91 protein-coding genes and 1 riboswitch are annotated in these 94346 nt (G+C 72.4%); of the genes, 56 read left to right on the top strand and 35 right to left on the bottom strand.

Going from position 1 to position 94346, the window contains the following annotated elements; genetic code table 11:
- Positions 1-305 precede the first annotated feature (305 nt).
- Together Aau02nite_RS02230 and Aau02nite_RS02225 are read left to right on the top strand one after the other, a co-directional pair.
- Entirely contained in the window at positions 306-890 is a 585-nt protein-coding gene (locus Aau02nite_RS02230; protein ID WP_212986590.1) for a cutinase family protein, read from the top strand.
- Between the two features lie 391 nt (positions 891-1281).
- Positions 1282-2421, top strand: a complete 1140-nt coding sequence (locus Aau02nite_RS02225) for a hypothetical protein (RefSeq protein WP_212986589.1) — start codon at positions 1282-1284, stop codon at positions 2419-2421.
- A gap of 134 nt (positions 2422-2555) precedes the next feature.
- Here the strand turns inward: Aau02nite_RS02225 and Aau02nite_RS02220 are convergent, their stop codons facing one another.
- Complete coding sequence (locus tag Aau02nite_RS02220; protein ID WP_212986588.1) at positions 2556-3539, bottom strand: ArsR/SmtB family transcription factor; 984 nt, start codon at positions 3537-3539, stop codon at positions 2556-2558.
- A gap of 62 nt (positions 3540-3601) precedes the next feature.
- On the opposite strand from Aau02nite_RS02220, the gene Aau02nite_RS02215 reads away from it, so the two are divergent.
- Entirely contained in the window at positions 3602-4582 is a 981-nt protein-coding gene (locus Aau02nite_RS02215; protein WP_212986587.1) for an aldo/keto reductase, read from the top strand.
- A gap of 64 nt (positions 4583-4646) precedes the next feature.
- Positions 4647-6854 (top strand): putative bifunctional diguanylate cyclase/phosphodiesterase, encoded by a 2208-nt coding sequence (locus tag Aau02nite_RS02210; RefSeq protein ID WP_212986586.1) that lies wholly within the window; start codon positions 4647-4649, stop codon positions 6852-6854.
- 37 nt (positions 6855-6891) lie between these two features.
- Here Aau02nite_RS02210 and Aau02nite_RS02205 read toward each other — a convergent pair whose 3' ends face one another.
- From Aau02nite_RS02205 to Aau02nite_RS02190, 4 genes are all read right to left on the bottom strand, one after another.
- Positions 6892-7254 (bottom strand): hypothetical protein, encoded by a 363-nt coding sequence (locus Aau02nite_RS02205; protein WP_246594833.1) that lies wholly within the window; start codon positions 7252-7254, stop codon positions 6892-6894.
- Between the two features lie 81 nt (positions 7255-7335).
- Positions 7336-8910: a hypothetical protein gene (locus Aau02nite_RS46120; RefSeq protein WP_246594832.1), complete on the bottom strand. Its 1575-nt coding sequence runs from the start codon at positions 8908-8910 to the stop codon at positions 7336-7338.
- Between the two features lie 312 nt (positions 8911-9222).
- Positions 9223-9897 carry a class F sortase gene (locus Aau02nite_RS02195; protein WP_212986585.1) on the bottom strand — a complete coding sequence of 225 codons (675 nt, stop codon included), beginning with the start codon at positions 9895-9897 and terminating at the stop codon, positions 9223-9225.
- Positions 9894-10715 carry a DUF4397 domain-containing protein gene (locus Aau02nite_RS02190; protein ID WP_212986584.1) on the bottom strand — a complete coding sequence of 274 codons (822 nt, stop codon included), beginning with the start codon at positions 10713-10715 and terminating at the stop codon, positions 9894-9896. The genes Aau02nite_RS02195 and Aau02nite_RS02190 overlap by 4 nt, the downstream gene beginning before the upstream one ends.
- 145 nt (positions 10716-10860) lie before the next feature.
- Between Aau02nite_RS02190 and Aau02nite_RS02185 the strand changes: the two genes are divergently transcribed.
- Both Aau02nite_RS02185 and Aau02nite_RS02180 read left to right on the top strand, forming a co-directional pair.
- Positions 10861-11433: an RNA polymerase sigma factor gene (locus Aau02nite_RS02185; RefSeq protein WP_212986583.1), complete on the top strand. Its 573-nt coding sequence runs from the start codon at positions 10861-10863 to the stop codon at positions 11431-11433.
- The gene (locus tag Aau02nite_RS02180) at positions 11387-12085 is read left to right on the top strand and encodes an anti-sigma factor (RefSeq protein ID WP_212986582.1); all 699 of its coding nucleotides are present in this window, start codon (positions 11387-11389) and stop codon (positions 12083-12085) included. The genes Aau02nite_RS02185 and Aau02nite_RS02180 overlap by 47 nt, the downstream gene beginning before the upstream one ends.
- Here the strand turns inward: Aau02nite_RS02180 and Aau02nite_RS02175 are convergent.
- Complete coding sequence (locus Aau02nite_RS02175) at positions 12075-12962, bottom strand: polyprenyl synthetase family protein (RefSeq protein ID WP_212986581.1); 888 nt, start codon at positions 12960-12962, stop codon at positions 12075-12077. The genes Aau02nite_RS02180 and Aau02nite_RS02175 overlap by 11 nt on opposite strands.
- Complete coding sequence (locus tag Aau02nite_RS02170) at positions 12959-15016, bottom strand: MMPL family transporter (protein WP_212986580.1); 2058 nt, start codon at positions 15014-15016, stop codon at positions 12959-12961. Before Aau02nite_RS02170 ends, Aau02nite_RS02175 begins: the two co-directional genes overlap by 4 nt.
- Positions 15017-15089: 73 nt before the next feature.
- On the opposite strand from Aau02nite_RS02170, the gene Aau02nite_RS02165 reads away from it, so the two are divergent.
- Complete coding sequence (locus Aau02nite_RS02165; protein WP_212986579.1) at positions 15090-15578, top strand: MarR family winged helix-turn-helix transcriptional regulator; 489 nt, start codon at positions 15090-15092, stop codon at positions 15576-15578.
- Positions 15579-15584: 6 nt separating this feature from the next.
- Here Aau02nite_RS02165 and Aau02nite_RS02160 read toward each other — a convergent pair whose 3' ends face one another.
- On the bottom strand, positions 15585-16190 hold the full coding sequence (locus Aau02nite_RS02160; protein WP_246594837.1) for a response regulator: 606 nt from the start codon (positions 16188-16190) through the stop codon (positions 15585-15587).
- Between the two features lie 56 nt (positions 16191-16246).
- Positions 16247-17098 (bottom strand): sensor histidine kinase, encoded by an 852-nt coding sequence (locus tag Aau02nite_RS02155; protein ID WP_212986577.1) that lies wholly within the window; start codon positions 17096-17098, stop codon positions 16247-16249.
- A gap of 109 nt (positions 17099-17207) precedes the next feature.
- Here Aau02nite_RS02155 and Aau02nite_RS02150 point away from each other — a divergent pair, with 109 nt between their 5' ends.
- The 9 genes from Aau02nite_RS02150 (at position 17208) to Aau02nite_RS02110 (ending at position 24701) form a co-directional block, all read left to right on the top strand.
- Positions 17208-17921 carry an ABC transporter ATP-binding protein gene (locus tag Aau02nite_RS02150; protein ID WP_212986576.1) on the top strand — a complete coding sequence of 238 codons (714 nt, stop codon included), beginning with the start codon at positions 17208-17210 and terminating at the stop codon, positions 17919-17921.
- Positions 17915-18592: an ABC transporter permease gene (locus tag Aau02nite_RS02145; protein WP_212986575.1), complete on the top strand. Its 678-nt coding sequence runs from the start codon at positions 17915-17917 to the stop codon at positions 18590-18592. Before Aau02nite_RS02150 ends, Aau02nite_RS02145 begins: the two co-directional genes overlap by 7 nt.
- Positions 18589-19119 (top strand): hypothetical protein, encoded by a 531-nt coding sequence (locus Aau02nite_RS02140; protein WP_212986574.1) that lies wholly within the window; start codon positions 18589-18591, stop codon positions 19117-19119. Before Aau02nite_RS02145 ends, Aau02nite_RS02140 begins: the two co-directional genes overlap by 4 nt.
- A gap of 93 nt (positions 19120-19212) precedes the next feature.
- Positions 19213-20313, top strand: coding sequence for a serine hydrolase domain-containing protein (locus tag Aau02nite_RS02135; RefSeq protein ID WP_212986573.1), 1101 nt, complete (start codon positions 19213-19215; stop codon positions 20311-20313).
- Between the two features lie 96 nt (positions 20314-20409).
- Positions 20410-21537, top strand: a complete 1128-nt coding sequence (locus Aau02nite_RS02130; protein ID WP_246594831.1) for an ABC transporter substrate-binding protein — start codon at positions 20410-20412, stop codon at positions 21535-21537.
- A gap of 2 nt (positions 21538-21539) precedes the next feature.
- A complete protein-coding gene (locus Aau02nite_RS02125; protein ID WP_212986572.1) occupies positions 21540-22460 on the top strand; it encodes an ABC transporter permease in 921 nt (306 codons plus the stop codon).
- Entirely contained in the window at positions 22448-23242 is a 795-nt protein-coding gene (locus Aau02nite_RS02120; protein ID WP_212986571.1) for an ABC transporter permease, read from the top strand. Before Aau02nite_RS02125 ends, Aau02nite_RS02120 begins: the two co-directional genes overlap by 13 nt.
- Complete coding sequence (locus Aau02nite_RS02115) at positions 23239-24261, top strand: ABC transporter ATP-binding protein (RefSeq protein ID WP_212986570.1); 1023 nt, start codon at positions 23239-23241, stop codon at positions 24259-24261. Before Aau02nite_RS02120 ends, Aau02nite_RS02115 begins: the two co-directional genes overlap by 4 nt.
- A gap of 41 nt (positions 24262-24302) precedes the next feature.
- Positions 24303-24701 carry a DUF6232 family protein gene (locus tag Aau02nite_RS02110; RefSeq protein WP_212986569.1) on the top strand — a complete coding sequence of 133 codons (399 nt, stop codon included), beginning with the start codon at positions 24303-24305 and terminating at the stop codon, positions 24699-24701.
- A gap of 46 nt (positions 24702-24747) precedes the next feature.
- Here the strand turns inward: Aau02nite_RS02110 and Aau02nite_RS47240 are convergent, their stop codons facing one another.
- A complete protein-coding gene (locus Aau02nite_RS47240) occupies positions 24748-25152 on the bottom strand; it encodes a DUF418 domain-containing protein (RefSeq protein WP_281420947.1) in 405 nt (134 codons plus the stop codon).
- An 80-nt stretch (positions 25153-25232) separates the two neighbouring features.
- Here Aau02nite_RS47240 and Aau02nite_RS02100 point away from each other — a divergent pair, with 80 nt between their 5' ends.
- Genes Aau02nite_RS02100 through Aau02nite_RS02085 form a run of 4 tightly spaced genes read left to right on the top strand, consistent with a single transcriptional unit; the run spans position 25233 to position 28453 of the window.
- Positions 25233-25598 (top strand): hypothetical protein, encoded by a 366-nt coding sequence (locus tag Aau02nite_RS02100; RefSeq protein ID WP_246594830.1) that lies wholly within the window; start codon positions 25233-25235, stop codon positions 25596-25598.
- Positions 25599-25643: 45 nt separating this feature from the next.
- Positions 25644-27053, top strand: a complete 1410-nt coding sequence (locus Aau02nite_RS02095; protein ID WP_212986567.1) for a DUF4331 domain-containing protein — start codon at positions 25644-25646, stop codon at positions 27051-27053.
- Positions 27050-27391, top strand: a complete 342-nt coding sequence (locus Aau02nite_RS02090) for a phospholipase (protein WP_212986566.1) — start codon at positions 27050-27052, stop codon at positions 27389-27391. Before Aau02nite_RS02095 ends, Aau02nite_RS02090 begins: the two co-directional genes overlap by 4 nt.
- Before the next feature lie 36 nt (positions 27392-27427).
- Positions 27428-28453, top strand: a complete 1026-nt coding sequence (locus tag Aau02nite_RS02085; RefSeq protein WP_212986565.1) for an AraC family transcriptional regulator — start codon at positions 27428-27430, stop codon at positions 28451-28453.
- Between the two features lie 27 nt (positions 28454-28480).
- Here Aau02nite_RS02085 and glgC read toward each other — a convergent pair whose 3' ends face one another.
- Positions 28481-29713, bottom strand: a complete 1233-nt coding sequence (gene glgC / locus Aau02nite_RS02080; RefSeq protein ID WP_212986564.1) for a glucose-1-phosphate adenylyltransferase — start codon at positions 29711-29713, stop codon at positions 28481-28483.
- 139 nt (positions 29714-29852) lie between these two features.
- On the opposite strand from glgC, the gene Aau02nite_RS02075 reads away from it, so the two are divergent.
- The 5 genes from Aau02nite_RS02075 to glgA all read left to right on the top strand — a co-directional run bounded on the left by Aau02nite_RS02075 (position 29853) and on the right by glgA (position 34002).
- Complete coding sequence (locus Aau02nite_RS02075; RefSeq protein ID WP_246594829.1) at positions 29853-30380, top strand: SigE family RNA polymerase sigma factor; 528 nt, start codon at positions 29853-29855, stop codon at positions 30378-30380.
- Positions 30377-31357, top strand: a complete 981-nt coding sequence (locus Aau02nite_RS02070; RefSeq protein ID WP_212986562.1) for a hypothetical protein — start codon at positions 30377-30379, stop codon at positions 31355-31357. The genes Aau02nite_RS02075 and Aau02nite_RS02070 overlap by 4 nt, the downstream gene beginning before the upstream one ends.
- 86 nt (positions 31358-31443) lie before the next feature.
- Positions 31444-32106, top strand: a complete 663-nt coding sequence (locus Aau02nite_RS02065; RefSeq protein WP_246594828.1) for a DUF4142 domain-containing protein — start codon at positions 31444-31446, stop codon at positions 32104-32106.
- Entirely contained in the window at positions 32103-32738 is a 636-nt protein-coding gene (locus tag Aau02nite_RS02060; protein ID WP_212986561.1) for a class F sortase, read from the top strand. Before Aau02nite_RS02065 ends, Aau02nite_RS02060 begins: the two co-directional genes overlap by 4 nt.
- Positions 32739-32778: 40 nt before the next feature.
- On the top strand, positions 32779-34002 hold the full coding sequence (gene glgA, locus Aau02nite_RS02055; protein WP_246594827.1) for a glycogen synthase: 1224 nt from the start codon (positions 32779-32781) through the stop codon (positions 34000-34002).
- Here the strand turns inward: glgA and Aau02nite_RS02050 are convergent.
- Complete coding sequence (locus tag Aau02nite_RS02050; RefSeq protein WP_212986560.1) at positions 33984-34886, bottom strand: NAD(P)/FAD-dependent oxidoreductase; 903 nt, start codon at positions 34884-34886, stop codon at positions 33984-33986. The genes glgA and Aau02nite_RS02050 overlap by 19 nt on opposite strands.
- A gap of 32 nt (positions 34887-34918) precedes the next feature.
- On the opposite strand from Aau02nite_RS02050, the gene Aau02nite_RS02045 reads away from it, so the two are divergent.
- On the top strand, positions 34919-36550 hold the full coding sequence (locus tag Aau02nite_RS02045; RefSeq protein WP_212986559.1) for a glycoside hydrolase family 10-like protein: 1632 nt from the start codon (positions 34919-34921) through the stop codon (positions 36548-36550).
- Positions 36551-36583: 33 nt separating this feature from the next.
- Here the strand turns inward: Aau02nite_RS02045 and Aau02nite_RS02040 are convergent, their stop codons facing one another.
- Positions 36584-38215 (bottom strand): ABC-F family ATP-binding cassette domain-containing protein, encoded by a 1632-nt coding sequence (locus Aau02nite_RS02040; RefSeq protein ID WP_212986558.1) that lies wholly within the window; start codon positions 38213-38215, stop codon positions 36584-36586.
- A 23-nt stretch (positions 38216-38238) separates the two neighbouring features.
- Positions 38239-39093 (bottom strand): PhzF family phenazine biosynthesis protein, encoded by an 855-nt coding sequence (locus Aau02nite_RS02035; protein ID WP_212986557.1) that lies wholly within the window; start codon positions 39091-39093, stop codon positions 38239-38241.
- Positions 39094-39195: 102 nt separating this feature from the next.
- Between Aau02nite_RS02035 and Aau02nite_RS02030 the strand changes: the two genes are divergently transcribed.
- The 12 genes from Aau02nite_RS02030 (at position 39196) to Aau02nite_RS01975 (ending at position 52074) form a co-directional block, all read left to right on the top strand.
- Positions 39196-40620 (top strand): sigma 54-interacting transcriptional regulator, encoded by a 1425-nt coding sequence (locus Aau02nite_RS02030; protein WP_212986556.1) that lies wholly within the window; start codon positions 39196-39198, stop codon positions 40618-40620.
- 1 nt (position 40621) lies between these two features.
- On the top strand, positions 40622-42583 hold the full coding sequence (locus Aau02nite_RS02025) for a vWA domain-containing protein (RefSeq protein WP_212986555.1): 1962 nt from the start codon (positions 40622-40624) through the stop codon (positions 42581-42583).
- Positions 42584-42821: 238 nt separating this feature from the next.
- Positions 42822-43481: a cardiolipin synthase ClsA gene (clsA, locus tag Aau02nite_RS02020; RefSeq protein WP_212986554.1), complete on the top strand. Its 660-nt coding sequence runs from the start codon at positions 42822-42824 to the stop codon at positions 43479-43481.
- Entirely contained in the window at positions 43478-44365 is an 888-nt protein-coding gene (locus tag Aau02nite_RS02015) for a DUF881 domain-containing protein (RefSeq protein ID WP_212986553.1), read from the top strand. Before clsA ends, Aau02nite_RS02015 begins: the two co-directional genes overlap by 4 nt.
- Positions 44365-44697, top strand: coding sequence for a small basic family protein (locus Aau02nite_RS02010; RefSeq protein WP_212986552.1), 333 nt, complete (start codon positions 44365-44367; stop codon positions 44695-44697). Before Aau02nite_RS02015 ends, Aau02nite_RS02010 begins: the two co-directional genes overlap by 1 nt.
- Before the next feature lie 8 nt (positions 44698-44705).
- Positions 44706-47198, top strand: a complete 2493-nt coding sequence (locus Aau02nite_RS46115; protein WP_246594826.1) for a DUF881 domain-containing protein — start codon at positions 44706-44708, stop codon at positions 47196-47198.
- A gap of 28 nt (positions 47199-47226) precedes the next feature.
- The gene (gcvH, locus tag Aau02nite_RS02000) at positions 47227-47607 is read left to right on the top strand and encodes a glycine cleavage system protein GcvH (protein ID WP_212986551.1); all 381 of its coding nucleotides are present in this window, start codon (positions 47227-47229) and stop codon (positions 47605-47607) included.
- Between the two features lie 213 nt (positions 47608-47820).
- Positions 47821-48273 (top strand): oxoglutarate dehydrogenase inhibitor Odhl, encoded by a 453-nt coding sequence (gene odhI / locus Aau02nite_RS01995; protein ID WP_023362861.1) that lies wholly within the window; start codon positions 47821-47823, stop codon positions 48271-48273.
- Positions 48274-48338: 65 nt separating this feature from the next.
- Entirely contained in the window at positions 48339-49019 is a 681-nt protein-coding gene (gene ftsR, locus Aau02nite_RS01990) for a transcriptional regulator FtsR (RefSeq protein WP_212986550.1), read from the top strand.
- 188 nt (positions 49020-49207) lie between these two features.
- Positions 49208-49672: a bifunctional nuclease family protein gene (locus tag Aau02nite_RS01985; protein WP_125804926.1), complete on the top strand. Its 465-nt coding sequence runs from the start codon at positions 49208-49210 to the stop codon at positions 49670-49672.
- A 139-nt stretch (positions 49673-49811) separates the two neighbouring features.
- Complete coding sequence (locus Aau02nite_RS01980) at positions 49812-50369, top strand: MerR family transcriptional regulator (protein WP_212986549.1); 558 nt, start codon at positions 49812-49814, stop codon at positions 50367-50369.
- 118 nt (positions 50370-50487) lie between these two features.
- On the top strand, positions 50488-52074 hold the full coding sequence (locus Aau02nite_RS01975; protein ID WP_212986548.1) for a PP2C family protein-serine/threonine phosphatase: 1587 nt from the start codon (positions 50488-50490) through the stop codon (positions 52072-52074).
- Here the strand turns inward: Aau02nite_RS01975 and Aau02nite_RS47235 are convergent, their stop codons facing one another.
- Positions 52075-52956 carry a LysR family transcriptional regulator gene (locus Aau02nite_RS47235; RefSeq protein WP_212986547.1) on the bottom strand — a complete coding sequence of 294 codons (882 nt, stop codon included), beginning with the start codon at positions 52954-52956 and terminating at the stop codon, positions 52075-52077.
- Positions 52957-53020: 64 nt separating this feature from the next.
- Here Aau02nite_RS47235 and Aau02nite_RS01965 point away from each other — a divergent pair, with 64 nt between their 5' ends.
- The 3 genes from Aau02nite_RS01965 (at position 53021) to Aau02nite_RS01955 (ending at position 55348) form a co-directional block, all read left to right on the top strand.
- The gene (locus Aau02nite_RS01965) at positions 53021-53905 is read left to right on the top strand and encodes an EamA family transporter (protein WP_212986546.1); all 885 of its coding nucleotides are present in this window, start codon (positions 53021-53023) and stop codon (positions 53903-53905) included.
- A gap of 82 nt (positions 53906-53987) precedes the next feature.
- Positions 53988-54488 carry a DUF6624 domain-containing protein gene (locus Aau02nite_RS01960; RefSeq protein ID WP_212986545.1) on the top strand — a complete coding sequence of 167 codons (501 nt, stop codon included), beginning with the start codon at positions 53988-53990 and terminating at the stop codon, positions 54486-54488.
- A 107-nt stretch (positions 54489-54595) separates the two neighbouring features.
- Positions 54596-55348 (top strand): DUF3152 domain-containing protein, encoded by a 753-nt coding sequence (locus tag Aau02nite_RS01955; RefSeq protein WP_246594825.1) that lies wholly within the window; start codon positions 54596-54598, stop codon positions 55346-55348.
- A 130-nt stretch (positions 55349-55478) separates the two neighbouring features.
- Here the strand turns inward: Aau02nite_RS01955 and Aau02nite_RS01950 are convergent, their stop codons facing one another.
- A complete protein-coding gene (locus Aau02nite_RS01950; RefSeq protein ID WP_212986544.1) occupies positions 55479-56246 on the bottom strand; it encodes a DUF3152 domain-containing protein in 768 nt (255 codons plus the stop codon).
- Between the two features lie 35 nt (positions 56247-56281).
- Positions 56282-58210, bottom strand: a complete 1929-nt coding sequence (gene asnB, locus Aau02nite_RS01945; protein ID WP_212986543.1) for an asparagine synthase (glutamine-hydrolyzing) — start codon at positions 58208-58210, stop codon at positions 56282-56284.
- A gap of 156 nt (positions 58211-58366) precedes the next feature.
- On the opposite strand from asnB, the gene Aau02nite_RS01940 reads away from it, so the two are divergent.
- Together Aau02nite_RS01940 and Aau02nite_RS01935 are read left to right on the top strand one after the other, a co-directional pair.
- Positions 58367-59062 carry a response regulator transcription factor gene (locus Aau02nite_RS01940; RefSeq protein ID WP_212986593.1) on the top strand — a complete coding sequence of 232 codons (696 nt, stop codon included), beginning with the start codon at positions 58367-58369 and terminating at the stop codon, positions 59060-59062.
- Positions 59059-60876, top strand: coding sequence for a sensor histidine kinase (locus Aau02nite_RS01935; RefSeq protein ID WP_212986542.1), 1818 nt, complete (start codon positions 59059-59061; stop codon positions 60874-60876). Before Aau02nite_RS01940 ends, Aau02nite_RS01935 begins: the two co-directional genes overlap by 4 nt.
- Here the strand turns inward: Aau02nite_RS01935 and Aau02nite_RS01930 are convergent.
- Positions 60854-63352 carry a DEAD/DEAH box helicase gene (locus tag Aau02nite_RS01930; protein ID WP_212986541.1) on the bottom strand — a complete coding sequence of 833 codons (2499 nt, stop codon included), beginning with the start codon at positions 63350-63352 and terminating at the stop codon, positions 60854-60856. The genes Aau02nite_RS01935 and Aau02nite_RS01930 overlap by 23 nt on opposite strands.
- Positions 63353-63717: 365 nt before the next feature.
- On the opposite strand from Aau02nite_RS01930, the gene Aau02nite_RS01925 reads away from it, so the two are divergent.
- Positions 63718-64272 carry a hypothetical protein gene (locus Aau02nite_RS01925; protein ID WP_212986540.1) on the top strand — a complete coding sequence of 185 codons (555 nt, stop codon included), beginning with the start codon at positions 63718-63720 and terminating at the stop codon, positions 64270-64272.
- Here Aau02nite_RS01925 and Aau02nite_RS01920 read toward each other — a convergent pair.
- Entirely contained in the window at positions 64238-64708 is a 471-nt protein-coding gene (locus Aau02nite_RS01920; RefSeq protein ID WP_212986539.1) for a DUF1203 domain-containing protein, read from the bottom strand. The genes Aau02nite_RS01925 and Aau02nite_RS01920 overlap by 35 nt on opposite strands.
- Before the next feature lie 74 nt (positions 64709-64782).
- Between Aau02nite_RS01920 and Aau02nite_RS01915 the strand changes: the two genes are divergently transcribed.
- Positions 64783-65319, top strand: a complete 537-nt coding sequence (locus tag Aau02nite_RS01915; protein ID WP_212986538.1) for a GNAT family N-acetyltransferase — start codon at positions 64783-64785, stop codon at positions 65317-65319.
- Between the two features lie 6 nt (positions 65320-65325).
- On the opposite strand, the gene Aau02nite_RS01910 is transcribed toward Aau02nite_RS01915, so the two are convergent.
- Complete coding sequence (locus Aau02nite_RS01910; protein ID WP_246594824.1) at positions 65326-65970, bottom strand: nucleotidyl transferase AbiEii/AbiGii toxin family protein; 645 nt, start codon at positions 65968-65970, stop codon at positions 65326-65328.
- Between the two features lie 83 nt (positions 65971-66053).
- Here Aau02nite_RS01910 and Aau02nite_RS01905 point away from each other — a divergent pair, with 83 nt between their 5' ends.
- Positions 66054-66500 carry a hypothetical protein gene (locus Aau02nite_RS01905; protein WP_212986537.1) on the top strand — a complete coding sequence of 149 codons (447 nt, stop codon included), beginning with the start codon at positions 66054-66056 and terminating at the stop codon, positions 66498-66500.
- A 231-nt stretch (positions 66501-66731) separates the two neighbouring features.
- On the opposite strand, the gene Aau02nite_RS01900 is transcribed toward Aau02nite_RS01905, so the two are convergent.
- The 7 genes from Aau02nite_RS01900 to mgrA all read right to left on the bottom strand — a co-directional run bounded on the left by Aau02nite_RS01900 (position 66732) and on the right by mgrA (position 71233).
- Positions 66732-67208, bottom strand: a complete 477-nt coding sequence (locus tag Aau02nite_RS01900) for a hypothetical protein (protein WP_212986536.1) — start codon at positions 67206-67208, stop codon at positions 66732-66734.
- Between the two features lie 48 nt (positions 67209-67256).
- Positions 67257-67595: a hypothetical protein gene (locus Aau02nite_RS01895; RefSeq protein WP_212986535.1), complete on the bottom strand. Its 339-nt coding sequence runs from the start codon at positions 67593-67595 to the stop codon at positions 67257-67259.
- A gap of 47 nt (positions 67596-67642) precedes the next feature.
- Positions 67643-68035: a hypothetical protein gene (locus Aau02nite_RS01890; protein WP_212986534.1), complete on the bottom strand. Its 393-nt coding sequence runs from the start codon at positions 68033-68035 to the stop codon at positions 67643-67645.
- Between the two features lie 320 nt (positions 68036-68355).
- Positions 68356-68703 (bottom strand): hypothetical protein, encoded by a 348-nt coding sequence (locus Aau02nite_RS01885; protein ID WP_212986533.1) that lies wholly within the window; start codon positions 68701-68703, stop codon positions 68356-68358.
- 120 nt (positions 68704-68823) lie between these two features.
- On the bottom strand, positions 68824-69570 hold the full coding sequence (locus Aau02nite_RS01880) for a nucleotidyltransferase domain-containing protein (protein WP_212986532.1): 747 nt from the start codon (positions 69568-69570) through the stop codon (positions 68824-68826).
- A complete protein-coding gene (locus Aau02nite_RS01875) occupies positions 69567-70241 on the bottom strand; it encodes a nucleotidyltransferase domain-containing protein (RefSeq protein ID WP_212986531.1) in 675 nt (224 codons plus the stop codon). Before Aau02nite_RS01875 ends, Aau02nite_RS01880 begins: the two co-directional genes overlap by 4 nt.
- On the bottom strand, positions 70238-71233 hold the full coding sequence (gene mgrA, locus Aau02nite_RS01870; RefSeq protein ID WP_212986530.1) for an L-glyceraldehyde 3-phosphate reductase: 996 nt from the start codon (positions 71231-71233) through the stop codon (positions 70238-70240). The genes Aau02nite_RS01875 and mgrA overlap by 4 nt, the downstream gene beginning before the upstream one ends.
- 58 nt (positions 71234-71291) lie before the next feature.
- Positions 71292-71379: riboswitch (glycine riboswitch) on the top strand.
- Positions 71380-71472: 93 nt separating this feature from the next.
- Here mgrA and gcvP point away from each other — a divergent pair.
- Positions 71473-74280, top strand: a complete 2808-nt coding sequence (gene gcvP / locus Aau02nite_RS01865; RefSeq protein ID WP_212986529.1) for an aminomethyl-transferring glycine dehydrogenase — start codon at positions 71473-71475, stop codon at positions 74278-74280.
- 65 nt (positions 74281-74345) lie between these two features.
- On the opposite strand, the gene Aau02nite_RS01860 is transcribed toward gcvP, so the two are convergent.
- Positions 74346-74546 (bottom strand): DUF5999 family protein, encoded by a 201-nt coding sequence (locus Aau02nite_RS01860; protein WP_212986528.1) that lies wholly within the window; start codon positions 74544-74546, stop codon positions 74346-74348.
- A gap of 121 nt (positions 74547-74667) precedes the next feature.
- On the opposite strand from Aau02nite_RS01860, the gene Aau02nite_RS01855 reads away from it, so the two are divergent.
- Genes Aau02nite_RS01855 through Aau02nite_RS01845 form a run of 3 tightly spaced genes read left to right on the top strand, consistent with a single transcriptional unit; the run spans position 74668 to position 77115 of the window.
- Entirely contained in the window at positions 74668-75924 is a 1257-nt protein-coding gene (locus Aau02nite_RS01855) for a chorismate-binding protein (RefSeq protein ID WP_212986527.1), read from the top strand.
- Between the two features lie 31 nt (positions 75925-75955).
- Positions 75956-76453: a peptide deformylase gene (locus tag Aau02nite_RS01850; RefSeq protein WP_212986526.1), complete on the top strand. Its 498-nt coding sequence runs from the start codon at positions 75956-75958 to the stop codon at positions 76451-76453.
- The gene (locus Aau02nite_RS01845; RefSeq protein WP_212986525.1) at positions 76450-77115 is read left to right on the top strand and encodes a class I SAM-dependent methyltransferase; all 666 of its coding nucleotides are present in this window, start codon (positions 76450-76452) and stop codon (positions 77113-77115) included. Before Aau02nite_RS01850 ends, Aau02nite_RS01845 begins: the two co-directional genes overlap by 4 nt.
- Here the strand turns inward: Aau02nite_RS01845 and Aau02nite_RS01840 are convergent.
- From Aau02nite_RS01840 to Aau02nite_RS01820, 5 genes are all read right to left on the bottom strand, one after another.
- Positions 77078-77536, bottom strand: a complete 459-nt coding sequence (locus Aau02nite_RS01840; protein ID WP_212986524.1) for an NUDIX hydrolase — start codon at positions 77534-77536, stop codon at positions 77078-77080. The genes Aau02nite_RS01845 and Aau02nite_RS01840 overlap by 38 nt on opposite strands.
- Position 77537: 1 nt before the next feature.
- Positions 77538-78695: an alanine racemase gene (locus tag Aau02nite_RS01835; RefSeq protein WP_212986523.1), complete on the bottom strand. Its 1158-nt coding sequence runs from the start codon at positions 78693-78695 to the stop codon at positions 77538-77540.
- Positions 78682-80298 carry an IucA/IucC family protein gene (locus Aau02nite_RS01830; protein WP_212986522.1) on the bottom strand — a complete coding sequence of 539 codons (1617 nt, stop codon included), beginning with the start codon at positions 80296-80298 and terminating at the stop codon, positions 78682-78684. Before Aau02nite_RS01830 ends, Aau02nite_RS01835 begins: the two co-directional genes overlap by 14 nt.
- Positions 80295-81875 carry an IucA/IucC family protein gene (locus tag Aau02nite_RS01825; RefSeq protein ID WP_246594823.1) on the bottom strand — a complete coding sequence of 527 codons (1581 nt, stop codon included), beginning with the start codon at positions 81873-81875 and terminating at the stop codon, positions 80295-80297. The genes Aau02nite_RS01830 and Aau02nite_RS01825 overlap by 4 nt, the downstream gene beginning before the upstream one ends.
- Positions 81876-82166: 291 nt before the next feature.
- The gene (locus Aau02nite_RS01820; RefSeq protein WP_212986520.1) at positions 82167-83162 is read right to left on the bottom strand and encodes an NAD-dependent epimerase/dehydratase family protein; all 996 of its coding nucleotides are present in this window, start codon (positions 83160-83162) and stop codon (positions 82167-82169) included.
- 71 nt (positions 83163-83233) lie between these two features.
- On the opposite strand from Aau02nite_RS01820, the gene Aau02nite_RS01815 reads away from it, so the two are divergent.
- A complete protein-coding gene (locus Aau02nite_RS01815) occupies positions 83234-83656 on the top strand; it encodes a VOC family protein (protein ID WP_212986519.1) in 423 nt (140 codons plus the stop codon).
- A gap of 6 nt (positions 83657-83662) precedes the next feature.
- On the opposite strand, the gene Aau02nite_RS01810 is transcribed toward Aau02nite_RS01815, so the two are convergent.
- Complete coding sequence (locus Aau02nite_RS01810; RefSeq protein WP_212986518.1) at positions 83663-84190, bottom strand: 2'-5' RNA ligase family protein; 528 nt, start codon at positions 84188-84190, stop codon at positions 83663-83665.
- A 117-nt stretch (positions 84191-84307) separates the two neighbouring features.
- A complete protein-coding gene (locus tag Aau02nite_RS01805) occupies positions 84308-85276 on the bottom strand; it encodes a hypothetical protein (RefSeq protein WP_212986517.1) in 969 nt (322 codons plus the stop codon).
- Positions 85277-85563: 287 nt separating this feature from the next.
- On the opposite strand from Aau02nite_RS01805, the gene Aau02nite_RS01800 reads away from it, so the two are divergent.
- From Aau02nite_RS01800 to Aau02nite_RS01775, 5 genes are all read left to right on the top strand, one after another.
- Positions 85564-86427 carry a sigma-70 family RNA polymerase sigma factor gene (locus Aau02nite_RS01800; RefSeq protein WP_212986516.1) on the top strand — a complete coding sequence of 288 codons (864 nt, stop codon included), beginning with the start codon at positions 85564-85566 and terminating at the stop codon, positions 86425-86427.
- A gap of 816 nt (positions 86428-87243) precedes the next feature.
- Positions 87244-88836, top strand: a complete 1593-nt coding sequence (locus tag Aau02nite_RS01795; RefSeq protein WP_212986515.1) for an ABC-F family ATP-binding cassette domain-containing protein — start codon at positions 87244-87246, stop codon at positions 88834-88836.
- 13 nt (positions 88837-88849) lie between these two features.
- Positions 88850-89821 carry a tyrosine-type recombinase/integrase gene (locus Aau02nite_RS01790; protein WP_438841090.1) on the top strand — a complete coding sequence of 324 codons (972 nt, stop codon included), beginning with the start codon at positions 88850-88852 and terminating at the stop codon, positions 89819-89821.
- 53 nt (positions 89822-89874) lie between these two features.
- Positions 89875-90720, top strand: a complete 846-nt coding sequence (locus tag Aau02nite_RS01785; protein WP_212986513.1) for an undecaprenyl-diphosphate phosphatase — start codon at positions 89875-89877, stop codon at positions 90718-90720.
- An 839-nt stretch (positions 90721-91559) separates the two neighbouring features.
- Positions 91560-93854, top strand: a complete 2295-nt coding sequence (locus Aau02nite_RS01775; protein WP_212986512.1) for an IPT/TIG domain-containing protein — start codon at positions 91560-91562, stop codon at positions 93852-93854.
- The last annotated feature ends 492 nt before the right edge of the window (positions 93855-94346 follow it).

Here is a 94346-nt window from a genome sequence, read left to right as displayed (position 1 = left end):
GCAGATCGTGTTAGGAGCTCTTAGGTGCGGTTCGTGCCCGTCCGGCTGGGGCGGTGGATCTGCTACGGATGGCGGCCACCTGCGGATCATTTCTGCACTCGATGTGACTTAATCCTCAGCGTTGGGCGGGCTTCCGGGTTTCTGCGTATGGAATGCATATAGTCCTCGGCCCTTCGGAAAGGGATGACGAAATGCGTTTACGCACAGTTCTCACCATCGCGGCGACGGGTGTTGTCGGAGCGGCCGGCCTGCTTGTCGCACCATTGACCTTTGCTGCGCAGGCACCCCGGAATGCCTGTCCGGACGTGGAGGTCATCGGCGCCCGGGGGACGACCGAGCGGCCCGGGCTGGGCGTGCTGCTGACGCCGCTCGCCCAGCAGCTCACCCGGGAGCTGCCGCAGACGGTGCGGTCGACCGCCGTCGACTATCCGGCCTCGTTCAACTACACCGCCAGCGTCCGGCAAGGCGTGACCAGTATCGCCGCGGACGTGCAGCAGACCGCTGCGGCCTGCGCGGACACCAAGTTCGTCCTGATGGGGTATTCGCAGGGGGCCAACGTGGTCGGTGACGCTCTCGCCGGCAGGTCGCTCCGTGGTCGTGCCGCCGGCCAGCCGGCGATCCCGGCCGCCCTGTCCGACCGGGTCGCGGCGGTCCTGCTCTTCGGCGACCCGACGTTCACCGCGGGCGAGGACTTCAACGTGGGCACCGGCACCCGGAACGGTGTCTTCGCGCGCGGTGCCGGCGGGCTGGACGCCTTCGCGGACCGGACGCAGTCGTTCTGCAACCGCAACGACCGGTTCTGCCAGGGCGGGACGAGCCTGGCCGCGCACCTCGACTACAACAAGTTCCTGGACGACGCGACGGAGTTCGTCGCCACGCAACTGGGCTGACACCCGCCTCACCTCGCCGCCCAGCCGGCCGCCGGTGACGCCACGGTGAAACGCCGCGACGATCCGGCGCGGGGGACGCCACGGACGGGAGTGCGGGGAAACGCCGGAATATGGTGGAAAGATTCTGTGACGCCGATTGACGGCGGGGTGAGGCATACCCATTGCCATGAGGCCGCGTCGCTTCATGGCCACGAGGGCAGGTGAGGGGCAAGAGGCGGGGTGAGGGGGTGAGGGGGTGAGGGGGTGAGGGGGTGAGGGTCAGGCGGGCACGAGGCCACGAACCACGCCGGCCTGACGATCAACCGATCCACCATGGACGATCGACGGACAGACGTCCGGCCCCCGGTCCCGGAGAGTGGCGGAGGTACGCCACATTCTGGAGGGGGAGAAGATGCGTCCGAGCAGATTCCTGGCCACAGCCGTCATCACCACCGCAACACTCATCACCACCGCAGGTCCCGCATCGGCCGCACCCGCACCGACAGCCCCGCGCGATGTCGGCACCCTCGGCGGCGACTGGAGCAACCCCACCGCCCTGAGCGACTCCGGCTACCTCGTCGGTTCCAGCCAAACCGCGACCGGCGAGACCCACGCCTTCCGCTGGCGCGCCGGCCACCTCACCGACCTCGGCGTCCTCCCCGGTGGCGGCGCCAGCCACGCCGTCGACGTCAACGAGCGTGGCGACGTCGCCGGCACAGCCGTCACCCGCACCGGCACCGCCCGTCCGTTCCTCTGGCGGCACGGCGTCATGCGGGACCTCACGGCCGTCACCGGTGACGCGATCTCCGTGACCGGGCTCAACGACGCCGGCCGGGTCATCGGGACCCGCTACACCGCCACCAGCGGGCAGTACGGCCAGGCTTTCGTCTGGCGGGACGGCGTCGCCACCGATCTGCCCGGCCTCGGCGGGGACACCCTGGCCGACGACATCAACAATCGCGGTGAGATCGCCGGTTCGACCGTCAGTGCCGACGGGGCCGAGACCGAGGCCGCGCTGTGGCGTGGTGGCAAGCTCATCCGGCTGACGCCGCCGGTCGGCATCGCCAGCATGGCCGTCGACGTGAACGAGCGCGGCCAGGTCGTCGGCACGGTCCGGGTGCCGGATTCGGGCTGGCACGCGTTCCTGTGGGAGAACGGCGTCTTCACCGACCTCGGCGCGCTCGGCGGGACGGAGAGCTATCCGGTCGGGATCAACGACCGGGGCCAGATCGGCGGCAATGCCGGCGACAACGCGAACCTGCGCGCGGTGCGCTGGCATCGCGGTACGGCGACCGACCTCGCCGCGCTCAGCGGCGTCACTGGACTGGCCACGGCGATGAACGGGGCCGGTAGCGTGGCCGGTGTGGCGGACCTGGGCGGCAGCCGCGGAGTGGTGTGGCGGGGCGCGTCCGCGGTCGACCTCGGTCCGCTGGATCGCGGGGTCACGGGCGGTTCCGTGCAGTTCATCAACGACCGCGGCCTGGTGGCGGGCACCATCGCGGTGACCGGGACCGGGTCGCACGCGGTCGTGTGGGACCTCGGACGACCCTGACGGGCGGTCGAAGACCTCAGATCTCCGGCGATCGCGGTGAAGCGGCGACAAGATCGTCGCGGTCCTCGCCGTGCGGTGTCGTGCGGCCGGCTGAGCGCTCTCGAGAAGGGACGAAGAGGCAGCTGGGCGGCGGATCAGCCCGCCCCACCGCCCAGCTGCTCACCCAGGCCGGTCCGCAGATACTCCAGCTTGCGCCCGACCCGCGACCCGGCGATCAGCCCCGCGTCGCGCAACGTCGTCAGATGGTGGGAAGCGGTCGCCGCCGCGAGGCCCAGCGCCGCCGCCACCTCCCCGGTGCTGTGCGGCACCTCCAGCAGCGTCAGCACCGCCGCCCGGGTCGGCCCGAGCAGCGCCGCGAGCGCCGCCGTCGGCTCCGCCCGCCGGCTGCCGTCCCACAGTGCGCCGTAGCCCCGCGGCGGATACCACAACGCCCGCCCCTGACCGGTATCCGTCATCGCGAACACCTTCGGCCCGGCGAAGCCCGACGGCAGCAGCGCCAGCCCGTGCCCGTCCAGGCCGAAGTGGTCGTCCCCGTCGCCGTGCCCGATCCGCAGGTCGGTCTCGTCCCAGCTCAGCGTCGGGTGCAGGTCCCGGATCAGGGCCCGGGGCCCCTGCTCGGCCGCCGCCCGGGCGCGGTGGGCGATCTCCGCCTCGGCCGCTGCGCGCAGCCGCGACCAGTACGGCGCCAGCGCCAGCTCGAAGTACTGCCGGATCTCGCGCAGCAGCACCGCCAGCCCGCCCGCCGGATCGTGGTCGAAGCGGGCGATCACCGGCGGCACGTCGGTGACCCCGCGCCAGGCGTAGCCGACCTCCCACGCCACCCGGTCGAGCGGGGTCTCCGCGATCATCGCCAGCTCCTCGCGCAGCAGCGGCCGCGCGGTCGCGGGCACCGGGCTTAGGAAGTCGGGCACCCAGCGCCGCGGGCGCGCCACCACCGCGAGGAACGTCTCCAGCCGGGCCGCGTCCAGCACCGGGCGCACCTGGGCGCGCCAGGAGGCGTACATCCAGAACTGCTCCGGCTTGGTCAGGGCCACGCTGCTGGCGATCACCTCGGCCATCGGTGAGTGGGCGAACCGGACGCCGGCGAGATCGGCCGGAGCGAATGCGAGCCGGAGCATCCGACCATTCGAGCACGGTCGAACGGCTCGGGCCATCGCGAATACGACCATACGGTCGTGTCATGCGTTACGTGCACCTCGGCCGTACCGGCCTGCGGGTCAGCCGCCTGTGCCTGGGCACCATGAACTTCGCCTGGCAGATCGGCGAGCCCGAGTCCCATGCCGTTCTCGACCGCGCGCTGGGCGCCGGGATCACCTTCGTCGACACCGCCAACATGTACGGCCGGGAGACCGGCGACGGGCTCAGCGAGCGGTTCATCGGCAGCTGGCTGGAGAAGTCCGGCGCCCGCGACCAGATCGTGCTCGCCACCAAGGTCTACGCGCCGATGAGCGACCGGCCCAACGACGGCGGCCTCTCCGCGCGGCACATCATCGCCTCCTGCGAGGCGTCGTTGCGCCGGCTGCGCACCGACTGGATCGACCTGCTGCAGCTGCACCACATCCAGCGGGACACCCCGTGGGAGGAGATCTGGCAGGCGATGGAGACGCTCACCGGCCAGGGCAAGATCCGGTACGCGGGTTCGTCGAACTTCGCCGGCTGGCATCTGGCCCGGGCCCAGGCCGCCGCCGACCGGCGCCACTATCTGGGGCTGGTGAGCGAGCAACCCAAGTACAACCTGCTCACCCGGCACGTCGAGCTGGAGGTGCTGCCCGCCGCCCGGGAACTCGGCATCGGCATCCTGCCGTACTCCCCGTTGCATTTCGGTGCGCTGTCCGGCGCGCTGCGCAAGCAGCGCGAGGGCGTCGCCGGCCGCAGCGTCCTGCACGCGCCGGAGCGGGTCGAGCCGCACCGGGCCGCGCTGCAGCGCTTCGAGAAGTTGTGCGCGGATCTCGGCCAGGAGCCCACGACGGTCGCGCTGGCCTGGCTGCTGTCGCGGCCCGGGGTCACCGCGCCGGTGCTCGGCCCGCGTACGCCGCAGCAGCTGGACCTGCCGTTGCTGGCGCTGGACACCGAGCTTGCCGCGGAGACCCTGGATGAGCTGGACCGGATCTTCCCGCCCGTCGGCAACGGCGGTCCGGGCCCTGAGGCGTGGGCGTGGTGACGGGGGTACGCCTCAGGGCCCGGTTTCCCTCACGGAAGCTGCCGGGCTGCCGATTCCAGGGCTCGTGCAACCGGCGGAGTTCGACGACAGCACCGCGGAGTACTGGGCGCGGCAGATCCGGATCGGGGCCTCGGTCGCCGCCGGGGTGACCCTGCTCGGCTGCGTACGGGTGGCCGTGGACTGGGACACGGACCGGCGCTGGATGCTCGGCCCGATCCTGGCCGCGGCGCTCGTGCAGATCGCGGCCGCTCTGCTGCCGTGGGCCCGGCTCGTCCGCAGCCCCCGGGTGCGGGGCTGGCTGGTCCTCTGGTGGGTCGCCGAGCTGCCGCTGGCATTCCTGTTCTCCACGATCGACCAGGACGGGCTGTTGCTCTATCTGTCCGGCATCGCCCTGATCATGGTGACCGCCGCCTCCCTGTACGGGCCCACGGTCGTGGTGGGCCTCGGGGCGCTCGCCGCGGCCGGCTACCTGGCGCTGCTACCTGACCTGACCGGGGCCAACGCCGTCTCCACCGTGTCCCTGGTGGCCATCATGGCCTGCCTGGTGGCGTTGAACTCGATCAACGCGCGCAGCCGGCGGCGGCTGGACCGGCGCCGGCAGGCCGCCGAGCACCGCACCGAGATGCTGCTCGAGGCCGCCTCCGACGCGGTGTTCGCGATCGACGTCACGGGCGCGGTCCGCTACGCCAGCCCGTCCGCCCAGCGGATCTTCGGTCTCACCGGCGCCGAGGTCACCGGCAAGGCACTGGTCGAGCTGGCCCATCCCGAGGAGCTCGCCGGCCTGCGGGCGTGGATGGGCGCCCTCTTCGCCGTGCCCGGCGGCACCGCCCGGACCGAGGCGCGGCTGCGCCGGCCCGACGGCACCTGGCTGCATCTGGACGTGATCGGCACCAACCGGACCGACGACGCCGACCTGCGCGCCGCCGTGATCAGCCTGCGCGACATCGGCCGGCGCAAGGAGCTCGAGGAGCAGCTCAGCCGGCAGGCGTTCACCGACTCGCTGACCGGGCTGCCGAACCGGGCCCTGTTCCGCGACCGGCTCGAACAGGCCGTCCGGCGCCGGGCCGGCGGTGGCGTCACCGTGCTGCTCATCGACCTGGACGACTTCAAGCTGGTCAACGACAACCTGGGGCACAGCGCCGGCGACGAACTGCTGGCGACCCTGGCCGGGCGGCTGCGCGCGGAGATGCGCCCCGGCGACACCCTCGCCCGCCTCGGCGGGGACGAGTTCGCCATCCTGGTCGAGGACCTGGACGGGGCTGACGCTGTCGCGCTGGCCGAGCGGCTGCTGCTGGCCGGCCGCGAGCAGGTCCGGCTGGACAGCCGCGACGTGACCTGTTCGCTGAGCATCGGCATCGCCAGCGGCGACCTGCCCGCCGGGCAACTGCTGCGCGACGCCGACCTGGCGATGTACGCCGCCAAGCGGGCCGGCCGCAACGCCTACGCGGTGTTCTCCCCGTCGATGTCGCGGTCGGTGCTGGAGGAGGCGCAGCAGCGCGTCGACATGGAGCTGGGCCTGGAGCAGGAGCAGTTCGTCCTGCTCTACCAGCCGGTGGTGGACCTGGCCACGCAGCGGACGACCGCGGTCGAGGCGCTGGTGCGGTGGCAGCATCCCGAGGACGGGCTGCTCAGCCCGTACCAGTTCATCGCGACGGCCGAGGCCAACGGCCTGATCGTGCCGCTCGGCCGGTGGGTCCTGCGCGAGGCCTGCGCGCAGCTGGCGCGCTGGCGCCGCGAGACGCCGGCCGCGGCCGGACTCAAGGTCAACGTCAACCTGTCCGCGCGGCAGTTCCAGTACGCCGGCCTGGTCGCGGACGTGGCGGCGGCGATCGGCGACGCCGGCATCCCGGCCGGTTCGCTGACCCTGGAGATCACCGAGTCGATGCTGATGGAGGACATCACCGGGGCGATCGAGACGCTGCGCGCGCTGCGGGCGCTGGGCGTCCGGCTGGCGATCGACGACTTCGGCACCGGCTACTCGTCGCTGAACTACCTCAAGCAGCTCCCGGTCGACATCATCAAGATCGACCGGACGTTCGTGGAGCAGGTGGACACCGACGCGGACGACGTGGCGCTGGTGGACGCGGTGGTGGCCCTCGGGCAGGCGCTGCGGCTGCAGACCGTGGCCGAGGGCATCGAGACCGAGGGCCAGTGGATGATGCTCCGGCAGATCGGGTGCGACCAGGGCCAGGGCTACCTGTTCGGCCGTCCCGGCGACGCGGCCTCGGTGCCCGGCCTGCTGATCCGCGAACCGGCCCCGGCCGAACTCTGAAGCCGCCGGCCCACCTCGGGCGGGCCGGGTCGGTGGATCAGCGGCGCAGGACGGAGAGTTCGAGGATGGCCGGCATCGGGGCCACGCCCGGGCCGCCCGCGCGGACCCAGGCCGCGATGTCCTCCTCGACCGCGTCGTCGCCGACCAGGCCGAACCACACCGCCCGGGCTCCCCGGCGGCGGGCGCCGGGCTCCGGGTGGACCACGATGACGTTCGCCTCCGCGCAGGCGTCCAGGCATTCGCTCACCCGTACCTGATGCGGGGCCGGCAGCGACTCGCGCAGCCGGACCAACTGGCCGTCGTGGTCGACCTTCGGGTGCTTGCGGGCGTTGCCGCAGCAGCAGTCCCGGCACACCGTGACCGTGCAGCCGGCCGGCGTCGTTCTCTTGATCCCTGGCACGGGCTGGACCCTAACCGCCGGCCGGAACGGCAGTTCGCGCGGTCACCGGATCGGTGACCGCGCGAACATCTGCCGCTGTCGTCAGTTGCGGGCCGCGGCCCGGCGGCGCCGGGTCGCGCCCAGGACCACCGCTCCGCAGAGGATCAGCAACGCGCCGCCCAGGATGAAGGTCATCGAGTTGGCTCCGGTCAGGGCCAGCTTCGACTCGTCCTCGGTCTGCACGTTCTGCTCGGCCTGCAGGTCCGGCGCGCCGTCATCACTGTTGCCGTCGGACAGGACCTGGGCCGCCGGTTCCTCGGTCGCCTTGGGCCTGGTCGTCTTGCCGGCCAGCGCCTGGGCCGGCTCGGCGGTGTCCGCGTTGTCGCCGGCCGACTCGTCGTCGGCTGCCTTCTCCGGCTCGTCGGCCTTCTCCGGCTTGGCGGCGGGCGCCGGCTTGGTGGTCTTGCCGGGCTTCGGTGCACTGGCGTCGTTCTTCGGAGGAATCGTCACGGTGCCGGTCTTCGGCGGTGTCGTGCCGGACCCGGTCTTCGGGGTCGCGGTCGCGCCGGGGTTCACCGCACCGCCGTCACCCTGATCGCCGTCACCCTGGTCGCCATCGCCGTTGTTCTGGCCGCCGTCACCCTGGTCGCCGCCGCCGTTGTTCTGGCCGCCGTCACCCTGGTCACCGCCGTTGTTGCCACCGCCGCCGTTGTTGCCACCGTTGTTGCCGCCGTTGTCGGCGGGCGGGTTCGCCGGAGGCTCCTCCTCGGCGGGAGGCTCCTCGTCGCCGCCCTCGACCTTGACGCGGACCGCGTCCAGGGCCGGGGTCTGGTTGGCGCGCTGCATCATCGGGATCCGGTGCGAGCCGTCGCCGGCCCACGAGGCGCACTGGGCGATGCCCTCCTGCGGCAGCCCCGGGACCTGAATCGTGACGGTGTCGGGCTGCGCGCCGCCCTTGCGGTCCTCGGTGGCCACGAAGAACGCGGGCACCGGGGCCGGGTCGGGCGCCTCGTCGGTGGCGGAGAGCATCCGGCAGGCGGTGTGGAAGTGGCCGCGGACCAGACCTTCCGCGGTGAGCACCGAGCTCTCCACGTAGTAGCCGCCCTGGCCGGCCGCGAGGAAGCGGTCGCGGACCAGGTTGCGGGTGCTGACCTTCAGCGTGAAGGGCGTGTTGGCCTGCACCGACTCGGGGAAGTCGGTGATCAGCAGCGTCGGGTTCCTGGCCTGCTCGCCGACCTCACCGAACTCGGTGGAGACGCAGCGGTTGCCGTTCTGGAAGCCGTCGTGCGGGTCGAGGTCGCTGTCCTCGCAGCTGTTGCCGAGGATCTGCAGACCGTTGACCTGCTTGGCGGTCGTCTTGCCGGTGGTGCAGTTCTCGACCGGCTGCGGCTTCGGGGCCTGCTCACCCTTGGCCAGCTGGCCGTCGCCCTTGTGCTGGACGTCGCCGTCCTTGTCCGTGTAGGTGCCGACCTTGGGGTCCGTCGCGGCGCTCTTGCCGGCCGGCGCGGCCGGGCCGGCGGCGGGGGCCTCGCAGGCCACCGTCTTGCTCTCGTCCGCGTTGGAGATCTGCGTGACACCGACCACCCCGCCGAAGGCGATCAGTACGGCGACCGCGGCGATGATGCGACGGTCCGGGCCCCGGCGCTGGGCGGCCCGACGGTAAGTCGGCCTTCGCATGGGTGGCACCTCTTCTGTAACCATTTCATTGGCGGATGAGCCGGTCCGCGAGCCCCTGTGGCGGCCCGGCCGGATACCGGCATGCAGACGTTAAGAGCCAACGGCCGCCCACACCAATTTCCCAGCGAAAATTGAGGCTTTCTTAGGGTCGAATTAATGCAAAAATATGGGTCCCGTTCCGAACCCTCGGCATCCACCGTTCGGCCGATGTCCCGCCTCCACCGAACGGGGGAGGCGGCGGACACGGGCCGTTGCCGTGAGAGTACCCGCTGATCTGCCCGCCCGGGTGTCGCCCGAGCGGGCAGATCGCTGTCAGGACACGGGTTCCGCGGTCACGACGATGTTGTCGCGGTAGTGGCCGGTCCTGCTGTCGAACGGCCCGCCGCAGGTGATCAGCGTCAGCCGCGGCGCGCCGTCGCGGGCGAAATACTTGTCCAGGGGAATGCGGGTCTTGCTGTACCTTTCCCGGGCGACGACCTTGAATGCGCGGTCCGTGCCGCCGGGCCCGGCCAGCGTCATTTTGTCACCCGGTTCCAGGCTGCTCAGCCGGAAGAATGCACCCTTTCCCTGATCGGCGCTGTCCACGTGGCCGGCGACGACGATGGACCCGGCCGTCGCGGTCATTCCCGGGCCGAAGCGGTACCAGCCGACCCGGTCGACGCTGGGCGGGACGTCTAACTCACCGCTGTCGGCGTCGACGCCGACCTCGGCCACGGTGGCGTCCAGATCGAGGGCGGGGATCCGCAGCCGGGCCGGAGCCATCTCCTCGGCCGGTGCCGTCGCCTCGGGCACAGCGGTCGCGGCCGGGGGAGCGGACGAGGCGGTGGGCGTCGCGGACTCCAGGGCGGCGACCGCCGAGGAGCCGACGGACGGCTCCGGCCGCGACAGGTACGCGACCACGCCCACCACGATCAGCAGCACGAGCCCGGCCACGACGAGGAGCCGGGCGCGGCCCTTGCGGGACGCGCCCGGAGATCCGACGGTCATCGGCGACCCGGCACCAGCCGGCGCACGCCGAGGGCGAGCATCAGCAGACCGGCCACCGCCAGCGCGTACCAGGCGGCACCGAGACTCTGGTCGGCCATGCCGCCGCTGCCGCTGGGCACGCCACCCGGCGCGGAGTGCAGCCCGGTGATGGACTGGGTGACCAGGTCGAGGTTGTCGTCCTCGGCCGAGCCGACCGCGTAGACGATCGTCGCGGTGCCCTCCTTGAGGTTCAGGTCCGCCGGGCCGATGGCCACGGTGTCCGTGCCGGCCAGCACCACGTCGGCCTCGACCGAACCGGCCGGCAGGTCCGCCTTCGCCTCCTTCGGGTTCGTCAGGTCCTCGAAGACCGGCTGGCCGCCCGCGCGGACGTCGACGGCCGGGGCCGCGGCGGTGTGCCGCACGATGATCCGGGCCTGGCCCGCGGCGACCTTCTTGACGTCGTTGGCGAACGGGGTCAGCGCCGGCTCGCCCGTCGCGCTCAGGTGCGCCACCAGGCTGATGTCGGCGCCGCCGGGGATCTCCGCGTCGTCCACCTTGAGCAGGGCCTGACTGATATCGTCACCGGGCTCGGTCAGCACGATGTCGTAGCTGCCCTCCTCCAGCGACAGTGGGCCCGCGACCTTGCCGGGGGCGAAGTCCGGCAGGGTCTTCTCACCGTTGACGTACACGTCGACGTTCTGCCCGGGAATGCCGTGCACAACGGAGACCTGGGAGGTGGCGGCGAAGGCCGGAGTGGCGGTCAGCGCACCGAGACCGCCGAAGGCGATCAGGGTGGCGGCGCCGACGGCGGTCACGCGGCGCAGGGGCACGAGGCGCATCTAATTCTCCTAGCGAGTGGGTATCCGGGTACGGACAACCGGTGGTTTCGCTGCGTACCGGGCGGCTGGATGCACCTGAAGAAAATTGACCGCACTGCATCCACGGCCCGGCCGGGGAGCGAATGAGCAGGTGGAAAGGGGGCCGATGAATCCCGACGACGAACTCGCCGAACGCTTCCGGGCGGGCGACGAGCATGCGCTGCGCCTGGCGTACGACCGCTATGGCGGCGCGGTTCTCTATCTCGGCGTACGCCTGCTGGGCAACCGCGCCGACGCGGAGGACGTGACGCAGACGACCTTCGTGGCGGCCTGGCAAGGTCGCGGTACGTTTGATCCGGAACGTGGCGGGATGCTCGGCTGGTTGCTCGGCATAGCCCGGCGCAAGGCGGTCGACCGGCTGCGCTCGGCGGCCCGCGAGGAGCGGGTGGCCACGACGGTGCGGGCCCAGCCCGTCGCCGACGAGGAGAGCCCGGAACGCGTGCTGGACCGCCTGGTGGTGGCCGACGAGCTGGCCCAGCTGCCTGCCGAGCAACGGCGCAGCCTGGAGCTGGCGTTCTACGACGACCTGACTCATCCGCAGATAGCGGCTCTCACCGGACTGCCCCTGGGCACGGTCAAGAGTCATATCCGGCGGGGCATGGCGAATCTACGGCGACGGTGGGAGGTGGACGGTGCAGCATCTGGATCCCGATCGGCTGGTCCTTCTCGCGCTCTCTGAGGAAACGGCGGACAGCGACGAATCCGTCCACCTGGCCGAGTGCCCGGGGTGCAGTGCGGAGATCGACGACCTGCGGCACGTGGCCGAGCTGGGTGCGGAGACGCAGGGCCTGCGGGCGCTGCCGCCGCCGCCCGAGCGCGTGTGGGCGGGCATCGAGGCCGCGGTGACCGCACCCGTGCGGCGCCTGCCGCAACGGCGGGAACGGCGCTGGGTCCTGCCCGTGCTCGCGGCGGCGGCCGCTGCAGTGCTCGCCATCGCCGGCACCGTCACGGTGCAGCGTTTCACCGACCGTCCGGAACCGCCCGCGGTGACCGCCAAGGCGAGTCTGGGCCGGCTCGGCGGTGCGCCGGTGGCGGCCGGGGGAGCGGCGGAGGTCATCGAGGGCAGCAAGCTGCGCCTCGACGTGCGCAACCTGCCACTGACGACCGGCTACTACGAGGTGTGGCTCATCGATCCGGACGACATGACGAGGATGATGGCGATGGGCAATCTGTCCAGCGCCGCGCTCTCGGGTGCCGCCGACGTGGTGCTGCCGCTGCCGCCGGGTGCGGATCTCAACCGCTACCGGCTGGTGGACGTCTCCGCGGAGGCGTACGACGGTGACGCCGCGCATTCCGGCAAGAGCCTGCTGCGGGGCACGCTCACGAATTGAGCACGGGGCGGTGCCGGGGCATCAGCGAGAGCTGACTGTCCCGGCACCGCTTCGTCATGTCCGCCAGGTCCGGCCGGGCTGCGGCGGCCTGTTCCACCAACTGCCCGATCGTCGTCAGGGCCGGTGGCACGCCGGTGGCCAGCAGCTCGCCGGCGTGCTGACGGTGCGCCCCGGCCAGCCCCGGACGGAGCAGGCGGCGCAGTTCCGGACGGGCGGCCAGGGCGTGCACGGCGGGCAGCGTGACGATCCCCGCGGCGAAGGACGGGCCCGGATCGCGGACGTCCTCCAGCAGGTGCAGCGCGGTGCCGTACGCCAGGCCGTACTCGTGTAGTCCGTCCTCCGGCGACGCGGTGACCAGCGCGCCGAGCCGGCCGGCCGCGGCCAGCAGGGTGCCGGTCTTCAGCTCGGCGATGCGCAGGGCCGTCGTCGCGCTCACCTCGGGGTGGAAGCGGTTGTCGGCCTCGAGGACCGACCCGGTACAGCGCTCGGTCAGGGCGTCGCCGAGGAGCGGGCCGGCCCCGGCGGTGGCACCGAGCCGGTGGGCGAGTCCGATCAGCAGGTCGCCCGCGAGCAGGGCGACAGCGGTGCCTTCCTTGGCGTTGACGGTGGGCACGCCGCTGCGTACCGGCGCCTCGTGCATCAGGTCGTCGTGCACGAGGCCGGCCAGATGCAGCAGCTCGACGGCCGCCGCGGCGGTGGCCGTGCGCCGGGACGTGCCGGGCCAGGCCCGGCCGGCGACCGCCAGCACGAGCCCGGCCCGCAGCCGTGCGCCGCCGGCGTGCGCGATCCGCCGGCACGGCTCCCGCAGGGACGCCGGGACACTGTCGAGCGCCCCGGTCAGCACCGTCTCGACGGCGGCGAGCCCGTCCGCGCTCATGCCACCGCCGCCGGCTGCTCCACCGCGCCCGTCTGGCGGGCGCGGTGCGGGGCGGCCGGGTCGGCCGGCCACCAGAACCGGTCCCCCAGCAGCGTCGCCAGCGCCGGGACCAGGACCGTCCGCACCAGCAGGGTGTCCAGCAGCACGCCGAGGCCGACGATCACGCCGATCTGGGTGAGCGTGATGATCGGCAGCACGCCCAGCACCGCGAACACCGCCGCGAGCAGGATGCCGGCACTGGTGATCACCGCGCCGGTCGCGGCCAGGGCGTGGATCATCCCGGCCCGGGTGCCGCGGGTCACGGCCTCCTCCCGGGCCCGGGTGACCAGGAAGATGTTGTAGTCGACGCCGAGAGCCACCAGGAACAGGAACGCGTACAGGGGCACCTGGTTGTCCAGGCCGGGGTAGCCCAGCAGCTCGCGGAACAGCCAGGAGCCGGCGCCCAGCGCGGCGACGAAGCTGGCGATGACCGTGCCGATCAGCAGCAGGGCGGCGACGACCGCGCGCAGCAGCAGCCCGAGGACCAGCAGCACCACGAGCAGGATGACCGGCACGATCACCCGCAGGTCCACCCGGGACGCGTCGCGCGTGTCCATCGCGATCGCCACGCTCCCGCCGACCAGGGCGTCGTCACCGACCGCGGCGCGCAGCGCCCGGATGGTCCCGTAGCTCTGCGGGGTGTCGGGCGCGGCGGTCAGCACCGCGGTGATGCTGACCGTCAGCCCGGCCCGCTCGGCGATCCGGGCCTGGGCCACCCCGGGCGTGCCGGACACCGCGGCGAGGACCTGGTCGGCGGTGGCCGGTGAGGTGATCACCACGGTGGGGTCCGCGGCCCCGGCCGGGAAGTAGCGGCTCAGGGTGGTCAGGCCGTCGACGGACTCGGCCTCGACGCGGAACTGCTCGGTCTGCGAGAGCCCGAGCCGGGTGCCGGCCAGGCCGGTGGACAGCACCCCGAGCACGACCAGCGAGACCACGGTGACCAGGCCGGGGCGGCGGGCCACGCCGCGGCCGACCCGGGCCCAGATGCCGCGTTCCTGCTCGGCGCCGCCCGCGCCGACGCGCGGGATGAACGGCCAGAACAGGCCCCGGCCGCAGACCACCAGTGCGGCGGGCAGGGCGATCAGGGCGAAGAGCGCGGCGACGGCGATGCCCAGGGCCGCGGTGACGCCCAGGGCCACGGTGTCGCCGAGGCCGGCCAGTAGCAGGGTGAGCAGGCTCAGCACGACGGTGACGGCACTGGCCGCGATGGCCGGTCCGGCTCCGCGCAGGGCCCGGCGCATGGCCTCGCGCCGGTCGGCGTGGCGGTGCAGCTCCTCGCGGTAGCGCGAGATGAGCAGCAGGGCGTAGTTGGTGCCCGCGCCGAACACGAGGACCGTGACGATGCCGACGGTGGAGTCGCCGATGGTGAGGTCGGTGTGCCGGGAGAGCAGGGCGACCAGCCCGCTGGCCATCCGGTCGGCGATGCCGACCACGGCCAGCGGCACCAGCCAGAGCACCGGACTGCGGTACGTGATCAGCAGCAGCAGCGCCACGACCACCACGGTCACGAGGAGCAGGTTGGTGTTGGCGCCGGTGAAGCTGTCCGCGATGTCGGCGGCGAACCCGGCGCCCCCGGTGACCTGGGCGGTCAGCCCGGCCGGCAGCCCGGCCCGCGCGGTGTCGCGCAGTTCGGCCACCGCGGCGATGGTCCGGTCCGCCGGGGCGTCGGCGGGCAATGGCACGGCGACCAGCGCCGCGTCCCGCTTGTCGGAGAACACCGGCGGACTCTGCGTCCCGAACGCCTTGGCGTCCGCCTCGATCTTCGCCACGTCTCCGGCCGTGAGCGCCTGCCCGTCGCGGCTGTAGACGACCAGGGCGGGGTTGGTCTGTCCCGACGGCAATTGCCGTTGCAGCGCGGCGACCCTGGTCGACTCGGCCGCCGACGGCAGGGACGCGGTCGGGTCGTTGGCGGTGCGGACCTCGCCCGCGCTCGCGATGACCGCGCCGCCGAGCAGCAGGGCGACCACGAGCACCAGCCATGCGGTGAGCCGTCCGGTGAGTGTCCGAAGCACCATCATTCCTCCACGGCAAAGAATCTCGACCATCGAGAGTCTCCACCAATGCGACGGCATCTGCAACACTGAGCGGGTGTACCGGGCGCGTAAGACGGAGCGGGACAGGCTCCGCGAGGAGATCGTCAACCTGATGCGCACGTACAGCGTCGAGGCGCAGCACGTGGGGCACGCGTTCGCGCAGCGGCACGGGTTGCACCCCACCGACCTGCAGGCGCTGATCGCGGTGATGCACGCCGAGGGCCGGGGCGCGCCGCTGACCCCGGGCCGGCTCGGGGAGGCGATCGGGCTGTCCTCGGGCGCCACCACCGCCGCCATCGACCGGCTGGAACGCGCCGGGCACCTGCGCCGCACCCGGGAGAGCACCGACCGCCGGGTCGTGCACCTGCGCTACGGCGAGCCCGGCATGGCCCTGGCCCTGGAGTTCTTCGGCCCCCTGGGCAAGCGCACCGACGACGTGATGGCCGGCTTCAGCGACGAGGACCTGGCCCTGGTGCGCCGCTTCCTGCAGGGCATGAACGACGCGCTGGCCGAGCACCACGCCGAGGTGCGCGCGGAGCAGTGATCCGCCTCAGCGTGGCCGGGGCGTGACCAGGCCGGCGTCGTAGGCGGCGATCACCAGGTGCGCCCGGTCGCGGGCGGCCAGCTTGGTGAGCAGGTGCGACACGTGGGTCTTGACCGTCTTGACGGAGATGGTCAGCCGCGCGGCGATCTGGTCGTTGGACAGCCCGCGGCCGATCAGCGTCAGCACCTCGGTCTCCCGCGCGGTGAGCGGCGGCGGCGCGGCCGGGCGGGGCGGGCGCGGCACCGCGACGTAGTGCTCGACGAGCCGGGTCAGGATGGACGGGGCGAACAGCGACTCGCCCGCGTGGGTCCGGCGGATCGCGGTGATCAGGTCCTCCGGCCGGGCGTCCTTGAGCAGGAAGCCCGAGGCCCCGGCGTGCAGCGCCGCATGGACGTACTCGTCCAGCTCGAACATGCTCAGCACCACCACCCGGGTGGCCGCCAGCTCCGGGGCGGCGCAGATGCGCCGGGTGGCCTGCAACCCGTCGAGCCGGGGCATCCGCACGTCCATCAGCACCACGTCGGGCCGGGTGCGTCGGGCCACCTCCAGCGCCTCGGCGCCGTCACCGGCCTGGCCGACCACCGCGAGGTCCGGCGCGCTGTCGATGACCAGCGCGAGACTGCGGCGCAGCAGCGGCTGGTCGTCGGCGAGCAGCACCCGTACGGCGCTCATCCGCCAGCCCGGTCGGGGATCCGCGCGACCACCCGGAAACCCTGCTCGACCGGCCCGGCGTGCAGGGTTCCGCCGAGACCGGTGACGCGTTCCCGTACGCCGATCAGCCCGTGGCCGGCGCCGGGCGTGCCGGGCCAGGGTCCGTCCGGGCCGCTGTCGTGCACGCTGGTCACGACCGTGTCGCCGTCGCGGTACACGTGCACCCGCGCGTCGCTGGGACCGGCGTGCCGGGCCACATTGTGCAGTGCCTCCCGCACGGTCCGGCAGATCGCCACCTGCACCCCCGGCGACACCGGGCCTACCGGGTCGAGCGTCAGCCGGGCCCGCACTCCGGCCGCCTCGGCGCCGGACACGATCGCCGGCAACTGGGTGAGGTTCTCCAGCGGCCGGCGCGGCCCGGCCTGGTCCGCGGTGCGCAGCACGGTCAGCATCCGGCGCAGCTCGCCGGTGGCCTCGCGGCCGGCGGTCTCGATGTCGGACAGCGCCTCGCGCGCCTCGCCGGGATCGCCGGACAGCCGGGCCGCCGCGGCGCGCACGGTGATCAGTCCCAGGCCGTGCGAGACGATGTCGTGCAGGTCCCCGGCCAGGCGCAGGCGTTCCGCCAGCACCGCCTCGGCGGCCGCCCAGCGGGTCAGCCGGGCCTCGTACGCCACCCGGTCGGTGTGGCTGCGCCGGATCGCCCAGGCCGCCAGCACCACCGCGCCCACGGCGATCAGTGGCGGCAGCACCACCGCCGGCACCCCGTCGGCGCCGACCATCAGCAGCATCAGCACCAGGGCGGCCAGGGCCGATCCGGTGACCGGCCAGACCCCGGACCGGCGGGCGGGCCGCTGCCGTACCTCCTGCACCCCCGCACCCTACGTGCGCTCCGCGCGCCCGGCGTCGGACCACGGTCCGATATCGCGGTCCCGACCCCGGTCCGATGTGCCCGGCCCGGCCCGCGCCTTGACTGGTGCGGTGATCACCATCGAGCACGTCCACAAACGCCGCGGCCGGGCCACCGTCCTCACCGACGTCGGCTTCACGGCCCGCCCCGGCCGGGTGACCGGCTTCCTCGGCCCCAACGGCGCGGGCAAGTCCTCCACGCTGCGCATCCTGCTCGGCCTGGACCGCGCGCAGCGCGGCACGGCGCTGGTCGCCGGGCGGCCCTACGCGCAGTGGCGGCGGCCGCTGACCGTGGTCGGCGCCCTGCTCGACGGCAGCGGGGCGCACCGCTCGCGGACCGGCCGCGCGCACCTGCGCTGGGTCGCCGCCAGCAACGGCCTGCCGCGCTCGCGGGTCGACGAGGTGCTCGACCTGGTCGACCTGCGCGCGGCGGCGGGCAAGCGGGTCGGCACGTACTCGCTGGGCATGGGCCGGCGGCTCGGGCTGGCGGCGGCCCTGCTCGGGGAGCCGGCGGTGCTGGTGCTCGACGAGCCGGTGAACGGCCTGGACGCGGGCGGCATCCGGTGGATGCGGGAGTTCCTGCGCCGGCGGGCCGCGCAGGGCGCGACGGTGCTGCTCTCCAGCCACCTGATGGGGGAGCTGGCCGAGACCGTGGACGACGTCGTGGTCATCGACCGGGGCCGGATCATCGCCGCCGGTACCCTGGCCGAGGTCACCGGCGACCATCCCACCCTGGAGGACGCCTATTTCGCGCTCACCTCGACCGGGACGCGCGGCCCGTGGTGAGGGCGGAACTGCTGAAGCTGGCCGGGCTGCCCGCGGTCTGGGTGGCGGTCGCGCTGAGCCTGCTCCTGCCGCCACTGGTGGTGCTCCTCAACTCGCGGACGGTGGCGCCCGGGGCCGACACCGGCTTCCTGGAACTGACCGTCGGGGTGCTCGGGCCGCTCGTGCTCGGCACGGTCGCCGCCGGCAGTGAGTACCGGGGCGGTCAGATCGCGACCAGTCTGCTCTGTGTGCCCTCGCGGCTGCGGCTGCTGGCGGCCAAGACCGGGGCGGTCGTGCTGAGCGTGGCGGTCACGGCGGCGGTCAGCGCGGTGGTCACCCTGGCGGTGGCCGGGGTGCTCACCGGCGGTGCCGGGCCGCGGATCGCCGGGGTCGTCGGCTACTGGGTGCTGGACGGGCTGCTGGCGTACGGGATCACCCTGCTGACCCGCAGCGGCGTCCTGCCGCTGACGGTCCTGATCGTCAACTCCACCGTCGTCTCGGTCAGTTACCTGCTCAGCAAGGTCACGCCGCTGGCGGCCTACCTGCCGGACCTGGCCGGCGCCCAGATGTTCATCGAGCCCCGCGATCCCGCGGTCGATCTGACCCCGGTGACGGCCGGCCTGGTCATGGGCGCCTGGGTCGCCGCCCTGCTGGCGGTCGCCGCCTACGTCTTCGGTCGGCGCGACGCGTGAACACGGCCCGGGCCGAGCTGCTCAAACTGGTCACCCTGCCCGCCCTGGCTCTGACCGTGGCCCTCACCTGGGTCGTGACCGCCCTGATCACGCTGGCCGCCGAGGGCGGCCCGGATCCGATCCCGCCGGCTCGTGCGGGCTTCCTCGTCCTGGGTGTGCTCGCCGCCACCTCCGAGTACGACGGCGCTCAGATCCGCACCACGCTGCTCTGCTCGCCCCGCCGGGCCCGCCTGCACGTGACCAGGTCCCTCGTGCTCGCCCTGCTCACCGTGCCGGTCGCGGTCGTCACCGTGCTCCTGGCCGGCACCGGTGACCCGGTCTACCTGGTGCTCACCACGCTGCTGGCCGCGGCCGTGGGGACTCTGCTGCGCCACGCCCTGGCGGCGGTCGTGGTGGTGCTCGGCTACTACTACGTGCTCGGACCGTTCGTGCGGGACCGCTTCGACGACGGCCTGTGGCTGCCGGCCGCGTGGACGGTCGCCGCGCTCACCGCCGCGACCGTCGCGGTGGCCCGCCGGGACGCCTGACCCGACCGGCCGCTCCCGCCCGGCGGCCGCGTGGCAGGGGAGACTTCCGTACCCGGTTTGCGTCACTATGGTGCGAGCGGAAGGGGGCCTTCTATGTCGCTGGTGCAGGGAACAGTCGCTCCCGGCTACGAGAAGGTCCGGGAGGTCTTCGCCGCGGAGATGGCCCGCCTCGGTGACGTCGGCGCCCAGCTCGCCGTGTACCGGCACGGGCGGCCGGTCGTCGACCTCTGGACCGTGGACCCGGACGCGCTGATGGGCCTGCTGTCGGTCACCAAGGGCGCGGCGTTCCTGGTGGTGGCCCTACTCGCGCAGGACGGCGCCATCGACGTGAACCGGTCGGTGCGGCACTACTGGCCGCAGTTCATCCCGGACGTGACCGTGCGGGAGCTGCTCGGGCACCGGGCCGGGCTGATCGGGGTGGACGGCGGCTTCGGACCGGCCGAGCTCGCCGACGACCGGATCATCGCCGAGCGGCTGGCCAAGCAGCGGCCGTACTGGCCGCGCGGTTCCGGTTACGGCTACCACGCCCTGGTCATCGGCGCGCTGACCGGGGAGATCGTGCGCCGGGTGACCGGCCGGTCGCTGCAGCAGACGTACGAGCAGCGCGTGCGGGGCCCGTACGCCATCGATCTGTATCTGGGCCTGCCCGCGGAGCTCGAACCGCGGTTCCGTCCGCTGGCCCCGCCGGTCGGGCGTGAGCCGGGGCCGGACCCGCGCAGCCTGACCGGCATCGCGCTGAACCTGCACGCCGACCCGCCGACCGATCTGACCGTTTTCGCCAACAGTCGCACGGTGCGGGCCCAGGGCCAGGCGTCGGCCGGTGGTGTCGGGAACGCCCGGGGGGTCGCGCGGCTGTATGCTGCGGCCGTGTCTGGCCTCAACAGCAGGGAACCGCTGCTGCGCCCGGCGACCGCGGCCGATTTCGGCACTGCCGGAGGCACCGCCCCGGATCTGTTGTCCGGTGGTTCCGGCGCTCAGTTCGGCCTCGGCTTCGAGGCCATGACGACCCCCTACCCGTTCCTCGGCCCGGCCGCGTTCGGTCACTCCGGTGCGGCCGGCTCGCTCGGTTTCGCGGACCCGAGCCGCGACCTCGCGTACGGCTACGTCCGCGACCGGCTGGCTCAGCCCCACGGCGGCGGCGCCGTGGAGAACGACCAGCTCGTGGCGGCTGTCATTCAGGCCGCCGACGCCTGACCGTCGTCTGCCGCCCGCCCGCCCGACACCCCGTACTCTCATGATCCACAGCGGCACCGCCGGACCGGCGGATGCCCTTGAGATGGAGGAATTCACGTGCGGACCCTTGCCCGTACCGCCGCGGCCCTGCTGGCGGTCACGACCTTCGCCGGCCTGACGGCCTGCTCCCCGCCCGAGAAGGAGAGCGCTTCCAGCGGCACCGGGGCGGCCACCGCCGCCAGCGCCGCCGACCTCGGTGGCATGGACGCGCTCGTCGCGGCGGCCAAGAAGGAGGGCCAGCTCAACGTCATCGCGCTGCCGCCGGACTGGGCCAACTACGGCGCGATCATCAAGGCCTTCGGCGACAAGTACGGCATCAAGGTCAACTCGGCCCAGCCGGACGCGTCGAGCCAGGACGAGATCAACGCCGCCGACCAGCTCAAGGGCCAGGACAAGGCGCCCGACGTGTTCGACCTGGGCAGCGCCGTCGCGACCGCCAACGTGGCCAAGTTCGCCCCGTACAAGGTGGCGACCTGGGCCGACATCCCGGACACGCTCAAGGACGCCAACGGCACCTGGACCAACGACTACGGCGGCTACATGTCGATCGGCTACGACAGCGCCAAGGTGCCCGCCCCGGCGAGCGTGGCCGACCTGCTCAAGCCCGAGTACAAGGGCAAGGTCGCGCTCAACGGCGACCCGACCCAGGCCGGTGCCGCGTTCGCCGGCGTCGCGATGGCCGCGCTCGGCAACGGCGGCTCGGCCGACGACATCAAGCCCGGTGTCGACTTCTTCGCCCAGCTGAAGAAGGCCGGCAACTTCCTGCCCGTCGACCCGACCCCGGCGACGGTGGAATCCGGCCAGACCCCGGTGGTCATCGACTGGGACTACCTCAACGTCGCGCAGGGCGCCAAGCTCACCGGCAAGATCCAGTGGAAGACCGTCGTGCCCGCCGGTGCGGTGCTCGGCTCGTACTACGTGCAGGCCATCAGCAAGGACGCCCCGCACCCGGCGGCCGCCCGGCTGTGGGAGGAGTTCCTCTACTCCGACGAGGGCCAGAACCTGTGGCTCAAGGGCGGCGCCCGCCCGGTGCGTGCCGACGCGATGGTCAAGGCGGGCACGATCGACGCCACCGCGTTCGCGGCCCTGCCCAAGGTGGAGGGCACCCCGGTGTTCCAGACCGAGGCGCAGACCGCCAAGGCCAAGGAGTACCTGGCGGCCAACTGGGCCAAGGCCATCGGCTGAGCATGGCCACCGTCCTCGACGGCCCGGAACTGGCGGCACCCGTGCCGCCGGTCCGGGCACCCCGGGGCCGGCTGCGCCTGAACCAGGTGCGCAGCCTGCTCGGCACCCTGCCGTTCTTCGCCTACGTCACCATCTTCCTGATCATCCCCACCCTGGTGGTGGCGATCGGGGCGTTCGCCGGTGACGGCGGTTTCACCCTCGCCAACGTGACCGCCCTGGGCGACTCCTACGTGCTGGACGCGTTCGGGCGCAGCATCCTGCTCTCGGCGGTCACCGCGCTCATCGGCGCGGTCCTGGGCGCGGTGCTCGCGTACGCGCTGGCCACCGCCAAGCCAGGCGGCCTGCTGCGCCGCGTGGTCACCGCCGCCTCCGGCGTGCTGGCCCAGTTCGGCGGCGTCACCCTGGCGTTCGCCTTCATCGCGACCGTCGGCCTGTCCGGCTTCGTCACCGTGTTCCTGCGCGACCAGCTCGGCACCGACATCTACTCGGGCGGTGTCTGGCTGTTCGAGCTGCCGGGCCTGGTGCTGGTCTACACCTACTTCCAGATCCCGCTCATGGTGATCGTGTTCCTGCCCGCGCTCGACGGCATCCGCCCGCAGTGGCGCGAGGCCACCGAGAGCCTCGGCGGCTCCACCTGGCAGTACTGGACCAAGGTGGCCGGACCGTTGCTCGCGCCCGCGTTCCTCGGTTCCACGCTGCTGCTGTTCGCCAACGCGTTCTCGGCCTACGCGACCGCCGCCGCCCTGGTCAGCCAGGGCAACCCGATCGTCCCGCTGCAGATCCGCAGCGCCCTGACCAGCGAGGTCGTGCTCGGCCAGCAGAACCTCGGCAAGGCGATGGCGCTGGGCATGGTCGTGGTGGTGGCCGTGGTGATGACCCTGTACGCCCTGCTGCAGAAGCGGACCGCGCGATGGCTGGGCTGAGGGCGCGCCGGGCCCGCCGGCAGTCCACGTTCCGCTGGACGGTGCTGGCCGTCATGGGGGTCTTCTTCCTGCTGCCGCTCGCGGCCATGGTGGAGTTCACCACCCGCGGGGACAGCAACACCTGGTCGCTGCTTGCCGACTGGCCGCAGCTCAGCGCGACCTACCCCGACCTGGCCGAAGGGATCGTCGCGTCGCTGGGCCAGGCGCTGTTCACCGCCCTGCTCATGCTGGTGCTGCTGGTGCCGACCGCGATCTGGGTCCGGCTGCGGCTGCCCGGCCTGCGCCCGCTGGTCGAGTTCATCTGCCTGCTGCCGCTGACCATCCCGGCCATCGTGCTGGTCGTCGGGCTCGCGCCGGTGTACGCGTGGGTCAACTACTTCCTCGGCGGTTCGTCGCTGACGCTCACGTTCGCGTACACGATCCTGGTCCTGCCCTATGCCTACCGGGCGATCGACGCCGGGCTGTCGGCGATCGACGTGAAGACGCTCGCCGAGGCCGCCCGCGGGCTGGGCGCGAGCTGGTTCACCGTGATGGCCCGGGTGGTGCTGCCCAACATCCGCTCGGCCGTGCTGTCCGCCGCGTTCCTCACGGTGGCGCTGGTGCTGGGCGAGTTCACCATCGCCTCGCTGCTGAACCGCACCAACCTGCAGGTCGCGATCAACCTGCTCGGCAAGAGCAGCGCGACCATGTCGGTGGCGGTGTCGCTGGCCGCGCTCATCCTCGCGTTCGTGCTGCTGCTCCTCCTGTCCCTGTTCGGCGATCGCAGAAAGGCGTCCCGATGAACGGTGTCGCCGTCCACCTCAACGACCTGCGCCGTACCTTCGGTGCCGTGCACGCCCTGGACGGGCTGGACCTGCACATCGAGCCGGGCGAGCTGATCGCCCTGCTCGGGCCGTCCGGCTGCGGCAAGACCACCGCGCTGCGCATCCTGGCCGGGCTGGAGGACGCCGACAGCGGCCGGGTCCTGGTCGGCGGCAAGGACATCACCGGGCTGCCGGCCAACCGGCGCGACATGGGCATGGTGTTCCAGGCCTACAGCCTGTTCCCGCACCTGACCGCGCTGGAGAACGTCCAGTTCGGCCTGAAGCTGCGCCGGCGCTCCGGCGGCGACCGGGCCGCGGCGATGCTCGACCTGGTCGGGATCAGCGCGCACGCCGGCCGCTACCCGCACCAGCTCTCCGGCGGCCAGCAGCAGCGGGTCGCGCTGGCCCGGGCGCTGGCCATCGAGCCGCAGGTGCTGCTGCTCGACGAGCCGCTGTCCGCTCTGGACGCCAAGGTCCGGGTGCAGCTGCGCGACGAGATCCGCCGGATCCAGACCGAGGTCGGCACCACCACCCTGTTCGTCACCCACGACCAGGAGGAGGCGCTGGCCATCGCCGACCGGGTCGGGGTGATGCGCTCCGGCCGGCTGGAGCAGCTGGCCGCCCCGGCCGAGGTGTACCTGCGCCCGGCGAGCGCGTTCGTCGCGGACTTCGTCGGGCTGAGCAACCGGCTGCCGGGCGTCGTCGAGGGCGACACGGTGACGGTGCTCGGCACCCGGCTGCCGCTGGTCCAGAAGGCCACGGGCGGCCCCGAGGTCACCGCCCTGGTGCGCCCGGAGTCGATCGGCGTCGTGCCGGACCCCGGCGGCGCCGCCCGCGTGCTGTCCACGGCATTCCTCGGCCCGACCAGCCGGGTCACCCTCGAGGTCGCCGACAGCGTGGTGATCGCCCAGGTCAGCGGCGAGTCGCTGGCCGAACTGACGGTCGGCACCCCGGTCCGGATCGACCTGCGCCCGGTGCCGGTGGCGCTGCAGGACTGACGACGATGGCGATCACGCCCGGCACCTTGCTCTACTGACATGTGCGCACCTACTACCGCGGGCCCGACGCCGCCGTCACCGACGAGCTGTTCATCTGGCAGGCGGGGGCGACGAAGGCCTTCGTGGTGGCCGAGCTGCACCAGGTCGCCCGGGTGCGCCAGGACGACGGCCGGCTCGGCCGGGTGATCGCCGCGATCCTGCTGGCCGTGGCCGGCGCCGGCTGGGTCCAGTTCGACCTGCCGGCCAAGTGGTACGCCGGGATCGGCGCGCTCGTGGCGGCCCTGGCGCTGGCGGGCTGGCCGTCACACACCCGGTCCTGGGCGCTGCGGGCGGCGTACCGCGGGGACGCCGGGGTGACCGTCTACAGCACGGCCGACCCCCGCGTGTTCAACCAGGTGAGCCGGGCGCTGCAACGCGCGATCGAGGACGCCCGTCGTTGACCGTGTCCGGCCGCAGCGGGACCCGCTGCCACCAGGTGACGCAGCGTCAGAGACATTCCAGCGGGCCGTACCGGAAGCGGCTGAGCCACAGCGGGCTCAGGTCGGCCTGGACCACGCCGATGGCCAGCCCGGCCAGCACCACCCGGCCGTAGCCGGTGCGGTCGCCGAGGTGCCGACCGCGTCGGCCGCCAGGATCAGCAGCGTCGCGAGGATGTAGTTGGCCAGCGCGGATAGCCGAGCACCCACAGCACGTCCGGCGCGGTGACCTGCTGGCCGAGCGGGTCCGTGCCGAGGAGCGGATGCGGCTCGCCGCCGAGATTGTCGTCTGCCTGGGACGCGGCCCTCTCAAGATCACCCGACGGAGTCGTGGAGAAACGGTGAGTCGCCGGATCCGGGCCCGCCGGAAACGCTCCCAGTAATTCGCCTTTCCCGGGTTGAGCTGCGCATTCATCGGTCCGGCGGCGCCGCCAACCTGAAGGAAACCTTTGCTGGGAAATTGCTTTGAACTACTGCGGTGGTGGCTTCGTACTGATGGACGTCGACGACATAAGTCCCGGGCAATCACCCCGATTCGCGCGACGGCGGCAGACCGCCGGAGCGTTTGACGAAAGGCCGAGCATGAGTCGTGTCCACTACGGCACGCGGGCGGTTAACCGCCTGTCGCGCCGTCGGGTTCTTGCCATCGCCGCCACCGTGGGGGTCGGCGCCGCCGGCGCCAGCGTGGCCGGGCTGAGCCTCGCCGGCGAGAAGGCCGGTTCGAGCGACAGCGAGCCGCTGGTGATTTCCCTGCGGGACGCGAAGAAGGGCACGTTCGACGTGTTCTCCGGCGGGTCCAAGGTGACGCTGACCGACCCTGACCTCGCCGAGAAGCTCCTCAAGGCCGTCAAGCGCGCCTGAATCGCTTCCTCACCCAGCCCCCCGATCCCTGAGTAAGGAAGTCTCATGTCATCGCACCGTGAAGCGCCGGAGATCAGCAAGGACCCGGTCGCCGACAGCGCCGACCTGTACGCGTTCGTGAGCCCGGACCACCCGGACACCGTCACGCTGATCGCCAACTACGTGCCGTTGCAGCTGCCCGCCAGCGGCCCGAATTTCTTCGAGTTCGGCGACGACGTGCTCTACGAGATCCACGTCGACTCCAACGGCGACGGACGCCCGGATCTGACGTACCAGTTCCGCTTCCGGACCGAACTGCGCAACGACCGCACGTTCCTGTACAACACCGGGCCGATCGAGTCGCTCGACAGCGAGAACTGGAACCGGCGGCAGTTCTATTCGGTCACCAAGGTGGACTCGGCCGGTAAGCACACCGTGCTCGCCGAGAAGCTGCCCTGCCCGCCCTGCAACGTCGGCCCGTTGTCGATCCCGGACTACGACAAGCTCGCCGAGGACGCGGTGCACAAGCTGAAGACCGGGGAGAAGGTCTTCGCCGGCCAGCGGGCCGACCCGTTCTTCGTCGACCTGGGCGCGATCTTCGACCTCGGCACGCTGCGGCCGTTCCAGGACAAGCACCTGGTCGGGCAGAAGCTGTTCAACTACGCCGGCAAGGCGGTCAACGCCACCGACAAGATGAACGTGCACAGCATCGCCATCCAGCTGCCGCTGCACTACGTGCGCAAGGACGGCAAGAAGAAGGTCCGCGGCCGCGACCCGGGCGCCGTCATCGGCGTCTGGACCTCCGCGAGCCGCCGCCAGGTGCAGGTCCGGCACGGCAGACGAGACAACGACGACGTGTACGTGGGCCCGCAGGTCCAGGTGTCGCGGCTGGGCAACCCGCTGTTCAACGAGGTCATCGTGCCGATGGCGCAGAAGGACCTGTGGAACAGCCTGCCGCCGAGCGAGGACAAGCGGTTCGCCGAGTTCGTCGAGCAGCCGGAGCTGGGCGCGCTGCTGCCGGTGCTCTACCCGGGCCTGTTCGACAACCTGGCCGCGCTCAACAAGGCCAAGACCGCCCGCGCCGACCTGGTGGCGATCCTGCTCACCGGCATCCCGGACGGGCTGATCGACGACTTCCAGAACAACACCGGTGACGTGCAGGCCGACATGCTGCGGCTGAACACCGCCGTCCCGCCGACCAAGGAGGACCCGAACGCGTTCGGCATCCTCGGCGGGGACCTGGCCGGCTTCCCGAACGGGCGCCGCGTCGCCGACGACGTCGTGTCGATCTCGCTGCGGGCCATCGCCGGGGTGACCGTGCCGCTGGTCGACGAGAAGTTCAAGCCGGACGCCGCGGCCGCGCTGGTCGAGCAGGGACTGTCCGCCAAGGACGCCAGCTCGAAGCTGCTCAAGAAGTTCCCGTACCTCGGGGTGCCGTTCGACGGCTTCAACAACCCCGAGCCGGCGGACAAGTGAGCGCGGGCGTGCACCACCACCACACCCTCGACCCGTCCGGGCAGGGCACCGTGGTGCTCAACATCGGGGCCGGCATCGGTGCCCTGGTCATCTACACCCCGGGCAGCCTGCACGGCCACGAGATCGAGGTGAGCCCGGTCGGGGACGCCGCGGCGCGCACCCACGCCGCGGTCCGCGCCCGGTACGTCCGCGACGGCGTGCTGTTCAGCGTCGTCATCGACAACCTGGCCGAGGGGCGTTACGTCGTCTGGCGCGACGCGGTCACCCCATTGGCCGAGGTCGACGTGCGCAGCGGCTCGGTCACCGAGTACGAGTGGCCGGTACCCGCCAAAGTGTGACGCGCGGTGACGCCTCTGTCGGTCTAGGGTGAGCGGATGGACACGGCAGGGGCGGCCGGTCCGGAGCCCGGTCCGGGAACTCCGGACGGGGACGTGGCGGTTTCCGCCAGCCTCCGGACGGCCGATGTGGAACAGGCGAGTTCGTTCTGCCGGCGGATGTACTACGGTCCGCTGGAGATCAAACCGGCCGGTAGCGCGGACGAGGTGACCTTCTCCGGCGAGGTGGCGCAGATCGGGCCGATCACCATCGGCGAGATCAGCTACGGGGTCGAGATGTGCCTCGACAGCGGCAACCTGGAGACGGCGTACCACGTGCTGGCCCCGCTGACCGGCGCGGTGCAGGTGCTGCACCGCGGGGCGGCGACCACCGCCGACCCGAGCCAGGCGGCGGTGTTCCGCCCGGTCGGCGACATCTCGCTGCGCTGGTCGGCGGATTGCCGGCTGATCAGCTTCAAGGTGGACCGCCTGGCCCTGGAACGCGAGCTGGACGCGACCCTGGACCGCAAGGTCGGCTCACCGCTGCCGCTGGGGGCGACCTTCGGTCTCGCCGGCGGGCCGGGCCGCAGCTGGCTGGCGCTGGTCCGGCTGCTGCTGGCCGAGACCCGCCAGCCGGACGGCCTGACGCACCTTCCGCACCTGCTGCGCCGCTGGCGCGAGCTGGTGATCAGCGGGCTGGCCCAGGCGGTCGAGCATCCGTTCTCCGAGGGCCTGGCGGGGCAGCCGACCGCGCGGCGCCCGCGGACGGTGAAGCGGACCCTGGACGCGATGCACGCCGAGCCGGGCCGCTCGTTCACGGCGGCCGAGCTGGCCGGCATCGCCGGCGTCGGCATCCGGGTGCTGCAGGAGTCCTTCCGCCAGCACGTCGGTGTGCCCCCGCTGACCTATCTGCGCAGGCTGCGGCTGGAAGGCGTGCACGCCGAGCTGACCCGGGCCGGCCCGGGTCAGGTCAGCGTGAGCGAGGTGGCGACCCGTTGGGGCTTCACCCACCTGGGCCGCTTCGCGGGTGCCTACCGGGAACGCTACGGCGTGTCCCCGAGCCAGACCCTGCGCGACCGCCTCTGACCGCGGAGGCGGCGCGCGGGGTGGGGGCTACGGCTCGATCCGCTGGCCCTTGCCGATCACGACGATGCCGCTGTCGGAGACCGTGTAGCGCTTGCGGTCGCGCTCCAGGTCGACGCCGATCTTGGCGTCCTCCGGGATCAGCACGTTCTTGTCGATGATCGCGTTGCGGATCACCGCGCGCCGGCCCACCTGGACGCCTTCCATCAGGACCGAGCCCTCCACGTGGGCCCACGAGTTCACCCGGACGTTCGGGGAGACCACCGAGCGTTCGACCAGGGATCCGGAGACCACCACACCGGGGGAGATCATCGAGTCGACGGCGCGGCCCTGGCGGTCGTCGTAGCCGTGCACGAACTTCGCCGGCGGCCAGGAGCCGTAGTTGGTGAAGATCGGCCAGTCCATGTTGTAGAGGTTGAAGACCGGCAGCGTCGCGATCAGGTCCATGTGGGCGTCGTAGAAGGAGTCGAGCGTGCCCACGTCGCGCCAGTAGCCGCGGTCGCGCTCGGTGCTGCCCGGCACGTCGTTGTCGCGGAAGTCGTAGACGTTGGCCTCGCCCTTGGCCACCAGCATGGGGATGATGTTGCCGCCCATGTCGTGCTTGCTGTCCGGGTCCTGGGCGTCGGCGGTGACCGCCTCGCACAGCGCCCGGGTGGTGAAGACGTAGTTGCCCATCGACGCGTAGATCTCGTCCGGGGCGTCGGGCAGGCCCTCGACGTCGACCGGCTTCTCCCGGAAGGCGCGGATCTTCTTGCCGTCCTCACCCACGTCGATGACGCCGAACTGGTCGGACATCGACTTGGGCTGACGGATCCCGGCGACGGTGACGGCCGCGCCCGAGGCGATGTGGTCGTCGACCATCTGCTTGGGGTCCATGCGGTAGATGTGGTCCGCGCCGAAGACGATGACGTAGTCGGGATTCTCGTCGTTGATCAGGTTGAGGCTCTGGTAGATCGCGTCCGCCGAGCCGGCGAACCAGCGCGGGCCCAGCCGCTGCTGCGCCGGCACGGGGGTCACGTAGTTGCCCAGCAGCGTCGACATCCGCCAGGTCTTGGTGATGTGCCGGTCGAGCGAGTGCGACTTGTACTGGGTCAGCACGACGATCTTGAGGAACCCGCCGTTGGCGAGGTTGGACAGCACAAAATCGATCATGCGGTATATGCCGCCGAAGGGCACACCGGGCTTGGCCCGGTCCGCGGTGAGGGGCATCAGGCGCTTGCCTTCGCCACCTGCCAGAACGATCGCGAGCACCTTGACAGCCATGCCCGTGACGCTAACTTTCCCGGTGCTCCGGCGCCAGTCGAAGCGGCGATTCGCAGGATTTTACGGATCCGGTAAGCACAATCGTGCCGTCACGGCGTCCTTGAGGCAGACATCACGACCGCAGCGGGGGAGCGAGGCAGTGCGCCATGGGTTCGAGGAGTACGTCAGAGCGCGGGGGGACGCGCTCCGCCGGTTCGCCTATCTGCTCTGCGGGGACCGGCACCTGGGCGAGGATCTCGTGCAGGAGGTACTGATCAGGGCGTACCGCCGGTGGTCGCGGATCGAGGCGGACGACCCGGACGCCTATCTGCGGACCGCGCTGGTGCGTTCGCACGTGTCGTGGTTGCGGCGGCGTTCCAGCGGCGAGCGGCCGGGCCGGCGCGAGACCGGTCCGGAGACCGGCACGGCGCCGGGCCGCTCGGTGCCCGACTTCGCCGACCAGCACGCGTCGCGCGACGACCTGTGGTCGCGGCTGGACCGGCTGACCCGCGCCCAGCGGGCGGTGCTGGTGCTGCGCTACTACGAGGACCTCGACGACCGGCAGATCGCCGAGGTGCTGCGCTGCGCCGCGTCGACCGTCCGGGTGCACGCGGCCCGAGGGCTCGCGCGGTTGCGGACCGACCTGAGCCCGTCCCCGTCCACCACCGTTTCCGGAGGTTCGCGATGATGCTCGAAGACGACCTGCGGGCCACGCTGCGCGAGCGCGCCGAGGAGCCGGCCCCGGCGCCGGACCTGCTCGACGCGGTGCGCGGGGGAGTCCGCCGGGCCGACCGGCGCCGGGCGGCGGTGCTGGGGGCGGCGGCGGTGCTGGTGGCCGTGGTGGCCGTACCGGTCGCGATCGCCGGCGGCCGGCCCTCCCCGCCGGCTCCGCAGGGTTCCGCGCCGGCGACGGGCTGGCAGCGGCCGCGGCTGGACCTGCCGCTGTTCCCCCTGACGCCCGGCTGGGCGCCGCCCGGCCTGGGCACCGGTCGGGTCGGGCGGGTGGGACCAACCCTGCTGCTCACTTACGAGGACTCCGCCGACCGTTCCCTGGAGCTGTCGGTGGGGCCGGAGCCGGGGGACTGGGGCGCCGAGGGCGAGGACCGGGCGGCCACGGTGCACGGCCGGCCGGCGACGGTCCGGACCCTCGACGCGGAAATCTACGAGGGCAACCGTCCCGGCGACCGGTACGTGGGTGTGCGGTGGCAACTCGCGGACGGACGCTGGGTCCAGCTCGGCAGCAGCAGCCGGAACACCGAGAGCGAGATGCTGCGGTTCGCGAACGGTCTGCGGCTCCAGGCCATGCCGCCCTCGCCGCTGCCGTTCACTGTGGCCACGGCCCCGCCGGGGCTGGTCCTGCAGGTGATGACCGAGAACTACATGTGCCTGGCGCCCCCGGCGTCGCTCGCCGACGGCGACAGTGGCCACGGGCTCTGCATCGGCCTGGGTACTGCCGCGCCGGACGATGAGCCGTCGCCCGAGGACGAGCAGCTGACCGTCCGGGGCGAGCCGGCGACGCTGGAGACGTCCGACCGGGGGCCGGTGGCGCTGACCGTGCGGCTCGACGCGCAACGCCTGTTGTCGGTCACGGTCGAGCAGAACGACCTGATCCTCACCCGTGACCAGCTGATCCGCTTCGCGGAGGGGATCACCGTGCCGGGCTGAGACAAGTTGCGTCGATTTCCGCGTCGAATTGGTGCATAGAGGCTGGACGGTCGGGTAGTCGCCTCGTCACCACGACGAAGGGATCGATGAAGATGTTCATCCGACGCGCTGCGGCGGTGGCCGGAGTGGCCGCCCTCCTGCTCCTGCCGGCGACCGCCGCGGTGGCGGCACCGTCCGACCAGGACACCACGTTCCTGCGGGCCGCCCATCAGTCCAACCTGGCCGAGATCGCCACCGGCAAGCTGGCCCAGCAGAAGGGCGCCAGCGAGCAGGTGAAGGACCTCGGGGCGCGGTGGGTCGCCGACCACACCAAGCTCGACGCGACGCTCACGGACACCGCCGAAGCGCTGGGCGTGGACCTGCCGGACGCCCCGAACGCCGAGCAGCGGGCGCTGGCCCGGCGCTACGAGGCAGTGTCCGGGCGCGACTTCGACGCGCTGTGGATCCCCACCCAGATGGACGCCCACATGAAGGCCATGCGCCTCGGTGAGAAGGAGGTCGCCGAGGGCAGCGACGCCCAGGTCAAGAAGCTGGCGCAGGACTCGGCACCGGTGGTCGCCGCGCACCACGAGCTGCTGGAGGACGCCGCGAGCGACCTCGGCGTGCCGAGCAACATCGCCACGGGCACGGGCGGGCAGGCCGCCACGTCGAACGCCCCGGCGGCGATCGGCTTCGGCGCGCTGGGTCTGCTGCTGGTGGCGGCGGCCCTGGTGCTGCTGCGCCGCCGCTCCGCGGTCACCACGCGATGAGCCGCCACGGCCGGCGCGCCGCGGGCTGGACCACCCTGGTGGCCGGCCTGGGCGCGCTGGCCGTCGGCCTCGTCCTGACGCTGCGCCCGCCCCCGGCTCCGGCCGACGCGGGCGTGCTCCCGCCACCGGTCGTCGTGTCGGCATCGACGCCCGCGACCGCGAGCGCGGCGGCGAGGACGAGGGCGCCGGCCCCCGCCCGGTGGACGCCGACGAAGGTCACCCTCGACCGGCCGGCGGCCGGCGCCCCGGTCGATCCGGTCGGAGTCACCCGCGACGGCGCGCTCGACGTGCCGGACGATCCGGACCGGCTCGGCTGGTGGATCGGCTCCGCGCTGCCCGGGGACCGGCGGGGGACCGTCCTCATCGCCGGTCACGTCGACACGGCCGAGGACGGCAAGGGCGCGCTCTACCGCCTGGAGAAGCTGGCGATCGGGTCCCGGATCGAGGTCCGCGCCGGGGACCGGAGCGTCGCCTACCGGGTGACGGCCCGGCGCAGCTACGCCAAGAGCCGGTTGCCCGAGGATCTGTTCCGTCGGGACACCAACCCTCAGCTGGCTCTGGTCACCTGCGGGGGAGCGTTCCGCGACGGCGCCTACGACCACAACGTCGTCGTCTACGCCACCCCGATGTGACAGTCGGTGGGACGGCCGGGATGGGTCTATTCTGCGTCACGTGACCGACTCACGTTCCACCTCCGGCGGCCCGGATCTGCGCGTCGATCTGCTCACCCGCGAGTATCCGCCGGAGGTCTACGGCGGAGCCGGGGTGCACGTGGAGTATCTCGCCCGGGACCTGCGCCCGCTGACCGACGTCCGGGTGCACTGCTTCGGTGCCACCCGCGACGAGCCCGGCGTGACGGCGTACCCCGAGCCCGCCGAGCTGGCCGGGGCCAACGCCGCCCTGCGCACGATGGGTGTCGATCTGGGGATGGCGGCGGGCTGCGACGGCACCGACATCGTGCACAGCCACACCTGGTACGCGAACTTCGCCGGCCACACCGCCAAGCTGCTCTACGGCGTCCCGCACGTGGTCACCACACACAGCCTGGAACCGCTGCGTCCGTGGAAGGCCGAGCAGCTGGGCGGTGGTTACGCGCTCTCGTCGTTCTGCGAGCGGACCGCGATCGAGGGCGCCGACGCGATCATCGCCGTCTCCGGGGGCATGAAGCGTGACGTGCTGACCGCGTACCCGGGGGTGGATCCGGACAGGATCCGGGTGGTCTACAACGGCATCGACACCGAGCAGTACGCCCCGAACCGCGGCACCGACGTCATCGAGCGGCTCGGCATCGACCTGAACCGCCCGAGCGTGGTCTTCGTCGGCCGGATCACCCGGCAGAAGGGCCTGCCGTACCTGATGCGGGCCTGCCACGACCTGCCGCCGGAGACCCAGATCGTGCTGCTGGCCGGCGCGCCGGACACCCCGGAGATCGCCGCCGAGGTCGAGGGCCTGGCGATCCAGCTGCGCAACGCGCGCGACGCGGCCGGGGTGATCTGGGTGCAGGAGATGCTGCCCAAGCACGAGGTCGTGCAGGTGCTCACGCACGCCACGGTCTTCGTCTGCCCGTCGGTCTACGAGCCGATGGGCATCGTCAACCTGGAGGCGATGGCCTGCGAGACGGCCGTGGTCGCCACCGCGACCGGCGGCATCCCGGAGGTCGTGGCCGACGGCGAGACCGGCCTGCTGGTCCCGATCGAGCAGGTCACCGACGGCACCGGCACCCCGGTCGACCCGGAGCGCTTCATCGCCGACCTGGCCGCGGCGATGACCAAGCTGATCAAGGACCCGGCCCGGGCCGCCGAGATGGGTCTGGCCGGGCGCCGCCGCGCGGTGGAGCACTTCAGCTGGTCCCGGATCGCCGTGGACACCCTAGAGGTCTACCGCTCGGTGCTCTGATCCAGGATCGCCCGCGCCACGGCCCGCCCGGACAGCCAGGCCGTCTGCACCCGCGGCTTGCCGAAGGCGTCGCCGGCCAGCCACACCCGGCCATCGGTGGCGAACGACGGGTTGCCGGGTCCGGGCTGAGCGTAGGTCCAGCGGTGCACGTGGACCTCGGGCTGCCCGGCCAGGCCCAGCACGTCGTTGACCGCCGCGGCCAGCTCCCCGGCCGCGGCCCCCGGGTCGGCCAGCCGGGGCCGGGCGAAGGCGGCCGTCGAGTGCGCGACCAGCACCGGCGCGGCGTCGCCGCGCCGGTCACCGTCGTCGAAGATCGTGGCCAGCGCCGGGTGGTCGTTCACGAACGCGCCGTGCAGCTCCGGCCAGGACCGCTTCTCGTACGTGCAGACAGCCGCCAGCACCGGCTCCCACGCCTGCGCGCGGGCCGCCTGGGCGATGGCCGCCGGCGGGTCCAGCCGCAGCGCCTGCGGTCCCGGCATGGCCAGCACCACGGCGTCGGCGTCGTCCGGGACCGCACTCAGCTCACTGCTCAGCGTGACGTCGAGCCCGTCAGCCAGGTCGGCGGCCAGCGAGCGCAGCCCGCCCGGCGCCGCCCAGCGCATCGGCCCGGTCGTCGCTTCGCCCGGGAACACCGCCAGGGTGTCGGTCCAGGGCCGGGCCAGTCCCCGCCCGCGCCACGACTCGGCGAGGGCGGCGAAATCCGGGTCGTCGGCCACGAAATAGGCCGCGCCCAGATCGGCGTACCGGCCGTTCAGGCGCTTGCTGGCCAGCCGTCCGCCGACGACCCGGCCCCGCTCGTGCACCCGGACCGCGGCACCCCCGGCGACCAGCTCCCGGGCACACGCCAGCCCGGCGATTCCCGCCCCCACTACGACCACGTTCATGGCCTGAGGGTAGGACCAGGCACACTGGTCCGATGCGCCGTCCTCCCGTCCGGCCCGCCGTGGTCATTGTGGTAGCCATTTTCCTGGCGGTGTCGGTCCTCGGTATCGGACTGCTCCGGGCGGCCACCTACGACCCACCCGGCGCCGGCAGTAAGGCCCCGCCGGGCGCGGCCCAGGTCGGTCCGGCCGCCGGCACCCCGGGCCGGTGCGCGGGCGTGCCGGTCAGCGCCACCAAGGAGCTGCGCGGCATGTGGCTCACCACGGTGATGAACATCGACTGGCCCAGCCGGCCGGGCCTGAGCAAGGAGAAGGTGCAGGCCGAGTACCGCGCCTGGCTCGACCTGGCCGTGTCGATGCGGCACAACGCGATCTTCGTGCACGTGCGGCCCAGCGGCGACGCGTTCTGGGAGTCGGCGTACGCGCCCTGGTCGGAGTGGCTGACCGGCAAGCGGGACGGCAGGTCGCCCGGCTGGGACCCGATGGAGTTCATGATCACCGAGGCGCACGCCCGCAACCTGGAGTTCCACGCCTGGTTCAACCCGTACCGCGGGACCCAGCCCGCCCCGTCCGGGCCCGGCGCCGACTTCAAGAAGCTGGCGCCGAACCATCCGCTGATCAAGCACCGCGACTGGGCCATCTCCTACCCGGACGGCAAGAACGCCCGGCTGTACTTCGACCCGGGCATCCCGGCGGCGCGCAAGTTCGTCGAGGACGCGATGCTGGAGGCCGTCCAGAAGTACGACGTGGACGGCGTGCACTTCGACGACTTCTTCTACCCGTACCCCGAGGGCGGCGGGAACGACTTCGCCGACGACGCCAGTTTCGCCAAGCGGGCCGACAAGTCGCAGAGCCGCGGCGACTGGCGCCGGGCCAACGTCGACACCCTGGTCCGCGAGATGAACCAGCGGATCAAACAGCTCAAGCCCTGGGTCAAGTTCGGCATCAGCCCGTTCGGCATCTGGCGCAACCAGGAGACCGACCGGGCCGGCTCGGACACCCACGGGCTGCAGAGCTACGACGCCATCTACGCCGACACCCGCAAGTGGGTCCGCGAGGGCTGGCTCGACTACATCGTGCCGCAGCTCTACTGGGCGATCGGCTTCGACAAGGCCGACTACACCAAGGCGCTGCCCTGGTGGTCGAACCTGGTCAAGGGCACCCGGGTGCAGCTCTACATCGGGCAGGGCGACTACCGCGTCGGTGAGAAGGGCCCGTGGAAGCAGCCGGACCAGATCGACCGCCAGCTCACCCTCAACGACAAGTACGGCGTACTGGGCAGCGTGCACTTCAGCGCCAAGCAGATCCGCGCGGACCGGCTCGGCTCGGTGACCCGCTACCGCGACAACCACTACTCCGCCCCGGCCCTGCTGCCCCCGATGGCGCAGCTGCCCGCCCGGCCGCCCGCCGCGCCCCGGCTCGTGGCCGCCCGCCGCACCTCCGCCGGAGCGGTGGAGCTCGACTGGCAGGCCGGCACCGGCCCGGAGCCGGCGAGCTGGGCGCTCTACCGGGTGGAGGGCGCCGCCGCGAAGCTGGTCGCCACCGGCCGGGCCGGCACCAAGGTCCAGGACCCGGCCCCGCCGCCGGACGCCGCGCAGTACTGCCTCAGCGGCCTGGACCGTTCCGGCAACGAGAGCCCGATCAGCGCGCCGAGCGGTGTCACCTGACGGGTTTGCCTGGGTTTTCCGCTGCGGGTCGGCTCAGTCGACGGTGCCGTCCGCGACCTCGAAGGTGCGGGTGGTGTGCACCGCTTCGAGCATCCGCCGGTCGTGGGTGACCAGCAGCAGCGTGCCCGGGTAACCGGCCAGCGCCGCCTCCAGCTGCTCGATCGCGGCCAGGTCCAGGTGGTTGGTCGGCTCGTCCAGCACCAGCAGGTTCACCCCGCGGGCCTGCAGCAGCGCCAGCGCCGCCCGGGTCCGCTCACCCGGTGACAGGGTGTCCGCCGGACGCAGCACGTGCGCGGCCCGCAGGCCGAACTTGGCCAGCAGCGTCCGGACCTCGGCGTCGGGCATCTCGGGCACGGCCGCGCCGAACGCCGCCATCAGCGGCTCGTCGCCGAGGAACAGCCCGCGGGCCTGGTCGACCTCGCCGACGATCACGCCCGGTCCCAGCGCCGCCGTACCGGCATCCAGCGGCAGCCGGCCGAGCAGGGCGGCGAGCAGCGTGGACTTCCCGGCGCCGTTCGCCCCGGTGATGGCCACCCGGTCGGCCCAGTCGATCTGCAGGGTCACCGGGCCCAGGACGAAGTCGCCGCGGCGCACGACGGCGTCGCGCAGGGTCGCCACCACGGCCCCGGCGCGGGGCGCGGCGGCGATCTCCATCCGCAGCTCCCACTCCTTGCGCGGCTCCTCCACGACCTCCAGCCGCTCGATCATCCGCTGGGTCTGCCGGGCCTTGGCGGCCTGCTTCTCGGTCGACTCGGCCCGGACGTTGCGGCCGATCTTGTCGTTGTCCTTGGCCTTGCGGCGCGCGTTGCGCACGCCGTGCTCCATCCAGCCGCGCTGCATCTGCGCCCGATCCTGCAGCGCGCCCTTCTTGTCGGCGAACTCCTCGTAGTCCTCCCGCGCATGCCGCCGGGCCCGCTCGCGTTCCTCCAGGTAGGCCCCGTAGCCGCCGCCGTACCGCCGGACCTGCTGCTGGGCCAGATCCAGCTCCAGCACCGCGGTGACCGTACGGGTGAGGAACTCGCGGTCGTGGCTGACCAGCAGCGTGCCGGCGCGCAGCGAGGTGACGAACTCCTCCAGCCGGGCCAGCCCGGCCAGGTCCAGGTCGTTGGTCGGCTCGTCGAGCAGGAACACGTCGTACCGGCTGAGCAGCAGTGACGCCATGCCGGCGCGGGCGGCCTGACCGCCGGAGAGCGCGGTCATCGGATGCTCCAGCGCCACGCCCAGCCCCAGCTCCGCGGCGACGGTGGCGGCGCGCTCGTCCAGGTCGGCGCCACCCAGGTCGAGCCAGCGCTCCAGCGCGGTCCCATAGGTCTCGTCGGCACCGGGCGCGCCCTCGGCCAGCGCCTCGGCCGCGGCGTCCATCGCGAGCTGGGCCGGGCCGACGCCGGTGCGCCGGGCCAGGAAGTCGCGCACGGTCTCCCCGGCGCGCCGCTCGCGCTCCTGCGGCAGATAGCCGACGTTCGCGGTGGGCGGGCTCAGCGACACCGTGCCGGCCTCGACCGGCAACAACCCGGCCAGGGTACGCAGCAGCGTGGTCTTCCCGGCCCCGTTCACACCGACCAGTCCGATCACGTCCCCGGGCGCGACCACCAGGTCGAGGGAGCTGAACAGGGTGCGGTCGCCGTGCCCCGCGGCGAGTTCCTTCACGATCATCGTGGCGCTCATCGGGGCCCGACTCTATCGCCGTGCTACCCGGGGATGGGCACCGCCGTGCCGCTGACCCGTACGCCGTCCTCGCCGGGCGTCAGCGTGACGGTGAGCCGTCCCGGCCGGCCCAGGTCGTCGCCCTGCGACAGCTGCACCACGGCGTCGCCGGGCACCAGCCACTCGTCGCGCAGGTAGCCACCGAACGCGGCCGCGGCGGCCCCGGTGGCCGGATCCTCGTAGACCCCGCCGACCGGGAACGGGTCACGTACGTCGAACCGGTCCTCGGCCGCCCGCCACACCAGCTGCACGGTGGTCCAGCCCTTGGCCTCCATCAGCGCCTTGAGGACCGGCACGTCGTAGTCGAGCTCGGCGAGCCGCTGCCGGGTCCCGGTCGCGATCACCGGGTGGTACGCGCCGGCGTACGCGACCCGGGGCGGCAGGGCCGGGTCCAGGTCCCCGGCCTCCCAGCGCAGCGCGGCCAGCAGAGCCGCCAGGTCCTCGGGGGCCAGCTCGGCCACCCGGGCGCCGACGCTGGTCAGGGTGGCCCGCCGCTGGTCGTCGACGACCACCGGCACCTCGCCGACGTTGGTGACGAACACGTAGGTGCCCGGCCCGTGCCGGTCGGCCAGGGCCACCGCCGTCCCCACGGTCGCGTGCCCGCAGAACGGCACCTCGGCCAGCGGGCTGAAGTAACGCACCCGGTACACCCCCGCACCCCGGTCCTCGGTGAGGAAGGCGGTCTCCGAGTAGCCGACCTCCGCCGCGATCGCCAGCATCTCGGCGTCGGACAGGGTGCCCGCGGCCAGGACCACGCCGGCCGGGTTGCCGCCCGCGGGATCGGCGCTGAACGCGGCGTATCTCAGGATCTCGGCGGGGTCGATCGATTCTGTGGTCATGCCCTCAGCGTCCCGCCGGGGGCCGGGCCCGGCCAGAGCCAATTCCGCGGGCCTGGCCGCGGTCTTGGTCACTTGTCACAGGTCCGGAGTAGCGTTTCCGAAGTGACTGAAGCTTCCACACAGCTCGTCCCCACACCTCCGACCGATCTTCCCCGCACACTGGGCGAGCTCCGGGCCTCCGGCCACGAGTTCCGCACGGTCAAAGAGGAGCTGCGCGACAACCTGCTGGACCGGCTGCGCCGCGGCGCGCCACGCTTCCCCGGCATCGTCGGCTACGACGACACCGTGCTGCCCGAGGTCGAGCGGGCGCTGCTCGCCGGCCACGACATGGTCCTGCTCGGCGAACGGGGCCAGGGCAAGACCCGGCTCATCCGCGGGCTGGTCGACCTGCTCGACGAGTGGACGCCCTGCATCACGGGCTCCGAGCTGCGCGAGCACCCGTACCAGCCGCTCACCCCGGCCACCCGGCGGCTCGCCGCCGAGACCGGCGACCTGCTGCCGATCTCCTGGCTGCACCGCTCCGAGCGCTACGGCGAGAAGCTCGCCACCCCGGACACCAGCGTCGGTGACCTGATCGGCGACGTCGACCCGATCAAGGTGGCCGAGGGCCGGGCCCTGGGCGATCCCGACACGATTCACTTCGGCCTGGTCCCGCGGACCAACCGGGGCATCTTCGCCGTCAACGAGCTGCCCGACCTGGCCGAGCGCATCCAGGTGTCGCTGCTCAACGTGCTCGAGGAGCGCGACATCCAGGTCCGCGGCTACCAGCTGCGCCTGCCGCTGGACCTGCTGCTGGTGGCCTCGGCCAACCCGGAGGACTACACCAACCGCGGCCGGATCATCACGCCGCTCAAGGACCGCTTCGGCGCCGAGATCCGCACCCACTACCCGCTCGAGATCGAGCTGGAGACGGCGCTGATCCGGCAGGAGGCGGCCCTGGCGGCGGCCGTGCCGGACCACCTCGTCGACGTGCTGGCCCGCTACACCCGTGCGGTCCGCGACTCGCCGGCGGTGGACTCCCGCTCCGGCATCTCGGCCCGCTTCGCCATCGCGGCGGCCGAGACCGTGGCCGCGTCCGCGCTGCGCCGGGCCGGGCTCAAGAACGAGCGCGAGGCCGTCGCCCGGATCTGCGACACCGTCTCGGTGACCAGCACCCTGCGCGGCAAGGTCGAGTTCGAGAGCGGCGAGGAGGGACGCGAGACCGAGATCCTCGCCCACCTGTTGCGCCTGGCCACCGCGGAGACGTTCCGGGCCCGGCTGGCCGGCCTCGACCTGTCCGGCTTCACCGATCTGGTGGCCGAGGGCGCCATCATCGAGACCGGCGACCTGGTCTCGGCCGAGGAGCTGCTGGCCCAGATCGGCACCGTGCCGGGCCTGGCCAAGGTGCTCGACCGGCTGGGCCTGGGTGACGCGCCCAGCCCCGGGCAGGCGGCCTCCGGCGTCGAGTTCGTCCTGGAAGGGCTGCACCTCACCCGCCGGCTGGCCAAGGAGCTGACCGACGACGGCCGCACCCTGTACGGGAGCTGAGATGGCGGGTAATCGTTTCCGGTACGGCGTCTGGCGGGACGGGCCCGATCCGCTCGCGCCGCCGTACGACGTGCGGGCGGCCGTGGACGAGGTCGGTGAGCGGGTGCTCAGCGGCGACAATCTGCGCGACGCGCTGCGGGACCTGCTGCGCCGGGGTCCCCGCGACGGCCGGGGCCTGGACGATCTGGAGGCCCGGGCCCGGCGGATGCGCCGCGAGGCGTTGCGCCGGGGCAATCTCGACGGCGCGGTCACCCGGGCCCAGCAACTGCTCGACCAGGCCGTCGCGGCCGAACGCGACGAGCTGCGCGGCCGGGAGGGCGACGACGCCCGCTTCCAGGAGGCGGTGCTCGACAACCTGCCGCGCTCCACGGCCCAGGCCGTGCAGGAGCTGTCCGACTACCAGTGGGCCAGCGACGAGGCCCGGGCGACGTACCAGCAGATCCTCGACCAGTTGCGGCGGGACGTGGTCGAGCAGCGCTTCGCCGGCATGAAGGACGCGCTGCAGGGCCGCGACCCGGCCACCGACGCCCGGGTCGCCGAGATGGTCGGCGATCTCAACGAGCTGCTCGGCAAGCACGCCCGTGGTGAGGACACCGACGACGCGTTCCAGCAGTTCATGGCCAAGCACGGCGAGTTCTTCCCGGAGAACCCGCAGACCATCGACGAGCTGGTCGACTCCCTGGCCCGGCGGGCCGCGGCGGCCGAGCGGCTGATGCGGTCGCTGAGCCCGCAGCAGCGCGAGGAACTGGCCCAGCTCATGGACCAGGCGCTCGGCAACGGGCCGCTGCGCGGTCAGCTGGCCGAGCTGACCGACAACCTGCGCGCGCTGCGCCCCGAGCTGAACTGGAACCGCGGCGAGCGGATGCGCGGCAACGAGGACCTCGGCTACGGCGACGCCACCGCGGCGCTCGGCGAGCTGGGCGAGCTCGACGACCTGCTGGAGCAGCTGGGCCAGGAGCATCCCGGGGCGACCCTGGACGATGTCGACGTCGAGGCGGTGGAGCGCCAGCTCGGCCGCGGTGCCGCCGACGACGTGCGCCGGCTGCGCGAGCTCGAACGCGAGCTGCGCCGCCAGGGCTGGGTCACCCGCGACGAGGACGGGCTCACCCTGTCGCCCAAGGCTCTGCGCCGGCTCGGCCGCACCGCGCTGGCGCAGGTCTTCTCCGACCTGTCCGGCAAGAAGCGCGGCTCGCACGACCTGCGCGACGCGGGCGCGGCCGGTGACCTGATCGGGTCGTCGCGACGCTGGCAGTTCGGCGACGAGCAGCCGCTCGACGTGGTCCGCACCATCGGCAACGCGGTCCGCCGCCGGGCCGGCGGGGGAGTGGGCACGTTGCCGGTGCGCCTGGAGCCGGAGGACTTCGAGGTCGCCGAGACCGAACGGCGGGCGTCGGCGGTGGTCGCGCTGTGTGTCGACCTGTCCTACTCGATGTTCGCCGACGGCCGCTGGGGCCCGATGAAGCAGACCGCGCTGGCGCTGTCGCACCTGGTGGCGACCCAGTTCCCGCAGGACTCGCTGCAGATCATCGGCTTCGGCCGGTACGCGATGAGCCTGTCGCAGGGCGAGCTGGCGGCGATCGAACCGGACATGGTCCAGGGCACCAACCTGCAGCACGCGCTGAAACTGGCCGGGCGGCACCTGCGCCGGCACCCCGGGGCCGAGCCGGTGGTGCTGGTGGTGACCGACGGCGAGCCGACGGCCCACCTGGAGGACGACGGGCAGGCGTACTTCAACTGGCCGACCCTGCCGGAGACGGTGCAGCTGACCGTGCGCGAGGTGGACCTGCTCACCCGCTACGGCGCCACGCTGAACGTCTTCATGCTGGGTGAGGACCCCGGGCTGCGCCGCTTCGTCGACGCGGTGGCCAAGCGCAGCGGCGGCCGGGTCTTCAGCCCGGACGTCTCGGAGCTGGGCCGCTACGTGGTCGACGACTACGTGCGCAGCCGCCGCGGCAAACGCTGAGCGGTGCGGGGCATACCTTCCTAGGACGGCTGAGAGGGTGTGTCCCGCACAACGGCCCGCGCACGGTCCGGCCCGGGGTGAACCGGGACAACGACAGGGCTGGTTATAGTGGCTCGCGAGTGACCGGCCCGCGGTGTCCGGCGTGCCGACCGGGGGGTCGGGCGCGGACGATCCCACCGAGGCGGTGCACGACGTCCGCGGGTGGGGTCCCGCGGCCGGCAGGGGGAGAGGGGGCGCGATGTCGCAGCAGCCTGCGCAGGTGACGCCCGGCTCCCCGGCGCCCGGACGGCCGTCGCCGCTCACCGCCTCCGACCGGATCTGGACCATTCCGAACGTCATCAGCTTCGTCCGGCTGCTCGGCGTACCGGTCTTCCTCTACCTGCTGCTCGGCCCGGAGCACGACGTCGCCGCGGTGATCGTGCTGACCCTGGGCGGCACCACCGACTGGGTCGACGGCTACGTGGCCCGCCGGATGAACTCGGTCAGCCGCCTCGGCGAGCTGCTCGACCCGTTCGCCGACCGCCTCTACATCCTGGCCACGCTGATCGGCTTCACCGTGCGCGAGGTCGTGCCCTGGTGGCTGACCGTGGCCCTGCTGCTGCGCGAGGCCGTGCTGGGGGTCGCGCTGCTGGTGCTGCGCCGCCACGGGTACGGCCCGCCGCCGGTGCACTACGTCGGCAAGACCGGCACGTTCGTACTGCTCGGCGCGTTGCCGATGCTGCTGTTGGCCGAGGCCGTCCCGTCGATCCAGGCCGTCGTCGCGCCGATCGGTTGGGGCCTGGCGTGGTGGGCGCTCGGCCTCTACTGGGCGGCCGCGGTGCTCTACCTGGCGCAGACCCGCGCGCTGCTGCGCGCCGACCGGGCCGAGCAGGCCCGGAGCGGAGCAGTCGCCGGATGAGCTCGCCTGACGGCGGCGACGGTCAGCGCCGGTTCGCCCCGGACTTCCTGACCGAGCTGTTCCAGAACCCCCTCGATCCCGGCTACGCCGACGCGGCCGCCCGCAAGGCCCGCGGCGAAGGCCGGACGGGCGCCACGAAGCGGATCGTCAGCGGCATCAGCGCGCTCACCGTGGCTGCCCTGGGTTTCCTGCTGGTGGTGGCCTACCAGCAGACGACCGCCGCCGAGCCGGCCCGCAGCCAGGCCCGCGAAACGCTGATCGACCAGGTGCAGAACCGCCGCACCGAGACGGCCGAGCTGCAGGCCCGCGCCGACCGGCTCCGCGCCGAGGTCGCCGGGCTGCGCGAGAAACAGCTCGGAGGCGCGGCCGTGGCCCGGATGCGCGACCTGGAGGCCGAGACCGGACTGGCCCCGGTGCGCGGCTCCGGCGCACGGGTGACCGTCGGCGACGGCCCGATGCCGGTGGACCCGCTGACCGGTGAGCGCAAGAGCGAGGCCCGGGTCCGCGACACCGACCTGCAGGTGGCCACGAACGCGCTGTGGGCGGCCGGTGCGGAGGCGGTCGCGGTCAACGGCCAGCGGCTCACCGCCACCTCCACGATCCGCCAGGCGGGCGAGGCGATCCTGGTCGACTTCCGGCCGGTGACCACGCCGTACCAGGTGGTGGCGATCGGACCGGACAACCTCGCCGGTAAGTTCCGCGACGGCGCGGCGGGCCGCTTCTTCCGCGCACTCAACACCAAGTTCGGCATCTCGTACGACGTGGCCGAGCTCAACGACGTCACCCTGGACGCGGCCACCGGGCCGAACCTGCGGCAGGCCTCGCCGTCAGTGCCGCCGTCCAGTGCACCGTCCCCGTCCAGCAAAGCGTCGAAAGGCGGCTGATGATCGCCGTACTCGCCCTGATCGCCGGCGTCGTGCTCGGCGTCGTGTTCCATCCGACGGTGCCGATCGCGCTGCAGCCGTACCTGCCCATCGCGGTCGTGGCCGCGCTGGACGCGGTCTTCGGCGGCGTGCGCGCGAAACTCGACGGCATCTTCGACGACAAGCAGTTCGTGGTCTCCTTCATCTCGAACGTGCTGGTCGCGGGCATCATCGTCTACCTGGGCGACCAACTGGGCGTAGGCGGCCAGCTCTCCATCGGCGTCGTGGTGGTGCTCGGCGTCCGGATCTTCGGCAACGTGGCCGCGATCCGCCGGCACCTGTTCCGGGCGTAGGGGCGGCGATGACCGACGACCAGCAGCCCGACCGTCCCGCGACCGGGCCGTCTGCACCCGACGAGCGGGCCGACCGTCCCGCGGCCGAGTCCTCGTCCGGCGACCGGCAGGCTGACTCGCGTGAGACCGAGGCGGCATCGGAGGTGGGGGAGTCCGGCGAGCGGCCTGGCGCGGCCCGCCGGTCGACCCTGGGCGATCCCGGGATGCCGGCCGCCGGACGGCGACCGGCCGACGAGGAGAGCGTGCGGTCCGGGCACGAGGGGTCGGATCCCTACGCGCCGGTGGACCCGCACGCACCCTTGTCCCCGGACGGCCCGACGATCCGCCTGGCCGGCGCCATGCTGCCGCCGCCCGGAGACGAAGCCGCCCTGAACCCGAAGCGTCAGGGCCGGACAGCTGACGTGTCCGCAGCGGCCGGCGAGGAGGACAGCGGGGTGTCCCGGCCGGATCGGCACGACGACGAGGCCACCACCCTGCTGACACCGCCGGCGGAGGTCGACGAAGAGCCGACGGTGCAGGTCACGCCGCATGCCCTGAGCGGGACGCCGGTCGGGGAGTCGCAGCCGGCAGCCTCCGAGCCGGCAAGGCCGGCTGAGCGGCGGTCGTTCGAGGGCGGATCCACGATGCGGCTGCAACCACCGTTCTTCGCGCCGGGGACCACCAGGACCCCACGCGCGGCACCGCCCACCGACTCCGCCCCGGAGGCCGAGGGCGACACGCCGAATCGCAGCACCGACACGCCGTGGCCCGACTCCGTCGCGGCGGTCCCTCCGGACCAGGGCGACCGGTCCGGCTCCGACCCCGTCGATCACCCACCGACCGGGCGCGAAGACCAGGCCGGGGCCGTCGATGCGCCACCGGCAGGTCACGATGACGAGCCGTGGGTCAGTGCGGTCGACGATCAATCGGCGGGGCACGAGAACCAGCCGTGGGCGCACGCTGCCGGTCAGCCATGGGAGAAGGCCGCGGAGGACCTGCCGGCACGAGGCGACGACCAGACCCGGGTCGACCGCGCCGACGTGGACCCGGCTGCGCAGGGCGACCAGACCTGGCTCGGCCGCGTCGAGGCGTCCCCGGCTGCCGGTCACGACGAGACTTGGCCCGGCCGCGCAGAGACAAGCCCGGTCGCCGGGCACGCCGACTCCTGGCCCGGCCGCGCTGAAGTACCCCCGGCTGCCGGTCACGACGAGACCTGGCCCGGCCGCGCCGAGGTGAGCCCGACTGCGGAGCGCGACGACTGGTCCGGCTCGGCCGACGTAGTCCCGGCTGCCCGCCACGACGAGACCTGGTCCGACGCCGCCGACGGGCCGCCGGCCAAGCGGGATGACCAGCCGTGGGATGCGGTGGCCTCCCCCGGCGACGCAGACCGGAAGCCGGCTACTGACGGTTCCCTCGGCCAGGCGGACGAGTCGCGGGAGCCGTGGCAGAGCTCGCCGGCCGGCCCCGACCGGTGGCCAGACACCTCGTCCTGGCCCGTCGAAGACGCAGCCGGGCCCGACGTGGCAGCTGAGCACGCCGACGCCGCCGAGCGTGGCCATGTATCGCAGCAGGACGACCACCCCGGGGGAAGCGTGTCCGCGACTGTTGTCGGGGAGCGCGACACGCCCGAGCGGTGGCACGACAACATGGCCCGCGCCGCGGCCGCCGCCGACGTCCGCGACGACTCCGTCCGCGGCACGCCGGGGACGTCACCCGAACCGGTGACGGCCGCCGCCGGCAACGGTCAGGCCACTGCGGGCAGCGGTCCTGCCGACGCCGGCGACGGCGCTGTTGCCGTACCGGACAAAGAGAAGGCTCCGGCCGGGCGGCGGCTGTCGTCCGCCGGCGCTCTGATCTGGTTGTTGCTCGCCCTGCTCGGCTTCACCCTGGCCGTGCAGTTGCGCAGCAACGACCAGGATGCCGGGCTAGCCACCGCGCGCCAGGAGGATCTCGTCGGGATCCTCAGTGATCTCGAGGCGCGTGACCAGCGGCTGCAGCAGGAGATCAACGCCCTCGAGGAGAGTCAGCGGCAGCTGACCTCCGGTGTCGCCGGGCGGGAGGCCGCGCTCGCCGAGGCCGGTAAGCGGGCCGATGAGCTCGGTCTGCTCTCCGGCACCCTGCCCGCGCGGGGGCCGGGGTTGAAGATCTTCATCGACCCGAAGGGCCAGCCGATCAAGGCTTCCGCCATTCTGAACGCCGTGCAGGAGCTGCGCGGGGCCGGCGGTGAGGTGATGGAGATCATCGGCGACAACGGTGTCGCCGTACGGATCGTCGCCTCGTCCTATTTCGTCGACGGCGCCGGTGGTCAGGTGATCGTCGACGGCAAGCAGCTCAGCGGCCCGTACACGCTCTGGGTGATCGGTGTGCCGTCGACGATGCAGACGGCGTTGCAGATCCCCGGTGGGGTGGTCGCTTCGGTGAGCCAGGCCGGCGGTAACGTGACCATGGAGCAACGCACGGCGGTCGAGGTGACCGCGGTGCGTCAGCCCACCAGCCTGCAGTACGCGCGTCCGGTCTCGTGAGCGGGCGGGCTTGTCAACGGAGGAATGCGTGATTCCTGAGGACCTGCGGTACACGGCCGAGCACGAGTGGGTGTCCGGTGACGGCACCGCGCCCGTGCGGGTGGGCATCACCCACTTCGCGCAGGACGCGCTCGGCGACATCGTCTTCGTGCAGCTGCCCGACGAGGGTACGGCTGTGCAGGCCGGCGACCAGCTCGGCGAGATCGAGTCGACGAAGAGCGTCTCGGAGATCTACGCGCCGATCGCCGGCACCGTGGTCGCCCGTAACGGCAGTCTCGCCGACGAGCCGGAGTTGATCAACGCTGAGCCGTACGCGGCCGGCTGGCTCGTCGAGATCGCCCCGGACGACCCGGCGGCGCTCGGTGGCCTGCTGGACGCAGAAGCTTACAAGGCGCTGACCGACAGCTGATCGCCCGCGCGTCTGGTTGCTCGCCATTTCGGCGCTGACTAGGCTCGCGGGGCACATGGAGAAACCTGCAATTCCTTTCTCATACCGAAAGTCGTGCCGTCCGGACCTCCGGGCAGCGGCGGGGGGCGCTGCGCTCCGGACCCGGACCCGGGTCCGGCTCGCTCACCCCGTGTCGTCGGGCGGCGAGGCGAAACTGATCCGTGAGGTGGTCCGATGACGCGCCCAGACGACGAGTTCCCCCCGCTCGACGTCACGTCCACGCTGAACCTCGGTGCGCTCGACGAGGTGCTCGAGGGCCCCGAGACCGACGTGGTACCGAGCCGGATGTCCGGTTCGCTGCCCCCGGGGATGGCGCTGCTGGTCGTGCGCCGTGGCCCCAACGCGGGTGCGCGGTTCCTGCTGGACCATGACGTGACCACGAGTGGCCGACACCCCGACAGCGACATCTTCCTGGACGACGTGACGGTCTCGCGCCGGCACGCCGAGTTCCACCGCGACGGGGGCACCTTCACGGTCCGCGACGTGGGTTCGCTCAACGGCACCTACGTCAACCGCGAGCGGGTCGAGTCGGCCACCCTGAGCAACGGGGACGAGGTCCAGATCGGCAAGTTCCGGCTGGTCTTCATCGCCGGTCCCCGGCCGGAGGGCGAGGGAAGCGGGGCGTGAACCCGTCGGGGGCGGCCGCGCACGACCCCGGGTCTCGGGCCCAGGGTCAACGTGACGCTGCGCTGATGAGCATCGGGGAGGTGCTGGCCCAGCTGCGGACCGAGTTCCCGGACACCACGATCTCCAAGCTCCGGTTCCTGGAGGCGGAAGGGCTGGTGGACCCGCAGCGCACCGCCTCCGGCTACCGCAAGTACTCGTGGAACGACGTGGCGCGGCTGCGTTTCGTCCTGACCGCGCAGCGGGACCAGTACCTCCCGCTGCGCGTCATCCGCGAGCAGCTCGAGGCGCAGGAGCGCGGTGACGACACGCTGTCGCACCGGCGTCCTTCGCTGGTGGCGGTCGGCTCGGAGGCCGAGGTGCCGGCGGACGCCGCCGACACCCGGGTGTCGCGGGCCGACCTGGTCGAGCGCACCGGCATCGCCGAGCAGATGCTCACCGAGCTGGAGCAGATGGGCCTGGTGGTCTCGCGGCCGCCGGGCTGGTACGACGGCGACGCCGTGGTGATCGTCGAGGCCGTGGTGGGCCTGGTCCGGCACGGCCTGGAGCTGCGGCACCTGCGCGCGTTCCGGACCGGTGCGGACCGGGAGGTCGGGCTCTTCGCCCAGCTGCTGACGCCGCTGATGCGCCAGCACGACCCGGCGGCGCGGGCCCGGGCGGCGGAGACGGCGCGCGAGTTGCAGGCTCTGTCCCAGCGTCTGCACGCGGCTCTGGTGCGGGCGGGACTGCGGGACACGCTCGGACGGTGAGGGACGGGGTTTCCGGTTTGCCGCGGGTGGCCGGGGTAACCCCACAGACACGGGCATCGTGTGGCGCTCGGTCCCGAGCGTCCGTGTACCGTGCAGGATAGGCGGGAAACAGCCTGATGGTCGCGTTGCCTCACGGGGCGACGGCGGCCTTACGGGGCGGCTACGACGAAGCGACACGGAGGCGGGCGGTGCGCGAGCTGAGCGTGGTCGGGGTTCGGGTGGAGCTGCCCAGTAACCAGCCGATCGTCCTGCTCAGGGAGGTCGACGGCGATCGGTACCTGCCGATCTGGATCGGCGCGGTGGAGGCGACTGCCATCGCGTACGAGCAGCAGGGCGTGAAGCCCGCCCGGCCGTTGACCCATGATCTGCTACGGGACATCCTCGCGGCGCTCGAGGCGCCGCTGAAGGCCGTCGAGATCACGGAACTCAAGGAGAACGTGTTCTACGCGGATCTGCTGATCGGTGACGATCTGCGGGTCTCGGCGCGGCCGAGCGACTCGATCGCTCTGGCCCTGCGCGTGGGGGCGCCGATCCGGTGTGCCGATCAGGTGCTCACCGAGGCCGGCATCGTCATCCCCGACGAGCAGGAGGACGAGGTGGAGAAGTTCCGCGAGTTCCTCGACCAGGTACGCCCGGAGGACTTCGCGGGCTGAGCCGCGCATCGACGGTCACCACAGGTCCGGTCGTCCGTACGCGGCGTGTCGCAGCATTACCTCCCTGTTTCGTGGCTCGCTGAGTTATACGCTCGTGAAGTCCAGGTGAAGCGGCACCGCGCAGCGGGGAGGTAGTCGCGTGCACGAGTCAGACTCTGAAGAGGGTCCGCTTGTCGGCGAGGACGGCGATACCGGGTATCGCGGAGTGACGGCTTGTCAGGCGGTCGGCATCAGCTACCGCCAGCTCGACTACTGGGCGCGGACGACGCTCGTGGTGCCCAGCATCCGCGACGCCTCCGGCTCCGGCACGCAGCGGCTCTACTCGTTCCGCGACCTGGTCGTCCTCAAGGTGGTCAAGCGCCTGCTGGACGCCGGTGTCTCCCTGCAGAACATCCGCAAGGCGATCGAGACGCTGCGCTCGCGCGGCGTGGACGACCTGGCCGGCATCACCCTGATCTCCGACGGCACGACGGTCTACGAGTGCCGTTCGCCGGAGGAGGTCGTGGATCTGCTCCAGGGCGGCCAGGGTGTCTTCGGCATCGCCATCGGCGGCGCCTTCAAGGAGATCCAGGGTTCGCTGTCGCACCTGCCCGCCGAGCCCGCCGCCGGCCCGCAGCCGGTCGGCACCGGCCTGAGCACCGAGCCCGCCGCGGGTGACGAGCTCGCGGCCCGCCGGGCCCGCCGTCGCGCGGGTTGAGCCGCTCGCGGCACGGCATGACGACTGCTGAGCGCCTCACCGAGGGTCGTCGCCGGTCGCGGGATCTTGGCCGGCCGCCTGCCGGGTCGGGCGGATCCGGCCAGGCTACATTCTCCAGGTGACCGAGCCCTTCGCCGCCGCTGGGACGCTGCGCGACGCGTACCAGCGCGTCGACTGGGCGGCCACCTCGCTGGGGCCGGTCGCGTCGTGGAGTCCGGCCCTGCGCGCCGCCCTGGATCTGACGCTGCACACCCGGGCGCCGGTGACCCTGTTATGGGGCTCCGACCACGTCCTGGTCTACAACGAGGCGTACGCGCCGATGATCGGCGACAAGCACCCCGCCGCGCTGGGCGCGCCGGCCGCGAAGGTCTTCGCCGAGATCTGGTCCACCATCGGTCCGATGCTCGATGCCGTGCTGGCCGGGCGGGGTGCGACCTGGGTCGAGGACCTGCGCCTGCTGATGGACCGTCGCGGGTTCCTCGAGGAGACGTACTTCACCTTCTCGTACTCGGCCGTGCACGACAGCGACGGCCGCATCGCCGGCGCCATCGACATCGCCTCCGAGACCACCGCCCAGGTGCTGGGCCGGCGGCGGCTGGCGCTGCTGGGCCGGCTCAACGATCAGCTCACCGATGCCGAGGACGTGGAGCAGCTGATCGAGCATGCCCTGCCCGTGCTGCGCTCGGCGCCCGACGACCTGCCCGGCGTGGAGATCGTGTTGCCGGAGGACCAGGTGCCGACGGCGGCCTGGCCGGCGCCGCTGGACCGCGACGTGGCCGTCGAGACCACCGAGGCGGGCCGGATCGCGCGGATCCGGCTCACCGGGGGCGACCGGGACCGCTCCGAGGTGGTGCTGGTCAGCCGGGTGAGCCCGCACCTGGCCGTCGACGAGGAGTATCTGCGTTTCTTCCGGCTGCTCGGCGCGGCCCTCGCTCAGGGTCTGCACCGGGCCGGCGTCCGGCAGGCCGAGCGGCGGGCCACGGCCATGGAACGCGAACTGGCCGAGGCGTTGCAGCGCAGCCTGCTCGCGCCTCCGGTGCAGCCCGAGCACACCGAGGTGGCGGTGCGGTACCAGCCGGTCGGCGAGGGCGCGCACATCGGTGGCGACTGGTACGACGCGTTCACCCTGCCCGACGGCCGGGTGACGATCGTGGTCGGCGACGTCACCGGGCACGACCGGCGGGCCGCGGCGGCGATGAGCGAGATCCGCAGCCTGCTCCGCGGTATCTCGTATGCGCTGCTCAAGTCGCCGGCGCTGGTGCTGACCGGGCTCCAGGAGGCGATGCGGGGCTTCGCCGTGGACGCCTTCGCCACGGTGGTGCTGGCCCAGATCGAACGCGAGGACCACGGCACCCGGACGCTGCGCTGGTCCAACGCGGGCCATCCGCCGCCGGTGCTCCTCGCGCCGGACGGTTCCGTACGGCTGCTGGAGGCCCGCCCGGAAACCCTGCTCGGCACCCGGGAACGGACCGTCCGGACCGACCACCAGGTCCAGCTGCTGCCCGGCACCAGCGTGATCTTCTACACCGACGGCCTGGTGGAGCGGCGCGGCGCCACGCTCGACGACGGCCTGCGCGAGCTGACCCGGGTGCTGCAGGACTGCACCGCGATGACCGCCGAGCAGATCTGCGACCACCTGCTGGGCTACTTCTCGCAGGACACCGAGGACGACGTGGTGCTCGCCGTCCTGCGGGCCCGGAGCTGATCAGCCGCCGGCCAGCAGCCGCAGCACCAGGGCCAGCGGTGGCCAGGCGGCGCGCCCGTGGCGGGTCACGGCGTAGCACCGCAGCCGCACGTCGACCCCGGTGAGCTCGATCAGCCGTACGCCGGGCAGCGTCGCGGTCCGCAGCGGCAGCAGCCCGACGCCCAGCCCGGCGACGATCATGTCCTGCACCAGATCCAGACTGTCCGCGCGGTGCACGATCCGCGGGGTGCAGCCGGCCAGCGAGGCCATCGTGCGGACCACGTCCTCGTCGGCGGTGTTGCGGGAGTTGACGATCCAGTCGTGGTCGGCGAACCCGGCGAAGTCGGTGGCCGGGTCGTCGCGCGGCACCGCCAGACCCCACGGTGTCTCCCACAGCGGCACGGCGTCCAGGCCCGGGGCGAAGGCGGCCGGGGCCAGGTTGTAGTCGTAGGTCAGCGCGAGGTCCATCGCGTCGGTCGCCAGCAGCTCGAAGGCCTCGGCCGGTTCGTGCTCGTGGATCAGCAGCCGGACCCGGGGGTGGGTGGCGGCGAGCGTGGCCGCGACGGGCAGCAGGGACCGGCGTACGGCGGTGGCGAAGCCCGCGACCCGCAGTGCCCCGGCCGGCTCGGCGTCCGGGTCCAGGTCGAGCCGGGCCGCCTCGACCGCGGCCAGGATGGTGACCGCGTGCCGGGCCAGGCGTTGTCCGGCCGGGGTGAGCCGGACCCGCCGGCCGTCCGGCTCGATCAGCGTGGCGCCGGCCTCGCGGGCCAGGACGCCCAGCTGCTGGGAGACCGTCGAGGTGGTGACGTGCATCTCGTCGGCGACGGCCCGCATCGAGCCGAGCCGCGACAGTTCCACCAGTAACCGCAGGCGGCGGGTGTCCATCCCGCCATTGTCAGTCACCGTCGAACGGTGTGTCCACCATTGGCACGTGGACTTGAACGGTGTCCCGGTCTCTACTGGACGCATGCGTTCATCAGCACGGACCGGCGCGTCGATGGCCCTGGCGTCGATGGTCCTCGTCCAGCTCGGCCTCGCCGTCTCCGTCGGCCTGCTCGACCGCCTCGGCGCGCAGGGCACGGCCTGGTTGCGGCTGTTCTGGGCCGGCGTGATCCTGCTCGTGCTCGTCCGGCCGCGGCTGCGCTCGTTCACCCGGGCCAGCCTGCTGACCACCGTCGCGCTCGGCGTGGTCACGGCCGGGGTGACCATGCTGTTCATGGCGGCCATCGCCCGGCTGCCGCTCGGGACCGCCAGTGCGCTGGAGTTCCTCGGGCCGCTCGGGGTGGCCATCGTCCGCGGCCGCCGCGGCACCAAGGTGTGGCCGCTGCTGGCGGCGGCCGGGGTGCTGCTGCTGACCGAGCCCTGGCACGGCGGCACCGACCTCGTCGGGGTCGGGTACGCGCTGGCCGCGGCGCTGTGCTGGGCCGCGTACATCGTGCTCACCCAGCGCGTCGGTGACGACGTGGCGGGTCTGCAGGGCCTGGCGGTGTCCATGCCGGTCGCCGCGCTGGTGGCGACCCTGGTGGCCGGCCCGGCCGTGCTGGGGCAGCTGACCTGGCAGCTGCTGCTCGCCGGGATCGGCCTGGCCATCCTGCTGCCGGTGGTGCCCTTCGCCCTGGAGATGCTCGCGCTGCGCCGGCTCACGACAGCCGCCTTCGGCACGCTGATGAGCCTGGAGCCGGCCCTCGCGTTGCTGATCGGGCTACTGGTGCTGGGCCAGGTGCCGGGATGGGCGCCGGTGGCGGGGATCGCTTTCGTGGTCGCGGCCGGCATCGGCGCGGAGCGCACGGGCGCTCGGGCGGCCGCGGAGCACAGCACGGACGAGGCCCGCGAGCCGGTCCCGGCCCCCTGATGAATCATCGCAGAACGCCGTCGGCGAGCCCTCGGGTGGTCCCCGCCCGTCCCGCATGCCGCGCGCCCTAGCGTCGACGCCCATGACGAACGACGACCTGGCCCGGGAACTGATCGCTCTGACCGACGAAGACCGCGACGCTCAGCCCGGCGCGCTGGGCGGGGACCCGGCCGGGCGGCTGGCGCACCGGCGGATCACGGTGCGCAACGCCGACCGTCTCGCCGAGATCCTGGACGCGTACGGCTGGCCGACGGTGACCATGGTCGGCGCCGAGGCCGCGCGCCGGGCCTTCCTCGTCGCCCAGCACGCGGACCAGCAGCTCGACCTGCAGCGCCGGGTCCTGCCCCTGCTCGCCGCGGCCGTCGCGGCGGGGGAGGCCGATCCGTCGGCGCTGGCCATGCTGCGCGACCGCGTGCTGGTCAACGAGGGCCGTCCCCAGCTCTACGGCACCCAGATCGCCGGGGTGGCCGACGGCGCCCCGGTGCCGTGGCCGGTCGAGGATCCGGACGGCATGGACGCGCGCCGCGCCGAGGCCGGACTGGCCCCGTTCGCCGTGCACACGGCCCGGCACGCTCCCGCCTGAGACGAGTGACGGCCCGGAAAGGTTGACGGGCCGGTGCATCAACCTTCCGTGGCCCCCGGCAGTCCTTCCCTTCGCACAACACCTGTTGCCTGCCGAAGGGACGTTCCATGTCGCGCGCCGGTGGCCGTACCGCGGTGCTGGTCCTGATGATGCTGCTGGCCGGCTGCGGGCCGGTGGGGGATCCCACTGTGGCCGGTCCGGCCGCCGTACCGGTGAGCCCGTCGGCGTCGCCCGAGGCGGCCGGCACGCCGGTGCGCAAAGCGCCCCGGATCCGGTATCCGGAGCGGGGCGGCGGCCGGTTCCGCACGGCCGCCGCCCAGCGCCCCGCACCGCCGCGCGGCACGGTGCTGCGCTACCGGGTGCAGGTCGAGAAGGACATCACCGGGGTCTCCACCGCCGGGTTCGCCGCCGCGGTGCAGCGGACGCTGGAGGACCCGCGGGGCTGGTCCGCCGGCGGGGTCCGGCAGCTGCGCCGGGTCGGGCCCGGCGACCGGTACGACTTCACGATCTTCCTGGTCACCCCGCGCACCCGGGACGAGCTGTGCCAGGACGTGCCGGACGGCTACACGTCCTGCCGCAACGGTGCCCGGGTGGTGCTCAACGTGGCCCGCTGGGCGCACGGGGTGCCGCACTACCGGGCGCCGCTCGCGGTCTACCGCCAGTACATGGTCAACCACGAGGTCGGGCACCGCCTCGGGCACGGCCACGAACGCTGCCCCGGGCGGGGCGAGCCGGCCCCGGTCATGCAGCAGCAGACGCTGGGCCTGCACGGGTGCACGGCGAACCCCTGGCCCTACCGCGACGGCGAACGGTACGCCGGCCGGCCGGGCAGCTACGACGACGAGGTGCCGTCTTCGTAGGGGACCGGCTCAGGAGATCAGGCGGGTGCCCCCGGCGATGGCCACGGCGGCGAGGAGGACGAAGGCCCAGCGGCGGTGGGTCGCGGCGGCGCTGAGATGATCCGTCCGGTGCGCGGGCGCGGCGTTCGGCCTAACCCGGACGGCGGACCCCGCGGTCCGGCGGCGGCACCGGATCGGCGTACGCGCCGGAGCGTCCCGCGTACCGCCGGCCGGCCCGGTACGGCCACGCGTTCGCCCGGCAGCCGTGCAGTCCCAGCGTCTGCTGCTGCATGACCGGGGCCGGCGCACCCCGCCCGGGGCAGCGTTCGTGGCCGTGCCCGAGGCGGTGCCCGACCTCGTGGTTGACCATGTACTGCCGGTAGACCGCCAGTGCGGAGCCGTAGCGGGGCACGCCCTTGATCCAGCGGGCCACGTTGAGCACGACGCGGTCGCCGCTGCGGCAGGACGTGTAGGCGTCGGCGCCGCTACCGCAGAGCCGGTCGCGGGTGCGGGGCGTGGCCAGGAAGATCGTAAAGTCGTACCGCTGGCCCGGCCCGACCCGGCGCAGCCGCAGCGTGCCGCCGGCCGTCCAGCCGCGCGGATCCGCCAGAATCCTGGTGACCGCGTCGGCGAAGGCACCGGTCCCGACGCCCCTGATGTCAGTCTCGACCAGGACCCGGTAGCGCAGCAACGGGCCGGCCCGGCCGGCGGTCCGGGCCGACCCGGCGGCCACCAGCCAGTCGCCGTGGCCCCGTGCGGGATAACTGACCACGACGGGCTTGGCCGCCTGCCGCGCGGCCGGCAGCCGCCCCGGCGCCGACGGCGCGGCAGCCGCAGGCACCCCGGACGGCGCGGGCGCGCACCCGGCCGGCAGGACCAGCGCCAGTGCCGTCGCGAGCATCCACCCCAGCCGTCGCATACCTCACCTTCGGACGGGCCGGCCGGTTGCTGAGCTCACGCGGCTGCGGTCGCCGCCGGCCGGGTCAGCGGCGGGGCCGGGTCCAGCGACCGCTCCACCGTGATCGCGTGCCACAGGCAGAACATCGCCACCGTCCAGACCTTGCGGGAGTTGTCCGCCACGCCGGCCCGGTGCTCGGCCAGCAGCCGCTGGGCGTAGCCGAGGTCGAGCAGGTGCCCGGTCTGCGAGCCGGCCATCAGCTCGGCGATCCAGTCCCCGATCGCGCCCTTGAGCCACAGCCGGGTCGGGGTGGGGAAGCCCAGCTTGCGGCGGTCGCGGACCGACTCCGGCACGATGCCGCGCATGGCTTCGCGCAACGCGTACTTGGTCGTGCGGTTACCGGCGGGCAGCTTCATCTCGGTGGGCAGGCCCGCCGCGGCGGCGTACACCGCCTGATCCAGGAACGGGACCCGCAGTTCCAGGGAGTGGGCCATGGACATCCGGTCGGCCTTGGTCAGGATGTCGCCGGGCAGCCAGGTGTGCAGATCCACGTACTGCATCGAGGCGACGTCGTCGACGTCGGCGGTCTCCGCGTACAGCTTGCTCGTGATCACCGTGTGCGGGTCGGCGGTGAAGCGCATCAGCTCGGCCTTCTCCGCCGGGGAGAAGATCCGGGCGTTGCCGTAGTAGCGCTCCTCGATCGGCGTGGTGCCGCGCTCCAGGAAGCTGTGGCCCTTCACGCCCTCCGGGATGACCTTCGACAGGCTGCGCAGGCCCCGCTTCATGCCGGCGGGCAGCCGCTCGATGCCGGCCAGCGACATCGGCTCGCGGTAGATCGTGTAGCCGCCGAACAGCTCGTCCGAGCCCTCCCCGGACAGCACCACGGTGACGAACCGGGACGCCGTACGGGCCAGGAAGTAGAGCGGCACCAGCGACGGGTCCGCCACCGGGTCGTCGAGCAGCTGCACGATGCGGGGCAGCTCCCGGATGACGTCGTCCTCGGTGACCACCGTCGGGGTCAGCCGCACCCCGAGCTGGTCGGCGGTGTCCTGGGCGATCTCGATCTCCGAGTAGCCCTCCTGGGCGAAGCCCGCGGTGAACGCGTGCAGGTCCGGCTTGACCTCGGCGGCCAGCGCGACGATGGCCGACGAGTCCACCCCGCTGGACAGGAACGCCCCGACCGGCACCTCGGCGTGCAGGTGCTTGCGGACGCTGTCGCGCAACGCGTCGCGGATGGCGTGGATGGCCACGTCCGGGCGGACGTGCAGCGGACGCAGCGACGGGCGGAAGTAGCGGTGCAGACGCTGACCGCCGCCCGGCGTCCAGGTCATCCGGTGCCCCGGCGGCAGCCGCCGCACGTGCCGGTGCAGCGTCATCGGGTCCGGCACGTACTGCAGGGTCAGGTAGTGCGCCAGCGCGTCGGTGTCCAGCGCCGCCCCGGAGTTGCCGCTGAACGGCAGCAGGGCCTTGCGCTCGCTGGCCATGAACAGCCCGTCCGAGGTCTCCAGCAGGTACAGCGGCTTGATCCCGAACGGGTCGCGGGCCGCGTGCACGGTGGCGGTCCAGTGGTCGTACGCCACGAACGCGAACATCCCCCGCAGCCGCGACAGCGCCGCCGCACCCCAGTAGTGGAACGCCGCCGCCAGCACCTCGGTGTCGCCGTGGGTGGCGAAGGTGGCGCCGTGCTCGCGGATCAGATCGGCCCGCAGCTCACGGTAGTTGTAGATCTCGCCGTTGAACACCACGGTCCAGCGGCCGGCCTGCGGGCCGTCGACCGGGTAGTGCGCGGGCTGGCGGCTCTCCGCCACGTCGACGATGGCCAGCCGCTGGAACCCGAAGGCCAGGCCGTCGCCGTACTCGATCTGGGTGTCGTCGGGCCCCCGGTGGTGCATCGTGGCCAGCGCCTCGGCGAAGGCGGCGGCCGACGCGGGGTCGGGGACACCGGCGTTCGCCCGGCTGCTCACGAACACGCTCAGACCACACATCGCGGCACTCCTTCGGTAACGAGCGGATCTGCACCGTAGGGAGCGGGCTATGAAGGACTTGTGAGGAAGTGGCCGGGAACTGTGGTCGCACCGGAACCGGTACGGATCTTCACCGGAATCTGACATTCGCCCCTGGGGTTGACGTCCTGGGTGAGAATCGCGTCCGTGACCGCTCGGATCCTGGTAGCTGACGACGATCCCAAGCACGCCCAGCTCATCCGCCTGTACCTTGAGCGGGAGGGCCATCACGTGCTGACCGTGGGTGACGGGAGGGCCGCACTGGAGCAGGCCCGGGCCCGTCGCCCCGACCTGGTGATCCTGGACGTGATGATGCCGCTGGTCGACGGGCTCGACGTCTGCCGCATCCTGCGGGCCGAGTCGTCGTCGATCGCCATCCTGCTGGTCACCGCGCGCTCGTCGGAGAACGACATGCTGCTGGGCCTGGACATCGGTGCTGACGACTATCTGGCCAAGCCGGTCAGCCCGCGGGAGCTGACCGCCCGGGTGCGGGCCCTGCTGCGCCGGATCGGGACCGCGGACGCCCAGTCCGCCACCCTGCGCGTCGGCGACCTCGAGGTGGACGCCGGCCGGTTCGAGGTGCGGGTCGCCGGGGCCACGGTGCACCTGACCGCCAAGGAGTTCGGCATCGTCGAGCTGCTGGCCCGCGAGCCCGGGCGGGTCTTCACCCGGGGGCAGATCATCGACAAGACGTTCGGCTTCGAGCAGGACGTCTCCGAGCGCACGGTCGACGCCCACGTGGTCAACCTGCGCCGCAAGATCGAGACCGATCCGGCCGAGCCGCGGTACGTGCAGACGGTGTACGGCCGCGGCTACCGGATGGCCGAGCAATGAGCTTCCGGCTGCGCATCTTCCTGCTGGTCATGGTGGTGGCCGTGACCGCGATCGGGGCGACCGCCTGGCTGACGCTCAGCCTGACCTCCCGGGCGTTCAACGAGGCCCAGGCCAGCGCTGACCGGCACCGCTTCGAGATCGCCGACCAGGTGGCCCGCTACGGCCTGCTGCACGGGCGGTGGCCTGGCGTGGATCGCCTCGCCGCCGACCTCTCCCGGCAGACCGGGCTGCACATCCGGCTGATCACCCTGGACCAGACGGTGCTGGTCGACACGGACAACCTGGCCGGCCGCGCCGCCGGTCCGGTACGCCCCGGCCCCATGCTGATCGACCCGCGGCCGCAGCTGGAGTCCTGGGCCGCCGACGCCGACGCCGACGCCGCCGACGCCGCCGCTCAGCCGGCACTGGCCGCCCTGCTCGGCAAGGGGGTTCCCGCCAGCGTGCTGCTGACCGGACCGCTGTTCGGCCCGGCCCCCGACCCGGTCCGCCCCGTCGAGCGGACACCGGTGGCGGGGATGCTGCGCCAGCTGGCCCAGTACCGGGCGGCGTTGGTGGCCGTGCGGTGCATCGCCGACGAGAAGCCCGGCACCGAGGCGGTCCTGCTGACCGACCGGGCCCCGTATCTGACCCGGCAGCAGCTCCAGGAGCACGCCGGCTGTGTCCGCAAGGCGTCGGAGCTGGTGCTGGAGAACCGCAAGCGCATCGACATCGACCTGTTGACGTACCAGCAGTGCAGCGCGCCGGGGGCGCCGGAGATGGACCGCAACTGCGCGGCCACCACCTTCAACGACCGGGCCGGGGTGTCGGCCGCCCTGCCGTTGCAGCTCTATCTCGGCGCGTCCGGTGAGACCGATGTCGGCCAGCTCGGCCGGCCCGCCGCCTTCGGCGTCGCCGGGCTGATCCTGGTGGCGCTGATCGGCACGGCCTGGATCGCCCGGCTGGTCAGCCATCCGGTACGCCGGCTCACCGAGGCCTCGCGGTTGCTCGCCGGCGGCCGGCTGAACGTGCGGGTGCCCGCCTCCGGCCGCGGTGAGCTGGCCCGGCTGTCGCAGTCGTTCAACGCCATGGCCGAGGCCGTGCAGCGCAGCGAGGAACGCCAGCGCCGCCTGGTGGCCGACGTCGCGCACGAGATGCGCACGCCGCTGTCGAATCTGCGCGGCTACCTCGAGGGTCTGTCCGACGGGGTGGTCGAGCCGAGCCGGGAGCTGTTCGCCTCGCTGCACGAGGAGACCATGCTGCAGCGGCGCATCCTCGACGACCTGCAGGTGCTGGCCCTGGCCGAGGTCGGCGACCTGCGCTACGCCAAGGGCCCGATCGACCTGGCCGACCTGGTGCAGGTGGGCGCGACCGCGCACCGGGCGGTCGCCGCCGAGGCCGGGATCGCGCTGACCGTGGACGTGCCGGCCCCGGTGTGGATCGAGGCCGATCCGGACCGGCTGCGCCAGGTCCTGGGCAACCTGCTGACCAACGCGGTGCGCTACACCGACACCGGCGGCCACATCCTGGTCCGCGTCCGCGAACGCGGGGCGGAAGCCGTGCTGACCGTGCGCGACACCGGCGTCGGCATGACCCCGGCGGACCTGCTGCGGGTCTTCGACCGGTTCTGGCGGGCCGACCCGGCCCGGCAGCGCGCGACCGGCGGCACCGGCCTCGGCCTGACCATCGCCCAACGCATCGTGCGCGACCACGACGGCTACATCGAGGTCACCAGCGAGCCCGGGGCCGGCACCACCTTCACGGTGTGCCTGCCGCTGCGCCCGACCGCGGCGGTCAGCGCGGACCCGCCGCCGCTCAGTGCGGGCCCACCGCCGTGATCCGGATCGCCGCGGCGCCCAGCTCGTCGCTGGCCGCCAGGTCCACCTCGGCCTCGATGCCCCAGTCGTGGTCGCCCTCGGGGTCCTCGAAGACCTGCCGCACCCTCCACACCGTCGGCGTGGTCTCGATGTGCAGCAGCGCCGGCCCGCGCGCCGAGGGCCCGGTGCCGACCACCGGATACTCGGCGTAGTAGTCCTCCAGGGCCTCGATCCAGCGATCGGTGTTCCAGCCCGACTCGGCGTCCAGCTCGCCCAGGTCCTCGGCCCGGCGCAGCGCGAACAGCTCCACCCGGCGGAACATCGCGTTGCGCACCAGCACCCGGAACGCCCGCACGTTGCGGGTGACCGCCGGCGGCTTGTCGTCCAGCGGCGACACCTCGACGATCTCGGCGCCGGGGTTGCGCAGCCGCTCCCACTCGTCGAGCAGGCTGGAGTCGACCTGGCGGACCAGCTCGCCGAGCCACTCGATCAGGTCGGTGAGCTCCTCGGTGCGGGCGTCCTCGGGCACGGTCTGGCGCAGGGCCCGGAACGCGTCCGCGAGGTAGCGCAGGACCAGGCCCTCGGAGCGGGACAGGCCGTAGAAGGAGACGTACTCGGTGAAGGTCATGGCGCGCTCGTACATGTCGCGGACCACGGCCTTGGGCTTGATCTCGTAGTCGGCGACCCACGGGTGCCCGCCCCGGTACGTCTCGTACGCGCCCTCCAGCAGCGGCAGCAGCGGCTTGGGGTAGGTGACCTCCTCCAGCAGCTCCATCCGCTGGTCGTACTCGATGCCCTCGGCCTTCATCGCGTTGACGGCCTCGCCCTTGGCCTTGAACTGCTGCGCGGACAGCACCTGGCGCGGGTCCTCCAGGGTCGCCTCGATGACCGAGACCACGTCCAGCGGGTACTCCGGCGACTCCCGGTCGAGCAGCTCCAGGCAGGCCAGCGCGAACGGCGACAGCGCCTGGTTGAGCGCGAAGTCGATCTGCAGGTCCTCGGTGAGCCGGTAGCGCACGCCGTCGTCGGTCGCGACCCGCTCGATGACCCCACCGGCCAGCAGCGCCCGGGCGATGGCCAGGGCCCGGCGGATGTGCCGGCGCTGGGCGGCCGGCTCCTCGTGGTTGTCGGTGAGCAGGTGCCGCATCGCGGCGAACGGGTCGCCCCCGCGGACCAGCACGTTGAGCAGCATCGCGTGCGACACCTGGAACGAGGAGGTCAGCGGCTCCGGGTCGGCGGCCACGAGCCGGTCGAAGGTCGGCTGGCCCCAGCCGATGGTGCCCTCCGGCGGCTTCTTGCGGACCACCTTGCGGCGCTTCTTCGGGTCGTCGCCGGCTTTGGCCAGCATCCGCTCGTTGTCGATGACGTGCTCGGGGGCCTGCACGATGACCGTGCCGAGGGTGTCGTAGCCGGCCCGCCCGGCCCGCCCGGCGATCTGGTGGAACTCGCGGGCCTTGAGCAGCCGGGTCCGGACCCCGTCGTACTTGCTCAGCCCGGTGAACAGCACGGTGCGGATGGGCACGTTGATGCCGACGCCGAGGGTGTCCGTACCGCAGATGACCTTGAGCAGGCCCGCCTGCGCGAGGGTCTCCACCAGCCGGCGGTACTTGGGCAGCATGCCGGCGTGGTGCACGCCGATGCCGTGGCGCACCAGCCGGCTCAGGGTGCGCCCGAAGCCGGCGGTGAACCGGAAACTGCCGATGGCCGCGGCGATCGCGTCCTTCTCGGCCCGGGTGCACATGTTGATGCTCATCAGCGACTGGGCGCGTTCCAGGGCGGCGGCCTGGGTGAAGTGCACGATGTAGACCGGTGCCTGCCGGGTGGTCAGCAGCTCCTCGATGGTCTCGTGCAGCGGGGTCATCGCGTACTGGAAGACCAGCGGGACCGGCCGCTCGGTGTTGCTGACCACGGCCGTGGGCCGGCCGGTGCGCCGGCTCAGGTCGTCGACGAAGCGGGTGGTGTCGCCCAGGGTCGCCGACATCAGGATGAACTGGGCCTGCGGCAGTTCGATCAGCGGCACCTGCCAGGCCCAGCCGCGGTCGGGCTCGGCGTAGAAGTGGAACTCGTCCATGACGACCTGGCCGACGTCGGCGTCGGCGCCCTCGCGCAGCGCCAGGTTGGCCAGGATCTCCGCGGTGCAGCAGATGATCGGGGCGTCGGCGTTGACGCTGGCGTCGCCGGTGAGCATGCCGACGTTGTGCGCGCCGAAGACCGCGCACAGGGCGAAGAACTTCTCGCTGACCAGCGCCTTGATCGGCGCGGTGTAGAAGGTGGTGCGCTTGTCGGCCAGGGCGGCGAAGTGTGCGCCGGTGGCGACCAGGCTCTTGCCCGAGCCGGTGGGGGTGTTGAGGATGACGTTCGCCCCGGTGGCGATCTCGATGAGCGCCTCCTCCTGATGCGGGTAGAGCGTCAGTCCCTGCTCGCTCACCCAGCTCTGGAAGGCGTCGAAGACGGCGTCGGGTTCGGCGGTGCCGGGCAGGCGGTCGGTGAGCGTCATGATGTGCCCACCCTATCCGTCGCGCTTTTCCCAGCACCGTGGCCGGGCTTTCTCAGCACCGTGGCCGGGCGCTGGACGCGCCCGGCCACGGAAAGGGACCCTGCTGTGGAGTTGCGGTCGATCCGCTAGACGCCGAACGCCGAGTAGATCGGGCCGGCGACGCTGCCCGCGAGGCCGATGACGGCGGCGACGACGGCGATGGTGGAACCGATTCGAAGGCGCATTCCGGGAGCTCCTCAGGTACGTGTGGTGGCCTCGCACGACAGAGATTGCGCCGGGCCGGGTGCGGAACGGGACACATCCGGTTGCCGATCGGTTGCAGAATGTATCGACAGTGCTCAATGCCCCTGATTGTCGGAGGTCCCGTGAAATTCCTCGTCGTCCTCGCCGCCGCACTCGTGGTCACCACCGGTGGCGCCCAGGCCCCGGCCGCGCCTGCGCCCTGCACCGCGCAGGTGCAGCTCAACCCCAGCTTCGAACGCGGTACGGCGGGCTGGAGCGCCGGCCCCCGCATGGTGGTCCTGGGCACCCCGGAGCGCCCGGCCCACACCGGCCGCGCGTACGCGACCTTCGCCGGACTCGACGTCACCCGCACCGACCTGCTGCGCTCCACGGTCACGATCCCGGCCGGCTGCGGCCTGGATGTGAAGTTCCACGCCCGGGCCGCCTCCACCGAGACCAGCCGCGGCGACTACCTGAACATGGGCCTGGCCGTGACGGGCGAACCCCCGAAGACCCGCTTTTCGTTCGCCTTCGACATGCCGGCCGACTGGCACCAGTACGGCGCCTCCGCATCGACCGCGGCCACCGAACGCACCGCGACCATCACGTTCCTCGCCAGCGAGTCCGCGGGCGGCGGCGTGACGACCTTCGACGTGGACGACGTCACCGCGACGCTGCGCCCGCCGGCAGCGCGCTGAACAGGTAGCACCCGTAGACCACGTTCCGGCTGTGCACCAGGACGACGCCCGGCTCGGCCAGCACGGCGGTGAGCGCCGCCACCGGATCACCACCGTCGTGCTGCCGGCTGGCCGGATGGATCCGCCCGGAGCTGTCGTAGGCCCGCAGCACCTGCGGACGGCCGTACCAGTCGGGCGGATAGGGCAGGTCGTCCGCCGGCCCGCCGCAGGGCGCGGCGTGGGCGAACACCGCACCCTTCTCCCGGTACGGCGACGCGGGCAGCGGCGGCTCGTAGTTGAACAGCAGCAACCCCTCGCCGGCCGCCGCGTTACGCAGACAGCAGCGCAACTGCTCACCCCCGAGCGCGCAGTGCCGCTCGGCCGCCGGATCGGCCCGGACCTCGGCGAGCAGGGCGGGGGAGAGGGCGCTGATCCGGTACGCGATGGTCGTCATCATGACGCCATCCTGCTGCGCCGCCCGGCCGTGGTCTGGCGGTATTCGGACGACGGCTTCGCGGGCACACTGGGTGCATGGCCGTTGTGCTGGCGCCGTTCACCCGGGAGTTGCTGCCCGCCGTGCAGCCTTGGTTCGAGCACCCGGAGGTGGTCCGGCGGCTGGGCGGTCCCCAGTGGCCGGTCCGGAACCTGGAACTGGCCGGCACGGGAATGGGCGAGACGTTCCGCGGGCGCCGGGTGCTGCGCGATCACTCGTGGGTGGCGTACGACGCGTCCGGGGCGGTCGTCGCGAACATCGGCGGCGAGGTCTACGACCGCTGGTGCCGGTATTCCGAGGGCCCGGACGGCGCGGTGGTCGAGGCGGTGGAGCCGGGCCCGAGCATGGGCCTGGCGTACGTGGTCGATCCGCAGCGGTGGGGGCGCGGTTTCGGGACGGCGGCGCTGCTGGCGGTCATGACCGCGCCGGAGGTGGCCGACGTGGTGCTGTTCGCGGCCGGGGTCGAGCCGGACAACGTGGCCAGTGTGCGGTGCGCGATGGCGGCGGGCATGCGCCCGGACCGCGAGGAGCCGGACTGGGAAGGCATCGTCTACTACATCCGCCGCGCTCGCTGAGCTTCGCTACCGGGGCCAGGCCGCCAGTCGCTCCCGCACCGCCTGGACCTGCTCCGGGGTGAGCCCGTACACCGCGAACCGTGCGTCATCCAGCCGGTCCAGGTATCGTCCGGCATCGGCCACCTCGTCGTCGTCCAGACCGGGGTCCAGCGCCCGGGCCAGCTCCAGCACCCGCTGCAGCGAATACCGCTCCAGCGCCGCCGCCACGTCGATGTAGTCGCGGACCTCGCGCCGGTTGACCAGCGCCGCGACCTTGGAGGCGACCAGGTCGTCCAGGTGCATCACCGGGCCCACGTCCATCACCACCGGCGCGCGGCTGCGGTCCAGGCGGGTCAGGGTCAGCCGGAGCGCGCGGCTGCCGTCGGCCACGTGGTATTCGCGCAGGTCGTCGTCCATGCCCTCGAAGAGCTCGTCGGCGACCTCGCGGAACACCTGGTAGCCGGCCTCGGTCAAGGCGGCGGTGACCTGCCCGGCGGCGGCCTCGACGGCGCCGGCGGTGTCGGTGAACAGGTCGATGTCCTCGGTCGGGCGCTGCACCAGGCCGTTGACGAGCCAGGCGACGCCGCCGCCCAGGACGAAGCCGTGCTTCTCCCCGACGGTCAGGGCGATGGTGGCGACGTCACGGTAGAAGTCGTCGATGTTCCCGCTCACCCAGGCGACGGTAGCGGATCCGCCCGGCGGCGCCACCGCGACCGGCCGGGGCCGGGGTGCTGGAGGTGGCTAGCCTCAGGCCCATGGCGACAGACGATCAACTCGTGGTGATCGACGAGCTGCTCGCTCGTCCGTTCCCCGCACAGGAGACGCAGGATGGATTCTCCTCCAGCGGCCCGGGCCACCACCTGTCCGTCCTTCAAGCCAGCCGGGATTTCTGGGACGACCCCGGTACGGAGATCGTGGAGGCGGCCGAGCAGGAGATCGACGCCGCATTCCAGGCGCTGACGTCGGCCCTGACCACGCGCTGGGGCAAGCCTGAGCCGGTGGACCTCGAGCCCTGTCTGTGGAGCGGGGAACCGGTCCCGGAGCCGCTGGCCCAGCTCGCCTCATTGAGCGACACGTTGCTCATCTGGCGGCCGGCGCCGGGACGCTGGACGGGACTTGCGGTGGGCCAGGCGGACCGCGAGTTCCCCATCATGCTGCTCGCCGCGGTCGGTGACGCTGCTGTCCTCCCGGCCGGGGAGTGAACACATGGACGAAGAGGACTACTAGGTCCGGCTGGCGTATCGCATCGGTGCCGAGTTCCAGGGATTCGACGACCCGGAACTACGGAGAAACTGGTGCGACGGGCTGGTGGCCGACGCGTAGCACATCGACTGGTCTGTGCTGCTGCCCGGCGCCCGATTGACGGGCTGGCTGTCGCCCGATCCCCGGCGCAGGACGATGGTCGTCGCCCCGCTCGGTGGCCACATCCGGACTCAATCCTCGCGTTTCTGAGATTGAAGGGTGGTCACCAGCCGGTACTGGATCTGGCTGAGACGGCTGCGTTGCTTGTCGTGCCAGTCGCGCCAGGACGGCACTTCCTCATGGCCGGAGATCCACAAGGCGTAGCCCGTGTAGTCGCCGTAGTAGTTCTCGTCGAACACGTAGCCCGAGGCCCGGAGGATGGTTGCCATGGCGGCACGCATGGCGATACAGACCTGCTCGTCGAACCGAGCACCCGGGCCGTCCTTCTGCAGCCGGGCGTACTCATGCCGGGCGACGGTGGTCACCACGAAATGGGAACGCCAGGACACATGGATGCCTTCGTCCACGTCGGTCTGCACCTCGACGCCGGCCATGGTCCCGGTGACGTCCAGCTCATCAACGATGGGCAGACCGGCGGCGGCCAGATCTCCTCTTATCCGCGTGGCAAGCCACTCGAGGTGGAGCTTGTCCATCTTTCCGTTCACCATCTCGGCAGGCTACCCACGGCCGATCGACGAGGCACCCGGGCAGCCGTATCAAGGCCGCCAGCCCTGGGCATCAACGATCATGGTCACGAGGACGGCGGTCGCCCCCGCCAGAGCGCCCAGCAGAAACCACAGAGCCCAGGGTCGAGGGCGTCGAGCCACCGCCAGCCCTGCCGTTATCAGAATCTGGGCAGTAACGAGGTACAGCGCGGGAGTGCCGTACGGGGCGTACGGCACTCCGGTCGCGTCGACGCCGACAATCCAGGCCCAATCGTCCTGCGGGAACCATCTGAAGTGCGCCAGCACCACGAGATAGGGCGCAACGGCCAGGAGGGTGGCGAGCCACCAGCGCCGAGGGCGCACGCTCCAGGAATGCGGCGGGTCCGACACGAGGCTCAAGGTAACCGACTCGATTGATGGGGATGGGCGGCGCCCAGTTATCGCGGGCTGACGCCCGGGACCACCGCAGCTTCCGGCAGGCCGAGCGCCTGACGCACCTGACCGGTCAGAGAACTGGTCACCGCCACCTCGCGGGCGGCTTCGAGGTATTCGGCAACGGTGCTGGCGGCGGCGACGCGCTTGTACGCGGCCGCGCGCTCCTGCAGGTGCTCGTCCAGGGCGCCGATGATGGGCTGCGCCTCGGCGGGCCAGCGATGCTTTCGGAGCCCCTTGGAAAAGGCGGCGGTGGCATCGGCCGCACCAGCCGCGAGCTTCTTGTGCCGGTTCAAATTTGCCTTTGTCGGTTGAGGGGCGCCCATCCATTTGTCCCGGGCGGCGTTCGAAGCAGCGCTGAGCTTCGCGTACGTCTCGCCGGCCTTTTTGATCGTCATGGCGGGCTCAGCTAAGGCCGGAGCGGTAAGCGCGGAAGGCGGAGCCTGGACGTCCTGGGATGCGCACCCGGTGAGACCTAGAGCCAGACTGATAGCTGCGGCGATGACAACACGGTTGCGCTTCACGAAACGGTCGGCCTCTCGTCGGTCAGAACTCGCCGGCCATCATCGGCAGGACGCTGCTCCCGGAGAGGAAATGCGGAGTCCGGACTTCGATCGCAGCCCGCAGCTGAGGCCGGTCGGAGCCGACGTTACGAAGGAGTGCACGTTCGCCGAGGAGCGGAAGCCAGCCGTTGACGGACGGACCGACCGACCAGGACTCAGGCCGCGGCGACCCGGCGCAGCATCGGGTGGCGGGCCTCCCAGGCCGCGCGCACCCCCCGGGGCAGATTCAGCTCAGGCCAGATCCGCACCAGCGTCGGCCCGTGCAAGTAGCTGCGCAACTCGTCCACCCGGACCGCCTCGCGTAGCACGTTCTCGTACATCCAAAGCAGCATCGTGGGCTGGTCGAGGTCGAACGTGCGGACCGGATTCCACCACAGGCGCAGCGGCAGCTCGACCGGGCCGTGGGCCGGGCCGGTCAGCTCGCCGAGGGTGCCCGCCACGAGCACCGGCCGGTGCGGCCGGGCGAGGTGGACCGCCGGGGCGTCGGGCGCGGTGGTGGGCATGGGACCAGGGTAGACCGCCGAGCCCGTCGAGGGATAACTCCTAGAATCCTAGGATGCCTTAGGCGCAGTGCGGCACGCCGCACCAAAGACAGAAACGACCGCCTGCGGCGGACGACGAAACTAGGACAGGCGGGTACGGACGACCAGCTGGTGCAACGCCTCGACGGCGTCGCGGTCGGCCTGCTCGGGCAGCGCCGAAGCGTCCCGCGCCGCCTCCAGCTCGGCCCGCAGCCGGGGGATGTCCCGGGCCAGATCGGCGCGGACGGCCGACGGGAACGGGCCGTGCTCCGCCTCGCGCTTGCGGCCGATCAGCTCGGGCACGTACGCCAGGCCGGTGCCCAGCAGGCCGAGGTCGGTCTCGAGTTCGCCGGTGCGCATGAGGTGCAGGCCGGTGAGCAGCACCCGCAGCGTGTACAGCGCCGGCTTGAGTTCGCCGGTGCGGTCGAAGAGCCGTTCCTGGGTCGCCGCGAAGCCCAGGTAGTGGTGGGCGTGGTGCCGGGTGATCAGCGCCGGGGCCAGTGCTTTCAGCTCGGTGTGCACGGCCGAGGTGGCGACCACCAGCGGGGACAGCAGCTGTTCGAGCACGTAGCCGTTGCGGCCGGTGAGCAGGCGCGCGAACTTGAGCAGGTCGTGGCTGACCACGTCGAGTTCGACGCCGTCGCGCCAGCCGTCGGACTGCAGGGTCTCCGGGCCGGTGCGCAGGCCGACGACCTCGGCCGCCGGCAGCAGGTGGGCGGCGCGCAGATCGAGATCCGAGTCGGCCGAGGCGAAGCCGTACAGGTGGGCGCCGCTCACGGTGGCGAAGATCAGGGGGTACGGCAGGTCGGCGGCGACCTGTCCGGCCCAGTTCGGCACGTCGATGGTCATGGCAGACCCCTTTCCCGTACGGCGTGGAGCAGCGCGTCGACGGCGGCCCGGTCCGGCGTCGCGGGCAGCGTGGTGCTCGCGGCCGCCTCGTCCAGGTCGGCCAGCAGTTCGCCGGCCCACGCGGTCACCGATTCCCACGGCACGTCGCCGTGTCTGACCGCGAGCAGACGTTCCCGCAGCGGTGAGACGTCGACGAGCACCTCGCCGGTGCGCAGCACGTGGGCGCCGGCCAGCAGCAGCCGGATCATGTGCATGGCCTGTTTGTGGTTGGTCTCGCCGGTGCGCCGGCGCCGGGCGTCGACGCGTTTGAGCTGGTCGCGGGCGTACGCGCCGTAGGTGTCGGCGACGCGCCGGGACAGGAACGCCGACCGGGCGGCCAGCAGCTGCTCACCGTCGGCGGTGACCGTGGTGATCAGGGGTGACCAGAGCACTTCGAGCACGGTCGGGTTGCCCTGCAGGGCGAGGGTGCAGAAGCGTTCGAGCTCCCAGCTGAACTGTTCCTCGGCCGGGCCGTCGAGGTGGGTCGGTGGCTTGTCGAGGTGCCAGAACAGTGCGGTGGGGGCCGCGTACACGCCTCGGCGGTCGTGGTCGGAGCCCGGTCCGGCGAGGCCGTACGCGCGGGAGCCGACCACGACCGCGAGGATCGTGTGTTCGGTGACGAGGGTGGTCACAGGTCCAGGCTGGTGCCGTCGATCGCCTGCAGCTCGTCGTCGCTGAGGTCGAGCTTGTCCAGGGCCGCGACGTTGGTCTCCAGCTGTTCGACGCTGCTGGCCCCGATGATCAGGCTGGTCATCCGCTGGTCGCGCAGGGCCCAGGCGAGGGCCATCTGGGCCAGGGACTGCCCGCGGCGGCCGGCGATGTCGTTGAGGTTGTGGATGCGGCCCATGGTGGGCTTGTCCAGGTCGCTCTCGTTGAGGAAGACGCTGGTGCGTACCCGGGAGTCGTCGGGGATGCCGCCGAGGTAGCGGTCGGTGAGCAGGCCCTGCTGCAGGGGGCTGAAGGCGATGCAGCCGGCGCCGACGGCCTCGAGCGTGTCGAGCAGGTGGTCCTTCTCGATCCAGCGGTTGAGGATGGAGTAGGAGGGCTGGTGGATCAGCAGCGGGGTGCCGAGTTCCTGCAGGATGGCGGCGGCGCGGGCGGTCTGTTCGGCGTTGTAGTTGCTGATGCCGACGTAGAGGGCCTTGCCGGAACGGACGACGGCGTCGAGGGCGCCCATGGTCTCTTCCAGCGGGGTGTCCGGGTCGGGGCGGTGGTGGTAGAAGACGTCGACGTAGTCGAGGCCGAGCCGGCGCAGGGACTGGTCCAGCGACGAGACCAGGTACTTGCGGGAGCCCCACTCGCCGTAGGGGCCGTTCCACATGTGGTAGCCGGCCTTGGTGGAGACGACGAGCTCGTCGCGGTGGTGCCGGAAGTCGGTGGCCAGGATGCGGCCGAAGTTCTCCTCGGCGCTGCCGGGCGGCGGGCCGTAGTTGTTGGCCAGGTCGAAGTGGGTGACGCCGAGGTCGAAGGCGCGGCGGGTGATGTCGCGCTGGCGTTCGATCGGGCGGGCGTCGCCGAAGTTGTGCCACAGGCCGAGGCTGATGGCGGGCAGCTTGAGCCCGCTGCGCCCGGCGCGGCGGTAGGTCATGGTGTCGTAGCGCTCTGGCGCGGCGGAGTAGGTCACACACCACACCCTAGGGACACATGATCGAAACGTGCGCGCTGGTAGGTTCGTAGCAGCCGTACACCGCGCGGGAGAGACCACCTCGGTGGCGCCGAAGGGGCAAATCCTCCCCGGAACCTCTCAGGCAAAAGGACCGCGTAGGTAGGCGACTCTGAAGTGCTCGGCTGATCCGTGGATCGGGTGGGTATGACAGAGGGGGAGGTTGCGTCCGCCGACCTCTCTCTCCCGCAGGAGCCGCCATGACGTTCGCCGCACGCCACATCGGTCCGGATGCCGATGCGCAGGCCCAGATGCTCAAGGCGATCGGGTACGCCTCGCTCGAAGCGCTGATGGATGCCGCCATTCCCGAGGTGATCCGCTGGCACGGGTCGCTGGAGCTGCCGGCCGCCGCCTCCGAGGAGGAGGCGATCGCGGAGCTGCGGGAGATCGCGGGCCGGAACACGGTGGCGACCTCGATGATCGGCCTCGGTTACTACGGCACGTTCACGCCGGCGGTGATCCGGCGCAACGTGCTGGAGAATCCGGCCTGGTACACGGCGTACACGCCGTACCAGCCGGAGATCAGCCAGGGCCGGTTGGAGGCGCTGCTGAACTTCCAGACGATGGTCACCGATCTGACCGGGCTGACCACGGCGAACGCGTCGATGCTGGACGAGGGCACGGCGGTGGCCGAGGCGATGACGCTGGCCCGCCGGTCGAGCAAGATCAAGAGCCCGGTGTACGTGGTGGATGCGGACACGCTGCCGCAGACGCTGGCGATCCTGCGGACCCGGGCCGAGCCGCTGGGTATCGAGATCGTCCCGGTCGACCTGGACGCCGGTGCGGAGCTGCCGGAGGAGTTCTTCGGGCTGCACCTGCAGTATCCGGGGGCCTCGGGCGCGGTCCGTGACCACGCGGCGCTGGTGGGGGCCGCGCACGCGGTGGGTGCGCTGGTGACGGTGGCGGCGGATCTGCTGGCGCTGACGCTGCTGCGGGCGCCGGGCGAGATCGGGGCGGACATCGCGGCGGGTACGACGCAGCGGTTCGGCGTACCGCTGGGTTTCGGTGGCCCGCACGCCGGTTACCTGGCCGTGCGCGCCGGGCTGGAGCGTTCGTTGCCGGGCCGGCTGGTCGGGGTGTCGCGGGACGCGGACGGCGCGCCGGCGTACAGGCTGGCGTTGCAGACCCGTGAGCAGCACATCCGCCGGGAGCGGGCGACGAGCAACATCTGCACCGCCCAGGTCCTGCTGGCGGTGATGGCGAGCATGTACGCGGTGTACCACGGTCCGGCGGGGCTGCGGGAGATCGCCCGGCGTACCCATGCGCGGGCCGGTGCGGTCGCGGCCGGGCTGGCCGCGGCGGGGGTGGAGGTCGCGCACGCCGCGTTCTTCGACACCGTGACCGCGGTGGTGCCGGGCCGGGCCGCCGAGGTGGTCGCGGCGGCCGAGCGGTCGGGGATCAACCTGCGGCTGGTGGATGCCGACCGGGTGTCGGTCGCGTGTGACGAGACGACGACGCCGGCGCACGTGGAGGCGGTGCTGGCGGCGTTCGGTGCGGCTCCGGCTCCGGCTGCCGGTGCGGCGTTGCCGGCCGGTCTGGAGCGGGCCACCGACTATCTGACCCACCCGGTGTTCTCGGCGCACCACTCGGAGACGGCGATGCTGCGGTACCTGCGCAAGCTGTCGGACCGCGACTACGCGCTGGACCGGGGCATGATCCCGCTGGGGTCGTGCACGATGAAGCTGAACGCGACCACCGAGATGGAGCCGGTGAGCTGGGCGGAGTTCGCCAACATCCACCCGTACGCGCCGGCGTCGCAGACGGCGGGTTACGAGGCGCTGGTGGCGCAGCTGGAGGGCTGGCTGACCGAGGTCACCGGCTACGACGCGGTGAGTGTGCAGCCGAACGCGGGTTCGCAGGGTGAGCTGGCGGGTCTGCTGGCGATCCGGGGTTATCACCGGTCGCGGGGCGAGACGCACCGGGACGTGTGCCTGATCCCGTCGAGTGCGCACGGGACGAACGCGGCCAGCGCGGTGATGGCCGGCATGCGGGTGGTCGTGGTGGCCTGCGACGAGAACGGCAACGTGGACCTGGGTGACCTGGCGGCCAAGATCTCCAAGCACGCGGACGCGCTCGCGGCGATCATGGTGACGTATCCGTCGACCCACGGTGTCTACGAGAAGGGCATCGCGGACCTGTGCGGCGCGGTGCACGACGCGGGCGGCCAGGTGTACGTCGACGGGGCGAATCTCAACGCGCTGGTCGGGTTCGCCAAGCCGGGCAAGTTCGGCGCGGACGTGTCGCACCTGAACCTGCACAAGACGTTCTGCATCCCGCACGGCGGCGGTGGCCCCGGTGTGGGTCCGGTGGCGGTGCGGGCGCATCTGGCGGAGTTCCTGCCGGGTGACCCGCTGGAGCCGGGTGAGCACCACGCGGTGTCGGCGGCGGCGCACGGCTCGGCCGGGATCCTGCCGATCTCGTGGGCGTACCTGCGGATGATGGGCCCGGAAGGGCTGGCCGCGGCGACCGGGGTGGCGGTGCTGGCGGCGAACTACGTGGCGGCGCGGCTGCGGGAGCACTATCCGGTGCTGTACGCCGGCAACGAGGGCCTGGTGGCGCACGAGTGCATCCTGGACCTGCGGCCGCTGACCAAGGCGACCGGGGTGTCGGTCGACGACGTGGCCAAGCGGCTGATCGACTACGGCTTCCACGCGCCGACGATGTCGTTCCCGGTGGCCGGGACGCTGATGGTGGAGCCGACCGAGAGCGAGGACCTGGCCGAGCTGGACCGGTTCTGCGACGCGATGATCGCGATCCGGGGCGAGATCGCCCGGGTGGCCGCGGGGGAGTGGCCGCGGGACGACAATCCGCTGCACAATGCCCCGCACACGGCCGCGGCGGTCACGGCGGACGAGTGGCAGCACGCGTACCCGAGGTCGCTGGCCGGGTTCCCGGCCGGGGTGGACCGGACCTCGAAGTACTGGCCGCCGGTGCGGCGCATCGACGGGGCGTACGGGGACCGGAACCTGGTCTGTTCCTGCCCGTCGCCCGAGGCGTTCGAGGAGTAGGCGGGTCCGTCGCGGGTCGGCCGGGGTGGCGCTTCCGGTCGGCCCGCGGGCGTGTGGCAGGTCTCTCAGGCCGCCAGGGCGTGCACGGCCGGTCCGCGGTGTGGTGCGATCGTCCTGCCGTCGGGCAGCAGCTCACCGGTGTCCTCGAAAACGATGACACCGTTGCAGAGCAGGCTCCATCCCTGCTCGGGGAAGGTCGCCACGATCCGGGCCGCTTCGCGGTCGACGGCTTCGGCAGAGGGGCAGGACTTCTGGTGCTGGCACATCGGGTGTCTCCGGTAGGGGGTTGTGTCGTGCTTCACATCAACGGGGCGGAACACTACTCCCATCCGAACGAATCCGGATCTCGTGAGTGACGGCGCCCCATTGAGAGAATCCACTGTTCTGATGTTCCACGGCAGAGCCGCCGCCGACCACTTTCCGACACCCGGGCGGGGTCCTCAACCGGGTTCTCCGGCGTCCTGCCAGGGCCGTCACGGTGAGTCATGCCGTTTCGAGTGGTCGGTGGGTGACGGTGGTGACCCCGCAGAGCTTGTCTCGGCGTTCCTCGAAGGCAACGGACTGCCGGTGCGAGACATCGGCCGAACGGCTACCCAATTCCACCCGACCGGCGGCGGAACCCCTTGCGGCGCAACACTGTACGTGTCCGCCTCGGCCGGTTCGGTGATCATCGGCGGGCCCCCGGGAACGCCCTCTCCGGTCCCCGGCATCCCCGACGTGGTGGCCGTGGTCCACACCCACCGCGACCCGATCGAGTCGTCACCGTCAGTGATGGGAGCGTGTGCGATCGGCTCCGGCAATTCGGGAGGTTCCGCAGGGGGTGCAAGCCCGGACGAGTGGCAGCTGGGTCCGTGGCGCGACAGTTGGAGCCGTGACGAGCACGCCGCCGCGGTCAGCGCCGTCCGGAGTGCCATCGGGCGTGGCGACGTCTATCAGGTCAACGTCGTGGGGCATGCCTCAGCGCCGTACACGGGCGATCCGGGGCCGGCCCTGGCCCGGGTGGCCGCCCTGCCCGGCGCGCGCTACGGCGGCGTGCTGAGCGGTGACGGCTGGGCCGTGGCGACGGCCTCGCCGGAGACGCTGGTCGAGGTCCGCGGCGGCCGGGTGATCACCCGGCCGATCAAGGGCACCCGGCCGGCCACCGAGCAGGGCCGCCGGGAGCTGCTCGCCTCGGCCAAGGAACGCGCCGAGCACGTGATGATCGTCGACCTGGAACGCAACGACCTGGCCCGCCTGGGCGTGGGCGCGGTCCGGGTGGACGAACTGTTCGCGGTGCGCCGCTGGTGCGAGCTGTGGCAGGCCGAGTCGGTGGTGTCGGCCCCGATCGAGCAGCCGGTGGGTCTGCCCGAGCTGTTGCGGGCGCTGTGCCCGGGCGGCTCGGTGACCGGTGCGCCCAAGCACGCGGCGCTGGCCGAGATCGCCCGGCTGGAGCCGGTCGGCCGCGGGGTCAGCATGGGCGCCCTGGGCTGGGTCGGCACCGACCACCTCGACCTGGGCCTGAGCATCCGCACGGCGGCGGTCGACGGTGAGCGGGTGCATCTGTGGGCCGGCGGCGGCATCACCATCGACAGCGACCCGTGGGCGGAGGTCGACGAGGCGGCGGCCAAGGCGGCCCCGATGCGGGCCGCCCTGGCCGGTCCCTGAGCCGCACGCCCGCTTCGCCTAGGTTGGGGCCATGACTGTGCGACCCATCCGCTTCTACGGCGACCCGGTGCTGCGTACCCCCGCGGCCGAGGTCGTGGCCTTCGACGACGACCTGCGCGCGCTGATCACCGACCTGGAGGACACCGTGCGGGAGCCGGGCCGCGCCGGGGTGGCCGCCCCGCAGATCGGGATCGGCCTGCGGGCGTTCTCGTACAACGTCGGCGGCGTGGTCGGGCACCTGATCAACCCGGTGCTGTCGGACCTCGACGGTGAGCAGGACGACGACGAGGGCTGCCTGTCGCTGCCCGGCATGGAGTATCCGACCCGGCGCGCCTGGGCGGCGACCGCCACCGGCGTCGACCAGTTCGGTGAGCCGCTGACCATCAAGGGCACCGGGCTGCTGGCCCGGGCGTTGCAGCACGAGACCGACCACCTCGACGGCCGGCTCTACCTCGACACCCTCACCGGTGACATCCGCCGCCAGGCCCTGCGTGAGCTGCGCCGCGGACCGCGGGCGGCCCGCCGATGACCGAGCCGGCAGTCCCCGACACGACCCGCCTGGCCGCGGCTTCGCTGGCGGCCGGCGATCCCACCGGCTGGTTCGAGCAGCTGTACGCCGAAGCCGGCGCCGGCACCGCGCACGTGCCCTGGGACGTGCCGCGCCCCAGCAAGCTGCTGGCCGAGTGGGCCCGGGACGCGGCAGTCACCGGGGCCGGGCGCCGCGCCCTGGTCGTGGGCTGCGGACTGGGCCGCGACGCCGAGTTCCTGGCCGGGCTGGGCTTCACCACCACCGCGTTCGACATCTCCGCCACCGCCGTGCGCACGGCGCGCGAGCGGCACCCGGACTCGCCGGTCGAGTACGCCGTGGCGGACCTGCTGGACCCGCCGCCGCAGTGGCGCGGCGGCTTCGACCTGGTGTGTGAGAGCAACAACGTGCAGGCGCTGCCCCAGCCGGTCCGCGACCGGGCGATCGCCCACGTGGGCCCGCTGGTCGCCCCCGGCGGCACCCTGCTGGTCCTCGCGGCCGCCGCGACCGGTACGGGCACCGCAGGCCCGCCGTGGCCGCTGACCCGGGCCGAGATCGACGCGTTCGCCGTCCCGGGCCTGACGCCGGTGCGGGTGGACGAGCTCGTCGACGCCGACGACCCGCTGATCAGGCGGTGGCGGGCGGAATTCCGAGCCGCCGGATGATCTCGGGCAGCTCCGGCGGTTCCAGCCCGTCCAGCCCGCCCAGCTCGGCCGGGCTGAGCCAGGCGTGGCCGGCCAGGATCTCCTGCTCGTCGGGCATGAGCCCCTCGCGGCCCAGCGGCGGCCGGGAGCCGGCGTAGCGGGCCAGGAAGAACTCCTCGGGCCCGGCGAAGCGCTGCCCCTTCCACCGGAAGTCCCGCTCGACGGTCACCGGCGGCCCGGCCACGGCGCCCGGGTCGAGCCCGGTCTCCTCGGCCAGTTCCCGGCGGGCCGCGGCCAGCACGCTCTCGCCGGGCTCGACCCCGCCGCCGGGCGGCTCCCACACCACGTGCCCGTCCACCGGGTCCAGCCAGCGCAGCAGCAGGATGCGGCCGTCCGCGTCGACGCAGACGACCCGGGCGGCGCGGCGGTGGACGGCATCCATGTCAGAGCACCTCGAATCGCGGCGGTGGGTGGCGCAGGAAGTCGTGGTGGGAGATGTCCCAGCCGTACGCGCCGGTGCGGGCGAAGACCAGCACGTCACCGATGCGCAGCCGGTCCACGCCCTGGTCGCGGGCGAGGACGTCGCGCGGGGTGCACAGCTCGCCGACGGCGTCCACGGTGACGTCGGCGACCTCGGGGCGGGGCCACTCGTACGGCCAGTCGTCGACGGCCAGCACGGTGAACGGGTGGCTGTAGCCCCAGGCGGCGGGCAGCCGGAAGTGGTGGGTGCCGCCGCGCAGCACCGCGAACCAGCGGCCGTGGGTGTGCTTGAGGTCGAGGACCTCGGCGGCGTACCAGCCGGCGTCGGCGGCCAGGATCCGGCCCGGCTCGACGATCAGCTCCACCCCGGGGGGAACCGTCAGCCCGGCCAGGCCCGCGCGCAGCTCACCGAGGTCGATGGTGGCGTCGCTGAGGTAGTCGACGCCCAGGCCGCCGCCGACGTTGACCAGCCGCAGGCTCAGCCCGTGCCGGGCGGCGGCGGCCACCGACCAGTCGAGGGCGCCGGCGATGAACCGGGCGTGGGCGGCGGCGTCCAGGTTGTTCGACACGGCGTGCAGGTGGAAGCCGGTGATCCGCACCGAGGTGAGCGGCAGCGCCAGCACCCGGGCCAGTTCCTGCTCGTCGACGCCGAACGGGGTGGGCGTACCGGTCATGGCGTGGCTGCCGGGCAGCGCGGCCTGCGCGCGGTTGACCCGTACCGCTGCGTCCACGACCGTCCCGGCCGCCCGGGCGGCCCGGTCCAGGCGCCGCAGCTCGTGGCCGCTCTCCACGTTGACCTGCGCGCCGGCGGCCACGGCGGCGGCCAGCTCGGCGTCGGTCTTGGCCGGTCCGCCGAAGACGATCCGGCCGGCGCCGGCCGCGACCGCCAGGTCGAGCTCACCGCCCGAGGCCACCTCCAGGCCGTCGCAGGCCGCGCCGAGGGTACGCACCACAGCCGGGTGCCCGTTGGCCTTCACCGCGTACAGCAGGGTCGTGCCCGGCGGCAGCGCGGCGCGCACGGCAGCGGCCCGGTCCCGCAGCGCGGCCGTGTCGTAGACGTACGCACACATCGGCCGGGGCAGCGCCCGCAGCGCGGCGGTGACGTGCTCAGGCGCCGGCATGCAGGGGATTCTCCACCGGCAGGTACTCGTCGCCGGCCCCGGCCAGGCGCATCCGCACCAGCGCCTTGTGCGGCACGGTCGGCGCGGTGAACGCCGCGTGGTCCTGCGCTGCGAGCTCGCCCTGCCCGGCGTAGGTCTCGTCGACGACGGCCCGCACGATCCGCCAGGCGGCGTCCTCGTCGAGGGAGTGCGACTCGCCGAGCCGGATCACCAGCTCACCCAGGTGGGCCTGGAACGCGGTGTAGCCGATCTTCGCCCGCAGCACAGTGGCGTCGTCCGTGCCGACCACCGAGCCGGGCCACAGGCTCACCTCGTGCCCGGCGGCGGCCAGCCGGCCCGGGTGCAGCCGCAACCCGGCGAAGTCGCGCACGGCGAGCCGCTGCGGCACCCCGCCGGTGAACGTGGGCAGGCAGTTCTGCAGGTGCGCCTCCAGGGCCACCCCGCGCAGGGTCAGCCGCAGCAGCGGCGGCAGCACCAGCCGGGTGTACGCGTCCAGGAACGCCGCCGCCGCGCCCGCGTCGTCGCGCCGGCCCGTACTCGTGGCGAATTCGGCCACCAGCCCGGCCGCGACGAACGGCAGCGCCCCACCCGGCACGGCCCGCTCGCCGGGGCGCAGCCGACCGGTGAGACCGTCGCGCATGATCGCGGCCATGTCGCGCCCGGACCCGGCCGGTACGGCCGCCCCGGCGGTCTCGGCCATCAGCAGCAGCCGGTCCGCGGCCGGGTCCTCGGCGACGAGCCGGTGCAGCAGCACGGACACGGCCGGGCCGTTGCGGGTGCTGGCGACGCTGATGCTGCGCCGCGTCGAGGTGACCTGGATGTCCAGCGACACCTTCACGTAGCGCCGGGTGCCGTCGGCGGCGACCGGCAGCAGCAGGGTCCGCAACGCCGCGGTCGGGATCGCGTCGAGCTCGTCGTCGAGGATCCGCAGCGCCCCGCTGCCCAGCAGCTCGCCGTAGCGCGCCGGCACCACGGCGTCGCGCTGCCAGGCGTGCACGGGCTGCAACCGGTAACCGGCCGGCGCCGGCGGCAGCTGCGGATAGACCTCCCGCAGGGCGGCGCCGACGTCGTCGCCCAGGTGCAGCTCGTCGCGGACGGCCAGGAACCCCAGCCGGGTGTGCCCGGCCTCCAGGTCGTGGGCGAGCACGTCGCTGGTGTCCCAGCCGAGCCGGGTCCGCCCGCAGGGGTGCAGGTTGTGCCCGGCGACGGCGAGCCGCTCCCCGGCGACGGCGGCGTGATCGGGGTCGGTGGCCGGCAGGTGCTCCTGCCGGGCCATCGCGACGGCCAGGTTCACCACGGCGTTGCGCAGCTCGGCGGCGAACCCGGCGGCGTTGCCCGGCAGCCGCTCCGGCAGTAGATCAGCGGGGTCGTCGGCCCCGGCGGCGGCGTACTCGACCCGGTGGAAGGCGTGCATCCGGTCGCCGGCCGCGGCCGGCACGATGCCCTCGCGCACCAGTGCGCCGCGCAGCCGTCGCCCCACGACGTCGGCGGCCTCGGGCAGCGCGGCGGTGAACCGGTCGCTGAGCTGCGGTGCGTGCACGGCCAGGGCCGCGCCGGTATGGGCGGCAGTGAGGGAGAGCCGGGTCGCCAGGCTGCGTGTCATGCCCCCGCCATCGGGTTGTCGTGAGTGGTCCAGAGGTCGTCGAGCGGGTCGTCGGCCAGCCGCATCGCCGTGGTCGCCTTGACCGGCAGCGGGTCGCTGAGCAGCCGCGCCGCGTCGTCCGTCGCGGTGCCACGGATCGCGGCGGCCGCTGACGCCCACAGCCGGGCCGGGTCGGCGCCGGCCCGGGCCAGCACGGCGACGAGCTGCGCGGTCACCGTGCCCAGGACGGCGGCGGTCAGCTTGGTGCGCAGCACGTCCGGGTCGTCGGAGGGCAGGTCACCCTCGATCGGGGGCGCCTCGACGCCGTGGGCGCGCAGGCGGCGGGCGCTGACCCGGACCCCGCCGAGGTCGCGGTAGACGATCCGGGCCGGCCGGTCGCCGTCGAGCACCAGCAGCGTGTTCTGGCCGTGGGCCTCCAGCGCGACGCCGCGGTCCAGCACGGTCAGCAGCGGCGGCAGCAGCCGGTGCACGAGGTCGTGCCACCACGCGTACGGGTCGGTGGCGAGCCGGGGGAGCAGCAGGGGCAGGGCGCCCAGGGGCAGGACCGTCTCGGTCGCGGTGATCCGCGGGGCCTGGCGGCGCAGGTACGCGAGGTGGCGCTGGGGCCGGCCGTCGATCAGGACCGCGCCGGCGGCGGTCTCCCGCAGGACGGTCAGGGGCAGATCGGCGGTGAGGGTCTCGAGCAGGGCGGACAGTCGCGGGCCGTTGCGGACCGCGGCCGGGGAGACGGTACGCACGGCGGAGGTCATCTGGATGTCGACGGCCGTCTTGACATGGTCGGCGCCGGACAGCGGGGCGACGGTCCGCAGCGACATCAGGGGCCGCACGGGCTCGGTCTGGCCGGCGTCGGTCAGCCACGGGTAGCGGTCGATGAGGCGTCCGGCCTGCCAGGGGTGGGCGTAGAGGACCGGTGGGGTGTCGCCGTACCAGCGGGCGGGCGGGACGGCGAGGCGGCGCAGGCGGATGACCGGGCGGTGCTCCGGGGCGTAGGCCAGGACGTCGGCGACCGTCATGCCGCCGCGGGTGCGGGTACAGGGGTGCAGGGGGTGGCCGTCGAGGACCCGTTGCTCGAGGCGGCCCAGGCCGTCGGGGTCGCCTTCGGCGTTCCTGCGTTCCTGGGCGGCGCGGGTGGGCGGGGGGTCGGCGTAGGCCAGAGCGAGGTTGGCGACGCTGTTGTCGATCTCGCGGGCCAGGCGTTCGGTGTGCGGGCCGAGGTCCAGTGCGCGCAGGAGGGCGGCGGGGTCGTCGTGGGCCTCGTCCCGTGACCGGTCGGAGTCGGTCAGGTGGGCGGTGAGGCCGGGTTGCGGGGTGGCGAAGGGCAGGGTGGCCGCGGCGGGGGCGGTGAGGGTGCGGCCGTCGGAGAGTTCGACATGGTGTGCACGGTGGGTTACGCCCGGGATCGGCTCGTGATGGAGGGCGTTGAGGAGGCGCGACAGGATCGCGGCTCGGGCCGCCGGGAGGGCCGCGTCGTAGGCGGTGACCAGGTCCGGGCGGTGTTTGTGCAGGTCGGCACGGGTTCGGGCGGGGTCGGCGGTGTGCCCGTCGGGTGGTGCTGGGGTGGTCGGTGGTGTGGGCACGGGTCGTATTCTCCGGCAGTCGGCTCGCCGGGTTCGGGCCGGGCCCATCCATCAACATCCTAGGATGCCTTACAGGGTGTGCGCTCGGCCATCCGCGCACGGCAGGGTCAAACCAAAAAGGAATCAACGACTCCGCCCGATTTGGATTCAGCTTCGGGGTTGGTGGCCGCTTCGTGGGTGGGCACGGCCGGGACTCACCGGCGAGTGAGCCCGGGTCAACTGCCGGCGCTGTGGGATGTTCGTCGGGGCCTTGTCCGTAGCCACCGTGCGGGGTTCGTACGTGGCCGGCCTTCAGCCTTGGTGCATCGCTGCCAGGAATGCTGCTTCGCGGGCCGGGTCCAGGCCGACGGGGGTGCGGTCGGGGCGTTGTGGCGCCGTACCGCCGATGGCTTGCAGCCAGGTCCAGGTGTCGGCGATGGTCTCGCCCACCGGGCGGATCTTCAGGCCGAGGCGCTGGGCCTTGGTGACGTCGGCGCCGTGCATGAAGTCGTGGTCGTGGCCGGTGAGCCAGATCGGCAGGTCCATCCAGGGCTCGATGCCGGCGGCCACGATGGCCTCCGGGCCGGCCCAGCGCAGCTCGGCGCGGTTGCCGGTGACCTCGTTCGCCGTTTCCAGCAGCTCGCCCATCGTGGTGTGCCCGGGCGGGCTGACCACGTTGTAGGGGCCGGTGGCGCCCTGTTCGGCCGCGTCGAGCATCCAGGTCGCCAGGTCGCGGGCGTCGATGTACTGCAGTTTCCGGTCGTGCGGGCCGGGGGCCAGGGTGGGGCCGCCGCGGGCCAGGCGGTTGAGCCACCAGGGGAGGCGGCCGATGTTCTCCCGCGGTCCCAGGATGAGCCCGGCGCGGGCGTGCAGGACGGGGCCGGTGAAGTTCTGTTCCGCGGCGAGCTCGGCGCCGCGCTTGGCCGCCGAGTAGTCGGTGTCGTCGTCGGAGTCCGGGTCGGCGTCGACGACCGGGTCGTCCTCGGTGCGGGCGGCGGTGTCGGTGTCGGCGTGGACACTGCGGCTCGAGAGGTACGTGTAGTGGCCGGCGTGGCCGTCGAGGGCCCGGGCTGCGTCGCGGACGGCGCTGGGGCGCCCGGACCAGGTGTCGACGACCAGGTCCCAGGTGCCGCCGGTGAGGGCGGTCAGGCCGTCGGGGCTGTGGCGGTCGCCGGTCAGGACGGTGGTGCCCGGCGGGGACGGCTGGTGGCCGCGGTTGAGGACGGTGACGGCGTAGCCGCGGGTGCGGGCCTCGTCGACGATGGCGGGGCCGACGAATCCGGTTCCTCCGAGCACGAGCAGCTTCATGGCGTCGACGATGCCTTCGTCGTACCCGCGGCGGAAGATGTGATCGCTGACAGCGGAACCGGGGGTGCGTGATGGCGTTGCGGGTGGATCTGACGTTCGACTGCGCGGGGGCGGTGGCGCTGGCTGAGTTCTGGAAGCTGGCGCTGGGCTATGTGGACGAGCCGCCGCCGGCGCCGTACCGGACGCGCGAGGAGTGGGCGGCGTCCTTCGGCCCGCCGGGGGATGACGAGGGCGAAGGGGCGTGGTTGCACGATCCGGAGGGGGTGGGGCCGCGGCTGGTGTTCCTGGAGGTGCCGGAGCCGAAGGTGGCGAAGAACAGGCTGCACCTGGACGTACGGGTGGGCCGGCACGGGACGGCGGAGCAGGTCTGGGAGCGGGTCGAGGCGAAGGTGGCGCAGTTGGTGAGCGCGGGGGCTTCGGTCCTGAGGGTGGACGGGACGCACCACGTGGTGCTGGCGGATCCGGAGGGCAACGAGTTCTGCGTGGCCGGCTGAGGCGTGTCAAGCCCCGAGCGGGAAGGCGGCGACTCGGTGCCAGTTGTCGCCGGGTTCGCGGAGGCCGGCGAGCAGGTGGATGGTGCTGACGGTGGTGGTGATCGGCAGGTGCCCGGTGACCGCGGTGGCGGCCGCTTCGAGGGTGGGGCGGGGGTGGTCGTGGCCGATGGTGAGGTGGGGGATCGTCTCGTCGAAGGCGCCGCCGTAGGGCTGGGCCTGCGGGAACCGGGCGGCCAGGGCGGCGGTGAGGGTGATGAAGGGCCGGGCCGGGTTCGGGGCGAGCCAGGCCACGGTGTCGCCGAACCACCCGATGCGGTCGAGGGTGAGTTCGAAGGAGGGCTCCGCGGCGGCGATCTCCTGGACGGCGGCTAAGGCGTCGTCGTTGATCTCGTCGGGTGGCAGGAAGGGGAAGACGAGGGTGATGTGGGCCGGCACGCCCCAGGAGGCGGCGCGGTCGAGGGTGGCGCGGTGGGTTCCGACGGCCGATTCGGCGGCGGGGACCTCGATGACCAGGGCGGTGTGGGTCGCTTCCATAAGTTGATTGTTGCGGGGTGGGCTACCGCTTTTGGGCGCGGTCCGGCGCGGCGCGGCTCGGCGCGCTGTGGTGCGGCCGTAGGTGCCGAGCAGGTGGCCTAAGCGGCCAGCGGCCGGTCAGCTGATGAAAACGGCGCGGAAGTCGACAGCAGCGATCATCTGCCCCCGGTTGTTGATCCCCACGGGCATCTCATTGCCGCTGAGACCACGTGTGGTCAGGTCGACGATGTGACGGTCGCGCCACAGGACCGGCCGGCTGGTGCCGTCCGGGGTCTGGGCCACGCCGGCGAAGACGCCGTTGTCGTTGACCGCGGTGGCGTTGCCGTCGGGGCCGCCGAGGGTGCCCAGCTCCGTCGGGCCGAGCGGGTACGTCACGGGCCTGGTCCGTCCCAGCTCATCGGTGGAGTGGCCGGCGATGATGCCGCTGTTGTTGAGGTCGTTGGGGTAGTTGCGGCCGGGTGTGGCGAGGGGGCCGAAGCCGCTGGTGGAGCCGTACTGCTGAAAGCCGAGGTAGGTCTCGTCGAAGAGCACCAGGACCTTGGCCTCGTTGTTGATCTTTCCGGTGGTGCGGGCGGTGGTGTTCTCCGGGCCCAGCTCGGTGGTGGTGGTGCCGTTGTGCCAGATCAGGCGGCTGGTCGGGCTTCCGGTCTCGTCGACGCGGGAGACGAGGACCTGGCCGTTGTCGTTGATGTCCCAGCCGATGCTGCTGCCCTGGCCGAGGTCGGTGATGCGGCCGTGGCGCCAGATGACCGCGCGGGATTCGCCGGTTGCGGTGAGGGCGGTGCCGGCGATGACTCCGGATTCGTTGATGCCGTGGGCTTCGGCGTAGTGGCCGCCGGGCAGGGTGGCGAGGACGGTGAGTTTTCCTCGTCTCCAGGAGAAGGCGTGCATCTCGCCGTCGGTGGTGAGGCTGCGGCCGACGGCGACGCCTTTGTCGTTGAGGTCGTAGACCTCGGTGGAGAGGCCGCCGAGGGTGCCGAGGTCGGTGACGGTGTAGTGCCGGGGTGCGGCGGTGGCCGGGGTGGCCAGGCCGGCTCCGGCGACGGTGGCGGTGGCGGTGATGAGGGCGGCCAGCAGTTTTCTCATGTTTCCCCCCGTGGGACGACAGCGAGTCGTTCCAGTGTGGACCGGCGGTGCCGGGCCGGGGGAGAGCCGATCATCCATGAATGCCCTGACAGATGTCACGAGTCGTCCGGGGCGCGAGGAATGGGTTCGGCGCAGTTCGGAGCGGCCTTCGGGCGGACTTTAGGCTTTTTCGCAGTGCAACCGTCCGGCAACCGAACGCGACCGGAGCCTGCACCCCGCGCCACGAAAAGTTCCCCCTGTCAGCCGGTGAGCCGTCACCGGGCGACACACACGAGGGGGAACACACGATGTCCGCAGCCACGACGAAGACCGTCAGCCGCGAGCTGGAGCAGCTGATCCGCGAGAACATGCCGCTGGTGGGTCACCTGGTGCGCGAGATGTTGTTCAAGGTTCCCGCCCACGTGCACCGTGACGACCTGGCCTCGGCCGGTTACGCCGCGCTGGTCACCGCCGCGCAGGCGTTCGACACGGGCCGGGGGATCCCGTTCGGCCGGTTCGCCGCTGTGCGGGTCCGCGGTGCGCTGCTGGACGAGCTGCGCAGCATGGACTGGGCGAGCCGTTCGGTGCGGGCGCGGGCCCGGCGGGCGGATGTGGCGCGTCAGGAGCTGACCGCGCAGCTGGGCCGTACGCCGAGCCCGGCCGAGCTGGCCGAGCTGCTGGGTGTGGGGGTCAACGAGCTGGCCACGGTCGACGACGACGTGCAGCGCGCGGCGGTGCTGTCGTTGCAGGGTTTCACCGTCGGGGCGGCCGAGGACATGGTCACCGACGATTCGATGAACCCGGAGGAGACGCTGCTGCACCGTGAGCGGATCGGCTATCTGCATGACGCGGTGGCGGTGCTACCGGAGCGGCTGCGTTTCGTGGTCGAGGCGTCGTTCCTGCAGGAGCGGCCGCTGGCCGACGTCGCCGCGGAGCTGGGGGTCACCGAGTCGCGGGTGTCGCAGCTGCGTACCGAGGCCCTCGCGCTGCTCAAGAACGGTCTGAGCACGCACATGGAGCAGCAGGACGCCGGGTCGGCCAAGGGTGACGGTTGTGTGGCGCGGCGCCGGGCGGCGTACGCGGCGCAGATCGCCGCGCGCAGCACGATGGCGTCGCGGCTGGCCGTGACCGACGTGCAGGGGATGCACAAGTCGGTGGCTTACGCTGCCTGACCCGTGCTGGGCCGTGGTACCGGCCGGGCCGCCACGCTGACGTGCGTGACGGCCCTGTCGTGTCTCAGCCGGCGGTGGGGATTGTTCGGCGGTGACCGGGGCGCCCGGGCGGGCGATGAGCACGGCCGCGGCGGCGAGCACGAGGCCGGTGATGGCCAGGCCGGGATCAGCCAGGGCGGTCCGAACGGGGTAGTACGGCCCGGGGCGCAGTGCGCTGTGCACGGTGAATACCGGGCTGAAGTCGTCCGCATGGCGGAAGGCTCGCATGACGTTGCCGTAGAGGGCGACGGCCGGCAGGGCCAGGGTGATAACGGCCAGGGTCACGCCCGCGGTGGCCGCGGTGGCCCGCGCGGCGCAGCCGGTAGGCGCCGGCGGCGGCGAGCAGCCAGCCCGTGGCCAGGCCCAGCACGGTGCCGGCGACGATTAGCGGCAGGAACGCCGGGGTGGGCCGGGCCCACGTGTCGGTGTCGACCGTGCCGCGGCCCGGCGGTGCGGAACGCCCGGACGGACATCGCGATGCCGTCCTTCTCGGCCTGGAACTGGTCGTTGTGCATCGGGATGGCGATCGTGGCCCCCGTGCCCGCAGTTTGACGTCGCCGCCGGACAGCACGGTGACGATGATATATCGCCAACCGTAGTATGAAATCGGGTTGCGGAGCCGCCGGGGCCGCGCGACAGTGGATCCCGAGCACCTGCCGCCGAGCCCGAGGAGTCGTCACCTCCGTGTGATACCGACCCGACCCGTGCACGCGCCGCCCGATCCTGGTCGCGCGCGGGTCGCCGTACCCCTGTCGGTATCCGTCCCAGGAGGACTCCTTGTTGAAAGCCGCCTCGATCAGCCGCGCCCACGACGGTGATCTGCTCTTCTCCGGTCTCGATCTGATCCTGGGTCCCGGCGACCGCGTCGGCGTCGTCGGCCCCAACGGGGCCGGCAAGACCACCCTGCTGCGGGTCCTCGCCGGTGAGCTCCCGCCGACCTCCGGCACCGTGACCCGGGCTCCCGGCACCCGCGTCGGCTACGTGCCGCAGCAGGTCACCGACCCGCGGGGCACCGTCGGGGAGTTCCTCACCGCCGGGCTCGGCGAGCTCGCCGAGGTCACCGAGCGTCTGCGGCAGCTGGAGACCGCGCTCGAGCGCGGCGCCGACGTGCTCGACGAGTACGGCCTGGTCCAGGAACGCTGGACCGCGCTGGAGGGCTGGACCGGCGAGACCCGGCTGAGCGAGATCCGCCAGCGCCTCGACATCGACCACCTGCCCGCCGGTCTGCGCCTGAGCGAGGTCAGCGGCGGTGAGCAGGCCCGGCTGCTGCTGGCCCGGGCCCTGCTGGACGCGCCCGGGCTGTTGCTGCTCGACGAACCCACCAACCACTTCGACGCCGAGGGCGCCGCGTGGCTCGGTGACTGGCTGCGCGACTTCCCCGGCGGGGTCCTGGCCGTCAGCCACGACCGGGCATTCCTGGACGCCGTGGTCACCCGCGTCGTCGAGCTCGACGGCATCCACGAGCAGCCGCAGGACTATCCCGGCGGCGGCTACACCGCCTACCGGCAGGAGAAGGCCCGCCGCTGGCAGCGGCTGCTGCTGGACTACGAGGCCCAGGAGAAGGACCGGATCCGCTGGGAACAGGACATCGAACGCACCAAGCAGCAGGCCCGCTTCGTCGAGACCACCGTACGGTCCGGGGTCGAGGCCCCGCACCTGCGCCGGATCGCCAAGAAGGTCGCGCAGAAGGCCAAGGCCCGCGAGCGCCGGCTGCGCCGGCAGATGGAGTCCGCCCGGTGGATCGCCGAACCGCGGACCCGCCCGCCGCTGACCCTGGCGTTCCCGGCCGACGACAGCACCGAGCGCGACACCGTGCTGGCCGTGCACGACCTGACCGTCAAGCTCGGCGACCGGACCCTGCTCGACGGCGTCGACCTCGACGTGCGCCGCAGCGACCGGATCCTGATCACCGGGCGCAACGGTGCCGGCAAGACCACGCTGCTGCGTGCGATCGCCGAGCGCGCCGAGGTGGAGCTGGCGGTGCTGCCGCAGACCTCCGACGGGCTGCGCACCGCCACCACGGTGGTGGACTTCTTCCGCTCCCGGGTGCCGGTCTACGCCGAGGACGCCGAACGGCTGCTGGCCGGGCACCAGTTCGGCCCGGACCAGTGGGGTTCGAGCCTGCGCAGCCTGTCCGCCGGGGAGCTGCGCCGGCTGCTGCTGGCCGTCATGGTCAACAGCCCGGCGCGGATCCTGCTGCTCGACGAGCCGACCAACTTCCTGGACTTCGACGCCCTGGAGGTCATCGAGCAGGCGCTGCGCGCGTACCGGGGAACCCTGCTGACCGTGACCCACGACCGGTACTTCGCCGACGCGGTCGGGCACACCCGCACCTGGCATGTCGCGGACGGTCACGTGCGGCAGAGCTGACACGATGGTCGCCATGTCGACGCTGATTCCGAGACAGGGCCCGGGCGCGCTCACCGTCGGCGGCAGCGCCGAGCAGGTCACCGAGGCGTGGCTGGCCAACCGGCGGCTGTCGGAACACACCCGCGACGCGTACCGGCGTGACGTCTCGGCCTGGCTGGCCTGGTGCGCCGGGCGGGAGGTGGACCCGCTGCGGGCCTCCTTCCTGGACGTCAACGCGTACGCCCGGGGCCTGGAGGCGCAGGCGCTGGCCCCGGCCACCGTGGCCCGCAAACTGTCCGGACTGTCCAGCTGGTACGACTTCCTGGTCAAGCTGCGCGCCGTGGACGCGAACCCGGTCGGCGGCGCGGACCGCCCGCCGGTCTCCCGTGACCATTCCGCCACTGTCGGACTGTCCCCGGAGGAGGTCGACGCGCTGCTGGACGCTGTGGAGGCCGAGACCGGGCCGGCGGCGCTGCGGCACCGGGCCGCCATCGCGTTGCTGGCCGACCTGGGCCTGCGTGTCGGGGAACTGGTCGGGCTGGACATCGCCGACGTGGGTGTGGAGCGTGGGCACCGTAGCGTGCGGTTCACCGGCAAGGGCGGCAAGCCCCGGCGGCGGGCGCTGACGCCGTACGCGGCGGCCGCCCTGGATGCCTACCTGCACCAGCGCGCCACGGCCGAGGCCACCACCGCCGACCGGCTCGACGGGCCCCTGCTGGTCACCACCACCGGCGCCCGCATCGACCGGCACGCCGTGTTCCGGCTCGTGCGGCGCCTGGCCCGCGACGCCGGCATCGCCGGGTGGGCCCGGCTGTCGCCGCACTCGCTGCGGCACGCCTTCGCCACCACCGCCCGCGCCGAGGGTGTGCCGCTGGAGGACGTGCAGGACGCGATGGGTCACGCCGACCCGCGGACCACCCGCCGCTACGACCGCGACCGGCACAACCTCGACCGTGACCCCGCTTACACCATCGCCGCGGCACGGGTCAGGCGCAGCGGTGGCTGAGCGACCCCCTATCCTCGACCGCGGTCAGGCAACGATCAAGGGACGAGGTCGGGTTGAACATCTTCGAAGCGGTGCTGCTGGGTGCGGTGGAGGGCTTCACCGAGTTCCTCCCGATCTCCAGCACGGGACACCTGACCATCGTGGAGAAGCTGCTCGGCTATCAGATCGACGCGCCGGACATCACCGCGTTCACCGCGATCATCCAGTCCGGCGCGGTCATCGCCACCGTCATCTTCCTGCGCAAGGACATCGCCCGGATCATCTCCGGCTGGGTCCGCGGCGTGCTCAACGCCGACCAGCGTGACGACCCCGACTACCGCTTCGGCTGGGCCGTCATCCTCGGCTCGATCCCGATCGGCATCGTCGGGCTGCTGTTCCAGGACACCATCGAGAGCACCCTGCGCAGCCTGTGGTTCGTCGCCGGGGCGCTGATCCTGTGGAGCGGCGTGATGGCCTTCGCCGACCACGCCGCCACCCAGGTCCGCCACGAGGAGGACGTGACCTGGAAGGACACCCTGATCATCGGGACCGTGCAGTGTCTGTCGCTGATCCCCGGCGTGTCGCGCTCCGGCGCCACCATGTCCGCCGGCCTGCTGCGCGACCTCGACCGGGTGACGGTCACCAAGCTGTCGTTCTTCCTGTCCATCCCGGCGCTGCTGGCCGCCAGCGTGCTGCAGACGGTCACCGAGTACGACAACATCTCCGCCGACAACGGCGGCGTCGGCTGGTTCCCGACGATCGTCGCCACCCTGGTCAGCTTCGTCGTCGGCTGGTTCGCCGTGTCCTGGCTGCTGAAGTTCATCGCCCGGCACTCGTACAGCATCTTCATCGGCTACCGGCTCGTACTCGGCGCCGTGCTGATGGTGCTGCTGGCCACGAACGTCATCGAGCCGAAGTGAGCGACCCGGCGGCCCGGGCCCTCGCGTACGCGGGGCTCGGCGCCGCCGGGACCGTGCCGGTGCCCGGATCACCGTCAGCTTCCACCCCGATCGGCTGCTCGCCGACGGGCGTACCGTCGCCGAGCACCTGGCCCGCGACGGCGTCTACCGCCACCTGTTGTGGCGAGACCGGTCGGCGGCCAGGCTGACCAGCCGGGAGTTGTCACACGCCGCGGCAGCCGCGTCGCGTCGAACAGTGCGACGATGGTCGGCCGCGGCTGACGACCTGCATCCAGTTCGACGATGACAGGCAAGTACCGCTCACCGCGGCACCTCGCTGCGAGCGCGCTGCCGCCGTTGACGTCGCGGCCGTACGCGCAGGGTCGAGTACAGCAGGATCAGGTCGGAACCGGCATCGTGAGGACGATCTGCGCTCGGTGTGGGCGATGGGAGAAAACTGACCCCCGGGCGGGGGACGGATTCCGGGGCGGATTCGCGCGATCGTCGCGTCCCCGGTGCCGATCCCCGACAGCTGCCAGTACTCGAACCCGCCCGTCGCCGCGGGAATCCGTTTTAAGCCGTCGTTGACACTCCGACACCGCGGAATGTAGACGTCGCCGCTGCTCCAGCCCCGACGACCTACGGGGGCCTGTAATGAGCAGACCTTTGCTGCTCGTGCGGGTGCCGGTGAAGCACTCCCGTCGCGGTGACCCCTTCCATTCGAGATATCCCAACTTAGAGCAACTGCGACGTTACTTATGGTTACGCTTCCGCGAGACGGGCTCACCTCGGAGTTCTTGGCCGTCGAGCCCCACCCAATCCATAGACGTGGTCCCAAGGACCCGTAGGAGGACCCTCGCATGCGTAAGTCCAAGTCACGCTCAAGCCGGATGGTCACGGCCGCCGGGCTGACGACCGGAGCAGTCGGTGTCGCTCTGCTCGTCGCACCGTCGGCGGCGTTCGCCGCCGTCGCGGTGACGCCCCCGGTGGTCGCACCCGGCGGAGTCGTCACCATCACCGACACCGCCCCGAACCCGCTCTTCTCCGCAGGGACGGGAGTCACCGCTGCCCGGGTGCAGATCCTGACGGGCGCCACCGCGACGTGCGGCGCCACGCTCGCCACTCCGACGAGCGCCATCCTGGCGTCGGATGGCACGTACACGAACACGTCCACCACGACCTCGGTGACGTTCAAGATGCCCGCCGCTGCGACCGCGGGGACCAACGGCCAGGCCAAGCGGTACATCGCCTGCGTGTACGCCGCTGACGGCTCCACCGCTCGGGCAGGCCTCGCGGCCGGCTACCCCGTCCTCGTGGGTACGGCCCCGACGCTCAGCTCGACCAGCGGCCCGTCGGGTGGGGGCAACACCGTCGAAGTCAAGACCAGCACCCCGCTCTTCACGGGCGTATCTACGGTCTCGGCCCAGTTCAGCACGGCGTCGACCTGCGCGGCCACGTACGGCACACCGGCTGCGGGCCTTGTCGGCACCGTGAACCGGGTGTCGGACTCGGCCGTGAATGTCGTCGTGCCGGCCGGCGTGACGACCGATCCTACGACCCCTGCTAGCTCGGTCCTCCCTCTTCAGTACAGCCTGTGTCTGTACAACGGTGTGGCCGCCGGTTCCACACTCATCTCGGCTGCCCCGTACACCGCGAGCCTGCTCATCCTCAGCCAGCAGATCGCAGGGTGGCAGGGTGGCAACGCCCTCAACGTCACCACCGCGACTGACCTCTTCGCCGGTGTCGAGGCTCCGGGCGTGAGCTTCCAGAAGGCGGCCTGCGACACGACCTACGAAGAGACCGCCGCGCCTCAGGCGCTGCACCTCGTCACTCAGACGGATGTTCGTAAGGTCACCGACGCGCGCGTGGCCGTGACCGTTCCCGCGTTCTACCCCAACGTGGGGGCCTTCAACACCGCGGCTCCGACGGGACGTGAGACGTGGAACCTGTGCATCTACGCGGGCACCGCTGATGAGTCCTCGCCTCTGCTCGCGAGCAACTCGTACTCCATCACCACGCTGCACAGCGCGACCGGAATCACCCCGAAGGCGGGCCCGGCACTGGGCGGTTCGCGGATCGTCGTGAGTGGTAGCGCCTTCCCGACGAACTCTTCTGAGATCACCGCGACGCTGGGTGGCACGGCGCTGACCGATATCACGGCGATCTCCTCCACCGCGTTCTCGGCGACCACCCCGTCGCACGCGCCGGCGAACAACGTCGCCCTCGTGGTGACCACCCCGTTCGGCCAGCACATCCTGCCGAACGCGTACTCGTACACGTCGGCACTTCGCGTGACGCCCAACACGGCGCCGAACACCCGCGCCGTGAACGTCATCGTCCGCGGTGTCGGCTTCCAGAGCGCATCGTTCCAGACAACCCCGGACGCTGGTGCGCACATCTACCTCGTCGAGGGCACCTACAGCGGGGTGACCGTCGGCTCCGACCGGGCCAACGCGCCAGTCACCGACTGTGTCAACACCCTCATCCTGAGCGACACCGAAGTGATCTGCACCCTCAACCTGCACCGCAGGTTGAACACCACTGGTGCCGCCTTCGTCGACCCGTTCGTCCCGGCCGCTGCTGTAGCAACGACCATCGACACCGTTACCGGCAGCCGAATCATCAGTGCCGCTGCGGCCACCTTCACCGAGGAGAACATCGGCATGATCCTCGACGAAACCGGCGCGGTCAACATCCCGGTCGGCACCACGATCACCGCCGTGCTCAGCGACACCCAGGCGATCATCTCCAACGCCGCCCTCGACACGAACAGCGACATCACCGCGAGGTGGCTCACGCCGGCGCACCGTACCGGTGTCTCCATCACGACTGCCGCTGACGCCAACATCACCGCAGGCCCCGGTACGACGTTCACCCAGGCCGATGTCGGCAAGGTTCCGGTTGGCGCCAACTTCACGCCCGGCACCTCCATCATTTCGGTGACCAGCCCCACCGCCGCGGTCCTGTCGGCAGCCGCCATCGGCACCCCGGGCACGAACACTGTCAACCTGCACCACCGGTACACCCCCGTTCCCGAGGGTGCGTACAACCTGACCTACGTCAGCAACGGGGCTGTGGGCGCGGTCGGCACCGACCCGAACTACATCCAGAGCCTGGTTTCCAGCACGTCGACGTTCACCGTCTCGTCCTTCTGACAGTCCACCGCATCACCGATCTTGCTTGAACAACCAGCGGCCCGGAGCGCAGCTCCGGGCCGCTGGCCGTATCTGGGGCGAGCCTGCCGGGCAGTCCCACAACCCGCTGCGGCGGCGAGAGCGTAGCGACGTTCTGGCGTCTGCCGCGCAGCCGCTCAGGTTGCACGACAACGAGGAGTGCCGGTAACGAACGTGGCACAGGAATGAGCGAGAGAATCAACAGCAATGCCAGTCAGCCGCCGCTGCAGCAAGCCCCTGCCCGGGTCGCCCTGCAGCCGGTTGCCTGCGTCCGCCGCTCACCGGAGGCTGATCGGCGTTGACGCGGCCACTCCTCGCGGCGCCGGCCACAGCAGGTGCGCACAGTGAGTAGCAGCGCTACCAGGCCGCGGCTCGCCGCAGTCACCCGCCGGTTATCACCGGTTCATCATGGAGCTCTCAACGCTGCAGGGCCGGCGTCGGGGCTGCCGTCCTGTCTCAGTGCCTGTCCGGAAA

Source organism: Actinoplanes auranticolor, assembly GCF_018332655.1.
In the GTDB taxonomy this organism is placed as follows: Bacteria; Actinomycetota; Actinomycetes; order Mycobacteriales; family Micromonosporaceae; genus Actinoplanes; species Actinoplanes auranticolor.
The sequence above is the reverse complement of the archived record's forward strand: the minus strand, read 5'-3'. Positions and strand labels throughout refer to the sequence as shown.

What these genes read in the sequence shown, in the direction of transcription:
- Aau02nite_RS01960 (WP_212986545.1), top strand. Translation starts at nt 53,988, where the DNA reads ATGACGAACGACGACCTGGCCCGGGAACTGATCGCTCTGACCGACGAA.
- Aau02nite_RS01815 (WP_212986519.1), top strand. Translation starts at nt 83,234, where the DNA reads ATGGCGTTGCGGGTGGATCTGACGTTCGACTGCGCGGGGGCGGTGGCG.
- Aau02nite_RS01950 (WP_212986544.1), bottom strand. Translation starts at nt 56,246, where the DNA reads ATGCGACGGCTGGGGTGGATGCTCGCGACGGCACTGGCGCTGGTCCTG.
- Aau02nite_RS01900 (WP_212986536.1), bottom strand. Translation starts at nt 67,208, where the DNA reads ATGGTGAACGGAAAGATGGACAAGCTCCACCTCGAGTGGCTTGCCACG.
- Aau02nite_RS46115 (WP_246594826.1), top strand. Translation starts at nt 44,706, where the DNA reads ATGACCGACGACCAGCAGCCCGACCGTCCCGCGACCGGGCCGTCTGCA.
- Aau02nite_RS02040 (WP_212986558.1), bottom strand. Translation starts at nt 38,215, where the DNA reads ATGAGCGCCACGATGATCGTGAAGGAACTCGCCGCGGGGCACGGCGAC.
- Aau02nite_RS01930 (WP_212986541.1), bottom strand. Translation starts at nt 63,352, where the DNA reads ATGACGCTCACCGACCGCCTGCCCGGCACCGCCGAACCCGACGCCGTC.
- Aau02nite_RS02015 (WP_212986553.1), top strand. Translation starts at nt 43,478, where the DNA reads ATGAGCTCGCCTGACGGCGGCGACGGTCAGCGCCGGTTCGCCCCGGAC.
- gcvP (WP_212986529.1), top strand. Translation starts at nt 71,473, where the DNA reads ATGACGTTCGCCGCACGCCACATCGGTCCGGATGCCGATGCGCAGGCC.
- Aau02nite_RS01860 (WP_212986528.1), bottom strand. Translation starts at nt 74,546, where the DNA reads ATGTGCCAGCACCAGAAGTCCTGCCCCTCTGCCGAAGCCGTCGACCGC.
- Aau02nite_RS02135 (WP_212986573.1), top strand. Translation starts at nt 19,213, where the DNA reads ATGTCGCTGGTGCAGGGAACAGTCGCTCCCGGCTACGAGAAGGTCCGG.
- odhI (WP_023362861.1), top strand. Translation starts at nt 47,821, where the DNA reads ATGACGCGCCCAGACGACGAGTTCCCCCCGCTCGACGTCACGTCCACG.
- ftsR (WP_212986550.1), top strand. Translation starts at nt 48,339, where the DNA reads ATGAGCATCGGGGAGGTGCTGGCCCAGCTGCGGACCGAGTTCCCGGAC.
- clsA (WP_212986554.1), top strand. Translation starts at nt 42,822, where the DNA reads ATGTCGCAGCAGCCTGCGCAGGTGACGCCCGGCTCCCCGGCGCCCGGA.
- glgC (WP_212986564.1), bottom strand. Translation starts at nt 29,713, where the DNA reads ATGGCTGTCAAGGTGCTCGCGATCGTTCTGGCAGGTGGCGAAGGCAAG.
- Aau02nite_RS02115 (WP_212986570.1), top strand. Translation starts at nt 23,239, where the DNA reads ATGAACGGTGTCGCCGTCCACCTCAACGACCTGCGCCGTACCTTCGGT.
- Aau02nite_RS01800 (WP_212986516.1), top strand. Translation starts at nt 85,564, where the DNA reads ATGTCCGCAGCCACGACGAAGACCGTCAGCCGCGAGCTGGAGCAGCTG.
- Aau02nite_RS02120 (WP_212986571.1), top strand. Translation starts at nt 22,448, where the DNA reads ATGGCTGGGCTGAGGGCGCGCCGGGCCCGCCGGCAGTCCACGTTCCGC.
- Aau02nite_RS01935 (WP_212986542.1), top strand. Translation starts at nt 59,059, where the DNA reads ATGAGCTTCCGGCTGCGCATCTTCCTGCTGGTCATGGTGGTGGCCGTG.
- Aau02nite_RS02095 (WP_212986567.1), top strand. Translation starts at nt 25,644, where the DNA reads ATGTCATCGCACCGTGAAGCGCCGGAGATCAGCAAGGACCCGGTCGCC.
- Aau02nite_RS02085 (WP_212986565.1), top strand. Translation starts at nt 27,428, where the DNA reads ATGGACACGGCAGGGGCGGCCGGTCCGGAGCCCGGTCCGGGAACTCCG.
- Aau02nite_RS02050 (WP_212986560.1), bottom strand. Translation starts at nt 34,886, where the DNA reads ATGAACGTGGTCGTAGTGGGGGCGGGAATCGCCGGGCTGGCGTGTGCC.
- Aau02nite_RS01845 (WP_212986525.1), top strand. Translation starts at nt 76,450, where the DNA reads ATGACCGAGCCGGCAGTCCCCGACACGACCCGCCTGGCCGCGGCTTCG.
- Aau02nite_RS46120 (WP_246594832.1), bottom strand. Translation starts at nt 8,910, where the DNA reads ATGCGAAGGCCGACTTACCGTCGGGCCGCCCAGCGCCGGGGCCCGGAC.
- Aau02nite_RS01820 (WP_212986520.1), bottom strand. Translation starts at nt 83,162, where the DNA reads ATGAAGCTGCTCGTGCTCGGAGGAACCGGATTCGTCGGCCCCGCCATC.
- Aau02nite_RS01920 (WP_212986539.1), bottom strand. Translation starts at nt 64,708, where the DNA reads ATGATGACGACCATCGCGTACCGGATCAGCGCCCTCTCCCCCGCCCTG.
- Aau02nite_RS02035 (WP_212986557.1), bottom strand. Translation starts at nt 39,093, where the DNA reads ATGACCACAGAATCGATCGACCCCGCCGAGATCCTGAGATACGCCGCG.
- Aau02nite_RS02070 (WP_212986562.1), top strand. Translation starts at nt 30,377, where the DNA reads ATGATGCTCGAAGACGACCTGCGGGCCACGCTGCGCGAGCGCGCCGAG.
- Aau02nite_RS01830 (WP_212986522.1), bottom strand. Translation starts at nt 80,298, where the DNA reads ATGACACGCAGCCTGGCGACCCGGCTCTCCCTCACTGCCGCCCATACC.
- Aau02nite_RS01775 (WP_212986512.1), top strand. Translation starts at nt 91,560, where the DNA reads ATGCGTAAGTCCAAGTCACGCTCAAGCCGGATGGTCACGGCCGCCGGG.
- Aau02nite_RS02185 (WP_212986583.1), top strand. Translation starts at nt 10,861, where the DNA reads ATGAATCCCGACGACGAACTCGCCGAACGCTTCCGGGCGGGCGACGAG.
- Aau02nite_RS01855 (WP_212986527.1), top strand. Translation starts at nt 74,668, where the DNA reads ATGTTCCACGGCAGAGCCGCCGCCGACCACTTTCCGACACCCGGGCGG.
- Aau02nite_RS01805 (WP_212986517.1), bottom strand. Translation starts at nt 85,276, where the DNA reads ATGAGAAAACTGCTGGCCGCCCTCATCACCGCCACCGCCACCGTCGCC.
- Aau02nite_RS02010 (WP_212986552.1), top strand. Translation starts at nt 44,365, where the DNA reads ATGATCGCCGTACTCGCCCTGATCGCCGGCGTCGTGCTCGGCGTCGTG.
- Aau02nite_RS02125 (WP_212986572.1), top strand. Translation starts at nt 21,540, where the DNA reads ATGGCCACCGTCCTCGACGGCCCGGAACTGGCGGCACCCGTGCCGCCG.
- Aau02nite_RS01810 (WP_212986518.1), bottom strand. Translation starts at nt 84,190, where the DNA reads ATGGAAGCGACCCACACCGCCCTGGTCATCGAGGTCCCCGCCGCCGAA.
- Aau02nite_RS01885 (WP_212986533.1), bottom strand. Translation starts at nt 68,703, where the DNA reads ATGCCCACCACCGCGCCCGACGCCCCGGCGGTCCACCTCGCCCGGCCG.
- Aau02nite_RS47240 (WP_281420947.1), bottom strand. Translation starts at nt 25,152, where the DNA reads ATGAATGCGCAGCTCAACCCGGGAAAGGCGAATTACTGGGAGCGTTTC.
- Aau02nite_RS02215 (WP_212986587.1), top strand. Translation starts at nt 3,602, where the DNA reads ATGCGTTACGTGCACCTCGGCCGTACCGGCCTGCGGGTCAGCCGCCTG.
- Aau02nite_RS02220 (WP_212986588.1), bottom strand. Translation starts at nt 3,539, where the DNA reads ATGCTCCGGCTCGCATTCGCTCCGGCCGATCTCGCCGGCGTCCGGTTC.
- Aau02nite_RS01955 (WP_246594825.1), top strand. Translation starts at nt 54,596, where the DNA reads ATGTCGCGCGCCGGTGGCCGTACCGCGGTGCTGGTCCTGATGATGCTG.
- Aau02nite_RS02100 (WP_246594830.1), top strand. Translation starts at nt 25,233, where the DNA reads ATGGACGTCGACGACATAAGTCCCGGGCAATCACCCCGATTCGCGCGA.
- Aau02nite_RS01850 (WP_212986526.1), top strand. Translation starts at nt 75,956, where the DNA reads ATGACTGTGCGACCCATCCGCTTCTACGGCGACCCGGTGCTGCGTACC.
- Aau02nite_RS01790 (WP_438841090.1), top strand. Translation starts at nt 88,850, where the DNA reads ATGTCGACGCTGATTCCGAGACAGGGCCCGGGCGCGCTCACCGTCGGC.
- Aau02nite_RS02175 (WP_212986581.1), bottom strand. Translation starts at nt 12,962, where the DNA reads ATGAGCGCGGACGGGCTCGCCGCCGTCGAGACGGTGCTGACCGGGGCG.
- Aau02nite_RS02195 (WP_212986585.1), bottom strand. Translation starts at nt 9,897, where the DNA reads ATGACCGTCGGATCTCCGGGCGCGTCCCGCAAGGGCCGCGCCCGGCTC.
- Aau02nite_RS02190 (WP_212986584.1), bottom strand. Translation starts at nt 10,715, where the DNA reads ATGCGCCTCGTGCCCCTGCGCCGCGTGACCGCCGTCGGCGCCGCCACC.
- Aau02nite_RS01890 (WP_212986534.1), bottom strand. Translation starts at nt 68,035, where the DNA reads ATGACGATCAAAAAGGCCGGCGAGACGTACGCGAAGCTCAGCGCTGCT.
- Aau02nite_RS01880 (WP_212986532.1), bottom strand. Translation starts at nt 69,570, where the DNA reads ATGACCATCGACGTGCCGAACTGGGCCGGACAGGTCGCCGCCGACCTG.
- Aau02nite_RS02025 (WP_212986555.1), top strand. Translation starts at nt 40,622, where the DNA reads ATGGCGGGTAATCGTTTCCGGTACGGCGTCTGGCGGGACGGGCCCGAT.
- Aau02nite_RS01905 (WP_212986537.1), top strand. Translation starts at nt 66,054, where the DNA reads ATGGCGACAGACGATCAACTCGTGGTGATCGACGAGCTGCTCGCTCGT.
- Aau02nite_RS02065 (WP_246594828.1), top strand. Translation starts at nt 31,444, where the DNA reads ATGAAGATGTTCATCCGACGCGCTGCGGCGGTGGCCGGAGTGGCCGCC.
- Aau02nite_RS01965 (WP_212986546.1), top strand. Translation starts at nt 53,021, where the DNA reads ATGCGTTCATCAGCACGGACCGGCGCGTCGATGGCCCTGGCGTCGATG.
- Aau02nite_RS02060 (WP_212986561.1), top strand. Translation starts at nt 32,103, where the DNA reads ATGAGCCGCCACGGCCGGCGCGCCGCGGGCTGGACCACCCTGGTGGCC.
- Aau02nite_RS01835 (WP_212986523.1), bottom strand. Translation starts at nt 78,695, where the DNA reads ATGCCGGCGCCTGAGCACGTCACCGCCGCGCTGCGGGCGCTGCCCCGG.
- asnB (WP_212986543.1), bottom strand. Translation starts at nt 58,210, where the DNA reads ATGTGTGGTCTGAGCGTGTTCGTGAGCAGCCGGGCGAACGCCGGTGTC.
- Aau02nite_RS01915 (WP_212986538.1), top strand. Translation starts at nt 64,783, where the DNA reads ATGGCCGTTGTGCTGGCGCCGTTCACCCGGGAGTTGCTGCCCGCCGTG.
- Aau02nite_RS02045 (WP_212986559.1), top strand. Translation starts at nt 34,919, where the DNA reads ATGCGCCGTCCTCCCGTCCGGCCCGCCGTGGTCATTGTGGTAGCCATT.
- Aau02nite_RS02225 (WP_212986589.1), top strand. Translation starts at nt 1,282, where the DNA reads ATGCGTCCGAGCAGATTCCTGGCCACAGCCGTCATCACCACCGCAACA.
- Aau02nite_RS01840 (WP_212986524.1), bottom strand. Translation starts at nt 77,536, where the DNA reads ATGGATGCCGTCCACCGCCGCGCCGCCCGGGTCGTCTGCGTCGACGCG.
- Aau02nite_RS02170 (WP_212986580.1), bottom strand. Translation starts at nt 15,016, where the DNA reads ATGGTGCTTCGGACACTCACCGGACGGCTCACCGCATGGCTGGTGCTC.